Raw genomic sequence first — 113742 nt, forward strand, 5'->3', positions numbered from 1 at the left:
CTCGTTGCGCGCAACGCGCGGCGGCATCGGCTCGGGGCGAGGCTCACGCTCGGGACGCGGCGGCATCGGTTCGGCCGAAAAGCCGCCGAGCGTCGGTTCGCTGCGGCGTTCGGCCAGAGCGGGCGCCGGCCGGCGGACTTCGTCGGCGAAGGACGGACGTGCGGGCCGCGGCGGCGGCTCGGGCATCTGCGGCTCGGGATGATCGAGCACTTCGGGGCGCGGCGCTTCGTCGGCCCAGCTGCCGGCATCGGGCATCGGGGCGAGGCGCGGCGGCTCGGCTGCGCTGGGACGCTGCGGAATCTGGTCGCGGCCGGCTGCGGCGCGCACGATATTCGGTTCGACGACGATGTCGGTCGGGCCGCCGATCATCAGGAGATGTTCGACATTGTCACGGCGGACCAGCACCAGGCGCCGGCGGCCATCGACCGCGGCTGCGTCGATCACGGCGAGCCGGGGCATCCTGCCGCGCTGGGTGTTGGCGCCGAGCCGGGTGGTCGCGAATCGGCGGACCAGCCACGCCGCGACGCCGATCAACGCCAGCACGACGATGAACGCGACAATGAAAGTGATAGGGCTACCGTTCATACCTGTCCCCGGTAAATGGCGCTTCTCTCGTGCCTATGGTCCACCGACCACCGGCGTGCGATGCCCCAAAAACTGCGATCTCTTAACGTCCCGCGGCAAGTTTTGCCGTCCCCAACCCTTAATAACCTATGAATCGCCCGATCCAAAACGACTTCTTGGCCTGTGCAGGGGCCGCCAAGCGGTTGGGTTAATGCGGCTTTTGGAATGCGTAGAATCACGGGGGGAGCATTGCATGTCTCAATCAGAAACATGCATCTGCCGTGCCTTAACCACCTGTTAACCATACACGCGGCAAATTCTGCCTAGCTTCGGACCAGAGGTCCGCAAGAGGCGGAAGGAGCCGCAACGATGTCCATCAACGATCTTCCGGTGCTGTCGGCGCTTCGCACCAAGATGCAGTGGCACCAGGAACGCCAGCGCGTCCTGTCCGAAAACGTCTCCAATTCCGACACGCCCAATTTCCGGCCGCGTGAGCTGGTCGAGCCGAAGTTCGAGAAGACCGGCGCTCCGGCGGGGTCAATGGGGCCCCTGGCCATGACCGTCACCAGTGCCTCGCACATGACGCCATCAGGTGCGGCCTCGAGCTTCGACCAGAACAAGAATGCGGGTTTCGAAACCCGTCCTGCGGGCAACGCCGTCAATCTCGAAGAGGAGATGACGAAGTCCGCCAACAACCAGATGGATTATGCGGCGGTCACCTCGCTCTATTCGAAGAGCCTGCATCTTCTGAAGACCGCGATCGGCAAGGGCTAGAGCTAGAGGACGCAGACGATGGCGAATGACAGCAGTGACTTTGCCCGCTCGATGGCGATCGCGACCTCCGGGTTGCGGGCGCAAGCCGGGCGCATGCGGGTGATCTCGGAAAACATCGCGAATGCGGACTCGACCGCGCCGACCGCAGGCGGCGATCCCTATCGGCGCAAGGTGCCGACGTTCTCCTCGGCGCTCGATCGCACGCTCGACGCGCAGGTCGTCACGCTCGGCAAGATCAAGCCCGACCAGTCCAACTTCCGCGTTAAATACGAGCCCAGCAATCCGGCGGCCGACGTCACCGGCAACGTCAAATATCCCAACGTGAATTCGGTGGTCGAGATGACCGACATGCGCGATGCGCAGCGGTCCTACGAGGCCAATGTCAACATCATCAGTGCAACGCGCCGGATGATCCAGCGCACGCTCGACATCCTCAAGTCCTGAACAGGAATCTTAAGCCATGGCAACACCGACAATCGCGGCCAATGCCTATGCCAACCTTGCCCGGGTGCTGGAAAGCAGCGGCGCCGGCAAGGGCAGCGAGGCGAGCGGGCAGTCCTTTGCCTCGCTGCTGAAAGACGCCGTCGGCAGCGTCATGGACTCCGGCCGCAAGTCGGACGCCCAGACCGTGGCGATGGCTGCCGGCAAGGCCAACGTGATGGACGTGGTGACGGCGGTCGCCGACACCGACGTTGCGGTGTCGACGCTGGTTTCGGTCCGCGACCGCGTGATCGCCGCGTACGAAGACATCATGAAGATGCCGATCTGATTTTGTCCTCCTTCTTCATTACGAGCGTAGCGAAGCAATCCAGGATCTTTCCGCAGGCGGCAGTCTGGATTGCTTCGCTACGCTCGCAATGACGGGGAGACGTCTTCGCATCGCTTTGAAGGGCGATGGGGAGGTTGGGAAATAAACAAAGGAATTCTGCAATGACCGGACCCGAGACCCTCGACGTCGCCCGCGATGCGCTCTGGACCATCGTGATCGTGTCGTCGCCGCCCATGATAGTCGGCCTCGTGGTCGGCGTCATCGTGTCGCTGTTCCAGGCGCTGACGCAGATCCAGGAGCAGACGCTGGTCTACGTGCCGAAGATCCTGGCCATCTTCGCCACAATGCTGCTGGCGCTGCCGTTCATGGCCGACGCGCTTCATTCCCACATGATGCGGATCTCGTCGCGAATCATCGGCGGGTAAGGCACAATGCGCTTACCATGCGCATCGACGTCTCGCTGCTGCCGGCGCTCGCCGCGGCCTTCATGCTCGCTTTCGCCCGGGTCGGCGCGATGGTGATGCTGCTGCCGGGGCTCGGCGAGACCAACATCCCGACGCGGGTGAAGCTTTCGATCGCGCTTCTGCTGACGCTGATCATCCTGCCGCTGCATCGCAACGCCTATCAGGTCGACATGGGCTCGCTCGCGCCGATGCTGGTGCTGATGCTGCATGAGATCGTGATCGGCATCGTGCTGGGTGCGACCGCGCGCGTGACGCTGTCGGCGCTCCAGGTGGCAGGCGCCGTGATCGCGCAGCAGATGGGACTGGGCTTCGTGACATCGGTCGATCCGACGCAAGGGCAGCAGGGCGTTCTGGTCGGCAATTTCCTCACCATGCTGGGTGTGACGTTGCTGTTCGCCACCGACAGCCATCATCTGGTGATCGCGGCGTTGAACGACAGCTACGCGATCTTCGCGCCGGGCGAGACCGTGTCGAGCGGCGACATCGCCTCGCTGGCCACGCGGGCTTTCTCCGCCGCGTTTCTGCTCGGCTTGCAGCTGTCGGGGCCGTTCCTGGTGTTCGGCCTCGTCTTCAATATCGGGCTCGGCGTGCTCGCGCGGCTGATGCCGCAGATGCAGGTCTATTTCGTCGGTGTGCCGCTGTCGATCTTCGTGGGCTTTATGGTGCTGGCCTTGGTGCTCACGGCGATGATGGGCACCTATCTCGACTACTTCATCGGTGTCATGCACCAGATGCTGCCGTTGAAATAAGAGGGATCGATGGCGGAAGACAACGATCCAGAGAGTCAAACAGAAGACCCGACGCAAAAACGTCTCGAACAGGCGCTCGAACGCGGCGACGTTGCCAAAAGCCAGGAGATCAACACCTGGTTCATGATCGCGGGCGGCACGCTCGTGGTTTCGACCTTCTCCGGCTCGGTCGGCAGCGGCCTTGTGACGCCGTTGCGCAACCTGCTCGCCAATTCCTGGATGATCAAGACCGACGGCGGGAACCTGCTCGCGCTGATGCAGCAGATCGAGGTCGCGGTGTTGGCTGCGGTCGGCGTGCCGCTCCTGATGCTGATGATCGCGGCCATTGCCGGCAACATGCTGCAGCACCGGCTGGTGTGGTCGGCAGAATCCCTCACGCCCAAATTCAGCAAGCTCTCGCCCGCTGCCGGCTTCAAACGCATCTTCGGCAAGCAGGCGGGAGCCAATTTTCTCAAGGGCATCGGCAAGCTCGTCGTGCTCGGCGTGGTCATGACCACGATCCTGTGGCCGGAACGGCATCGCATGGAGGCGATGGTCAAGCTCGATCCGGCCGCGATGATGGGCGCTATTACCAGCCTGACGGTCCATCTGCTCGGCGCAGTGGTCGCCGCGCTCGCGATCATCGCCATCGGCGACTATTTCTTCCAGTACCGCAGTTGGTTCCAGCGGCAGAAGATGTCGCTTCAGGAGATCAAGGAAGAGTTCAAGCAGTCCGAAGGCGACCCGCACATCAAGGGCAAGCTCAGGCAGTTGCGTCAGCAGCGCTCCAAGAAGCGTATGATGGCCGCGGTTCCCAAGGCCTCCGTGATCATCACCAACCCGACCCACTATTCGGTGGCGCTGTCCTACGAGCGCGGCATGTCGGCACCGATCTGCGTCGCCAAGGGCGTCGACAACCTCGCTTTCAAGATCCGGGAGATCGCGCGCGAGCACGACATCCCGATCGTCGAGAACGTGCCGCTGGCCCGCGCGCTGTACGCCACCGCCGAAATCGACAAGGAAATCCCTGTCGAGCACTACCACGCGGTCGCCGAAGTCATCGGCTACGTCATCCGGCTGAAGCGCGGTTTTAGCGCCGCACGGCAATAAAACCCCGAAAAGTACCGGAAATGGCCGTAAACTGGGAATCAGCGTACCTTTCGCCCCTGCCGCCCTTGCGTCCGCGGGTCCGATTCAGGCAGGGAGGACCCCACGTGCCCCGTGGCGCGTTGATTCTCTGCCGACAGGCCATGCCAGCGTGAAATGACCGCCGAGACCGACCACGACCTGTCACGCGAGCCCGTTGCGGCGCATGAGCCGTCGCCGCGCTCGGGCAGCATTGCGCTGGTGCTCCTGGTGGCCACCGGCCTCGTCGCGGTCGCCATCGGGCTGATGACGCTCGGACGCGCGCAGGCACAGCCCTATATCCTCGGCATCCTCGCCGTGCTGGCCATGATCGGCCTGTTCAATCTGTTCGCCTTCGCCGCCGGCATCATCCGCTTCGTCGACCGCAATCTCGACGATCCCGTGATGGGGCGCATCGCTGATCACGCCTTCGACGGCCTCGCGGTGACCGATCCGCGCGGCCATGTGGTCTATTCCAACGCGGCCTATCTGACGCTGACCGGCGCCTCCGGCCCGCAGGACGTGCGGCCGGTCGAGCGCGTCTTCATCGGCAACCCGGACGTTTCGGAAGCCGTGTTCCGCCTGCTCAAAGCCGCGCGCGAAGGAAAGCGACAGCAGGAAGAGGTGCGCATCTCCGGCCAGGACGGCAGCCACGGGCGCTGGCTGCGCATGCGCGTGCGTCCGCTCGGCACCGGAAAGCGCGAAGCCAAATATGCGGTGTGGTCGATTGCCGACATCACGCGCGACCGCGAGCGCCAGGAGGACGTGTTCCAGGAGCTCCAGCACGCGATCGAATATCTCGATCACGCGCCGTGCGGTTTCTTCTCGGTCAATCCCGCCGGCGAGCTCGCTTATGTCAATGCGACGCTGGCGAACTGGCTCGACTATGATCTCGCCGAGATCGGTTCCGGCGGCCTGAAGCTCGCCGACATCGTCTCGGGCGACGGCGCTTCGCTGCTGAGCTCGATCGTGGCGGTGCCGGGCGAGGTGAAGACCGAAGTCTTCGACATCGACCTGCGCATGCGCACCGGCAAGACCATGCCGGTCCGGCTCTATCACAAGCTCGCTTTCGGCGCCGATGGCGCGCCGGGGCCGTCGCGCACGCTCGTCATCAGCCGGGCCCGCGACGAGCGCAGCGATCCCGACCGCGCCGCCGAAGTGCGCTTCATGCGTTTCTTCGACCACACGCCGATGGCGATCGCCACCGTCGATCGCGGCGGCAACGTGGTGCGGGCGAACGCCCGCTACGCCAAGCTTGCGCAGGGTCTCGGGCTCGACAGCGCCAGCAAGTCGATCTTCCGCGCGGTCAATGCACGTGATCGCCACCTTTTGATCGCAGCTATCAACCAGGCCGCTGAAAACCAGGCCGACATCGCGCCGGTCGAGGTGGCACTGGAGGGCGCGAAGGATCGCTGGGGCCAGTTCTTCGTCACGCCGGTCGATGCGGCCGAGAACGACGCTGAAGCTGCCATCGTACACATGCTCGAGACCACCGAGCGGCGCGCGCTGGAAAACCAGATCAACCAGTCGCAGAAGATGGAGACGGTCGGCCAGCTCGCCGGCGGCATCGCTCACGACTTCAACAACGTGCTCTCCGCCATCATGATGGCGAACGACTTCCTGCTGAACGCGCACAAGCCGACCGATCCGTCGTTCCAGGACATCATGCAGATCAAGCAGAACGCGACGCGCGCTGCGACCCTGGTGCGGCAGCTGCTCGCCTTCTCGCGGCGGCAGACGCTGCGGCCGCAGGTGCTCGATCTCGGCGATGCGCTATCCGATCTCACCATGCTGCTGCGCCGGCTGATCGGCGAGAAGGTCAAACTCGACCTGATCCACGGCCGCGATCTCTGGCCGGTCAAGGTCGACGTCTCCCAGTTCGAGCAGGTCATCGTCAATCTCGCGGTGAACGCGCGCGACGCCATGCCCGACGGCGGCAAGCTGATCATCCGCACCGCCAATGTCGCGACCGACGAGGCGGGCAAGCTCGCCTACAAGGGCATGCCGGCGGCGGATTATGTGCGGATCGAGGTCGCCGACACCGGCACCGGCATCCCCGCCGATATCCGCGACAAGATCTTTGAACCGTTCTTCTCGACCAAGGAAGTTGGCAAGGGCACCGGCCTCGGGCTGTCCACCGTCTACGGCATCGTCAAGCAGACCGGCGGCTTCATCTATGTCGATTCCGAGCCGGGGCAGGGCACCTCGTTCCATATCTTCCTGCCGCGCCATCACGCCGAGCCGGACGTGCAGGTCGAGCAGCCCGCAGCGAGCACGACGAATGGCGCTGCGAAGGACGGCGCGCCTGCGGCCGTAGAGGCGAAGCCTCGTACCGATCTCACCGGGCAGGGCACCATCCTGCTGGTCGAGGACGAAGAGGGCCTGCGCGCGCTGAACGCCCGCGGCCTGCGCTCGCGCGGCTACACCGTCGTCGAGGCCGAGAACGGCGTCGAGGCGATGGAGGTGCTGGAGGAGCAGAGCGGCGGCATCGATCTCGTCGTCTCCGACGTCGTGATGCCGGAGATGGACGGGCCGACGCTGCTCAAGGCGATGCGGGAGAAGAACCCGGACATCCGCTTCATCTTCGTTTCCGGCTACGCTGAAGACGCCTTCGAGAAGAGCCTACCCGAGGGGCAGCAATTCGACTTCCTGCCAAAGCCGTTCACGCTCAGCCAGCTCGTGGCGGCGGTGAAGGAGACGATGACGAAGCAGGGGTGAGTACTGTCGTCCTGGCTTTCGCCAGGACGACATCGCGGAGATATCGCGTGTAGCCCGCCGGTAACCGGCGACCACAGTTCCCGGCCGGATCCGGCCAAACCCCCGGCAAATATGGGCTTTTGCCTCATCCCCGCGACTGAGGGCCGCAGCCGGGGGGTCCGAAACCGGCTTCCCTTTTGGTAAAGGCTGCCCATCTTACTGGCACGTCCCCATACCGGGGATTTGGGAAACGAACATGAATTTCTCGCAATGGCCCCGCACCCTCGTGAAGACGATTGCCGTCGTTCTGGCGCTCGCGCTGCCGACGGCGCTTGCGATCTCGTCGGCTGACGCCCGCGTCGGCGGCGGTTCTTCGTCGGGTTCGCGCGGTTCGCGGACCTTCTCGGCCCCGCCGTCGACCACGACTGCGCCGGGCTCGACCTCGCAATTCAACCGCACCTTCACCCAGCCGGGCGCAGGTATGAACTCGGCTGCATCGGCACCCGCGCGCGGCGGCCTGTTCGGTCGCGGCGGCGGTTTCCTGGGCGGCCTTGCGGCCGGCTTCCTCGGCGCAGGCCTTCTGGGCATGCTGTTCGGCGGTGGCCTGTTTGGCGGCCTCGGCGGCCTGTCCTCGATCCTGGGCCTGATCATCCAGGTCGTGCTCGTCGTGTTTGTGGTGCGGCTGGCGATGTCGTGGTGGCAGCGCCGCAACGCGCCGCAGGCGGCCTATGCCGGTGCTGATGCCAGCGCCGGTCCGGGACCGCAGACCAGCTATCGCAGTGGCCTTGGCGGAGGTCTTGGCTCGGGTCTTGGCGGCGGCTTCGGCTTCGGCGCCAACAATGCGCCGCTCGAGATCAAGCCGGACGACTACGAGGCGTTCGAGCGCCTGCTCGGCGACATCCAGGCGGCCTGGTCGAACGAGGACGTGGCAAAACTGCACACGCTCGCGACGCCGGAAATGGTCTCTTATTTCGAGAGGGATCTCGCAGAGAACCGCGCGCGCAACGCCGTCAACAAGGTGACCAACGTCAAGCTGTTGCAGGGCGACCTCGCTGAAGCCTGGCGCGAAGGCGAGACCGACTACGCGACGGTGGCGCTGCGCTTCGCGCTCACCGACAAGACGGTCGACCGTAACACCGGCGCGCTCGTGGCCGGGAGCGAGCAGCCGGGCGAAGTCACCGAAGTCTGGACGTTCGCCCGCCGCCCGGGCGATCCTTGGGAACTGTCGGCGATCCAGCAGACCAACTGATCGCGCGCAACACGAGAAACCAGGGCGTCGTGCTTCCAGCACGGCGCCTTTTTCTTTTGGACGTCTCGCATCGCGGCATCGGAATAAGCGGGCGCGCGTCGGGTTGACATCAGGCGGCCAAATACAAACACAACTGGGAGGACAGGATGATCCGCATCGCAAGATCCGTGACGATGTCAGGCCTCGCGCTCGCCACGACCGCGCTTGTAGTGGCCTTGCTTGCGGCGCCACCGGCGCAAGCGCAGTCGGCCGACATGACTTTCTTCGTGACCTCCAACGGTCCCGGCAAGGGCGCCGATCTGGGCGGCCTTGATGGCGCAGATGCGCAGTGCCAGAAGCTGGCGCAGGCCGGTGGTGCCGCTGCAAAAACCTGGCGCGCCTATCTCTCGACGCAAGCCGCCGACGGCAAGCCCGCCGTCAACGCAAAGGATCGCATCGGCAAGGGACCGTGGCAGAACGCCAAGGGCGTGGTGATCGCCAAGGACGTTGCCGACCTGCACGGCGCCGCCAACAATCTCACCAAGCAGACCGCGCTCAGCGAGAAGGGCGAGGTTATCAACGGCCGCGGCGACACCCCGAACCGGCATGACATCCTCACGGGATCGCAAGCCGACGGCACCGCCTTTGCCGCAGGGGACGACAAGACCTGCAAGAACTGGACGTCGAGCACGCAAGGCGCGGCGATGCTCGGCCATGCCGATCGACAAGGCCTGCGCGATGACGAGCCGTCAAGATCCTGGAATAGCTCTCATCCCTCGCGCGGCCCTGATGGCGGTTGCTCGCAGGCCGACCTGAAAACCACTGGTGGCGACGGCCTGCTGTATTGTTTCGCGGCGAATTGAGGCGCGCTCTTTCCTATCGTCATTGCGAGGAGCTCGCGACAAAATTGCGAAGCAATTTTGCGCTGATGCGACGAAGCAATCCAGACTGTCTCGACGGAAAGACTCTGGATTGCTTCGCTGCGCTCGCAATGACGGAGTGCGCGGGGCCGCCTAGTGTCCCCACGCTGACGGAACCTTCGGCTGCGTGCTACATTGGTTCCGTCGCTTCCACGCTTACGGACCCCTCCCATGAAATACGAGCTCTACTACTGGCCCGAGATGCAGGGCCGCGGTGAATATGTGCGGCTGGCGCTGGAGGAGGCGGAGGCGGCTTACGATGATGTCGCACGCGGCCCGCGTGGCTCGGCTGCGATGATGAAGATGATGGAGGCTCACAAGGGCACGCCGCCCTTTGCGCCGCCGTTCCTGAAAGCGGGCAAGCTCGTCATCGGCCATACCGCCAACATCCTGCTCTATCTCGGCGCCCGTCACGCCCTCGCGCCGAAGACCGAAGCCGGGAAACTCTGGGTGCACCAGCTTCAACTCACCATTACCGATCTCGTGGTCGAGATCCACGACACCCATCACCCGCTCGGACCTTCGATGTATTACGAAGACCAGAAGCCGGCGGCGAAGAAGCGCACCGCCGAGTTCTGGGACGAGCGCGTGCCGAAATATCTCGACTATTTCGAGCAGCTGCTCGACGACAATGATGGCGCCTATGTCACCGGTCGGCGCCTGACTTACGTCGATCTCTCACTGTTCCAGATTGTCGACGGCCTGCGTTATGCCTTCCCGAAGCGGATGAAGGCGTTTGAGACAAACATTCCTGGCCTCGTCGGCCTGCACGAGCGTGTCGCCGCGCGGCCGAACATCAAGGCCTATCTTGCAAGCGAGCGCCGCATTCCCTTCAACGAGCAGGGCATCTTCCGGCGATACAGGGAGCTGGATAATTAGAGCGTTTTCGAGCGAAGTGGATACCGGTTCGCGTGAAGAAAACGCGTCAAAACAAGAAGCTTAAGCCAGTCCGGAGGGGGACTGGCGGCAGCCTCCGCTCCGGACTGGCCGCTTCGGGCGCGATCGGTCGCCCAAAGACGTGACGGCTCCCGACCTGCTGTGCGCGCCCGGGACCAGATGGATCGTCGGACTGATCAGGAACGGGAGAGAGATCATGCTCGTCGGGGCAGGGGGGCTTGCAGAACATCATGGCCTCTCGCGTTGTGCATTCGGATCGGAATCGCGTGCAGGTGCGGGCCTTCTCTAGCGAGATCCGAAGGCCGCGGCGTCAGTCGATCGGAGGACCCGCAATTCTTTTCCGGATACGCGTGACGGGTTCTCTCACCACAGTCCGGGCAGCAGGCGGTAGCGCACCCGCGCCGCATAGTCGGCATAGCCGGGCAGGCCCGCGATCAGCGTGCGCTCCTCGATGCGGATGCGGACCGCAAGCAGCGCCAGGAAGACCGGCGCAACCGCCAATCCCCACCATGAGCCGAGGATCAGTGGCACGCTGGCGAAGAACAGGATCATGCCGCTGTACATGGGATGGCGGACATGGGCGTAGGGCCCGGTCGAGATCACGCGCTGCGCGCGCTCGGTCTGCAGCTTCACCACGGGTGCTGCGAACGAATTCTCGCGAAACACCCACAGCGTGAACAGTGTCGAGGCGAGGAACAGCACGAAACCGAACACCTGCCATGCGACGCTCATGTGGGATGCAAGATGGCGCCGGTCGAGCCCCATCGCGACGAGCCAGCCCAACATTGCCACGATGAATGCGACCATGAAGACCTTGTCGGCGGCCGGCTGATCTCTCTGAAGAACGGGACGCAGACGCTCGGCCAGAAGCGCCGGGTCGATCCGGTAGAGCCACCAGCCGCAGAGCGGCCCGAGCAGGATGGAGGTGACGAGAAATACCCACGCACCCGGCCAATGCAGGGTGCCGGCGGCGGCCAACAGCAGCGCGCCCATCCCGGCGGTGAGAACGGTGTTCTGCAAAAGCAGGCGTGCGATCATGTTCGATCGGGCTCCATCACGCGCCAAGCCATTGATAGCATGCTTCCGACCAGCAAGCGGCCGCCGCGACGGCGGTGGCCTCAGATCTTGATGGGTGGTGTGAAGGCCGCCACGAGCCGCACCAGATCGGCCTGTCGTTTGGTTCCGGTCTTCGTGAAGATCCTGGCGAGGTGGGTCTTGATCGTAGTTTCCGCGACGCCCATGCTTTTGGCCACGTCAGGAACGCCGCCGACCTCGATAATGGACAGGAACACGCGCAGCTCGGCCGGCGTCAGCTTGAAGAGCTTCCGTACGAGGTCGGGAGCGACGATCGTATCGATCGCTGCCTTGCTGACGAACAGGACGGCGCAGGCCTCATAGCCGGCACCGAACGTTTTCCGGCGCCCGGCGGTCAGCGGCACGAGGTGCCCCACATAATGCGACCCGTCGCGGGCCGCCAGATGCAGCGAGAGGCCCGTCATCGCCCGCTCGCCGAGAACCGTGCCCGCCAGAGCCTGCCGCAGCATGCGATCCGCATTCAGATCGGACGTCGCGAGCCGGCCATGGACCGAACGAAGCACGTCGGCTTCGTCCAAAACCTCTTGCGCGCTCGTATTGGCGTGCGTGATGTGACCGTTGACATCAAGCAGCAGGATGGCAGCTCGCAAGGCGTCGAGCGTGCGGGCCGACGTCATCTCCAATGCGTTCTGCTGCTGCAGCTTCTGCCGGACATGCATGGCCCGCTGCATGTGCGGCGTGATGTAGGAGATCACCCGATACATCTTGCGATCGACAGGACCGCCGGCCTTCATGATCGAGAGGCGGGATATTACGTCAGTGGACTTCTCGAGCAGGATATTGGCGGCGTCCTCGAGACCCTGCGGCCGCGTCCATTCGTTGTAGAACATGGTCTTTCGGAATTCGTCGACGTCGATCCAGTCCCCGATCGTCTGGATCTGACCGACCGGCGCGTGGAGCACCGCGCGCGATGGATCGAATGGCTCGTAGGTTTCGATATAGGATCGAACATAGGCGGGGTCGACGCCGACGGCATGCGAGATCACGGCCTCGCCGCGCGCCCCGATCCGGACCAGACCACCGCCCTGGCCGCCCGCGAGATCGACGATGCTGCCAAGTGTCGTCGTCCATCGGGAATCGTCGAGCGCTGCATCGTAGATGTCCCCCACCAGCGACAGCAGCTCTTCATTCAGTCCCATCGGCTTGTCCATGAACACGTGGAGGGGCTCGTTCGGCCTCGCAGATGAGCACGCCGGATGTGGAAATTTGATGAGCCGGATCACACTTCAGGGTGCGGAACACTCAGGCCGGAGGCCAAGAGCGCGGCCCGACGGACGCGAACGGCAGCGCGCGCTTCGCGGCGGTATGAATTCTATTTTGCAATAACAGGCGTGCGATCACGCGCGGTTCCCCGGGCAGTCTCCGCACGAATTTGGCCGCGCTATCCGGCAAATCCGGACGCGCGAAAAGCCCGGTCAACCGGACCGGGCGATCCATCGCAGGCAAGCCGGATCAGGCGAGCTGATCGATCCGCGTGCCCTGGCCCGGCGGTAGCGGCGCAGGCGGCGTCGGCTGATGGGTCGGGTCGTTGTCCTTGGTCTTGGTCTGGTCGTCCGGCTGCTTGGTCGTGTCGTAGCTCGGAACCACGACCGTCACAGGCGGCGGCGCAACGCTGGAAACGCTCATCCACAAATCCTCACAGATTGAAACAATTGATCCTGCCCCGGAGCGGACGAAAGCTCCGTCAAGCCAATCGCTAAAATGCGAGGGATCTGGTTCGATTTCGGTGAGACCTCGGGCCTCTCCTCGTCATTGCGAGCGGAGCGAAGCAATCCAGAATCCCTCAGCGGAAAGACTCTGGATTGCTTCGCTGCGCTCGCAATGACGGAGTATGGCGTGCGTCGTCGCGACGCGCGCGCGCCGTGCCCGACCCGACCTACTCGTCCTTCGGCCGGGTGATCGTGATCGCCGCGTCCGTCTTGGTGCGCGTGCATTCCATGTTGAGGCGCTTGTAGCGCATCGTCACCTTGTCGCCGCGCAAGAGGCCCATGCGCTTGAGGCAGCGCGTCGCGCCGGTCGTGGTGTCGTCCTTCGGTAGCGTAAACGTTATGGCCGCGGCAGACGCGACCAGATCAAAAAACTTCGGCGTCGGCTTGCGGTCACCCTTGGCGTAGAGCTCGTTGGAATAGGTCTGTCCCTGGGCGCTGCAGCCGAGCGATAGCTCCTTTGCCGCCGGGTGGGTCAGATAGATGATGTTGGCGGCCTTGAAGTTGACCTTCAGCCCGTCGATACCGCCGGCGAGCTGCTTGGCGATGTCGTCGCACTGGTCGGCGCGCGCAGGCACGGCGAGGGCGACAAGGCCGGTGATTGCGGCGGCGACAAGCATCGCGCCGCGAACGTGTAGTTTGAAAATCATGATGAAAAGCCCCTTGGAGGGCGTATTCAAGCGTCGGCGGACGCGGAGTGCAAGGGGTGCAACTCGGCTTGGCTGGGTACAACCGCGGCCATTCGCTGATCGAAGGAGGGGCTGCAAAATGCCCGCCATGGCACCGAATCGGGATGCCCCGGTCGCGCCAGAACGCCTTCCCTTTGCGGCAAAAAAGCTTAGAACGCTTCTATGCTAGAGGCCCGCGAGGGCTCCAAAACCCGAGATCGCCCCCATGAACGCTCCCACCGCCTTCCCCGACGCCTCAAAACCCGTTCCGCCCTACAAGCACACCCCGCTGTTCCCATTGGGCAAGGACGAAACGCCCTACAAGAAGATCACGGCCGAGGGCGTCCGGGTCGAGAAGGTTTTGGGCAAGGACATGCTGGTGGTATCGCGCGAGGCGCTGCGGGCGCTGTCGGAGGCGGCTTTCGGCGACATCAACCATTATCTGCGGCCCGGCCATCTGAAGCAGCTCCGCGCCATCCTGGAGGACGGCGAGGCGAGCCCGAACGACAAGTTCGTGGCGCTGGATTTTTTGAAGAATGCCAACATCGCGGCCGGCGGCGTGCTGCCGATGTGCCAGGACACCGGCACCGCGATCATCATGGGCAAGAAGGGCTGCAACGTCATCACCGACGGTGACGACGAGGCCGCGCTGTCGGAAGGCGCGCGCGATGCTTACCTGCGCCGCAATCTGCGCTACTCGCAGGTCGCGCCGCTGTCGATGTACGAGGAGAAGAACACCGCCAACAACATGCCGGCGCAGTGCGAAATCTACGCCGAGGGTGATGACGCCTACAAGTTCATGTTCATGGCGAAGGGCGGCGGCTCCGCCAACAAGAGCTTTCTGTTCCAGGCCACACCCTCGGTGCTGACCAAGGACAGGCTGCTCGCCTTCCTGAAAGAGAAGATCCTGACGCTCGGCACCGCGGCGTGCCCGCCTTATCACCTCGCCATCGTGATCGGCGGCACCTCGGCCGAGCTGTGCATGAAGACGGTGAAGCTGGCGTCGGCGCGCTATCTCGATGCGCTGCCGACCCAAGGCTCGCCTGACGGCAATGCTTTCCGCGACGTCGAGATGGAGAAGGAAATCCACAAGATGACGCAGTCGCTCGGCGTCGGCGCTCAGTTCGGTGGCAAATATTTCTGCCACGACGTGCGCGTGATCCGCATGCCGCGTCATGGCGCCTCGCTCCCGATCGGGCTTGGCGTGTCCTGCTCGGCCGACCGCCAGGTGCTCGGCAAGATCACCAGGGAGGGCGTCTATCTCGAGGAGCTCGAGCACAACCCCGCGCAGTATCTGCCGCAGGTGGAGCAGTCGCTCGGCGGCGAGGTCGTCAAGATCGACCTCAACCAGCCGATGAAGGACATTTTGGCGACGTTCTCGAAGAACCCGATCAAGACGCGCGTCTCGATGACCGGCACCATGATCGTCGCGCGGGATAGCGCGCATGCCAAGCTGCGCGAACGGCTGGAGAAGGGCGAGCCGCTGCCGGACTATTTCAAGAACCATCCGGTCTATTACGCGGGTCCTGCCAAGACGCCCGAGGGCTACGCTTCCGGTGCGTTCGGCCCGACCACTGCGGGCCGCATGGATTCCTTCGTCGACCAGTTCCAGGCCGCCGGCGGCTCGATGGTGATGGTGGCCAAGGGCAATCGCGCGCCTGCGGTGCGCGAGGCCTGCAAGAAGTATGGCGGCTTCTATCTCGGCTCGATCGGCGGTGCGGCGGCGAACCTCGCCGAGCACTGCATCAAGAAGGTCGAAGTGCTCGAATATCCCGAGCTCGGCATGGAAGCGATCTGGCGCATCGAAGTCGTCGACTTCCCGGCTTTCATCATCATCGATGACAAGGGGAACGACTTCTTCAAGGAATTGAATCTGGGCTGAGGAGGCATCCTCCTTTCCCAGCAGAGGCCGGCGCCTTCACACTCCGTCATTGCGAGCGCAGCGAAGCAATCCACCTTTCCGCAGGGAAGAGTCTGGATTGCTTCGTCGCAAGAGCTCCTCGCAATGACGACGTGGAGACGTCGCGCGTATCCGTCAGAGTCGGATCAAGCCTTCGAGCCTGTGAACGGGAAGCTGCCCATCGGGCCGATGCCCATTTCGCCGCTCATGCTGTCGCCGGAAACCGTTCCGATGAACTCGAGCGTCAACGGCATCGGATTGGTGATGGCAACCTTCCAGTTGACGGCGTCGCCGCTGACGGTGCCGTCAAAAATCTCGGCCGTATTGCCTTCCGCGCCTTGCGTGCCCGTGAGCGTGCCGCCCGCTTCCTTCAGGCTCAGCGTCGCCTGGCGCTCGCCCATCGGCGTCGTCATGGTGAGATTCCAGTTGCCGTCCACGGCCATTCGCGTCTCCCGAACATTGTCCCGGCGGGCTGCGATGATCGCAGCCAGTCCTGCGTCGAGCCTATAGCGCAACTTGAGGCCGCTGCCTAACGCGGCTTGGGCGGCATTCAGGCGCGGGCGGCGGCGCGCCGGCGGCTGGTGACGACGAGCCTGAACACCACGTACTGCACGGCAAAGGCGAGGGCCTTGGCGCCGCCCGCGACAGCCGAGATGTAGAACGCCCACAGTTTCAGATCGCCGGTGGCGGCGACCGCGATCGTGCCGGCGCCGAGGACGAACATCAGCGCGGCCCAGGCATAGCCCGCAGCGGTGACATATTCCGGCGCGGTCTCGACCACGATCGGCGGCATGTAGCGCAGCATCCAGCCGCGCTTGAGCATGATCGCGCCGATCGCGAAATGCGCGATCGCAGGCTTGGCCAGCATGAAGCGGGGATCGTTGGTCAGCAGCGTGACCGTGCCGAGAACGATGACGAGCGCGACGCTCGCATAGGTCATGTAGCCGAGTTCGCGGCCCTTGACGCGGGCATAGATCACCTGCGCGATCGCGCCGGCAATCGCCACCGACGTCGCCAGGATGACGTTGTCGGTAATCAGATAGATCACCAGGAAGACGATGGCCGACAGGAAGTCGGAGGCGAGGCGGGCGAATACGTCCTTCATTATCGGTCCTGTCTCACTGGGCTTCGGGCAGCGCGCCGGCCGGCGCACCGTACTTGATCTGGCGATATTCCGGATACCACTTGGTGAAATAGATCGCGCTGTTGCGGGCGGCGAAGGCGACCGCGAGGCCGAGCCACACCGGCAGGCCCGGGAAGTAGAGCAGCACGATGTTGGCGGCCATCATCAGCAGCGCGGCCACCGTCCATGCGCCGGTGATGATGTAATTGGCGGTGAGGAAGCCGGGCATCGCTGCGGTCTCGGCCGGAACGGCCTCGATCGCGTATTGCAGCGTGAAGGGCCGGCGCACCAGCATCGAGCCGAGCGAGATGATGAAGATGCCGATATCGACCGAGAGCTTGACGCCGAGCGTGCTGAGCGAGGGGGCGCGCAGTGCGAGGAACAGGCCGAGTCCTGCGAACAGGATCGCCGAGCCCGCGGCCAAAATCTTCACCGAGCGGCCGCAGGCCACGTCGATCGCGATGGTGGCGAGGCAGATCGCGGAGGCCACGAACACGCTGGTCGGGGCCGACGTCACCATCATCAGCAAGGTGTAGACGCCATAGGGGGCAAGGATCAGGAAAATGGTCATGGTGGCCTCGGTCGAGCCAATCTTTACGATGTCAAGATTGATAATTCAGGGCCGGCGCCGGGTCAAGCGAAATCTTTACAGTGTCAAAATGATATGAATGACCTGTAAAAACTCAATCGTGGCAATGGCTTGATCGGATATCTCGTCGGCGACGGCCGCCCAGGGAAGGCGCGACAGGATGGTCAGCGAGGTGCTGATCAGTAGGCCGATGGTCAGGAAGATGCTGCCGCCACGGCAGATCATGAATTTGAGCGAGCCCGGCGTCGCGTACATGCCGAGCGGATGCAACAGCCGCGACAGCACCAGCCCGCCCATCAGCAGGTGAATGCGCAAGGCCGATGCGCCGGACATTTCGAGAAACGCGACCATCAGCGTGATGATCGGAACGTATTCCATGAAATTGCCATGGGCGCGGATCGCGCTGCGCAGGCTCGCATTGCCGCCGTCGCTGAAGGCAGCGCCGTTGCTCCGCCGCAGCCGGATGACTTGCAGCGCAAGCGCGGCGTAGATCAGCGCGAGGATCGCGAGATAGTTCGCCGTGACGGTGGGGACGTGCATGCGAAGTCTCCCTGATGACATTCGCGACGGAGTGGGGAGGGAGCTACTGCGCTCCCACCCAATTGCCGTGAAAGCCGTCGGGCACACGATGGCCGAGCTGCACCAGCGCGGCGGGGCCGGCCTCGATGTCGGTGGCGTTGAACACGGCGAGGTCGCTGCGGTTCTCCCGCGCGCGCCAGACCACCGCCAGTAGCCAGCCGTCACCTTCCGCCGCATCCTTCGATCGCTCGACGAAGACAGGCTCGGAGATGGTGTCGCCCGCCGGCAGCAGATACTGGCCGAGCCGCTTGCCGGTGCCGTCGACGTGAACGATGCCTGACAGTGCGCCGAACATCGGCAGCCGCGGATTGGCGCAGGCGTACCAGCCATGGCGGCTTCTCAGGCCGGCGCGGCGATCGTCGATGCGCGGGAATTCGCCGGTGAGATCGTCGAGATAGATCTGCTGGAAGCGGTCGGTATTGCCAGAGAGATCGAAGGTCCAGCGGCAGTGGCGGGCGCGCGATTTGTCCGGATCCGTCGGCCGGCCGTCGGGATGCGGAAACAGCGGCGCCTCCTCGAACTGCATGACGTCGGCGACGATGCGGTCGCCGTCCTCCCACGCATTCATGACGTGGAAGACGTAGCAGGCCTCGGCGCGGAACCAGACGATGTCCTTTGCCGTACCGCTGCGCTTCATCACGCCGACATAGGCGCCCTTCTCCGGCTCCCAGGCATAAGGCGGCTTGCCGCTCATCGCGCGCTCCATGCTGCCGGTGATGGGCAGGATCGGAAACAGCACGTGATTTTCGGTGACGATGAAGTCGTGCACCATGCTGGCATAGGGCGTCTCGAAACGCTCGAAGCGCGTCACCTTGCCGCTCGCATCGATCGATCCGTAGGAGAGGGCGGGTGTCAGCGGTCCGGCCGCATTGTAGCCGAAGAACACCAGCTCGCCCGTGATCGGATCGACCTTCGGATGCGCGGTGAAGGCGCCGGCGATTCGGTTCTGATAGTTCTGATAGCCGCGGGTTGCGAGCGTGCCCGGCTCGATCTCGGTCGGCAGATGTCCCTCTTCCAGCGCGAGCAGCTTGCCGGCATGGAAGACGATATTGGTGTTGGCGACGCCGCCGTCGGTGAGTTGGGTGGGCGCATCCGGCAGCTTGCGGCCGAAGCCGCCGAACAGCGCGCGGCCGGCATCGTGCTCGGCCAGCCATTTCGGCGTGCGGACCCAGCGGTTGCGGTAGGAGGCGCGGCCCTCTTCGAGATGAAAGGCGTGCAGCATGCCGTCGCCGACAAACCAGTGTGCGCCGGGCGCGTCGAACTGCGGATTGGGGCCGTTGCGATAGAGCGTGCCGTTCAGCTCGCGCGGCAATTCGCCGACGATCTTGAGGAAAGGCGCGTCCGCCTCGAACGGAATCGGCGCGATATTGTTGCGGCGCTCGGTGACGGCGTCCTGCTGCACGGCGTATCCCTCTCTATCTTTACATCGTAAAGATGGAATAGGGCCATGCGTGGCTTCCGTCAAGTGAAATCTTTACACTGTAAATATTGCGTCATATAGCTTGTAAATGGCCAAGAGCAACACCACCGGCGAAACGGCGCGAAGCCCGCGCATCCCGAAAAAGACACCGCCAGCATCACGCCCGGCGCGCCGCGCGGCGAGCGCGAAGGCCGAGACGCCGTATCACCACGGCGCCTTGCGCGAGGCGCTGCTGCGGGCGGCCGAACGGGTGCTGGAGCGCGATGGGCTCGCTGGCCTGACGCTGCGCGCGGTGGCGCGCGAGGCGGGCGTCTCGCATGCCGCGCCGACGCATCATTTCGGCGATCTCACCGGCCTCGTCAGCGAGCTCGCCGCGATCGGCTTTCGCCAGTTCAACGCGGCGATGGCCTCGGCCTGCGATGCCGCCACCTCGCCGCTGGAGCGGGCGCTGGCGCGGCCCAAGGCCTATGTCGCCTACGCCCAGGCCCATCCCGGCATGTACGGTCTGATGTTCCGCACCGAGCGGCTCGACTATTCCAGACCCTCGCTGCACGAGGCCGCGGAATCCTCGTTTGCCGGACTCGCCAATGCCATCGGCGCGATGCGGCAGGAGCCGATCAGCGGCGACGCGCTGACCATCGAGCAGGGCGCTGCGATCGCACGGGCCTGGTCGATGGTCCACGGCTTCACCATGCTGCTGCTCGACGGGCGGCTCGAGGATATTCTGGAGCGGCTGCCGGATGGCACGACGGCCGAGCAGCTGCTGGAAGCGATCCTGAAATCGACGGTAGCGGGAAAGCTGCCGCCCGCCTGATCGGACGAAACCTCCGCAACTCTCGTCATGCTTGCCCGTTCGGCCTAAGCAAGCTGTCGCGCCCAAGGATTGGGCATTGGCGGAAGACCGGGATCAGCGCAGGCGAGTGATGATGCGGAACTCGCGCGCATTGCGCATCTTCACTGTGGGCAAGGTTCAAACGCGCTTCCGATAGTCCTGACAGCGGCGCGGAATCGTTCTAGAAGAGCGGCTTCGCTTGGGCTCATGCAGCCTGGTTCGTGTCCTCGTCACACTTGATCATGCCAGTCATCGCTTCCAGCAAATCCTATCGCGTCGGCCGTTCCAAGACCGGACTTGGTCTCTTCGCCACCATGCCGATCAAGAAGGGCACCCGGATCATCCGTTATTTCGGACCGATCCTGGACTGCCGAATCCCTGCGCAGGACGACATCGAGAACAAATATCTGTTCGAGCTCAATGGCCGCTGGACCATCGACGGCTCGGTGCGCAAGAACGTCGCCCGCTATATCAACCATTCCTGCCGGCCCAACGCCGAGTCGGACGTCCGTCCGCGCGAGCGCAAGGTGTTCATTCGCGCCATCAAGAACATCGAGCCGGGCGACGAGATCAACTACGATTACGGCACCGACTATTTCAAGGCCTATCTGAAGCCGATCGGCTGCAAGTGCCCGTCCTGCGAGAACAAGCGCAAGAAGCAGCGCGCCGAAGCCCGTGCCGAACGCGCCAAGGTGAAGGCGCGCGCGGAGCGCAAGGCGCAGAAGGCCGGTGCGAAAACCACCGCGGCGAAAAAGAAGAAGCTCAACGGCAAGCATTTTGCCGGCAAGGTCGGTCGCGCGAAGGCGTAGCTTCCGTTCGGCCGCAAGCCGGACTCTATGGCAGTCCTCAGGCATCGCCCTATCACCGTCACCCTGAGGTGGCCGCCTCTTCGGCGGCCCTCGAAGGGCGACGGCCCGGTTGTATCTGGGCCGTTCATCCTTCGAGGCTCCCCGTGCGACGCGTTGCGTCGCGCGGCTCGCGCCTCAAGATGACGGAATTGCGCATCACGCCGCCACCACACTCCCGCTCTTCCGCAAGCCCACATATTGCAGCTCGGCGAACACACCGGTCGCAATCGCCTGCGCCACAACCATGAGCTCGCCGGCGAGGTTCGGCGACACTGCGCCGGAGAACAAAAGCGCGATGCTGCCGACCGTCCAGGCGGCGTTGCCGACCACGACAAGCAGCACGAGTGGCCTTGGCACCGCTGTGCGCGAGGCGAGCCAGCCGACCAGTGCGGTATAGGCGATCAGAAACAGGCCGGTTTCGCGCAACAGCGCCTCGGGCAGGTTGAACAGCGTCGCGAATGCGCCGGCGCCGAAAGTGAAGCCGAGCGCGGCGACACCGCTGAAGACGGCGTCAGCGAGCAGTGCACGGCGCAGGAAGGTCGATGCGTCGATCATCAGAGGTCTCCATGGTTGGGTTGGCTTGGGGTGAGCTCAATGCAATCCACGCCACCAGGCGCGGAGCAGGCGGGCGAGGCGGAACGGGCAGAGGCTTCTGCCAACGCTGTGCTCGAAGGCGATGACCTGCGCGACGACATAGTCGCCTGTCGAATGCACCAGCGGCTCCGGCATGTTGAGGCTGCGCGCCAGCATCCGGGTCGCGAACGCCATGGCCCAGGGAAGAAGGTGGTCTGCAAGGGTGCGGTAGAGCAGCAGCGCGATCATGGTCATTCTCCTGTGCTCAGGAAGATGCGCTGGTCGGGGGCCCAATTCGATTACCTCGGGGGTAAGACAGGCCCCTATTCGAGACCGTCCCGAAACCATCGCGCTACCCGAAAGATGGGTCGGTTACCTGAAGGATCGATTCGGAAAGCTCTACCGGCAAGACATCAAGCGCCCTGATGTGCTTGCCTTCTTCCGGGCGATGCAGGCTGAAGGTAGGTTAGAGACTCGCGACCGAGTCCATAGTATCGGTGAGCAAGTCTGCGACTATGCCGACCTCGAAGGCGATGGCTACAATCCGTTCCGTGCCTGCAAGAAGCAACTCAGTGTCAACGTCTCGACACCACGGCCTGGCGTCACTGAGCCGCAGGATGTGGTCCGTCTCTTCAGACTGATTATGCCGCCATGGGAGAAGGCCAGATTTGGCGACGTGGTCGGTGATGCCCTTCGGGTCGATGCATTGACGATCCCCCGCCCCGGGATGATCAACGACATGGAATGGACCGAAGTCGACTGGGACTCTAAACGCTGGACCATCCCGGCGGTAAAGATGAAAACCGGATGGGACCATGTGCCACTATCAATGAGGGTGTTCGCAGATTCGGTCGCCGCTTGTCGGAAGCGCTCGGCTTAACGGTATGATCGTAGATATCTTGCCTGCCGAATCGACGATTGCCTCCAAGCGTAATCGAAGCGGCTCCGATTAGATTGTGAATATCGGCCAAGCGCGGATCAACGGCGCACGCGCATCCACCTCTCATTCAGGCTATTGACGCTATTGGGAAAACGCCCGGAAAGGGTGCTTTGGACCGATTGCGGCCTAATTGGGCGCCCAAGTTTTCGGCACAATAAGCCCTTGGTTCCGCCCAATCGAGCCGAGATTCCTGCCCCAAATGTAAACATACGTTCACCCGCAATGAGAGGCCGGTTGCACTCAGACTTGGAGGTGCTGGGGGCACTCACCACGAAGGGGAAGCGATTTGACACTACACTACACCGCAGGCAACAACATCAATGCGCAGGGCACCTACACGCCAGCTGCGGCGGGCTTCAACCTGGCCGATGTTTCGTCGGTCGACGAGCTGAATGCATTGCCCGCTAATGTGAAAGGTATGGTTTACCTTGATCAAGGGGACGGCGTTACCCAGAGCTTCATCGATGCTCTGAAGCCCTACGTCGGTAACTCGAAGGTCTACGCCTTCTACCTCAAGGATGAGCCGGATCCCACGGGCCAGTACAATACGCTGGTGACGGCGGCCAACCTCAAGGCAGAGTCCGATTATATCCACGCCAACTTTCCCGGCGCGAAGACCTTCATCACCATGATGAACATGGGGTCTTCGGAGAATCCGACCTTCGCGAATACCTACAATCCGGCCAATACCCACATCGATCTGTTCGGCATCGATCCGTACCCGGTGCGGTCGGACATGAGCACCGTCGATTACAGCATGATCGACAAGGCCGTGGCCGCCGCCGAGTCCGCGGGGATTTCGGTGGACCATATTGTCCCGGTGTTCCAGACCTTCGGCGGCGGCAACTGGGCCGACGACAGCGGAGGTCATTACGTGATGCCGACGGCCGCGCAGGAACAGACGATGCTCGCTCATTGGGCAGCGGCTGTGCCAAATCCGGCCTTCGATTACGCCTATGCCTGGGGTTCGCAAAATGGCGATACGGCACTCGAGAGTTCGTCCGCGTTGCAGAGCGTTTTCCTGCAGCACAATACCGGCACGAGCACGACGGCCGGAGGCACCACCGGAAGCACCACCGGAAGCACGACAGGTAGTTCGGGCGGAAGCACGACGACCGGGACCGGGTCGACCGGTGGTACGACCACCGGCTCGAGCAGCGGCACCGGTACCACCACGGGCAGCGGTACCACCACCGGTGGCACGACCACGGGCTCGACCAGCGGCAGTTCGTCCGGCGGTTCGACATCGACGACGACCGATGGTAGCCATCACCACCACCATCACGGGCTCGATTTCTCGCAGCTTACGACCAGTGCAACGGCGACTTCGCCTGCAGCCGTGACCACGTCCACGACGCAGACTGCGACCGCAACTGCAAGCGGCGCAACGGATACGACCACCGATGCCGGGACTCATCTGATCGATATGATCGGCCACCACACCGACCATCACGGCTGGCACCTCTGAGTTTGGGGACGGTCTAAGTCAACAGAGACATACGCGGGGCGCACGCCCCGCGTATGAGAATCACCTAGGGTGACCGTTGGCGGCCGCACTGGCCGCGAGTTGGGGTGGCATTCTGCGCACTGCGGAATGTTGGAATGCGAGCGTCAACGCTCGATCGCATGCAAATTTCAACCGCTTGCCGCTGCCCCACCAAGGGCCGCCCGGATATGCACATGTACGCTTCGGCAAAGGTCTCCGCGCTCGCGGAGGGATTTCGTCAAATACGTCCCGGCCTCCTCGCAGCCGGCGGACTATCGATTTTCATAAACCTGCTGGTGTTCGTCTCTCCGCTCTACACCATGCAAATCTACGATCGCGTGCTGACCAGCCGGAACGGAATGACTCTCCTGCTGCTCTCGCTGATCGCGCTCGCGCTCTTCGTCAGCTACGCGACGCTGGAGCATTTTCGCAGCCGGATCCTCGTGCAAATCGGGATCAGGTTCGACCAGCTTCTCTCGGGAGAGGTCTTTGAGACCGCGCTCGGGCAATCCCTGACCACGGGCAGCTCGCATCATGTCCAGCTGCTTCGCGACGTGGACACTCTGCGCGAAGTCTTGTCGGGGGGGGTGATCACGTCGCTCATGGACGTGCCGTGGACGCCGATATTCCTGGCAATATGCTTCCTGCTCCATCCCTTGATCGGCCTGGTTGCCCTCATCGGTGCGGTTATCATCCTTTCGCTGGCCTTCCTCAACGAGCGCGCCACCAAGGCGCCGCTCATTGCGGCCGCATCGAAAAATCTTCATGCCCTGGACCGATTGACATCCTCGCTCCGCAACGCCGAGGCCATCCGAGCGCTTGGTATGGGACCTGCCGTGCGCAGCGCCTGGAGCTCCACACATGGCGAGGCACTTCTCGACGGCGCCCGTGCGGGCGAGCGCGGTGGTACGCTCCTTGCGATCTCCAAGTTCCTGCGGATGGCCCTTCAGGTGTCGATCATGGGTGTGGGAGCCTATCTCGCGATCCAGCAGGAGATCTCGGGAGGCGTTCTGTTCGCGGCTTCGCTCATCATGGGGCGCGCGCTTGCGCCGGTGGAAGCGGCCGTATCGCAGTGGAAAGCCATCGTTGTCGCGCGTACATCATATGCGCGGCTCGATGCCGCGCTCCGGACCCGGGCCGCAGAGCGGCCGCCGACCCGGCTGCCGCAGCTGGCCGGTGAAGTCTCGGTCGAAGCCGTGACGGTCCTCGTACCCGGATCGCAAATGCCGGCGGTGGCAGACGTGTCTTTCCGTCTGGCTCCCGGCGAAATTGTTGCCGTCGTTGGTCAGTCCGGCTCCGGCAAATCAACGCTGGCACGAGCGCTGGTCGGTGCGTGGCCCGTCGTTCGCGGTTGCGTGCGCATCGATGGCAACGACACGAGGCATTTCGATGCCAATTTCCTCGGGCAGCGTCTCGGGTATCTTCCGCAGGACGTCGAATTGTTTGCCGGCTCCGTGCGCGACAATATCGCCCGGTTCCGCGATGATGCGACAGACGAGGCGGTTGTCGAGGCTGCGCAACTGGCGTCCGCGCATGCCATGATCCAGCGGCTTCCGAAGGGCTATGACACCGTCATTGGCGATAATGGCGCGGGCCTTTCGGGCGGCCAGCGACAGCGTATCGGATTGGCGCGTGCGTTGTTCGGCAAGCCGGTGCTGGTCGTGCTCGACGAGCCGAATGCCAATTTGGATGGAGACGGCGACCGCGCGCTGGCCGATGCGATCCAGGAGCTCCGGAAGCAGGGGGTGACCGTCGTGATCATCAATCATCGCCCCAATCTGCTTGCCCTCGTCGACAAGATCGTCTTCATGAACGAGGGTCGCCTCGGCCGGTTCGGCACACGCGACGAACTTCTTCCTGCGCTGCTGGGGCAAGCCGTCACGCCGATGCATCGCGAAGCGCGAGTGCCGGCCGATCGCCGCGCCGAAGGCGCCCCCCGGTATCTCTCGAATTCGGTGCGGCCCGTGCACGCGACGAGGCAATGATGGACGACAACATGATGTCGCTTGAAGAGAGCACTCGTCATATCGAATTCACGGAGCTCATGAAGCGCTTGAGCGGGAGTGGCAAGACTCAAAGGGTCAATGCCGTGCGCAGCGGCATCGCCAGCCTGCGGTCGCAGGCAAGGCGGCTTGTCCCCCTTGTGAGGGCAATGCGATCGATCCCATCGAATTGGAACGCGCGGCCAGATCATGGTGGCCCGTCTGGCGACTGGCATGCCCCAGCGCGACGGGGCTTTGCCGTCGTGTTCTTCACGTTCGCCGTATTCGGCGGTTGGGCCGCGCTGGCCTCGATCGATGGTGCGGTGGTGGCCACGGGGTCGGTGGTCGTCGAGAGCGATAAGAAGGCGGTGCAGCACCTCGAGGGCGGCATCGTGCAGAGCCTGATGGTGAGCGGCGACTCTCACGTCGCCGAGGGGCAGGTCCTGTTGCGGCTCGATTCAACCCAGGAACGCGCGAAAGAGGGGATCGCGCGCTCGGCCGTTTATTCGGCGATTGGCGAGGAGGCGCGCCTGCAGGCTGAAGCCGCGGGAAGCGACAAGATCGCATTTCCTGCCGAACTGACTCAGAATGCTTCCGATCCAGCGGCGCAGCGGGCGATGGGCGACCAGAAACGGCGTTTTGACGAACGCCGCGCTGCGCGAAAAATCGAGATATCGATTCTTGAAGAGCGCATTGCGCAGGCGCAGCGGCAGATTCAGGGAAATGATGCGCAGAGCAAGGCGACACGGGCGCAGTTCGATAGCGTGAGCCAGGAATACGCGAAGCTCAAGCCGCTCGCCGATCAGGGGATCGTTGCGTTCGCACGCGTCGCAACTCTCGAGCGCAGCAAGTCCGAGCTCGATGGCAAGATCGGTGCTTACGAGGCCGACATCGCACGCTACGGGCGCGCGATCGACGAGTCGCGGTTGCAGATCGAGCAGGTCGGACAGAAAGTCCTGGAGGAAGCGACCGGCAAGCTGACCGAGACGAGGGCGCAACTTGCCGATGCGCGCGAGAAGCTGCGGGCCACCGACGATGTTCTGGCTCGGATGGAGGTGCGTGCGCCGCGCTCCGGACGCATTGTGAATTTGAAGGTGCATACGGTGGGAGCGGTGGTCAAGGCCGGCGACGTTCTGATGGAGGTCGTTCCCGACAACGACGTGCTCGTGGTCGCGGCAAGGGTGTCGTCCCTCGACATCAATCATGTGCAGGTTGGTCTGCCCACGGAAATCCGGCTTCCCTCGTTCAAGGCTCGCTCCACCCCGATCGCCGTAGGCGAGGTCCTGTCGATCGCAGCCGATGCGGTTCGCGATGAAGCGACGCATCAACCCTATTACGAAGTCAAGGTCTCGGTTGAGGTGGCGAAATTCCCCGAGACGATCCGGGAAAAGCTCAAGCCCGGAATGATGGCCGACGTTCTCATCGCGACCGGGGAACGCACCGTGCTGGCCTATCTCACGCAACCGATGACGGACGCGATACGTCGCGGCATGCGGGAGAACTAGAGCGTTTTCGAGCGATGTGGATACCGGTTCGCGTCAAGAAAACGCGTCAAAACAAGAATCTAGAGCCCCGTTCCGATTCCATCGGAACGGGAAAGGCTCTAGTGCGCAGAAGTGAGGGAGCGGGGGAGGCGGCCGATCTCTGATCAGATCGGCGCTTTCTCACGAAGCCGGCCAGTTGCAGGCGATCGCGAGCTTGCGTCGGACGGAATCCAGGCCGACCAGGTCAAACGTGTTTTCGTATGGGAGGGTCTTCCCCGCGTAGACCCTGATCAGGAGCCGGCCGCCCTCCGGCATCGCGCGCAACAGGCGAACGGCGTCACCCTGAAAAGTCAGACTTCGGCCTCCCTCCGTCGTGCGCCAGCGCTCTTCGACGGTTGGCTCGTCGTTGATCTGGTACACGACTTTCACCTCGGTCTCTGCAGGCTGCTTCCAGGATGGCGAGGTGGGTATGGTCAGCTCGGTTCGACTGCCGCGACAGCGGATCGCGATCGCGGAGGGCGCATCCTTCGTGGCTCGACGTCCCATGGTCTGCGCCGAGATCTGCGGCTTGTAGTCCACCGGCGAGGTCGTCTCGCTGATGATCCAGTCCCGCGCTCGGGATGGTGCCGAGCCGGTCGGTTCCGCCGCCTCTCCCAGCAAATCGTCGACGCATTTCAGCCGGTCCATTCCTTGAAACCGGGCACATTCCTTCAACCGATCCGTAGCATCGCCCGCCTGTGCGAGGGTCGGCAGGGTCAAACTTGCGAGTGCGATCAAAGCCACGGCACTCATTGGCCTCATCGTGACAGTCCCACCGTCGCGCCCGGTGAGCGATCGAGCCATTCCTGTGCGGGGCCGAAGCGGGCGAGGCCGGGAACGTTCGCGCGGAGGCTCACGTCCTTCCATTTCGGATCGAAGCCGGGCGACTGCAGCCGGTCGAGCCGGCCGAACAACTGCTCCACGAAGCGGGCCATGCGCGCGTAGCGATCGGATTGCTTCGGCCAGTTGTAGCCCGCCAGAATGGTAGGAACCGCGATGGTCGAGATGCGTTCGCCCTGCGGTACGAGGCTCGGATAGTCCGCCGAGCTGATCGCAGACGGTAGATAGTAGTCCTCGAACCGCGAATCGTACTCCACCGGCAGGAATTTGTACCCGGGCTCCCAGCGTCCCTTCAGAAAGGCATCGATCGGCTTCGAAGTGATGAACACAACCCCCGCGATTTCCCCGCTCTTCATCTGCTGTAGTGCGACCTGATGGGGAATGAACATCTTCTCGACGTTCAGCCCCAGCCGGCTGAAAATCAGTGGACCGGAATAGGCCGCCGCCGTGCCTTGCGTGTTGAAGTTGACCTTCTTGCCCTTGAGGTCATCGAGCGATTTGATCTCCGGACGCACAAAGACGTGCAGCTCGGCTGGGAAGAGATTGAGAATGTAGACGATGCGCCGGTCGATCGACGGGACCTGGGCCTTGTACTCGTCGAGGGCGTCCGTATTGATGATCGCCGCATCCACGCCTCGCAGATAGAGCAGCGAGTTGACGTTCTCCGTCGCGCCGGTCGTCACGATCGGGATGACGTGAAGCTTGTCTTCCTCGTTGGCCACGCGGGCGATCTCTGCCGCGAGCCGAAGCGGAGCACCCTCGATGAGGCCGCCTGCGAGCCCGACGGTCCAGGCATTGATGCGCTCTTTTGCGATGATGTCGGCGTTCTTTGCCGCGGCCGGCGGAGCGGGTGGTTGTCGGACAGACTGGGCGTTCGCCGTCATCTGCAGGCCGAGCAGCGCCGCTGCAATCGTGGACGCGAACCTGATCAGGGCCATGGGTCTGTCTCCGTCATCTAGCCTTTTCGAGAGATGATCCGACGCTATCTCAGCGCCTTGATCCGCTCATCCGCATCATCAATGCCGCCAGCCTTTGCTCTTTGATAAAGGTCGCGGGCCTTCGCCGGGTCGCCGGTGACTCCGCGCGCACGCCACGATTCCAGCACCGGCGGGTCATAGGTCTCTGCAAGCATGAAGGCGGCCCGCGCGCTGCCGCGCGCAAGAGCCAGCTCGAGCAACTGGCGGGCGCTGCTGATATCGGACTGCCGCAGCAACGCATTCGCCCGTGCAAGCAGCTTCTGCTCGTCCGCAGGCGAGCGGGACGGCGCCGCCGTCGAAGCGGTGCGCTCCGACACTGCGGCAACCTTTGGGTCCGTCGGTGGGATACGATCCGTTGCTTGTGCCTGCGATGTCGATCGGGTCGATTCAGGAGGACGTTGCGGGCTGGAGGCGACAGTCCGGCTGGCTTCCTGTTCGGGCGCGCGGCCCCTTGCCTCGGTGCCGGAGACGAGATCGGTCACACGCCCTTTTTCGGTCTGTTCCGGCGGCCGGCTTGCGGACGCATTTGTTGAGGGCCGTTTTCCATTCGTCTGCTCAAGCTTGGCTTTGGTCGACGCAAGCTCGCGCGCGAGAGCCTCGGCGCGCTCACGTTCACCAGCGAGCGCTTCGTTCTGCTTCGCCGTCATCGCGCTGAGCTCGGTGACTCTGAGGATCTCGGCATAGGCGACGACGAGGCCCGCCGAACGTTCCTCGACCTCCTTCCGCGCGGAGGCCAGTTCGCGGAGGAGACCCTCGCTCTTGGCCCGCTCTTTGGCCAGCTCCTTCTTGTTCGCGGCCTGAGCGGCATCGGCGGCCTGTGCGGCGTCTCGGGCGGCGTAACGCGCGTCATCGCGCTCGCTCGTCAGCGACTTCGTTTCGCGTGCCAGCGTGTCTGCTCTGTCTCGCTGCTGCCCGAGCTCGCGTTCCAGCATCTGCCTCTGCTCGGCTTCGGCGGCGCTTGCCTTGATAGACGCGGCGCGCGCGGCATCGAACTCGGCCCGGATGGAGCCGAGCTGCTTCGAGGCGGCATCTGCTCGAGCTCGCTGTTGCGCGAGCTCGTTTTCCACGGCGAGAGCCCGCTCCGACTTTGCAGCGGCCGCCTTCGCAACGTCGGAGGTCTCAGCTCGAGCCGTGTTGGCCGCCGCCCGCAGGGTGACCAGTTCGTTTGCAGCGGCATCCGCCCTGTCGCGTTGCAGCTTCAGTTCCCGCTCCATGGCCTGCTTTTGCGTGGCCTCGGCGGCGGCGAGTTTGGAAGAGTCGGTGGTCGCCTTGCGTGCGGTTTCGAGCTCGGCCCTGAGGGAAGTCAGCTCGGTGGTGGCCGCTTTCGCAACGTCAGAACTCTCAGCTCGAGCAGTGTTGGCCGCCGCCCGCAGGACGACAAGTTCGTTTGCGGCGGCATCCGCCCTGTCGCGTTGCAGCTTTAGTTCCTGCTCCATGGCCTGCTTTTGCGTAGCCTCGACTGCGACGAGTTTGGAAGAGTCGGTGGTCGCCTTCCGTGCGGTTTCGAGCTCGGCCCTGAGGGAAGTCAGCTCGGTGACGGCCCCCTCGGATCTGTCGCGTTGCTGCTTCAGCTCGACTTCGAGCGCTTGGCTCTGTGCAACCTCTGCGGCAAGGGCCGTTGTGGCTTCTGTCGCGGCGCTCCGCGCGACGTCGAGATCCGATCGCAGCGACGCAAGTTCGGCTGCACTACTCTCTTTCCGGGCTCCCGGTTCGATGATCGGCTCTTGCTTGGGATCCGCTGCGGGGATCTGCATCGCCCTTGAAGCTGCGATCCGGGCTGCGTCGAGCTCTGCCCTGAGGAATGAGAGGTCTCGCGTGAGATTGCTTACCTTGTCCCGTTCCAGCTCAAGGGCGTGGGTTTGTCTGATCCCCAGCTCAATGGCACCAATCGCGTGCTCGCGGTCGCGCTGGGCGGCATTCAGCTCTGCCCGGACACTTGCCAGCTCACGTGCGAGCCCGTCGGCCCGATCGCGCTCCTGCTCGATCGCCTGCTGATGCCTGATCCGTTCGGCTTCAACTGCCGGGACGCCGAACTCGATATCGTCGCGCGAGCCGGCATGCGCGACTCCGACAAGGAGTGCCAGGAGGAAAGTCGCCGCCGCAGCTGTCCGCGCGAGATCTCCGCCCAGCGATCCGCCCTGTCGGACAGAACGGGGGATCCCGCTCAGCGAGTCAGTCGTTTCGTGCGCAATTGCCTGTAACCTCATCGTGACAGCTCAGACTGGCTTTAGGCACCTTGCCGTTCGGCGTCATCAATGACACCGCCTTGCTTGGCGCCCTGTCGAGGTCGCAGGGTAGGTAGCCACAAGGAGGTAGCGGGGCGTCGTTCCGGGAATAAAGTAGATCGTCTGCGCTGCCGCTGCGCTTTCCTTGACCGGCGCGGCCGCGCGCAACAAATTGGGACGGACCAGCTGCGGCTGCGCGTGTTCCGCACAAACCAGGGGAAGACAGCATGAACAGAACAGTCATCGTTTTCGCCAGTCTGACCTTCACTGGCGCGTTTCTGGTAAATGCGATCCAGACAGGCTATGCCTCTGCTCAGGCGGGGAGCCCAAAGCTCAACGCCAATGCCAAGATGATCGCCAGTCCCAAACGCGTGCAATCGCACCGGCTTGTCGTCCAGGTCGACGTCAATGATCCGGCGATCATGAACCTCGCGTTGAACAACGTCAGCAACACGGTTCAGCACTATTCCGAAATCGGGCAGAAGATCGAGGTCGAAGTGGTGGCGTTCGGACCGGGGTTGCACATGCTGCGAGACGACACCTCGCCGGTGAAGGCACGCATCGAGTCCATGGGCAAGACCATGCCCGAAGTTGCATTCTCCGCATGCGGAAATACCAAGGAAAATATGGCGAAGACCGAAGCCAAGGAGATTCCTCTTATCGCGCAGGCGAAGGTCACCAAATCCGGCGTGGTCCGGCTGATGGAGCTACAGGAGCAGGGTTGGAGCTACCTGCGCCCCTGAAATGCGGCCGGCGCGTCGGCGCGATGCGCCGGCGCGGTACGAAATCTCAAACGGACGACGCTTTGACGCGAACATCCGGCCGCGACGTTGCTTTCTCCTGGCGATTCGGCACGAACAGCCCTAGGAGCCCGGGCAGCAGCCGCAGATGCCGGAATATGAAGAAGGCCATGGCGATGTGCCAGATGATCAGTGCGGCCGAGCTGGCGATCGCAGCGCCGGTCAATCCAAGCCAGTAGATGAATGCGACGCTGGCGAGGATGTTGATGACGGCGCTCAGGGTCAGCAGAACGGCAGCCCCCCGTTCGTGCTCGGTCATCGTCATGATGAGCAGTAGAGATCCGAAGGCGGCTGCGATCACCTGCCCCAAGAGCAGGATGCGCAGGGCGGGGGCGCCGACCACAAAATCCCTGCCGAACCAGGCGAGAAGTGGCTCGGCCACGATCGCCAACCCGAGCGCGATGCCCACCGAGGTACAGAGGGTCCATAAAGCGGCCTTGGTCACGAGTGCCTGCAAGGTCGCCCGATCGTTCCTTGTGAAGAGGCTCGAGATGGTCGGTGCGAACAGGGTGTTGATCGCAGTGCGGGGCAATGCCACAAGGAATGCGATATTGAAGACCAGGCTATATATTCCGGCCTCCCTGGTGTCTCCGAACCATCCGAGCAGCACCACGCCGGCGCGATTGAGGAGAGCTTCTGCCCCTGCGATGATCATGAACGGGACGGCAGTCTGCCGCCAAGTTACGGGCTCATATTGAGGCTCTGCCGCCCTGATTGCGTCTGGGCACAATCTCCGTACAGCTTGGCTGGCGAGCACGAGTCCGACGACGGCGCCGGCGACGGTTGCCATCATGATGCCCTGTGCCTCGATGCGCGATCCCAGGAAAAGACCGGACACGACGACGATGATCACAAGTATTCCGTCCCGCATCACGCGGTCGGGTATCAGTGCAGGAACAACGCCGCCAAAAGCGCGGACGATCGAGCAGCGTATCCATAACAGCGCCAGAATGGGAATGAGAATGAAGCCGACCAGAAAGGTGTTCGTCAGCTCCGTCGAGAACGGCCCGGGCCAGATCTCGATAATACCCGCCCCGATGAATGCGACCAGAAGGCTTATGCCAAGTGAACGTCGCTCTGCGTATTGGATGACGCCTCGTGCAAGGCCGCTGGCTCCCATGGTCTGATATGCGGACACGAAGCGCAGCAGTGCGATATCGAAACCGAGCGCGCAGAAATATGCGAGGATGGTTATCCAGGCGATGACATAGGCGTAGACGCCGTATGTGTGAGCGCCGACAATTCTGGCTATCAGGAGTTGCGCGCAGGCAGTTACGCCGGCGCTGGCAACGTAGACTGAGAATGCTGCAGCTCCTCCGATCACCACTCGTCTGATCCGCGCGTGGCCAGCGCTCCGGTCATGCATTTCCATTTTCTGTCCTTGCGGTACGGGCTCGCAGAATGCTCTGAAATCAAAGTCTAAAAACGATTCAAGGAAAATGATTCAACAGAGAGTGGTCTGAGATGTTCGCTTCAACATTTGCTGGCTTGACCGTGGCGCGCTTCTGTTGCTCGGCGATGCTCACAATCTGCCGTTCCAACTGTTCGACGGCCGCGGCGAGAGACGTTCGATCAAGCGACGAGATGCTCACGACGTTCCGGCCTTTGCTGCGCAGCACTTCGTGCAGGACGTCGATGATGCTGCGTGAGCTGAGGCTGGTTTCCACGTCCAGCTCGAGCAGCTGTTCGAACCTTCCCCCGAGATCATGTCGGTTGCGGAGTCGCTCCTCGAGGAGCTTGGTCGGTGCGTCGAGGCGTATCAGGATGTCTGGTTCAGGCACAAGGTCCAGCGCATACGAGATCAATGCTTCGTCTGCAATGCCGCAAAGCAGTGCCAGGGAACAAATCGCCTGGACGAACGCCTGATCGAACAGGACGATGTGCGCAATCGCGGATCGGCGAAACCAGGCGTGCGACAGCCTGGACATGTATTGCAGCAGTCTGAGCGAAGAGAATGTGTTGGATGGCGGAAGTATCTTGATCAGATTCAACGCAGTCCCGAGATCGCGTGAAATCCCCCGCGGCCGGAACATCATGCACACCAATTCCGCCAGCGGACGCGTCAAGCGCCGTGTCGTGAAGGATATCTTCCGAAAGGCCGTCGATGGTGTGACGGTCTCGCTTGGCGAGCGCTCCGCCGGCCGGTGGCTGAGCACGAGGTCCACGGTGTAGTCGCGCTCGCGTAGACGTGCCGCAAGAGTACGTGCAAGAGTGGTCTTGCCGGCGCCTGGAGGACCGAAAAACTCGATGATCATATCCGAACTCAGACAAATGAAATGATTGAATTGGGCCGTTCCGTCGTCTGCTCTAGAGTATCCGCCACACCTCCTTTTTCACCGCGCGAATGACATCGGCTAATGGCTGTTGGGCGTCGATCGAGACGACGCGCGCGCCAGAAAACGCCAGTCGCGGGATAGCCGCGATACGTTGCGTGATCACGGCAGGATCCATGTCGGGTTCGCGTCTGGCGCAAACCTCCGGCGGAACGACCAGCTTGATGACGATATCCGGTGGCAGGCGCTCGGCAAGTGAATAGGCTTTGGCTTCAAATTGGCGTAGCCAGAGCGGAATCCCGACCAGGCGCGGCATCAGCGGACCTTCGTTGAAGCCGGCGATCTCGTTCTGGGGGTATCGATCCGTGACCACGACAAGACCCCGACGAGCCCCGCGATGCGCGGCCGACAGCTTGGACCGCTTTTCGATGGCGGTGGCCGTCGCCCAGATCGCCATGAGAGCACTGTACATCCGGCTCGGCGGGCGATCCGAGATCTTGCCATGCGATGAGCCTCTCGGCTTGGTCTTGAATAACGGCGTGATCAGAGGGACCATCAGCTTGAGCGGCCATAGTACGAGGGAGGGGCGTCCTGCGCCGGTCCCGAAATAGATCGGAATGACGTCCATCTCCTCGCCGAGCCACTGCCGAAGTGTCGCGACGATGGTTGATTTCCCGCTGCCGTCGACGCCGATGACGGCCACGACGTGCCCACCACCCGGGGCTCGTCGGCTCCACGGCCGCGGTGCCCAGAGAAAGCGTTTGTTCAGGTAACCGGCGGCGAGGTGTGTGGCGCGCGTCAGGCTCCGCAGCCCTGCCTCGAGTTCGTTGTAGGTACGGTGCGGCGCGAAGTGCGTTCGGATACGCCGCCGCAGATGACGCTGATGTTCCAGCGAGGGCTGGCAATAAAGGGCATCGGCAACCATGTCGGCCAGATCGCCGCCCAGAAGCTCGGCCGCTCGCCTTCTGAGTGCCGCGCGAGGAATTCGGCCTGCGAGGTCCGCGCGATCAAGTGCAAATTTGCGCGTCATTGCCTGCCAGTTGCGGAGCACGACAGGATCCGATCGCCTCAGTTCGAGGCAGCCGCGTACAATCAACAGCAATGCCTCGTCCACAGGCTCCAGGATACGGATCGGCAGCTCCGGATGAGCAATCGCTCGCTTCGCCAGCACCTCTTCCCACGGCAGGTGGTAGTTCTTGAGCAGGCTGGCGCCGGCGACCAGTCGAACGTGCAGATGAAGGTGCACGATCCGGCCGCTCGGTTCATCATGGCCGAGATAGCTCAGGACCGACGGATGGTCACGATAGGCGACGGCGGGAAAGAGCTTGAGACCGCGCTCGAGGAGGATTGCCTGAGCGCGGTGCTGATCCCGTTTTGCGACAAGCAGATCGAGATCTCCGTCGCCGGTCAGGCCACGGTAAACTCGGTTGCTGCTCTTCCAGTAGAAGTATGTGATGTCGTGCCGGTCAAAGTCGTTCAAGACAGTAAGAATGAGCTGCAAGATGGCGCTATCGGCGGCAGGGTCACCGGTCGGGTCTGTCCTGTGAAGGGCATCCTGTCTCATCTCTCGTGCCCTTTCCGCCCGGATGGTCTTGCAATGTCCAGCACTTGAAGCCAGATCTCCTGCATCCACTGAAACAGAGAAGAGGTGATCCCGAGGAAGCGTTGACGTATGCCGGCGCGAGGCGCGTCTGCAGCGCCGGCGGCAAATTCGCTCGCATCGCCATAGCCGTATTGCGCATGTTTCTTGAGATTGACCTGTGTCGCGATGGCCGCTGCAAAATCGCCGCGATCGTTGTCGAAGCGCCCGCAGTTGCGAAGGACGCCCAAGGCGTTCTGAGCGACCTCCCGCCTCGTGCTCCCCCATTTGACGACGAAGAGAAGCTTGTCGGCGATCGAGGGGAGCAACCGTGCTTCAATGGCTGCAAGGACGGGCGGACCATCAATGATCACGCAATCGTAGCGATCGCGCAGTTGGCGAATGAGTTCGGCGATCTGTTCGATGGCACTTACTGGGTCGAGCCGATAGCCGGGTATCCGAACGTAGTCGAAGCCGGCCTGAGGAATGTGCCGGATCGAGTCCGCCAGCGATCGGTTCGGTAGACCAACGATTTGGCGCTCGCCGGCGTTGTCGAACTCGGTAACGCGCATGCCTTTGTGAAGGTCGATGCCGATCAGGAGCGCACGCCGCCCAAGCAGGCCGACATAAGCCGATAGTCCCCGGGCGAGCGTGGTTTTCCCTTCGTCGGTGATGCTGGAGGTGATCAGGACCGTTTTCGCATGGCCTGGCTCGGCCAGACGTAACGTCGCGGCCGCGGACCGCAGCGCTTCCGCGTACGGAGAGAATGGCTCGACCCGAATATAGTCTCCGGAGTCAGTCAGGTGGTCCGTGGGTATTTGCGGGACCAGACCGACGCAGGAGAGCCCGAACGCGTCGGCGATTTCTTTCTCGCTGCGCAGCGTCTTGTCGAGCCGGTCCTGGATGAGGGCGATGAAGCTCCCGCAGATGAGCGAGACGATCAAGGCGGGGAGCACGAACAGGATCGGATTCGGAGAACTCGGTCGCGATGGTGGAGAGGCAAGCGAGAGAATGCTGACGTCCGGGTTGACGAGCTCTTCCTGTTCGCGGATCTCCTTCTGGCGCTGGAGAAGACTTGCATAAAGCTGTGCGCTGGCGGCGGTTCGGCGTTCGAGTTCGCGTGGATCGGCGCCAGCCGCCTGTTCTTCGCCGCCGGCATTGCGGCCCGCATCGGCGCGCCGCTGGATTGCCTGGTGCAGGGCTGCGCTGCTCCGCTCGATGTCGGCCTTGACCGTCGCCATTCGTTCGTCAAGCCGGGCCAGTTCGCCGGCGGTGTAGGCTCGCTGCTGCTCGGCATTGCTCTGAACGTAGAGCTCGACGATCCGGTTGACGATGTCGGCGGCCCTGTCGGGGCTCGTCCACTGGAAGGTGACGTTGATGATGCGTGAGCGGCGTTCCTGGAGAACCTGCAGACGACGCTGGAGATCGTCGAATTTCAGGCCTGCATCGGCTCGCCTGTGATGGAAAAGCGGTCCAATCCAGACACCCAGCCGTCGTTTGAGCTCCTTCAGGCCCAGCGGGCCGGCCTCGTCGGTCTCGGCCTGAGCAGGTTTCGGCGCGATGGCCGGATCCACTTCGACGTTGGACGCCAGCCCGCGAAACTTTGGATCGTTCCGAAAGCTGTCGAGAACGTGGCGCAGGTGATAGGGGGATGTCAGCATGGTCACCTGAGTGTCGACGGCCTGCTGGAGTGCCTCGGGACTCAAGGGAGTGCCGCCTTGAACCTGGACGACCTGCGCAGTCGCCGTATATTTTGGCGTGATGAGCACACCGGCGATGCCGGCCAACATCGCTCCCACGCCTGCGATGGTGAGGATGAACTTGCTCCTCCGACGCAGGACCCCGATCACCTGCTGGAAGCCCGGGTCGGACGCGATCGCAGGCTGGTCGTCTTGCCGCAGGCCTTCGAAGTCAGGCCTTAACGGTATGCTGTCGGCGATGAGACCCGTCTTATCCATCAATTGCATCCGTACCTCCCTGCCATCGGTCCATCCTCGCGATCAGCTCGACCTCGAGCCCAGTTGGCTCGCGCCGTATGCGGGGCGCGGGCGTGCAAGAGATCGGCTCCATGCGTTCGCGAGGCGAGCATGGCCGCGCAATGCGTTGCTTCTGGCGATCGAGCGCAGCTGGTTCGCCAGCACCGGCTCTGCCACCAGGCAAACGGCGATCACAAACCAGAAGATGGGATGCCGAAGCAGGAAGGTGGCGATGGCGTAAATGCAGAGACCGCACAGCAATGCCGGCAAGCCTGCCCCACCGGTCGCGTAGGCGGACCTGAAAGCCGTTACCACGAGCCAGACGAAGCTCAAGACGACAAGCAGCCCACCCTGGGTAAATAGGTCGAGCATCGTGTTGTGCGCCTCAAAGTTCGGCACGAACGAGGGCTTGGGGTGTTCGACAAACTCGGGATGGACCATATCCAGCTTCCTCGCCGAGACGATGGAATTCGGAATTGCGAGATGCGGACCGGGGCCCAGGCCGAGCATGCCGGATTCGAACCCACGCCTAAGGGCCTGGCTCCAAAGCTCAAATCGCAATTCCGTCTTCTCTTTGGTTTGCTCGGGGTTGTCCCGCGCCATCGACTTGGCGAGGTCGCTGGCTTCGACCGCAATCGAATAGGCCAGAGGCGCCATCGAGATCACGAGCCCGGGCAAGGCCAGCACAATCACCCAGGCGAACGCTGAACGGAAGCTGATCTGCCTCACTCGCGAGAACAGCCAGGTTCGGCACTTGAGCGCCAGGAGGAGCGGGCCGGCCAGCACAAAAATGAGCGTAAACGAATCGCTCCCGGTGATCCGGCCCGTGTAGACGGGGATGACGGCGCAGGCGAGAGCGCCCATCCTCGGGCCGAGTCTGGTGGACGTTTCGGCAAGGTGGAGCGATAGAAATCCAAGCACCATGCAGAGGACTGCAAGTTGATGCGGATTCGACGACCAGCCGCGGAATTGATCCCACCACATCGGGTCGACCGACGGTAGATCGTAGAGACCCCAGGCGTCGGCCAGTTGTGCGACAATAACAGGCGTGCCGAGTCCACACAGCAGCCAGGTGATGCGACGCAATCGGGCTTCGGGGTGCGGCCCGATCACGCTCAGGCAACTGATGGCGGCCAACAGGGGATAGGCCATGACGTCGTGTATGAACCAGACGGGATCGTGCTCGTCGCCGATGAGCTTTGCCGTCAGCGTTCCGAGGCTCTGCGCAAGGGTAAACAGCGACCAGAACAACAGCAGCCGCGACAGAGCCGGCGTCAGCACAATGCTGGCGCGTGCCGCTTCGCGGCCGAGTATGAGGGTCACCCAGATGATCAGACAAAGTTCGCCCGGTCCGACCGGCAGGCCCGCGACCCGCAATTGGGAAGCGGGTGTCAGCAGCAGCCCAAAAGCGAACAAGGTGTCCAGCATCATCGGCGCGTGTCCGTCTTCCGCACCTGGAGGCGTGAGCAAGCGTCGCGCCATTGACGTGCTTCCCGTTTGCCTCCCGGTCGGTCCGTCTCCATGGCAAGCCCTCAATTCGTCCGGTTCAGAGCGATTGGGTTTTGATTGCGGCGCAAGAACACCGCCTGCAACTCCGGCGACCCCGCGAGGGCCGAATCTCCATTCTGCGATCCCCAGCTATAGGCGAAGTCGAAGACGGGGGCCGGTATGAGCGCGTCCCAGCGGGCCAATATCTGTTGCATCTGACTTGCGCTCGGCAGCACGTATCGGCCGCCGCCGTCATCCATCCAGCGGCCGCCGCCAAAGGTCTGGTAGACCGGGACCATGTTGTCGCGGGGCACTCCGGCGGATTCGGCCGCAGCGACATAGCGATCGACCTGGTGATAGTCGCAGCCATTCAACTCGGTTCGGCACGGATAGGGATCGATTCCAAACAGGTCGACATGTGAATTGGCGAGGTTGTAGGTGTCCTTGAAGGATGGTGTCCGCGACGACGTCATCGTCATGAGCAGGATGAATGTCTTCGCGCCAGGCACGTTGGCATGTATCCAGTCCGACTCGGCCTTCAGATTGTCAGCCTTGCAGAGCGGGAAATGCTGCCCGGTTGGATCCGGATCGTCCATCAAGTAGAAGCCGAACAGTTTTTCATTGCCGATGAACGGGCGGACGGCGTTCAGGAATTTTGTATCCACGCCGTTGCATTGGCCGATCCATACGAGGCCCCTGACGCCGTCAGGCAGAGAGTCCAACTGCGCCGGGCTACTGACGTCCGCCAGATTGAAGCCGGCGGCGGCGGGAAGGTAGCTCCCAGCGGGGTCGAAGTTGCCGTTGGAGGCGAAGTGCAGCGCTGCTCTGGAATTGGCGCGCGTCGGCGCGTCGAAGGCCACGCCCTGCAGGAGCAATGCGCCGGTGGCTAGTAGAGATGCCACCGCAAACCACGCTACATATGGCGCACGTGCATATGTCCTTACAGGACGCCGCATGTCGCATCCTCGCTCGTCGATCCGAGCCTTCCATTGCTGAGTGGGCTAGTGGCGCGCACGGTCAATCAACTTCCTGTAAAGGGCGGCATGATCAGCGACGACAGTCGCCAGGGAGAATTCCTGCCTGACATGCTTGGCGGCGCGATCGGCCATGACGCGCCCCTTCTCTCGGTTCTCGAGCAGATAGAGGATTTTTGCGGCCAATACCGGCGGCGCTCCAGGAGGTGCCAGGAAACCATTCCATCCGTCGCGAATGACTTCAGCGCAGCCCGGCATGGTCGTCGTCACGATTGGTGCGCCGGCGAGGGCCGCCTCGAGGAGGACTCGCGGCACGCCTTCGCGGTACTCGGTCGGAAACGCGAATACATCTGCGAGCCTGAGCAAGGCCGGGATATCCGATCTTGATCCGATCGCCTTCACATAGGGAGCATGTCGATCGATCTCGGCTTGCGAAATGGCGAGGGGGCCTTCGGATTCACGGGGCCCGACAAGCAGGAAGCGCACATTGGGACGCACCTGGTGCACCCGCGCGGCCGCATCGAGCAGCGCTGGAATACCCTTCTGCCTCGTCATCCGCGTCACGGTCATCACGATTTCGGCGTCGCCAAGCCCAAGTTCCTGGCGGAGCTGGGCTGGCGAAGGTCCTGACATCAGTGCGCGATCGAAACCGTCGACATCGACGCCGGCGCCTCGGATCAGAACCGGCATCTTTCCCGCTATCCCGTGACGTTCGAAAAATGCGCGATCATCGCTGATTTCAAACACCGTGGCCGCAGTCGTGCGAGCCGCGAGCTTATGGAGCGCGCGATACACGGGACGCAGCGTCAGGGCGAGGGGAGAGCGCGACGAGTAGAGGAAAGCACGTCCATTGATCGTGCGAATGGCCAATACGCCGGGAGCGCTTCGCGCAGCCAGAGGCAGGTAGATCGATGGTTTGGTGTCGAAGCTTTGCGCAAGGTCAGGCTGTTCCTCGACCAGGATCTTCGCTAGGCTCTTGATTGACGCCAGGTCGGCGCGCGGGTTCACGAACCGGTCGAACTTGAACCCCCGATAGCGGATGCCCGCGTGCACAAATGGTGCGGGATCGCCGCTTCCGACCGCGGTGATGCGGAAGCCGTGGTCGCGCAGCGCGCACATGGCGGGAATCCGAAGGTGATGATCTTCGCCTCCGATATAAAGAAGGTGCGGCTGTAGCGGATCGCGCTGGTCCCTCCAGATTCCATTTGGTTCGTCACCAACGAGGTGAGAACTGTCCATGGTCTCGCTGTCCAGCCGTGGTCTCAACATACGTCCAGCTCCTGTACTCGACATCGTTGGCTTCTTGGCAAAGCCCGGCAGCCTGTCGCCAAGGGAGAACCGCATCATCCCCATCCCTCGATCGAACGACGCCCGCTCGAGAGCTCCGACATCCGCAGGGAAGCGCCGTTTTCACGTTGCAACCTAGAGAGTTGTCAGTGATCCACTCCTATCACGGTGGGTGCGAGAGCCTATTCGAATAAAGGGGTAATCACATGACTGCGCGATCTGCTGTTTCTCGTTGCGATTTGCGATGCGGCGAATCTGAGCGGGGACTCGTTCTTCCCGGTGGCGTGCTCTCAGGAAGAATTTGATCATCGGTGTCCGATGACTGCCTGAACGGAGTCTGGACCGCCTGGCGCGGTTCTTTTGCGGAAGGCCGGACAAGAAAGCCGAAACGGCAACGGGCCGCTAGCTCCTTTGGAGTACCTCGCAGCGTAACGGCAAATCCGGGCAAATTGCCCTGCGGCACTCCTCTCCTGCGGCGGCGACAGCGCCGGCTTCTCGCGAGGCAAACATCGATGCGTACTTCCGGGCTACCTATTTAGGTTTAGGGAGGCGGCGCGTGTACCGCGCATTAGCCGTACGAATGATCCGTGAGCGGGGCTAGTGTCTTGCCCGAAGGGCTCCTGCAGCAGCGGACAGTCGGCATTCAGAGCGGACTTGGTGAAATCGATCGCGCGATGCTGGCGGACCAGATGTGGGATGGTCGTGAAATGGTGTCTGCAGGGGAATCAGGGATTTTCTCGCTGGTCCTGTTGCTCCGGCTGCATGGTATTGCGGCCGACGAGCAGCAACTCTGCCACCGATTGGGCACGCGCCAGATCGGGGTGACCGAGATGTTGCGATGCGCTAAGGCCTTCGGCCTCAAGGCGCGCACGATTAGAACCGGCTGGGCGCGTCTTCCCCGCATCGCCTTGCCGGGTATCGCGGTGCTCAACCAAGGCGGCTTCCTCCTAGTGGGCAAGGCGGACGGGGACGAGGTGTTGGTTCAGCGTCCCTCGGACCCCCGTCCGCTCAAGTTAACGCGAGCCGAATTCGAGGCGATCTGGGACGGCCGCCTGGTCTTGATGGCGCGCCGGGCATCACTTTCGGATCTCTCCCGCCGGTTCGACTTCACCTGGTTTCTCGGCGCGATCCAGAAATATCGTCACCTCCTGGGAGAAGTACTGGTCGCATCCTTCTTCCTCCAGGTCTTCGCGCTCATCAGTCCGCTGTTCTTTCAAGTGATCATCGACAAGGTGCTCGTTCATCGCGGCATTAGCACGCTGGAAGTCCTGGTGATCGGACTGGCTGCGATAGCTGTGTTCGAAGCCATTCTGGGCACCTTGCGCACCTACCTCTTTTCTCACACGACCAATCGCATCGACGTCGAACTCGGTGCGCGGCTCTACCACCATCTGGTCTCGTTGCCGCTGATGTATTTCCAGGCGCGCCGCGTTGGTGACTCGGTGGCCCGCGTTCAGGAGCTGGAAAATATCCGCAACTTCCTGACGAGCTCGGCGCTGACCTTCATCATCGATTTCATGTTCACCGCCGTTTTCATCGCGGTGATGTTTATCTACTCGCCGATGCTGACGTTGATCGTGCTGGCGGCGTTCCCGTTCTACCTGGGCATTTCGGCGATTGCGACGCCGCTGTTCCGTGAGCGCCTGGATGAAAAGTTTCGGCGCGGAGCAGAAAATCAGGCTTTCCTGGTCGAGAGCATAACGGGCGTGCAAACGTTGAAGGCCCTGGCGGTCGAGCCCCAAATGAACAGGCGCTGGGAGGAGCAGCTTGCCGGCTATGTGTCCGCGAGCTTTCGGGTCGTGAGCCTCGGCAATGTGGCAAGCCAGGCGGTGCAATTGGTAAGCCATCTGGTGACGGTCGCGGTACTGTTTTTCGGTGCGAAGCTGGTGATCGAAGGCGGCCTGACCGTCGGTGAATTGGTGGCCTTCAACATGCTGGCAAACCGCGTGAACATGCCGGTATTGCGCATTGCCCAGATCTGGCAGGACTTCCACCAGGTTCGCCTGTCCGTCGAGCGGCTGGGCGACATCCTCAATACGCGGCCGGAGCCGACCATCAGCGTGGGGCGCGCCGTGCTTCCGCCGATTCGGGGCGCCGTCACATTCGATCACGTCGGATTTCGCTATCGCGTCGACGGGTCTGAAACGTTGCACGACGTCAGCTTCCATGTTCCGGCCGGTCAGGTGGTCGGTATCGTCGGTCCGTCCGGCTCGGGCAAGAGCACCCTGACCAAGCTCATCGAGCGACTATACGTGCCGGAAAGCGGCCGGGTTCTGGTCGATGGCGTCGATCTGGCCATGACGGATGCGGCCTGGTTGCGGCGGCAGGTGGGCGTCGTCCTGCAGGAGGACGTGCTTTTCAACCGGACCGTGGCCGAGAATATCGCGCTCGCCGATCCCGCCATGCCGATGCAGCGGATCGTCGATGCGGCCAAGCTTGCCGGCGCACACGAGTTCATACTCGAGCTTCCTGAGGGCTACGATACGATGGTCGGCGAGCGCGGGTGCAGCCTTTCGGGCGGCCAGCGGCAGCGCATCGCGATCGCCCGCGCCCTCGTCAATGATCCCCGTGTTTTGATTTTCGACGAGGCCACCAGCGCGCTCGACTACGAAAGCGAGCGCATCATCCAGGACAACATGCGACGTATTTGTGATGGGCGCACCGTCTTCATCATCGCTCACCGGCTTTCCACGGTGCGGCGGGCAAATCGCATCATCACCATCGATCGCGGGCGGATCGTGGAGGACGGCACTCACGACGAGCTGATCCGTTCGAACGGGCGCTATGCGAACCTGCATTTGCTACAGGCAGGCACCCATGACGGCCGCTAGAAAAATTATCCGGTTTCCTGATGGCCGCCGGCGTCGCGCGGACGAGACCGCCTTTCTCCCCGCCGCGCTGGAAGTCATGGAGAGGCCGCCGTCGCCAGTCGGCCGTGCCATCGGCATGACCATCATCTTGTTGTTCTGCTCAGCCCTGGCCTGGGCCGCGCTGTGCAGGGTCGACGTGGTTGCAACTGCGCCGGGCAAGATCGTGGTGAATGGCCGAACGAAGGTGATCCAGCCCGCCGAAACGGGGGTTGTGCGAGCAATTCATGTGCGGGACGGCGCGACGGTGCGGGCCGGCGACGTGCTGATCGAGCTTGATCCGACCATCAGTGGTGCTGAGCTTGACCATGTGAAGGCCGACCTCATTGCTGCCCAGCTCGATATCGCGAGGTTGCGGGCGGCGCTGGCGCCGGGCGACCCGATCGGAGCCTTCGTCCCGCCGATCGGGGCCGGCCCGCAGGCGATCGAACTCCATCGTCAATTCCTCGCCAGTCAGATGATAGAGCAGGCGACCAAGCTGTCGGAGCTCGACAGACAGTTGGCGCAGAAGAAGGCGGAGAGCGAGACCATTGGGGCGACGATATCGAAGCTCGATGCAACGATCCCGTTGCTTGAGGAGCGCGTTAACGTCCGCAAATATCTTTACGACAAAGCAATCGGGTCCAAGATCACCTATCTCACCGAGGCGCAGGATCTGGTCGGTCAGCAGCACGACATTCTCGTTCAGCAGAGCCGGCTACGCGAGGCCGAGGCGGCGACGGCGACTCTTGCACAGGCCAGGTCCAAGGCGGAAGCTGAGTTCCGCCGAACGCTCTATGATGACCTGTCCAAGGCAGAGCAGCGGGCCGCGGGTCTCGCCCAGGACGCGATCAAGGCCGAGCAGAAGGCGAAGCTGCAGATTCTGACGGCGCCTGTCGACGGCGTGGTGCAGCAATTGGCGGTACACACGATCGGCGGAGTGGTTACGCCGGCACAAACTCTGGCGGCCGTCGTTTCGCTGAATCCGGATTTCGAGATCGAGGCCATGGTATCCAACCGTGATATCGGCTTTGTCGTTCCCGGGCAGACCGTTGCGATCAAGATCGATACCTTCAATTTCACCCGTTATGGTCTGCTTGATGGGCGCGTGCTCAGCATTTCACGCGATTCCATCACAAGGGATCGGCGCGAGGATGGGGCGCGAGAGCAACCCGGAGGCGCCGAGACTGCGTCCAGCGAGCCGAAGGGGCAGGAGCTGATCTACGCGGCCCGCGTCAGCCTCGATCGCACGGCGATGATGATCGAGGGGCGGACCGTCCAACTGTCGCCCGGAATGGCGGTGACAGTCGAAATCAAGACCGGTTCGCGACGGATCATCAGCTACCTGCTTTCGCCCCTCACGCGATACAATCAGGAAATGCTGCGGGAGAGATAAGGATCAGGCCGCCGGGCGGATCCGGGCGCAAGCCTGGTTTTGGCGGTGCCGCATCGGCATCCAGGCAAGTAGCTCTGGGCCTCGTAACGATCGCGCCTGGCTGCATTATGGGAACAGCGCGATCCGTCCCAAGAGGGAGACGAGCTCCACTTGCCGCCGCGTCTGCGTCTTGACGAAGAGGGATGCGAGATGCGAGCGGATCGTCGCCCGGCTCAGCCGTTGAGTGCGGGAAATATCCAGCAAATTGCCACCGCGTGCCAATGCGATCGCGAGGTGGGTTTCCGCGGCCGTCAGGCTAAACAGGCGTTGCAGCGTTCGAGGTGACGGCTCCGGACGGGCATCGAGATCGAGCAGGATGATGGTGTACGTTTCGTCTGGCCAGACATTCGTCATCTGGTTCACGAGGCTCGTTATGCCTTCGTTGAAGGACGTCGCCAGCCACGACATCGAACCTGGGGGAAGTTCGACGCTCGCCCGCTTTGCGATCTCCCTTACAACGCCGTACAGCGATTTCGCCCCCGCCGTGAACTCACTGTAACGCTCCAATATGGCGCGTCCGGTCGGGCTGACCTCGACCACATGGCCGTGTTTAAGCACAACGTGCGCGCAACCGACCCGGCCTAGAGCCGCATGCAGCTCGTCGCGCATATCGGACGGAGCATCCTCGGGAAGAGTGGGGGGAACACGGTTGGAGATGTTGAAGATGGTCTCCTTGGATTGGTAACGCGACGCAACCGAGCTGCTCTGGTTCAAGTTCAGCATGATGCCCCGTTCCCCTTTGCCTCAACCAAATGAATGAGTGTCTGATGATCATTCTCCAATTCCCGTACGTGTTGTAAACGTTCAATCGGTGGTAGGTGGCCAGCTTTGGGGGTAATCCGGTTGCACTTTTTGACGAAGGCGGCCGAGGCCGGCCCGGCGTTCCGGACCCGTCGCTTGACAGCTCAGGTCATTGTCGATGGGAGGAGCTCCGCAGGTCGGTAGGCTGTGCCGCTCGAGCCGGTGATCTCAGGAGCCGCCCTGCTGCCGCAACGCGATTTCGATGACGTCACCCGGCTCGAGGTCGAAATCTTCGGATGCCGTGATCTTCTCCCATTGCGGGCCGGACTTTCGTATGACGGTGACCTGGGGCCGCAGATCACCTGTTCCCGCCGGCAGTGCTGCGCTGCCGCTTACCGGCTGCAACTTCTGCCCCACCGATCGCATCTTTATGCGCAGGTCCGTCATATGAACGTTTGAGTCTCGTAGCTCACGAAGCAGGGTCACGGTACGCAGGCTTGCCACGCGATCGATCTGGCGGGCAGAGTCCTCGCGCTGGCGCTGAAGGCGCATGAGCTCCACCGTGGTTTGCAGCCGTCGGGTCGAGGAAAGCAAAAGGGCGCGACGACTTTCGGTCACGCGCGGGCTCGGCAGGGAGCCGGAACCGAACAGCTTGATCACGCGATCGAGCTCTTCTTCATCGGCCTGTACGCCTTTCTCTTCTCCCTCCTGTTGCTTGCTGAGGGTGACGAATTGTGCGTCCGCTTGCTTAACCGCGTCCTCCAGAAATCGACGCTCCTTGCGGTAGTCGGTCTGCGCGGTTTTCAGCGACTCTGCCTCGGCTTGCACAATCGGAGCTATGGCAGATGCCGGCAGGGATATGTCCTGGGGCGTGGTCTGATCGAATGCGTCCTTGTTCGCCAGTTCAGCATCGATGCGAAGGACGTGGAAATACTCCTTCACGTACTCGGTGGAGAACGACTGGTAGTCGCGCAGAAGATCCGCCGGATCATTGGTGCCCGGCTGGTTCCGGGAGCGCAACAGGCTATACCCGCCGGAAACGGCGACGGCCTGGCGTACGGTCATCGATGACCTGTACGCCAATTGTCCGGGCGTGAGAACGTCGCCGGTCACGTAGATCGGTCGATACTCCACCACGCTCGCGATGACGTCTCCGGGCACGACGACGATCGCTTGCTCCCGTCCGTCGGGCAGACGTTGCCGCAGGATCCTCGATTGCAGCAGCGTCTCCATCCGGCTCTGCAACTCGGCGGTGGTCATGCCGGCGACCTCGACAGTGCCGATTCCAGGAATGGCGATCGTGCCGTCGATCTGGATTTGCGCCTTGTGGCGTTGCTCGGACGCACCGCCGATCGATACTTCCACGGTATCACCTGCCGCGAGGCGATACTGTGCAGCGAAGCACGCATTGCTGACCAACAGAGCCATCGCCGTCGCGCAGGCAAGTGAGATGTGGGTGAACGTATTCCGGGGCCTGGTGCGATCCATGGCGATCTCCCTGCATTATCTGGCCACGCCCGGCACGGCGCGGCTCTCATTCCGGGAAAAGCGAGCCGTTGGCGATCGCGACGGCACCTTGGCTCCGCGAACGACATGTCCCGGAATACGCCGATGATCAAGCGATCTCGTCATGTAATGAAATCCGCTTGCCGTCGGACTTGCTTGGCGGAGAGGCGAGCTCGCCACCAATTGACGGTGCGTTCCAGGCCATCGCGGAGCGTCACCTTCGGCGTCCACCCGGTCGCCCGCACGAACCGGGTCGAGTCGGCAAGGAGCGCGCGCACCTCCGAGTTCGTCGGCCGCAAGCGCTTTGCGTCGTGTTCGATCGGTTTGCGACTGGACGTCAGCTCGAGAATGACATCAATCAGCTCGCCGATGGAGATGGCGCGCTGACTGCCGGCGTTGTAGGCATGGCCATATTCGAGATCATCCACGAGCCCGGCCGCCATGAATGCCGCCGCGGTATCCGTGACAAATGTCAGATCACGTACAGGCGTGGTATCGCCGACCATGATCGCGCGGCAGTCGGGGTCGAGCGCCTGCCGGATGATTGTGCCAATGATCGCGCGCTCGCTCTGCCGGGGTCCGAACGTGTTGAATGGCCTGAGGATCACGACGGGAAGGCCAAACGAGCGCGCGAAGGCCTCCGCCATCATGTCCGCGCCGATCTTTGAAGCAGAGTAGGGCGATTGCCCCTGTAGTGGATGCGACTCGTCGATCGGCATTGTGAGCGCCGTACCGTAGACCTCGCTCGTCGAGGTCACGACCACCCGCTCGGTGCCGTGTTGCCGGGCCGCCTCGAGGACATTCAACGTTCCGAGGACGTTGGTCTCCACATAGGATTGCGGCGCGACATAGGAGTAAGGGATGGCGATCAGTGCCGCGAGATGAAAGACGTAATTCTGACCCTGGACGATGCGGCCGACAAAGGCCGCGTCGCGAATGTCCCCGCGCACCAGGTTGACCGCCTGTCGGGTCGACTGCGGGATATCGTCGAGCCAGCCATGGCTGTCGAAAGAGTTGTATTGCGCCAACGCGGTCACGGAGGCTCCTGCCGAAACGAGCGCCTCCGTCAGATGCGAGCCGATGAAGCCGTCGGCTCCCGTCACGAGAATCTTCGCCCCTTTGTAAGTCATCGTCGTCGCTCTCTCTCACTCTGTCATTTTGATCGATGCTTCCGCCTCAACGCGGTCCAGCATTCCACTGCGATGATGTGCGCGGCGCGGGCGATCCAGCCGAAATCGGATGCGAGAGTTCGGCGCGGAAAATAGGCCAGATCGATCCTCGCCTTGGCCGGAAACAGGACCTCCCGATAAAAGTCCGCCGCGGGCGCGTCAGTCGGATACAAGCGGCTTTCGTGTCGGAACAGGACCTGACACGGTCCAAAGACGCCTGGCTTATGTTCAAGCACTCTTTCGAAGCCGTCGCGGTAGCAGTCCGAGAAGCTGAGAGACTCCGGCCGGGGTCCAACCAGAGACATGTCGCCGCGCAGGACGTTCCATAGTTGCGGCAGCTCGTCGAGCTTGGTCGCGGCGAGCAATCGGCCGACGGTCGTCATGCGTTCATCGGATACCAGCGTCAGAGGAGAGCCGTCGTTGCCGCAGTTCGGCCAGAACTTGCGGAACTTGTACATCCGAAATGGCTCGCCGCGCTGTCCCAGGCGCAGCTGCGAGAACAGGATGGGCCGGCCGCTTTCGAGCCAGATCACAAGCGCGACAATGACGAAGACAGGCGAAAGGAGTGTCATCGCGAGGCCGACGCAGAGTATGTCGATCGCTCGCCGAACGTCCAAATGAGAGGAGCGAGACTGAGCCGCGTATCCGCTCGCCGTCTCGGGCACCGTCATGCGACTGCCCCCATCGGGTAGTCGGCGGCGAGTGCGGCCGCCAGCGCATCCACGACCTTGTCGACGTCTAATGTCGACATTTTGGGATGCAGAGGCAGCGTAAGCTCGCGGCGAGCAAAATCCTCCGTGCGCGGGAGGGCCAACTCCGGGTAGAGATCCCTGTAGAATGTCAGGCGATGGACGGGCGGATAGTGAACCGTGGTCTGAACGCCGCGCTTACGAAGGCGATCGATGATGCGCTGGCGGCTCGTTGCCGGTGGCAGCACGATGGGTAGCAAATGGTGGGTCGAGGGCCAGGGAGCCTCAAATGGCACCATCACCGACGGGCAGAGCTCCGCGATGAGCTCGCGGTAAGTGGCCGACAGCCGCCGTCTGCTATCGTTCCATTCCGGCAGCTTCTTCAGCTGCACGAGACCGAGCGCGGCTCGCAGTTCGTCCATCCGGTAGTTGAAGCCGAGGATCGTCACGTCGTAATCCGGACGGCGGCTGGTGAGCCGTTGTCGCGCACCACTCGTCATCCCGTGAGCGCGGGCCTGCCGGATGGTTTCGCGCAAGGTACGGCTGCGCGCAATGATCGCGCCCCCCTCTGCGGTGGTCATGTTCTTGTTTCCGTAGAAACTGAATGCTGCGGCTTCGCCATAGCTGCCGACCTCGGGCAGTCCGGGCGCGTGAGCTGCGTCCTCGATCAAGAGCAGGCCCTTTCGGCGGGCAAAGGATTGCCAGGCGTCGCGGTGGGCAAGGTAGCCGGCAAAATGCACCAGGATAATGGCCTTGGTCCTCGACGTGCACTTCGATTCTGCGTCGTCCAGCGACATCAACGGAACGTCCGCAGATCCGATATCGACGAAGACCGGTCGGGCGCCGACATAGAGAACGCTGTTGGCGGTCGCGACGAAGGTCAGCGACGGAACAAGGACCTCGTCTCCCGGGCCAATGCCGAGGGCATGCAAGATGAGGTGGAGAGCCGCCGTGCAGGAGCCGACAGCGACCGAGTCCTCGGCCTCGTGCAAGCGGGCGAACGCCTGCTCGAACTCGCGAACGCGATCCCCCATGGTGACCCAGCCGCTTTCAATGACAGCGGCGAGAGCTGCCTTTTCCTCGTCTCCCAGGACGGGCTCTGATACCAAAAGCATGTGATCGTCTCCAATCTGATGAGTGAGTTGACGCGGTGAACGCGATCCTTGCGGTCACCGCGAAAGGTCGCATCAGGCGGCGACGGAGCTGGCGAACACCGGTGATTGTTCGTCCCAAGCGACGTCCTGTGCCTTCAGGAAGTCCTCGACGCGGCCAATGTCGAGCCAGAGGCCGCTGTGCTTGAACACGTTCACCGGTACTTCGTCGTCGAGCATCTGGAACATCAGATCGTCGAAGCCGAAGGGAACGCCGGATGGGATCCGTTCGAGGACGCACGGATCTATGCAGTAGATGCCCATGCTAACGAGATGCGAGAGTTCGGGCTTTTCACGGAAACCAGTCACCCGTTCGTCCACTTCGTCGATCACGCCGAAGTCCATCTTGGTCGGGCGAATTGCGGTGGCGATCGTGAGCTTCGAGTTGCGGCGACGATGGCTGCCCACGAACTGATTCAGATTCAGATCCGTCAGCACGTCGCCGTTGAGGACCAGAAACGGCTCGTCGAGTTGGTCGCGCAGCAGCGACAGCGGGCCAATGGTTCCGAGCGGCTCCATTTCCTGCGTGTAGTTGATGCGCATATTCCACTGCTCGCCGTCCCCGCAGACGCTGCGAATGAGATGGCCAAGATATCCGGTGGTGACGTAGACTTCCCTGATTCCGTTCCGCCTGAGCCATTTGAGGACGAGCTCGAGGACGGGACGCGCGCCGATCGGCATAAGTGGTTTCGGCAAAATTGACGTGTGGGGCCGTAAGCGCGTTCCTTTGCCGCCGCATTGAATAACCGCTTTCATCTAAGCCTCCGTATGGTGAGAGCTCGCAATCGCTCAACAAGTATGCACTTTCGCTCGTGAAGTCCGATCTCAGCATGCTGGTCGCGGTTCGAGCGTTGCAGAAACGTACGCGCAATGTTTTGGCCCGTCTTCGTACGTTTGCATGAGACGATTGAGTCGGACTGAGCCGGTTCACCTCCATCGCAGTCGAATGTCGAACGTCGCAGCAGGTGCGAGAGTGAACGATGCGGCGCCGCGCAGGCCCGCGCTACGCGCGCAAATCAAGCGATAATCATTGATAATCGCGCGGAAAAGCAGCTGAAATAGGCGCGAAAAGACATACGCCACAGCAGCCAGGCTGCTGTGGCGTATGTGGAGGTTCGCAAGCTGATCGACGGTTTGCCTGCCGTGGGATTAGTCCGTTATCGCTCGGTGTTTGCGACGAGGCGACGGCGCGGACTAATCCTTGTTAGCCGATTTCATCGGCGGCGGAATTCCGACTCGCATGACTTCGCAGATCGGTTCGCAAGGCGATCAGGCCTGCGGGCTGGGAAATCATCGCGGGCAGGGTGTTGCCATTTGCGGCGTGCACCAGGGGCCCGTTGTTCATTCCCCAGATCGCTGCTTGTGTCCGGTTCTGGACCCGGATCTTGCGCAGGATCGCCTTGACGTGGACTTTCACGGTCGCCTCTGCGATGTCGATCTTTCGGGCGATGCACTTGTTGGAATTGCCCTCGATCAAACACGACAGGATTGCCTTCTCGCGGGGAGAAAGATGCGGCGCAAGTGGTGCCTGCGCTGCGGTCACGATGTCGTGCACCTCGTCGCCGATTGGCGCAGCTTCGCGTTCATGATTGCCGTCAAGGGCGAATTCCAGAAATGCTGGTGGAAAGACCGTCTCTCCCATCGTCACGAGTTCGATGGATTTGACGAATGCATCACAAGAATTGACGTTGACGAAATAGCCGCTGGCGCCGGCCCGATACGCCACGACGAGTTCGTCGTGGCGATAGTGGTCGGAGACGATCGCTATCCGTGCGCCAGGGCAACGGCCTTTGACGCAACGCATCTGATCCAGTGCGACATCGAAGCTGTCGCCGTTGTGGATGATGAGAAACAGCAATTGCTGTGTCTGGAGTGCGTTTGGCAATTCATCCGCACTCAAAGCTGATAGCATTATCCGGAAATTAGCTGCATGTAGTATTCGCGAAATTCCCTCTCTAACCAGAATGCTCTTTCCAATAAGGACGATTTCACAAGATTGCCGCCTCCGCATTTTACCCTCCGCGACATACGCAATGATACGACTGCAATGAAAAATTTAGGAGTTAAACAATTTACGCCGGTCTCTCCGGCCTGCTGTTGCAGCAGGTCGTTCAGTTGATCGCTTTTCTTGTTCCGTTCGACGTACCGCTTTCGCGCGCTATTTAGCCTTCGTCATCGACGGTAGTTTGGGGCCCTCCAAATTTGTTAAACTTTTGTGAAGGTTAGATGCGAATTGCCGATTGCCATATATATCCTTGGTTATAGGTGCGGCTGAGGAAACTACGGGGCTCTCGCAGCACAACTAACGCAATCTGCGGATGAGCCGGGGAGGATATGTTCCTGAACATTGCGAGCCTTCCGAAGCCGGTTGCCCGCTGACGCCGCATCCTATGATTGTGCAACCTAAGGGCGCTAACAAGTGTTATTCTATCAAAGATAGACAAATGGCGGAGCTTCTGAATGATCGTTGGAGCGCGTGTTCGTCGCCATCTCGCAGCGCGGCGATCGGTCACCGCAATCTTGCGGGGGTGCAGTTCGGCGCGGCGATTGTAATTCTGTCGTAAGCTATGGCGTGCGAATCACGGGATGTAGAGCGCGAGCGTGTTAATTCATAGGTTCATTAATTTCAGCGTACTGCTTTGTGGGGTCGAGATTTCTTGAATTTTCGCAAATGTGATATTCTGATCGGCATCGAGATGAACAGCGATACCTGGGGCGGGGTGTTGACGTCGGGGGGCTACCAATTATGGAGCGCCCAATGAGTCGTACGAGTGTAGTGGTCGCAGATCGGCATCCGATGCTGTTGCTGGGTCTCCGCACAGTGCTCGGCGCGGAAGTCGACTTCGACATTGTTGCTACCTGTGGCGATGCCACGAGCTGCATCGAGGCCATTCGAACTTTGGCGCCCGATATCGCGCTTCTCGATCCAACAATGCCCGATCTGGCCGCGGTGAAGAATTCCTTTGGCGCCAATGCAGGCAGCCGCACGCGCCTGGTGCTCTATATCCCTGCCGAAGCTCGTGATCTCGTCTTGACCGACGGGTTCGGTGGTTGCAGCGTCATTCTGAAAGAGGCCTCGGCGCAAGCGCTGGTGCAGTCTTTGCGGCAAATCGCGAGTGGCATAAGGATCCTGCCGCCATCCTCGACAGATCAGATTGTGCCCGCGGCTCAGGTGGCGAATTCGGACAATGCTCTGACTGTGCTGACGGATCGAGAGCGCCAGATCATTCGCCTGGTTTCGGAAGGACTGTCGAACAAGGAGATCGGACGCCGGCTGAACATTGCTGACGGTACGATCAAGGTCCATCTCCACCACATCTTCCAGAAGCTCGAAATCAGCAACAGGACCGCGCTCGCGGCCTTGGCCTTTTCGCAGAGTGATTGGAGCACTCCAGTCAAGCCACCGGAATCTGAGTAAGCCACGGACATTGAAGATCCGCCTTGCTTGGGCGGTCGCTCCGCGGCGAGTGCAGGCCCGCCGAGCCTGATCACAGGCGCTTGGCGAACCAGCAGGGTGGTTGCTGCCGGCTATTGCGTGACCGAGAAGTGGAGCGTGAACAAGGGCAGGCTGGACAGTTCTGGGCTGTTGCTCACCTCAATCCGCCAGGACGGGTGATCCTGGAATGGCCCAATGAGCTCGCTGCTGAGAATCTCGCAGCTCAACTCAATGGCCGCTGACCTCGCGGCGTCGATGTCCGGCAAGTTCACCCCGAGGTCGTCGGGCACTGATCCACCATCGTGAACATGGAAAAAATAGCGAGGCATTGGCGCTTCCGTAAAACGGTTGCATCCCTGGGGCGTCGAACCAGACCTGGTGTAGTAGTGGAGTCCCGCAATGGAACTACGACAAGGTGCCGTTTCACGTCCATGATCATTGTTGGGTACCTCACTGTCTCCCGGGACTCTCTTGGTTGACATGGACAGTTGCTTCTTGCGGACTAAGGTCGGGTTGCGCCGTCTCTGCCCACTGCGGCGTGTTCAGCGGCCCCGGCTCCCCTGCGATTTAGCCCCCCGCCGGGGCCGCGATCTCCCAGCATCGACAGCGCGGCGCCGGTAGATAGTCCGGCTAATTGATCCGCCCTCTGGCGTTCGCGCATGCACTTCGGGCGACAATGATTGAATCGTTCAGGTGCTGCGTTGGGAAGCGCAACTCCGATGGAGTAACCCGCGGTTGCTGCGGGCGCTCCCCCGATTCGACAACCTCGATTGTGCGATAGCAGCGTATTGGTCTTGATCACCTGCGCGTGCGTTGTCTCGATTGTCGGCGAGCTGGGAGATCTGACCGTGTGCGGAATCATCGGCATTCTAGGGCGAACTGCGGTCTCGGAGCGACTGGTCGATTCACTCAGGCGGCTCGAGTATCGCGGGTATGACTCGACGGGCGTGGCAACTCTCGATGACGGTCGTCTCGAACGCCGCCGAGCCGAAGGCAAGCTCAGGAACCTGGAGGCGCGGCTGCTTGCTGAGCCACTGGGCGGTGACGCCGGAATCGGTCACACGCGCTGGGCCACGCACGGCAAGCCGACCGAGCACAATGCCCATCCACATGCGACCGAGCGCGTCGCCGTGGTGCACAATGGCATCATCGAGAATTTCCGGAAACTGCGCCAGGCGCTGGAAGAGAAGGGCGCCACCTTCGCGAGCGACACGGATACGGAAGTCGTCGTACATCTCGTTCATTCGTACCTGCTGATGGGTTATTCGCCTCAGGAAGCCGTGTGGGCGTCGTTGCCGCAGCTGCGTGGCGCCTTTGCGTTGGTGTTCCTTTTCAACGGATATCGCGATCTTCTGATCGGAGCACGCAGGGGGTCGCCTCTGGCGGTGGGGTATGGCAACGGCGAGACCTATCTCGGCTCCGATGCGATTGCGCTCGCTCCCTTTGCCGATGGCATCAGCTACCTCGAGGACGGTGACTGCGTGGTGCTGTCGCGTGAGAAAGGGGTGATCCGGGACGCGAATGGCGCGGTCGTTGCCCGCGAGGTGCTGAAAACGGGTGGGGCGTCGTTCGTCGCCGACAAGGCCAACTATCGCCATTTCATGGCCAAGGAAATTTGCGAGCAGCCGGACGTGGTCGGCCGCACGCTCGCCCATTATGTTGATATGAGCGCCGAGCGGGCGGCGTTGCCGATCAAGCTGCCGTTCCACTTCAGCGATGTGAGGCGCGCGACGATTACGGCCTGCGGCACCGCGAGCTATGCTGGCGCCATCGCGAAGTATTGGATCGAACGGCTGGCTCATATCCCGGTTGATGTCGATATTGCCTCCGAGTTCCGCTATCGCGAAGCGCCAATCCGCAAGGGCGACCTCGCGATCTTCATCTCGCAATCGGGCGAAACCGCCGACACGCTGGCAGCACTTCGCCATGCCAGGGATAAAGGGGCGCACACCGTCTCCATCGTGAACGTGCCGACTTCCACCATTGCCCGCGAGAGCGAAATAGTGCTGCCGACGTTGGCTGGTCCGGAAATCGGCGTCGCTTCCACCAAGGCCTTCACGTGTCAACTGATGGCGCTCGCCGCCTTCGCGGTCGCAGCCGGTGCAGCGCGCGGCGAGATCTCCGCGAGCGAGGAGAGGGGGCTGGTCAGAGAGCTGATCGAAGTGCCGCGTTTGATGGCGGCAGCTCTTGCCTGCGAACCGCAGATCGAGAAGCTGGCTCGCACCATCGCGAAAACGCGGGACGTGCTTTATCTTGGCCGCGGCACCAGCTATCCGCTGGCGCTCGAAGGTGCGCTGAAGCTGAAAGAGATCTCCTACATTCACGCCGAAGGCTATGCCGCAGGCGAACTGAAACATGGCCCGATTGCACTGATCGATGAGAACATGCCTGTCGTGGTCATCGCGCCCTTCGACAGTGTGTTCGAAAAGACCGTGTCGAACATGCAAGAGGTCGCCGCGCGCGGGGGCAGGATCATTCTGATGACGGATGCCAGGGGAGCGGCGGAGGCGGCCGTCGAGCCCGAAGCCACGATATTGCTGCCGGACATGGTGCCGACCTTCGCGCCGATCGTTTACGCCGTTCCAATCCAGTTGCTCGCCTATCATACGGCCGTGATCATGGGCACCGATGTGGACCAGCCGCGCAATCTCGCCAAATCGGTGACGGTCGAATAGAGGCGAACGTCCCTTGCGTCACAGTGTCTCGCAGTCGCCGGCGTCGCCGGTAACGCAAAGAAAACGCGGCCAACACGCGGATCCGATGGCGGAGTACCCCCTTTGGGTCGACGGAATAGTCCGTCGTCCTGCTACAAATTCCTCCTAAACGTCGTGCAATATCGAACGGGCCGCCGGCGGCAGCGTTAGCGCCGAAGGCGGACGGAGATCATCTATCTGTGGGTCCGGCATGCGCGTTGGCGCATCGGGGGAGGAAGACTGGATTGCGAAGCCCCGCCAAACATTGACTTGCGCATTTCAGTAAATCGTACCGCGGCCCGGCGGAATGTTCCGCGGCAACGCGAATGTTCCAAGATGTGGCGACTCGGACAGAGGGAGCGTTAAGGTGAGCTATTCCTCGACCATCCAGACATCGTTTTCCGGGCCATCGACCACCAGCACCTATCCGCCGCACAACGGTTTTGCCGTCGGGTCGAACTACGTCGTAATGATCGACGGGTCGCAGATCGAATGGACGAACCTGACCGGCGGATCGCCAACCGTGCAGTCGATCTACAGTTTCTTCTCGCCGCTATCGCCGACCGGCGGCCTCTATGATCAGCGCGTCGTATACGACAGCGTCAATCAGCGTTTCGTCGCGATTATGCAGTACCTGGCGCCGGACGGCACCACCACCAGCATCGATATTGCGGTCTCCAAGGATTCCAATCCGAACGACGGCTGGACCTTCTCGCAGCTCAATACGACCGTCACGATCAACGGTCAGTCGACCGACTCTGACCGCCCGACGTTGGCGGTCGACGGTTCGAACATCTACATTTCGGCAGCACAGTACAACATCAACGTGTCCGGTTACGCCGGAACGGAAAACTGGGTGATCGGCGATACGGCCGGCGCAGGCGGTGGCATCTATGGCGGCGGCACGCTGAGCGTGACCGCAAGCGAAGTCATGCCGTCGACACAGGACATCTTCGCCGTCGCATCCGGCAATAACGGCAAGACCTACTACGCGAGCGACTTCTCCAGCGGAGGTCAGGTCGTCATTGCCCTGCAGACCTACGACAAGACGACCAATAGTTTCAGCACCACCAGCACCATCGCCCTCGGCAATATCGACCAGGGCGGCAGCTACACCGCGCAGCAGCAGGGGACCAGCCTCCTGCTCGACGCCGGCGACAATCGGATTGTTAGCACGGCCTATGCCAACGGCTTCCTCTATGGAGTGGCCGAGATGAAGCCGGTCGGCTCGAGCGTGCCGCTGGTCCATTGGTTCAAGATCGACGTCAGCAATCCCAGTGCTCCGTCCCTCGTGGCGCAAGGCGACATCTCCGGCGCTGCGATCGGAACCGGTGTGGCGACGTTCAATCCATCCATCGCGGTGGACGCATCGGGCGATGTCCTCATCAATTTCACCGCCAGTGGTCCGAACATGTATCCGGCGGACTACTATGTCTTCCAGGGCGGCAGCGATCCCGCCGGCTCTTTCAGCGCCCCCATCCTGTATCAGGCGAGCACCAGTTTCTTCAACTCGGGGGACGGAAACAGCACGCAGCCCTGGGGCGCCAATTCATCGGCCACCGTCGACCCGAACAATCCGAACTCGTTCTGGATATCGAATGAATATGTCGCCAGCGGCTGGTGGCAGACGTCGGTCGCTCGGATCGCTATCCAGAGCTCCACACCAGGTCCGGCCATTTCTTCGATTGCGGCTTCCGGGACCGGGATCACCAACGGCGCTGGCGATCTCAACGCCGGCCAGGTAGTTACGCTGACAGTCAATTTCAGTGCGGCCGTGACGGTCAACACCACCGGCGGCGCGCCGACGCTGACCCTCAACGATGGCGGCACGGCGAGCTACACCAGCGGCTCGGGTGGCACCGCGCTCATCTTCAGCTACACGGTGGCGGCAGGCCAGAACACCGCCGATCTCATCATCTCGTCGTTCAACCTCAATGGCGCGGCCATCACCGATGGCAGCGGCAACGCCGCCAATTTGTCGGGCGCCGCCAACTACAATCCGACCGGCACGCTACAGATCGACACGACGGCGCCGACGATTGCCTCGATCGTCGCGACCGGCACCGGCATCACCAGCGGCACCGGCAATGTGAATACCGGCGGGGTCGTCACATTGACCGTCAATCTGAGCGAGGCCGTCACGGTCAACACCACGGGCGGCACGCCGACGCTCACCCTGAACGATGGTGGCACGGCGAGCTACACCAGCGGCTCTGGAAGTACCGCACTCACCTTTAGCTACACGGTGGCGGCGGGGCAGACCACAGCCGATCTCGCCATCTCGGCGCTCAACCTCAACGGCGCGGTCATCAACGACGGCGCCGGCAACGCCGCCAATCTGTCGGGGGCCACCAACTACAATCCCGCCGGCACCTTGCAGATCAACACGACGGCGCCGACGATCGCCTCGATCGCGGCTTCCGGGACGGGGATCATCAACGGAGCCGGCGATCTCAATGCCGGCAAGGTGGTCACGCTGACGGTCAGCTTCAGTGCGGCGGTGACGGTCAATACCACCGGCGGAACCCCGGCGCTGACCCTCAGCGATGGCGGCACGGCGAGCTACACGGGTGGCTCGGGTGGCACTGCGCTTACCTTCAGCTACACGGTGGCGGCAGGCCAGAACACCGCCGATCTCATCGTCTCATCGTTCGGCCTCAACGGCGCGACCATCATCGACGGCAACGGCAACGCCGCTAATCTGTCGGCGGCCACCAACTACAATCCGGCCGGCACGCTTCAGATCGACACGACGGCGCCGACGATTGCCTCGATCGTGGCTTCCGGCACCGGCATCACCAATGGCGGCGGCAATGTGAGCACCGGCCAGGTCGTCACATTGACCGTCAATCTCAGCGAGGCGGTCACGGTCGACACCACCGGTGGCGCACCGACGCTGACCCTCAATGATGGTGGCACAGCGAACTACACCAGCGGCTCGGGCGGCACCGCGCTCACCTTCAGCTACACCGTGGCTGCTGGCCAGACCACGTCCGATCTCGCCATCTCGGCCCTCAACCTCAACGGCGCGGTCATCAGCGACGGCGCAGGCAACGGCGCTAACCTGGCAGGCGCGACCAACTACAATCCCGCCGGCGCTCTGCAAGTCAATGTGGTCACCACCCCCACTTCGAGCATCCAGACGCTGTTCTCCGGGCCATCGACAACCAGCAACTATCCGCCGCACAACGGTCTTGCCGTCGGGTCGAACTTCGTTGTGATGATCGAGGGATCGCTGATCGAATGGACGAACCTGGCCGGCGGGTCGCCGACCCAGCAGTCGGTCTACAGCTTCTTCTCATCGCTGTCGCCGACCGGCGGCCTTTTCGATCAGCGCGTCGTCTACGACAGCGTCAATCAGCGCTTCGTCGCGATGATGGAGTACCTGGCGCCGAACGGCACCACCACCGCCATGGATATTGCGGTTTCCAAGGACTCCAATCCGAACGATGGCTGGAACTTCTCACAGCTCAATACGACGGTCACAATCAACGGTCAGCTGACCGATTCTGACCGCCCGATGTTGGCGGTCGACGGTTCGAACGTCTACATCACTGCGCCACAGTACAATATCAACGTGTCCGGTTTCGCCGGCACGGAAAACTGGGTGATCAGCGATACGGCCGGCGCGGGCGGTGGCATCTATGGTGGCGGCACGTTGAGCGTGACCGCAAGCGAGGCCATGCCGTCGACCCAGCGTATCTTCGCCGTTGCAGCCGGCAACAATGGCAAGACCTACTACGCGAGCGATTTCTCCAGCGGAGGTCAGATCCTCGTTGCATTGCAGACCTACGACAAGGCCACCAATACATTCAGCACCACCAACACCATTGCGCTCGGCAATATCGACCAGGGCGGTAGCTACACCGTGCAGCAGCAGGGGACCAGCCTGCTGCTCGATGCCGTCGATAATCGCATTGCCAGCATGGTCTATGCCAACGGCTATCTATACGCCGTGGCCGAGATGAAGCCGAGCGGGTCGAGCGTACCGCTGGTCCACTGGTTCAAGATCGACGTCAGCAATCCCAGTGCTCCATCCCTCGTGGCGCAGGGCGACATCTCCGGCGCCTCGCTCGGAACCAACGTGGGAACGTTCGATCCCTCCATCGCGGTGGATGCATCGGGCGATGTCATCATCAATTTCACCGCCAGTGGTCCGAACATATACCCGTCGGACTATTACGTCTTCCAGAGCGGCAGCAATCCCACCGGCTCTTTCAGTGCGCCGATCCTGTATCAGGCGAGCACCGGTTTCTTCAACTCGGGCGATGGAAACAGCGTGCAGCGCTGGGGCCTCAATTCATCGGCGATCGTCGACCCCAACAATCCGAACTCGTTCTGGATCTCGAGCGAATACGTCGCCAACGGCTGGTGGCAGACGTCAGTCGCTCAAATCGCCATTCAGGCCTCCGCAGGGACCGGTCCGGCCATCTCTTCGATTGCCGCGTCCGGGACCGGCATCACCAACGGCGCCGGCGATCTCAATGCCGGCAAGCTGGTCACGTTGACGGTCAATTTCGGCGCAGCCGTGACGGTCAACACCAGCAGCGGCGCACCGACGCTGAGCCTCAACGATGGCGGCACGGCGAGCTACACCGGCGGCTCGGGCGGCACCGCGCTCACTTTCAGCTACACGGTGGCGGCAGGCCAGAACACCGCCGATCTCGTCATCTCGTCGTTCAACCTCAACGGCGCGAGCGTCACCGATGGCAGCGGCAATGCCGCCAATTTGTCGGCGGCCACCAACTACAATCCGCTCGGCACCCTTCAGATCGACACGACGGCGCCGACGATTGCCTCGATCGCGGCGTCCGGCACCGGCATCACCAACGGCAGCGGAAATGTAAGCACCGGCCAGGTCATCACATTGACCGTCAATCTCAACGAGGCGGTGACGGTCAACACCAGCGGCGGTTCACCGACGCTCGCCCTCAATGATGGCGGCACGGCGAACTACACCGGTGGCTCGGGCGGCTCCGCGCTTACCTTCAGCTACACGGTGGCCGCTGGCCAGACCACGTCCGATCTCGCCATCTCGGCGCTCAACCTCAACGGCGCGGTCGTCAACGACGGAGCCGGCAACGTCGCCAACCTGTCGGGCGCCACCAACTACAATCCCGCCGGCACCCTGCAGGTCAATTCGACCAACGCCGCCGGCGTTCCGCAGTTCAGCCACATCGTGGTCGTCGTTGAAGAGAACCACAACTACAACGAGATCGCCGGCAGTAGCCAGGCGCCCTACATCAACAGCCTCATGGCCGGCGGCGCCTCGCTGACCAACTTCACGGCGGAAACTCATCCGAGCCAAGGGAACTATTTCGCCCTTTATGCCGGCTCGACCTTCGGCGTCACCGACGACAACGCTTACAGCCTGCCGGATCCAACGCTCTACACCGTCTTGCACAATGCGGGCCTTAGCTTCACGGGCTACGTTGACGAGGGGAACGGAGGCAGCGACTTCAACCACGACCCCTGGGTTTCATTCCCCGAAAGCCGTACGATTCAGACAGATTTCACCAGCTTTCCCGCGCTGTTTGCCAACGGCAATTATTCGAGCCTCCCGACTGTCTCGTTCGTGATTCCAAGTGTCGGCAACGACATGCACAACGGGACGATCACCGACGGCGATACGTGGCTTCAGCAAAATCTAAGTGCCTACGCCCAGTGGGCCGTCAGCAATAATTCTCTTCTCGTCGTGACTTGGGATGAAGATGATAACGGCAACAACCAGATTCCAACTTTATTGTATGGTGCCAATGTCGTCGCTGGAAACTACGGCGCCGCCTACAATCATTATAACCTCCTGAGCACGATCCTCGGTTCGTATGGCTTGACCGCCCCCAACACCGCCGCGGGAGCCGCGCCCATTCAGGTCTTCGGAGGCGCTGCGGCGGCCTCGCCGACGATTGCCTCAATCGCGGCCTCCGGCACCGGGATCACCAATGGCAGCGGCGATCTCAACGCCGGCAAGGTGGTCACGCTGACTGTCAACTTCAGTGCGGCTGTGACCGTCAATACCACCGGCGGCGCACCGACACTGACCCTCAACGATGGCGGCACGGCGAGTTACACCGGCGGCTCGGGCGGCACCGCGCTCACCTTCAGCTACACCGTCGCGGCAGGCCAGAACACCGCCGATCTCATCGTCTCATCGCTCAACCTCAACGGCGCGGCCATTACCGATGGCAGCGGCAACGCCGCCAATTTGTCAGGAGCCACCAACGCCAATCCGGCCGGCACGCTTCAGGTCGACACGACGGCGCCGACGATTGCCTCGATCGCGGCCTCCGGCACCGGCATCACCAGCGGCAGCGGTAATCTCAATTCCGGCAAGGTGGTGACGCTGACGGTCAATTTCAGCGAGGCGGTGACTGTCAACACCACCGGCGGTACACCGACGCTGACGCTCAACGATGGCGGCACGGCGAGCTACACCGGCGGCTCGGGCGGCACCGCGCTCACCTTTAGCTATACGGTGGCAGCAGGCCAGAATACTGCCGATCTCATCGTCTCCGCGTTCAACCTTAACGGCGGGGCCATCACCGATGGCGGCGGCAACGCCGCCAATCTGTCGGGCGCGACCAACGCCAATCCCGCCGGCACGCTCAAGATCGACACGACGGTGCCGACGATTGCCTCGATCGTCGCGACCGGCACCGGCATCACCAGCGGCACCGGCAATGTGAATACCGGCGGGGTCGTCACATTGACGGTCAATCTCAGCGAGGCGGTGACGGTCAACACCGCCGGCGGCACGCCGACGCTCGCCCTCAACGATGGCGGCACGGCAAGCTACATCAGCGGTTCGGGCAGTACTGCGCTCACCTTCCGCTACACGGTGGCGGCGGGGCAAACCACACCCGATCTCACGATCTCGTCGTTCAACCTCAACGGCGCGGTCGTCAACGACGGCGCCGGCAATGCCGTCAATCTGTCGGGCGCTGGCAATTACAATCCCAGCGGCATCCTCCAGGTCAACAGACCGCCTACGACGATTGCCTCGATCGTGGCCTCCGGCACCGGCATCACCAACGGCGCCGGCGATCTCAATGCCGGCAAGGTGGTCACTCTGACGGTCAACTTCGGTGCAGCCGTGACGGTCAATACCGCGGGCGGCACCCCGAGGCTCGCCCTCAACGATGGCGGCACGGCGAGCTACACCGGCGGCTCGGGCAGCACCGCGCTCACCTTCAGCTACACGGTGGCGGCAGGCCAGAACACGGCCGATCTCATCGTCTCATCGCTCGCCCTCAACGGCGGAACCATCATCGATGGCAACGGCAACGCCGCGAATCTGTCGGGGGCCACCAACTTCAATCCGGCCGGCACCCTGCAGATCGACACGACGGCGCCCACGATTGCGATCAGCACCATCGCAGGTGACAACATTGTCAATGCGACGGAAGGTGCTGCGGGCTTCGCCGTCAGCGGCACAACGTCTGGCGCTGAGAACGGTCGGATCGTCACCGTTAATATCCTCAACAGCGCGAACGCGATCGTTAATTCCTATACGAAGGCGGTGAGCAGCAACGCGTGGTCGGTTGCTGTGACGAGCGCGCAAGCAGCTGCCTTGGCGGATGGAAACTACACCGTCTCTGCCAGCGTCTCAGACGCGGCCGGAAATCCGGCGCCGACCGCGACCCGCGCCCTGACGATGGATCAGGACAAGGTGCCCGAGGTCCCGGGACTGACCATCAGCAGCACGTCGCTGACGGTGCAGGCCGGAGGATCCATCGCGTTGGGCATCACCGCGACGCCCGTCGATTCCGACGACAAACTGTCGCTGACGATCAGCGGCTTGCCCAGTTACGAGTCGATCACAGCGCCTGCGGGAAATACTGTCACGAGCAGCCTTCAATCCAACGGAACCTATACCTGGACCATTACCGAGGGAGCCGCCACGACGGGCACGCCGCTCACCGGATTGACGCTGTCGTCGAGCTATACGGGCACGGATCATCCGGTCGCGATATTCGCGGTGACGGCAAGCAACACGACTACGGGCGAAACCGCGACATCGGCGTCACAGACCATGACGGTGACCGATCCGCCGGCGGACCCGTCTGGTGGTGGAGCCGTGTCGTTGCCGGCTGGCACCGCTATCGGTTGGCCCCAGGGGCATATCGACCGCCTTGCAGCGCTGATGGATCAATTCTCGGCAGCCGGCTTCCGAGGAGGCCCCTCTGGCCCGATCTCCTCGGCGTTCTATCCGCAAGCCGGCCCGGAGAACCAGTTCCTTGCGGCTCCTCATTTCCACTCGGGATAAGACCGGAGGACCCGGCTCGCTCAGCTTCCACGGTCCCTTCGCGCCATCGTCGGCATCGGATTGCCTCGGCAATCGTGCCGTGTGCTGCAGCTGCACGTCCAAGATCACGATCTGTTCCGACGGGCTGTCCCGTCCTGTCCGGACGTAACCCCCTGAGTCCGGGGCCGAATTTTCGTGTTGTCCGAATTTGTTCTCAGTCGGCCAAACTTTGTTCATGGCCGTTGTTCATGTTGGTCATCATGTGGCCGAATTCTGTTCATGCCCCCAATGGACTAAGCGGAAAACCAGCCTGCCCCGCGCTTAGCCAGCGCTTGTTGCATCGAGGCCGCCTGCGGTGCGGGTTGGTAGCGTTCCCCGCGACCATGAGGTAACGCAAGCTCGTCAATTCGTCGGCCCATCCCCCCTGATCGCGAACGTCGTCGTCTTCAGCTTGGTCATGCCGAACTTGTCGAACAGCTTGTCATAGGTGCCGTCGGCGCGGGCCGCGGTGAGGGCGTCGGCGAAAGCTTGCGCCAGCAGCTTGTCACGAAAGGCAAAGGTGATGTCGGTGCCGGCGATGTCGCGGACCCAGATCTTTGCGATGCCCTTCTGCTCCAGCGAGTTCGCGGTCTCGTTGATGTTGAGCGCGGCTTCGAGCTGGCCGGCGCGCAGCGCTGCCGAGGTCGCGGTCACCGTGGTGAAAGTGCGCAGCTCGATCGGCTTCAGACCCCTGGCCTCCATCGCGGCGCTGAACTCGCGCGCCTTGCGCTCGGTGTAGGTCGCAGATTCCACGCCCACCACGCGGCCGGCGAGATCCTCGAATTTTTCCAGCTTCAGACTGGAGGAGGGATCGGTGTAGATGCTGATTGCCTGCTGCGCGTAAGGCACGAGGTAGAGCATCTTCGAGCGCTCCTCGGTCCAGAACAGGCCGGTGTTGATGGCATCGAAGCGGCCCGAGCGTAGCGCCGGGATCATCGGCGGGAAGTCCATGCGCAGGAAGACAGCCTCGATGCAGAGGCGCTTGGCGATTTCCGTGGCGAGCTCGACATTGAGGCCCTGTAACTCGCCCTTGTCGTCGACGAATTGCTGCGGCGGCAGCGTCGGATTGATCGACATCTGCCATTTCGGCGCCTCGATCAGGCTCGACGCGGGCACCTTTGGCGTACAGGTCTGGGCGCTGGCTGCGTGGGAGAGGCCGACCAGCAGGACGAAGGCGGAGAAGGTTTTGGGAAATCGCATCAAAGTACTCCTGTCAAATCGTGGTGGCAGTTGAGCCGTCTCCGGTCCGATGTCCTGTTCATGGTCACGTGGCTGCCGTCGCATCGACTTGCCGGGTTAGGATCAGCGAGATGTGACGGGCCGCCGTCACGACCTCGTCGCGCTGGTTGAGCAGGTCGAGTGTCTCGACGACGATGCCGCGCTCTGGATTTTTGGTGGGCCGCTTCTCGACGAAGCGGAAGCGGACGCGCAAGGTGTCGCCGGCGACGATGGGCCCTTTGAACTTCACCTGGTCCCAGCCGAGCGAGGCGACCGAGGTCTCCTCATACAGCTTCAGCTCGGACTTCAATCCCTCCATCAGCGACAGGCCGAACAGCCCGTGGCCGATCACCGCGGGAAAGCCGCGCGAGCGCGCGTAGCTTCCGTCGATATGAAGCGGATGATGATCGCGCGTGACGTCGGCGAAGGTCGCGATATCGGCCTCGGTCACGGTGTGAACGGCAGTCTCGAACTCCGCGCCCAGCGCGATGTCCTCGTAACGGAGATTGATGGGAGCGCTCGTGTCCATGCCGATCCGTCAGGCAATCTTGCGCGGCCGCGCCGGCAGCGCCTTGAAACCTTGCGCGATCCCCATCGGTCCGGACCGGAAGATGCGTGGGTCCATATCCCTGAGTTGCGGGCTGATGCGTGGCTTGAAGCCCATGTTCGCGAGGATGTCCTCCTCGAGGCGCACACCCGGCGCGATCTCGGTCAAGGTCAAGTGGCCGTTCTCCAGCTCGAACACGGCGCGTTCTGTGACGTAGCTGACGTGCTGGCCGCGCTGCGCGGCGAGAGAGGCGCTGAAGCTGATCTGGCCGACCTGGGGCACGAATTTGCGGAAAGCGCCATCGCGCCGGATCGCGAGGCGGCAGTTCTCGACGCCGATGTCGAACTTACCGCCGGTCATGGTGCCACTGAAGATCAGCCGCCTAGCATTTTGTGTGATGTCGATGAAGCCGCCGGAGCCGTCGCGGCGGTCGCCGAAGCGGGTGACGTTGACGTTGCCGGTCTCGTCCACCTCCGCGAAGGAGAGGAAGGCGCAGGATAGCCCGCCGCCGTCATAGAAGTCGAACTGATAGGACTGGTCGAGAATGACGCGCGGATTGATCGCGGTGCCGAATTCGCGCGCATGGCCGGGCACGCCGCCGACAACGCCCGACTCCACCGTCAGCGTGATCAGGTCCGAGATGCCTTCCTCGGCCGCGACATTCGGGATCATCGCGGAAATGCCGACGCCGAGATTGACGACGTCGCGCGGGCGCAGCTCGAAGGCGGCGCGGCGGGCGATCACCCGGCGCTCTGTGAGCGGATCGGGCGCGATCAGCGCCACCGGCACCCGCGTCTCGCCGCAGCGTGCCGGGTCGTAGACGGTGCCGTAGGTCTGCATCTGGTCGGGTTCGAGCACGACGTGATCGATCAGGAAGCCGGGGATCTTGACCATCTGCGGATGGATCGAGCCGCGTTTTACGATGCGCTTGACCTGGCAGATCACGGTGCCGCCGGCATTGTGGACGGCCTGCGCGATCGAGAGATCCTCGCGCGTCGTGCCCTCGTGCTCCATGCTGATATAGCCGTCTTCGTCCGCCGAGGTGCCGCGGATGATGGCGACATCAGGCGGGGTGGGCACCCGATAGAGCAGCCACGATTGGCCGTGCAGCTCGAGCAGGTCGACCAGAGGCGCCGTGGTGCGCGCGTTCATGCGGCCGCCGTCCTGGCGCGGATCCATATAGGTGTTGAGGCCGACATGGGTGAGTACGCCCGGATGTTTCGCCGCCATCGCGCGGCAGAGCTGGCTCATCACGCCCTGCGGAAAATTATAGGCGTCGATCAGCTCGTCGCGGACCAGGCGCATGAACGGCACCTGGAGACCAAAATTGCCGCCGATCACGCGCGCGATCAAGCCTTCGTGCGCGAGATGGCACAGGCCCTTCTCGGTCACGGCGCCGACGCCAGTGATGTTGATCAGCGTCAGATTGTGCGGGCCCTGACCACTGATGAAGCGCTGCTCCAGCGCGTCGAGAATCGCTTCGGCTGCGCCAGTGCCGCCATTGCCGCCGACGATCAGCGTGTCGGTATCGCGGATTAGGCCGGCAGCCTCTTTCGCCGTGATGATGCTCAGCATGCCCTCACGCGGCCTCCTTCTCGACCTGACGGGCGATGATCAGCCGCTGGATCTGGTTGGTGCCCTCGTAGATCTGGGCGAGGCGCACGTCGCGGAAAAGACGCTCGATCCGGTATTCGCGCGAATAGCCGTTGCCGCCGTGGATCTGGAGCGCGTTGGAGACGTGCTTCATCGCCATGTCGGTCGTGAACAGCTTTGCCTGCGCCGCCTCCTTGGCGATCGGCTCGCCGGCATCGTGAAGACGGGCAGCGTGATGGATCAGCAGGCGCGCGGCGGCGATGTCGGTCGACATGTCCGCGAGCATGAACTGCACGGCCTGGAAGCCGATGATGGCCTGGCCGAACTGCTTGCGGTCTTTTGCATAGGCGGTGGCGTCCTCGAACGCCGCCTGCGCCATGCCGAGCGCCATCGAGGCCATCATCAGCCGGCTGAAGTTGAAATTGCTCATGGCCATCTTGAAGGCCTGGTTCTCCGGTCCCATCACGCTGTCGGCCGGCAGCTGCACGTCGGAGAAGGTGATCTGGCAGTCGTCGAGGCCGTGCATGCCGAGCAGCTCTTCGTTTTTGCCGCGGGCGATGCCGGGTAGGGCGCCGTCGACGAGGAGACAGGAGATGGCGCGATGGCCCGCATCCGCGCCGGTGCGCGCGAACACCATGATGCGATCGGCGACGCCGCCGAGCGTCACCCAGGCCTTGGTGCCGTTGAGCCGCCAGCCGTTGCCTTCGCGCACCGCGTTGGTCCGGATGCCCGCGACGTCGGAGCCGTGGTCGGGCTCGGAGACGGCAGTAGCGGGAATGATGTCGCCGCTCAGGATCTGCGGGATCAGCGCCTTGTGCGCCTCGGTGCCGTGATGGTCGAAGAACAGCACGGCTTCGACGGGAATCGCGAAGGCATTGGCGACCGGGCCGGAGCAGCGCGCCAGTTCTTCCATTGCGATGCAGGCCGCGACCGCATCGAGCCCGGCGCCGCCGGCGCCTTCGCGCAGGCAGATGCCGAACAGGCCGAGATCGGCCATGCCCTTGTAGAGCGAACGATTAAAGCGGTCCTCGCGGTCGATTGCGGCCGCGCGCGGCAGGATCTCGGCCTCCGCGAAGCGGCGGGCGGTATCGCGGAGAGCCTTCTGATCCTCTGTGTAAAAGCGGTCCATGGCGTGCTCCCGTCAGTCGCTGGCGAGCTTGGAATCGTGGGAGACCTCGCTGCGGTCGCGGTCGAGGAAATAGACCGCGACGTCATCACCGGGCACGCCATAAGCGCTGCACACGCCCCGTGTCAGTGCGATGGCGGCGGCGCGGCGCTCGGCCTCGCTGCGGCGGAACGCGTGCACCTTGAGCAGGATGCGCTGGCCAGTGGCCTGAGCGCCGAACGTGCCGGCATGGGCGTAGTCGTCAGGTGCAATCGGCAGGAAATAGAGCGTGACGGTATCGGCGGTGACGCCGAACGCCGACATCAGGCCGTCAGTCACCGACCTCGCCAGCGCAGCCTTGCGCTGGTTCGGGACTTGTGGGGCGAGCACTTCGACATAGGGCATCGATCAGACCTTCGCGGATTTGGCCGCAGATGATTTGGATTTGGAAGACTTGGGCTTGCTTGCGGATTCGATCGGACGGCAGGAGTCGCGCTTTATGAGACGCGCACCGACGCGATATTCGCGGACGCCGTCATTGCCGTTGCCTTTGGCGTCCATGCGATGCAGCAGCCGGTCGACGGCGAGATTGGCGAGATCGCGCGCGCCGTTGTCGACGATGCTGATCGCAGGGCGATGCCATTCGAACCAGGGCATGTCCTCGTAGCAAAGCAGCGAGAGATCGTCGGGGATGGCGATGTTCCGCTCCGCGGTCACGCGCAGCACGCCGAGCGTCGCCTCGTGGTTGGCGACGAAGATCGCGCTGGGCGGGCGGAGGAGGTCCAGCAGCTTGCGAGCGCAGGTCGCGCCGGTCTCGGGGACGAAATGGCCGGCATGAACCAGTGTGCCGTCCATGGCGATGCCGGCCTCACGCAGCGCGCGGACATAGCCGGACAAGCGTTCGCGGCCGGACGTGGTATCCTGGCGGCCGACGATCAGGCCGATGCGCTTGTGTCCGAGTTCGATCAGATGCCGCGTGCCGAGATAGGCGCCTTGCGGATCGTCGGCGAGCACGGTCTCGAGATCGGTAGCGTCATCGCGCCGCACCAGGCAGACGATCGGAACTTCCTTCGACAGCGCCTTTAGTTGGGCACCGTTCTTGCCTGTCGGCACAACGATCAACCCGTCGATACGGTGATCGACCAGTGTCGTGAGCGTGTCGCTCTCCTGCTCTGGATCGTCGCCGCCGATGCACAGAAGCATCTGATAGCCGAGTGCTTTCAGGCGTGCCTGTATCACCTCGGCCATCACCTGGAACGAGGCGTTGGTGAGATTGTGGACGAGAAGCGCGACGAGGCGCGACTGTCCAGTCTTCAGGCCGCGCGCGATCGGGTTCGGTCGGTAGCCAAGCTCGCGCGCGATGCGCGTCAGGCGCTGTTGCGTGCGCTCACTGGTCAGGCCCGTCCCGGTGAGCGCCCGGGAAGCAGTGCTGACCGAAACGCGGGCCGCCTGTGCCACATCTTTGAGCGTGACGCTCATCCAACCTGCCGATAGACTGCAAACGATTGCAGAGACGTTATGGGCCAATTCTACATGGATCAAGCCCAAAAAATGGATGATGGTGCTCAATGCAGAGCCAGTTGCGCAATCGTTTGCAGGAATACTGCGGATATTCCGCAGAGCATCGCCATTTCCTGGATTCAACCGATTACCCGGCAGTTCCCTGATGAAGATGTTTCGCGGCACCTACACCGTCATGATCACCCCGTTCACGCCAGCTGGCGATGTCGATGTTGCGGCGTTGCGCGCCTTCGTCGATTGGCAGATCGCCGAAGGTATTCACGGGTTGATCCCGCTCGGTTCGACCGGCGAGTTCCTGTCGCTTGATGATGACGAGAAGGCGCTGGTGGCGGAGGTCGTCATCACTCAGGCCGCGGGACGGGTGCCCGTGTTGATCGGAACCGGCGCGGAGGATACGCGCGAGGTCGTGCGTCTCAGCCGCCGTGCCGAAAAACTGGGCGCGGACGGCGTCATGATCATTCCCCCGTTCTATTCGACCCCGACCGACGATGAACTCGTGCATCACTACAAGACGGTGGCCGACGCGATCTCGTTGCCGATCATGGTCTACAACAATCCAGCCACCGCCAATGTCGATCTCAAGCCGCCGTTGGTGGCGCGCATCGCCGGGATCGATAACTGCCTCTATATCAAGGAGTCGACGCTGGAGGTGACGCGCGTGCGCGACATCATCCGCCTCTGCGGCGACAGAATGACGGTGTTCGGCGGCATTCTCGGCTTCGAATCCTTTGTCGAGGGCGCGCAGGGCTGGGTGGCGGTCGCCTCCAATGTGGTGCCGGCGCAGATGGCACGCATCTTCAGCCTCGTTGCCGACGAGGGGAAGATCAAAGAGGCGCGCGAGCTCTATCTGAAATATCTGCCGGTGATCGAATTCGTCGGAGGCCAGGCCTATGTCGCCGGCAGCAAGGCGCTGCTCGGCCATATGGGCTTTGCGGTCGGCAACCCCCGTCCGCCGCGGCTGCCGCTGCCGGCTGCGCAGGACGCGGCCGCGCGCGCGCTGGTTAAGACGTTCGATCTGGCGTGGCGCGACGCGCCAATTGCGGCTGCTTGAATTGGGTGTGAACGGATGAACCTGCTCGACGGCGTCAAGATCCTCAGCTTCAATCATTACCTCGCGGGCCCGCTGGCGGCACAGACGCTCGCCGATCTCGGTGCCGACGTCATCGCGGTCGAACCGATCGAAGGTGCGTTTCAGCGCAACTGGGCGGTCGCCAATCATTTCGTCGCCGGCGACAGCGTCAATCATCTGGCGACCGGCCGCAACAAGCGCAGCATCGCGGTTGACCTCAAGCATCCCGACGGTATCGCCGCCGTGAAGAAGCTGGTGGCGGCGTCCGATGTCGTGATGGAGAATTTTCGGCCGGGCACCATGGCCAAGCTCGGCCTCGGCTACGACACGCTGAAGGCGATCAATCCCGGCCTGATCTATGCGGTTGCGACCGGCTTCGGATCGGAAGGACCGTACAAGGACCGTCCCGGTCAGGATCTCCTGCTCCAGGCGATGTCCGGCCTTGCGATGCGAACTGGACGTGCCGATGGCGAACCGACGGCGGTCGGCGCCGTTATCGTCGATCAGCATGCCGCTTCGCTCTATGCCATGAGCATTCTCGCTGCGTTGTTCGCCCGGACCAAGACCGGGAAGGGCCGGCTCGTCGAGGTGAACCTCTATCAGGCCGCGATCGATCTTCAGGTCGAGCCGTTGACGGCATGGCTGAACGGCGCGCCATCGCCGACGCCGCGCGGGCCTGCCGGTATTGCCGCCTGGTTCAGCCCCGGGCCTTACGGCGTTCACGCCACGGCGGACGGTCATATGGCGATCTCCATGGCTGCGCCCAAGGCGCTGGCGGTCGCGCTCGACAGTGCGGAGTTGGAGCAGTTCGGCGAGGCTGACAGCTTTTCCAAGCGTGAGGAGATCACGCGGATCGTTGTTATCAGGCTGAAGCAGAAATCAACGGCGGATTGGTTGCCCTCGCTCGAAGCCGCGAAAATCTGGCACGCGCCGGTGCAGGATTATCGGGATCTCGTATCCGATCCCCAGCTCAACCATCTCGGCGTGTTCAAGACGGCCGAGAGTGCAGGCGGGGTACCGATCCGGATGGTCGCCCATCCCGCGCGCTATGATGGCCAGACGCCTGAGGTGCGGCTGGTGCCGCAGCGGCTCGGTGCTCAGACCCGGGAGGTGCTCGGCGAGATCGGCTATGGTGCCGCTGAGATCGAGGCGATGATCGCCGGCAAGGCCGTCGGAGTGGCGCGATGATCGATTTTTCGCTGCCTGACGATACCCGCCTTCTGGTCGACACCGTCCGCCGTTTCGTTGAAACCGAGGTGCAGCCGCTCGAAGACGTCGTGGAGCAGACGGCCACGGTGCCGGCCGACGTGCTGGCCGTTACCAAGGCCAAGGCGCAAAAACTCGGCCTCTACGCGATGAACATGCCCGCGGATGTCGGCGGCGGCGGGTTGTCCTGCGTCGAGCATTGCCTCGTCGAGGAAGAGTTCGGCAAGACCTCGGACGCGCTGATCCGCCGTGTGTTCGGCCAAGTCTATCCGATGCTGATGGCCTGCAAGGGCGACCAGGTCGAGCGCTATCTGCGGCCGACCGTGAAGGGCGACAAGATCTGCGCCATGGCGATCACCGAGCCGGGCGCCGGCTCCGACGCCGCCTCGATCAGCACCACTGCGCATCTCGACGGCGAGGAATGGGTGCTGAACGGCACCAAGCATTTCATCAGCGACGGCGACATCGCCGACTACGTGATCCTCATGGCGCTCACTGACAAGGACAAGCGGGCGCGGGGCGGCATCACGCTGTTCCTGGTCGATCGCGGCACACCCGGCTTCAAGGTCGCGCGCACCCAGCCGATGATGGGCCATCGCGGCTATGGCCATGCCGAGCTGAGTTTTGAGGACTGCCGCATTCCCAAGGCGGCCGTGCTCGGCGAGGTCGGCGGCGGCTTCAAGCTGATCATGCAGAGCGTGCTCCAGATCCGCCTTGCCCATATCGGCGCCCGCGCCGTCGGCATGGCGCAGCGCGCGCTCGAGATGATGCGCAAGCATGCCGGCGAGCGGCGCCAGTTCGGCCAGCTCATCGGCGACTTCCAGATGGTGCAGAAGCTGATCGCCGATTCCGCCACCGAGATCTTTGGCGTCAAGATGATGGTGATGAACGCCGCCTGGGACATCGATCAGGGGCGGGATGCACGCGACAAGGTCTCGATGATCAAGGTCGCAGCGTCCGAGATGCAGGGCCGTGTCGTCGACCGCGCCATCCAGGTGTTCGGCGGCATGGGCTTCAGCAAGGACCTGCCGCTGGAACGCATGTATCGCGATGCCCGTGTCACCCGCATCTATGACGGTACTTCCGAGATCCACCGCATGCTGGTTGCGCGCAGCACCATCAAGAACGGCTTGCAGCTCTAGGAACGCTTCATGTCCCACACACCTCTCAAGCCCGGCGCGGCCTTCGCCTTCCGCAAGACCATGACGGTCGCCGAGCAGGCGATGTTCACCGGCATCAGCGGCAATCTCGGCGGTCTCTACGTCGATGCCGTGCGCGCCAAGAAGGCGGGCGCGTCCAACATGGTCGCCTTCGAGCTCGCCGTCGGCGGCCTCGCCACCACGTGCCTGAGCCAGCTCGGCGGACCAACGCGGCGGATCGGCAGCATCGCGCTTAACTTCGCCGCGCCGGTGATCGTCGGCGACTCGGTCGAGGCCAAGGCCGAGATTGTCTCTGTTGCCGGCGACGAGGCTGTCTGCCGCATTACCTGCACGCTGTCGCCGTCTGGCGCGACCGTGGTGGACGGTACCGCGACGCTCGTTCCCTTCGCGAAGGGCTGAGCCATGTACGAGCCAAAGTCCTTCGACGAGCTGAAGGTCAACGACAGGGTCAGCCTCAGCAAGACCATCACCGAGGCGGATGGCGCGCTCTACATTGCGGCGACCGGCGATTTCGGCCCCGTTCATGTCGACGAGGTCTATGCCGGCGCGACGCGCTTCGGCCGCAGGCTGGCGCCGGGCATCATGGTCGCAGGTCTCTGCACCAGCATTCTCACCAGCGAGCTGGTCGGCACCATCGGCGTCTCGGTGGAAGACCGCTTCTGGTTCACCGGCCCGGTGTTCTACGGCGACACGCTCACCTTCGACGTCTGGGTCGCTGAGCAGCACGACGAGACCCGCACCATCATCTGGGAGGCCAGCGCCCGCAACGAGGGCGGCGTCGAAGTGCTGAAGGCGCGCGCGAGCCTGAAATTCCCGCGGCGGAAACCGTCATGAGCAAGCCGATGAAGAAACCTGACTTGCGCGGCGTCACGGTGGCGACTGTGCTGCCCTTCAGGGATGACAGCTCGATCGATTGGGACGGTTATGCCCGCGTGCTCGATTATTGCGCCTGTCCGGACGGGATCGCGGCAGTGTTCGTCAACGGTCACGCCGGCGAGGGCGGCTCGCTCTCGGATGACGAACGTCAGGCCGTGATCGAGCGGACGCGCCGACAAATCGGCGGCAAGCCGCTGCTTTCAGGCATCATCGCGCATTCCACGGCGGAGGCGATCCATCAGGCGCAGCTTGCGGAAGGTGCCGGCGCCGATTGCGCGGTGTTGTTTCCACCCGGGCCGCTCGGCGGCGGTGCATCGGCGACCTCGCGCGCGCCGCTGGCCTTCGTGCAGGCGGTCAGCTCCGCCATCGGCATTCCCGTATCGATCTTCCAATATCCGCTCGCGTCCGGCTTCGGCTACTCGCCGGAGACGCTCGCGAAAATCGCAGCCCTCGATAGCGTCATCGCCATCAAGGAAGGCAGCGATACCATGCTGGCCTATGACGAGAACCGCCGTGCGGTGAAGCGGGCCGATCCCTCGGTCGCGATCCTGCCGTCGAACTTCAACTGGTTCCTGCCGCAGCTAGCCGTCGGTGGCGACGGCATTCTTTCGGGCCTCGTCAGCCTCGCGCCGCATCTATTCGCAGAGCTTTGGCAGGCCGCTCTTGCCGACGATCTCAAGGCGATGCGCGCTGTCAACGAACGGCTCTATCCAATCGTGCGCTCGATCTACGGGCCGGCGCCGATCATGGACATGCACACGCGCATGAAAGTGGGGCTCAAGGCGATCGGCCTGATCGGCAACGCCGATCCGCGACAGCCGCTGCTGCCGGTGCTTCCGGCGCTCTGCGACGCCATCGCAACGACGGTCGCCGCAGCGCGCGCGGCCGGCGACATTCGCGTGGCGTGAGGAACGGGCCCATGCCGGACGAGGCCGCCTTCATCCACATCGTGCGGGTCGACATCGATCCCGAGCATGAAGCCGCGTTCAACGCCTGGTACGAGCAGAGGCACTTTCCCGATTTGCTCGCCTGTCCCGGCTGGCTCTCGGCAAAGCGCTTCGTCTCGGTCGGCGACGGCCCGAAATACGCGGCAATGTACGAGGTCGCGGGACGGTGGGCGTTCGAGACGCCGGAGTTCCTGAAGGTGAAGGGATTCGGTCCGTTCGAATCGCTGGTGAAGAACTTCATGCGCATCCAGCTCAAGCCGTTGTCGGGATCGACTTGAGTGAATTGATGACGATGCTGCCTGCCGTGTCGCGAGATCTGGCCAGCCGCATCCAAGAAACATCGAGGGGAACCCCGGGCGAGGGACTGCATCGGTCATTGGCGTCTTATTGGAGGTATTACATGGTCTCGACACTGCTTCGCTTGGGTGCGACCGCCGCATTCGCTCTGGCATCTGCATCAGCGCATGCCGCATGCACGCCCGCGATTGCCGACAGCGATCTGATCGCGCCCGGAAAATTACAGCTCTCGATCAACCCGACCAATCCGCCGCAGCAATTCGTCGACAAGGACGGTCAGTTGCAGGGCCTCAACGTGGAACTCGCTGCCGAGCTCGGCAAGCGGTTGTGCCTTCCGGTCGAACTCGTCCGGATGGATTTTCCGGCGATGATCCCGGCCATGAACGCGGGCCGCATCGACGGCATCGACACCGGCATGTTCTGGACCGAGGAACGCTCGAAGCTGATGTACATGGTGCCTTACGCCATCCAGGCCATTTCGGTCGTGGTTGCGCCCGACAGCGGCATAAAAATTGCTACCGAAAATGACCTGATCGGAAAAACATCCGCCGTCGAGGTCAGCACCTACCAGATGAACTGGCTCAAGAAACTCAGCGATACGAGTGTGGCGAAGGGTGGTGCGGCCGTCGAGATGCGCACGTTCCCGACGGCGACCAACGTTGTCAGCGCGCTGCTCGCGGGGCAGGTGGACAACGCGTTGCTGGTCGACAGCGTAGCGCGCGATCTCACCGGTCGCGGCCGCGTCAAGGAAGTGTTGAGCGGACTCGGCACGGCGCGCACCACGCTCGGTTTCCGCAACAAGGCGGTGGTTGATGCCGTCGTCAAGGCGCTGAACGCGATGCGTGCCGATGGCTTCTATCAGGCGCTGTTCGACAAGTTCGGCCTGACCGCCATGCCGGCCGATCAACCGCTTGCGATCGCCGGCCCCGGTCCGGCCTGAGATACGGAGACGAGCTGATGAGCCATTTCAGTCCGACGGCCGCCGTCAACTACTTCTTCAACTACTTCCTGATGAAGGGTGTGCTCGTCACCATCGGCTTGACGGTGGCGGCGGTCATCGGCGGATTGATTCTCGGCATGGGCATCGCGCTGATGCGCATGTCGTCCAATCCGGTGCTGTCAGGCTTCTCGCGCTTCTATATCTGGTTCTTCCGCGGCACGCCGCTGCTGATCCAGCTTGTGGTGATCTACAGCGGCTTGCCGCAGCTGGGGATCAAGTTCAGCGTGATCACCTGTGCGCTTGTTGGCCTGATCCTCAACGAAGCGGCCTATCTCGCCGAGATCGTGCGCAGCGGTTTCATGGCCGTTTCGGCAGGGCAGCGCGAAGCCGCCTGGGCGCTCAGCCTCTCGCCCTGGGTGACGTTCCGCCGCGTGACTCTGCCGCAGGCGTTCCGGCTGATGATCCCGCCGCTCGGGAACTCCATCAATTCGCTCCTGAAGGCGACCTCGCTCGCCTCGGTGATCTCGGTGGAGGAGCTCATGCGCCGCAGCGACATGCTGATGCAGGAGCATTTCCAGATCCTCGAAGTCTATGCGGCGGCAACGGCGTATTATTTGATCCTCACTTCGGTCTGGGATGCGGTCCAGCGCCGGCTGGAGAAGCATTTTGGTCGGTCGAGCGCTGCGAAATCCAGGCGGGTCGCGGCGAGGGCGCCGGTTGCGCAGACAAGCGCGGAGGCCCGCGCATGAGCGAGATGCCGATGAATACGGCCAGCGGTGTTGCAGGCGCAATGGCACAGCCGCAATTGCGCGAGGTGCCCGCGGTTCGCATGGAGGCCGTCTACAAGCACTATGGCGATTTCACCGCGTTGAACGAGGTCGATCTCAAGGTCGCGAAGGGTGAGAAGATCGTGGTCTGCGGCCCCTCCGGCTCGGGCAAGTCGACGCTCATTCGCTGCATCAATCACATCGAGAAGCACGACGAGGGCCTGATCTACGTCAACGGCATCGAGCTTGATCATCAGCGCAAGAATATCGACGCGGTCAGGCGCGACACCGGCATGGTGTTCCAGAGCTTTAATCTGTTTCCGCACATGACGGTGCTGGAGAACTGCACCCTGGCGCCGATGACAGCGAACGGCATGAGCGAGGCTGAGGCCAAGGACCTCGCGATGCATTTCTTGACAAAAGTCCGGATTCCGGATCAGGCCGAGAAATTTCCCGGGCAGCTCTCGGGTGGCCAGCAGCAGCGCGTCGCCATCGCCCGCGCGCTGTGCATGCGGCCGAAGATCATGCTGTTCGACGAGCCGACCTCCGCGCTTGACCCCGAGATGGTCAAGGAAGTGCTGGAGACCATGAGGAAGCTCGCGGAAGAGGGTATGACCATGCTGTGCGTGACCCACGAGATGGGTTTTGCCCGCGAGGTCGCCGACCGCATCGTGTTCATGAATGAGGGGAAGGTGGTCGAGCAGGCCGCGCCGGAAGAGTTCTTCAAGAATCCGAAGTCCGAGCGGGCGCGGACATTCCTCGACCAGATCATTCACTAGCCGATGTCGGCGGGGATGCGGACATTCGGCGATCGTCTGCGCGGCATTCATGCGGCGACGATCGTGCCGATGACGCCCGACTTTCGGGTCGATGAGGCGCAGCTGGCGGCACACCTCGCCTCGGTCGCATCCACAGCCGGCGTCAGTGGGTTATTGGTCAACGGCCACGCCGGCGAAAACTTCGTGCTGTCGCTGGCCGAGAAGCGGCGCGTGGTTGAGCTTGCGCGCGAGCACGCTCCGAAGGATTGCCTGATCGTCTCGGGCGTTAATCACGAATCGAGCCTGGAGGCCGGGTGCGAAGCGGCCACACTGGAGCGGGCGGGTGCGGACGGGCTTCTGGTGTTTCCTCCCAACAGCTGGGCGCTCGGTCACGCCGACGACTGCGTCATCGAGCATCATCGCCACATCCGCGATGCCACCACCGTGCCGCTGATGCTTTACGCCGCGCCGGTCGGTGCGGGCGCGATGGCCTATGTCCCGCCTTTGCTGGAGCGGCTGGTGGCCGACCCCCGCTTCGTCGCGATCAAGGAGGGGAGCTGGGAAGTTGCGACCTACGAGCAGAACCTGCGGCTGATCCACAAGCTGCGACCGGAGTTCGTCGTGCTCGGTTCCGGCGACGAACATCTGCTGACGAGCTATCTCGTCGGTTCTGCCGGCAGCCAGGTGAGCCTTGCCTGCGTCGTGCCGGAGCTTGTCGTCAGCCTCTGGAACGCGGCGGAGGCCGGCGATTGGGAGCGGGCGCGGGCCGCGCACGAGAAGCTCTATCCGCTTGCTGTCGCGATCTACCGCGATGCGCCGGGAGGCCGGGCGACGGTGCGACTCAAGGCCTCCCTGAAACTGCTCGGGCGTCTCTCATGCGACGCAGCACGTCCACCGCAGCCGCCGGCGAGTTCAAGCGAATTGCAGGCGCTCGAACAGGCGCTGCGGAGCGCCGGCGCGCTCTAGGCTGCGAAGAACGGATTGGCCGGCCGCGCGAGGCCGAGGTGATCGCGCAGCGTGGTTCCCTCATAGTCCGTGCGGAACAGCCCGCGCTCCTGCAAGATCGGCACGACGAGGTGGACGAAATCCTCGAAACCTTCGTGGAAATAGGGCGGCATGACGTTGAAGCCGTCGGCGGCATGCTCTTCGAACCAGAGCTGGAGCGTGTCGGCGATGCGCTCGGCCGAGCCGCACAGCACCCAATGGCCGCGGGCGGCAGCTGTGAGGTTGTAGAGGTCGCGCAACGTCATGTTCTCACGGCGGCCCTTGGCCAGCATGACGCTGGCGAAGCTGTGGTAGCTGTCGGACGGCGCGATGTCGGGAATCGGCCCGTCGAGATCGTAGGCAGACATGTCGCGCCCGAAGCGGTCGGACAGGATCGCGAGCGCGTTGCTGCCGCTGACGAAGCTCTGGAGTACGTTGAGCTTCTCGAACGCTTCCTTGTCGGTGCGGCCGACGACGGGCATGACGCCCGGCAGCACCGTGACATCCTCGGCCTTGCGGCCGCACGCCGGCAGCCGCGTCTTCAGCGAGGTGTAGCCGGCTTTGGCTTCGTCGATGTCCTGCACCACCGAGAACACGATGTCAGCGGTCCGCGCGGCAAGCGCCTGTCCGGCCTCGGAGCCGCCGGCCTGGAGCACGACGGGGCGGCCTTGCGGGCTGCGGCCGATATTGAGCGGGCCCTTCACCTTGAAGAATGCGCCGTCATGGTCAATCGGACGCAGCTTCGCCGGATCGATGTAGATGCCGCTGGTACGGTCGGTGACGATGGCATCATCGGCCCATCCGTCCCACAGGCCCTTGACGATGTCGAGGAACTCGCCGGCCATCTCGTAGCGGCGGGCGTGGTCGGGATGCGTGGTGCCGAAATTTGCCGCCGTTGCCGGATTGGCCGTCGTCACCGCATTCCACGCGGCGCGGCCGTTGCTGATATGATCGAGCGAGGCGAACACGCGCGCGACCGAGAACGGATCGCTGTAGGTCGTCGACACCGTGGCGCCGAGCCCGATATGGCTGGTCGAGGTGGCAAGCGCCGCCAGCATGGTCAGCGGCTCCAGCCGCAGCGTGTAGGAGGGATGCGCGCTCGCATCGGCATAGAGATTGTCGCCCATGAAGATCAGGTCGAACTTGCCGCGCTCGGCGGTGCGGCCGATCTCCTGGATCGCTGGGAAGTTCTGGAAGCTGTCGACCGCGCCGGGATAGCGCCAGCCGGCGACGTGGCTGCCGGTGCCCAGGATGAACAGGCCGAGATGCATCCGTCGTTTCATGGCGTTATGTCCAGAACAGGATTTTTCGCTCGAGGAAGCCGATCAGGCCGAAGAAGGCGAGGCTCGCGGCAGAGGCGACGAAGATCGCCGACCAGACCTGGACGAAGTCGATCTGGAGCACGGCCTGGTAGATCACCCAGCCGAGCCCACCCTGCGCGCCGAGCATTTCTGTGACGATCGCCACGATGACGCTGCGTACCGTTGAGACGCGCATTCCGGCGAGCAGCAGCGGCAAGGCGGTCGGCAGGCGTAGCCGCCACAGCACGCCGAACCGGCTCGCGCCGAAGCTGCGCATGAGGTCGACGGCGCGGCGGTCGACACGGTCGAGCCCGGCCAGCATGGACAGCAGAATGGTGAAGCTCACCGCCATCGCCACCATCACGATCTTCGAGCTGATTCCGATGCCGAACCAGAGCAGAATCAGCGGTGAATAGCCGACCACGGGCACCGAATTGATCGCGGTTGCGAGCGGTAGGATCGCGCTGCGCAGCGCCGGCACCAGTGCGATGGCGACGGCTAGGCCGATGCCGATCAGGCAGCCGAGCCCATAGCCCGCGAACGCTTCGAGCAGCGTGTAGCCGGCGGCGTCAATGAGGATTGCGCGCTTGGCCCAGAGGCCGACGAGGATGTCGCTGACCGCGGGGAGCACATAGGCCGGCAGATGCAGTCCGCGCGCAGTGCCCTCCCAGCACGCGATCAGGAGGACGGCGCCAAGAATGCCGCGCTGGACGGCGAGCGAGGGGGAAGCGAGCGCGCGGCTCATTGCTCGGCGTTCCAGAACACGAGGCGCCGCTCGACTGCGGCGACCACCGCATAGAAGCCGGTGCCGAGCAGGGCCGAAGCCAGCAGAGCGCCCCAGATCGCCACGACGTTCTCGGTGAACATGGCCTGGAGCAGCAACACGCCGAGCCCGGTGGTGTCGCCGAACCATTCGCCGACGATGGCGCCGACGAGGCTCAGGGAAGCTGCGAGCCGCAGCGCCACGAAGATCTGCGGCAGCGCGGTTGGAAGCTGCAGGCGCAGCAGGAGCTGGTGGTTGGAGGCGCCAAAACTGCGCATCAAGGCGACCTGCTTGGGATCGACGGTATCGAGGCCGAGCAGCGTGTTTACCGTCACCGGAAAGAACGTCAGGTAGAATGCGATGATCGCCTTGGCGAGCAGCGTATTGCCGAACCACAGCACCACCAGCGCGCCGAAGGCGATCACCGGAATGGTCTGCGACACCACGAAGATCGGAAAGATCATCTCGCGCAGCGCGCGGACGCGGAAGAACACGACGCCCATGAACACGCCGAACGCGCCGCCGGAGGCGAAGCCGATCAGCGTCTCGGCGAGGGTGCGCAGGAAGCCGTCGACATAGGCGCGGGGCGTCGCCGCCATCGCCATCAGGATCGTGCTGAGGCGCGGCAGATAATAGGGGCGGATGCCGAACAGCAGCACCGCACCTTCCCAGACCACCGCCGCGATGGCGAGGCCGAGCAGGAGCCGAATCAGCTTGCGCAGCGAATCCGGCATCGTGATCGACCGCGGAGCCGCGCGGCCGTCACCAAGCGATGTCGCGGCCGGGCTGCTCACGGCAGCCGGTCCGCCGCCGGGATGCTTTGGATGAAGCTGGCGTCATACGCGGCGGCGAGGTCGAGCGGCTTGGAGATCACGCCGTATTTCAGGAAGAAGTCGTGGGCGGTCTTGACCGCGTCGGCGTCGATCCAGAATATGCCGTTCTTCGAGGCTGCGCCCGCTGTCATCAGGCGCTTCACCTCGGTCAGCATGAACTCCTGCTGCGCGCGGTCGAGCGTCGGGGCTGCGGCCATCACGGTGTCGACGGCGCCCTTCGGATCGGAGAACGCATCCTTCCAGCCCTTCAGCGAAGCACGCAGGAAGGCCTTGACCAGCTCCGGCTTCTCCTTGGCGGTCGCCTCGGCCACGATCAGCGTGTCGCGCGGGAAGGTGATGCCGTAATCCTCGGCGACGAAGGTCTTCAGGCTGTCCTTCGGCATGCGCGACTGGATGGTGTAGAACTCGTTGTAATAGGTCGCCGTGATCACGTCGACGTTGCCGTCGACGAAGGGCGTCACCGAAACCTGCTGCGGCTGGATCTTCAGTTCATCCGGCTTGATGCCTTCCTTGGCCAGCATGCCGTTCAGCACGTGGTTGGCGCCGGTGAACCAGGTGGTGACGGTCTTGCCCTTGAAGTCCTGGATCGTCTTCACCGGCCCGTCCTTGCGGGTAACGAAGATGAACGGCGTGATCTGGTGCGAGACGCCGATGCAGACGATCGGCAGTCCCTTGTCACGGGCGGCGAACACGCTGTCGGTGCCGCCGGAGAGGCCGAATGTGTCGGCACCGGTCGCAACTAGGTTTTCGGTGAGCAGATTGGGCCCGCCCGGATTGATGGTGAGGTCGATGCCTTCGGCCTTGTAATAGCCTTTGGCGGCCGCGACGTAGAAGCCGGCGAACTGCGCCTGCGGCAACCATTTCAGGCGCAGGCTGGCCTTCTGCAACTCGGCGGCGGGCGCAGGCGCGACGAGCGAGCCGGTCGCCAGTGCGATGGCGGAGAGGACGGAGAAGGCGTGGCGTCGGCTCAACATGGTCATACTCCAGGCAATGAAAATCAATTGCGATAGGATGGATCGGTGCGGTCGAGCTGGCGCATCAGTGCCGGCCATTCGCGTTCGCCGGGCACGAGAATGTCGCCCTGCAGTTCCCAGAATTGGCGGGCGGCCTTCTCGCAGACCTCGTGCGGCGGCATCACGAGCTTGGCGCCGGCTGCGGCCGCGGCCTGCATCTGGAGCTGGATCCGCGCGGCGCGCTCGAAATAATAGAGCAGCATGAAGGCTTCGCCCGGCGTCCGGCCGACAGTGAGGATGCCGTGATTACGCATCAGCATCACCTTGTGCGGGCCGAGATCGCGCACCAGGCGAACTTGCTCGTCCAGGTCGATGGCGACGCCCTCGTAATCGTGAAAAGCCTGGCGATCGTAGAAGCGCATCGCGAACTGGCTGAGCGGCAGCAGGCCCTTCTCCTGTCCGGAGACTGCAACGCTCGCGTCGGAATGGGTGTGCAGCACGCAGGCCGCATCATGGTTCGAGGTGTGGATCGCCGCATGGATGACGAAGGCGGCGACGTTGACGGCCTGCGGCGTGTCGTCGAGCTTGTTGCCCTTGGTGTCGATCTTCACCATGCTCGAGGCTGTGATCTCGTCGAACAGCAGCCCATAGGGATTGATCAGGAACTGATCGTCATGGCCGGGAACGCGCATCGAGATGTGATTATAGATCAAGTCGTCCATGCCGAGCTTGGCGACCATGCGATAGCAGGCGGCGAGCTTGACGCGGGCGTCCCACTCCGCCGGATCGATCCCCCGCGGTTCTCTCGCTGACATCGCGTTCATTGCGACTTCTCCTGCGCGATGGAGGATTGGAACGATTTCATGCTTTCCTCCTCGATCGCATCGAGCAGCGTGCGCTTGAGGCGCACGAATTCAGGGGAGGTGACGATCGCGGGCTTGCGCGGGCGGGGAAGATCGACGACCTGTTCGAGCTTCACCGAGCCGGGACGTGCGGTCATGACCAGAACGCGGTCGCCGAGGAAGATCGCCTCGTCGACGTCGTGGGTGATGAAGAGAATGGTGCGGCGGTATTTCTGCCAGACATCGAGCAGCCAGCGCTGCATCATCGCCCGCGTCAGCGCGTCGAGCGCGCCGAACGGCTCGTCCAGCAGCATCAGGTCGCGCTCGAACAAGAAGGTGCGCATCAGGGCGACGCGCTGGCGCATGCCGCCGGACAATTGATTGGGATATTGCTTCTGGAATCCTGCAAGCCCGAACTCGGGCAGCATCTTGAGCGCCTTGGCACGCGCCTGGTCGCGCGGCATGCCCTCGACCTCGAGCGCGAGGATGGCGTTGTCCACCACGTTACGCCAGGGAAACAAGAGGTCGCGCTGCGGCATGAAGGAGACGCGGCCGAGCAGGTCGGCGGCATGGCAGCTCTTGCCTTCGAAGCGCAGGATGCCGCCGGCGTCGGGCTCCTCCAATCCAGCGACGATGTTGAAGAGGGTGCTCTTGCCGCAGCCGCTCGGGCCGACGACGGTGACGAACTCGCCGGGGGCGATGTTCGCCTGGAGCCCCGACAGTGCCGCGACGGCACCAAAGGTCTTGCTGACCGCACGCATTTCAAGCAGCGGCTCAGGCTTCGGCTGGGCCTGCGGGGCTTCGGTGGTCGGTCCGGGATTGGGTAGGCGGGCGGCCTGCACCGGCATGTCCTTGTATAATGACGGCGGCCATTCGCATACGACAGCGGACCGCATCGAAATCTCTTAGCAACTCGTGTGCCAGTGCGATTTCCGGGCAAATCAGGCATAAGACTTGCGAGTCTCTGAGGCGAAGGCGCGCGAGTCGTGTGTATCCGGGGCAGAAATCAGCCGTTTCGCTGGAGTGTGGGTGTCATTTTGTATACGTATATTGTTCTCGGAGAAACATGATGGCGGATATTGGTGCACACAGCGGAGGCAGGCGCGTGAAAAATGGGCACGAAGCCTTGGCGCCTGGCCCCGGCATGACGCTCGCCGAGAGCCTGCGCCAGAAGCTCGAAGGGGCGATCGCGGCGGGGCATCTCGAGCCGGGCAGCCGGCTCGACGAGCAGGAGATCGCCCAGCGTTTCGGGGTCTCGCGCACGCCGGTGCGGGAGGCGTTCCGCCTGATGGCCGCCAACAATCTGGTCGAGCTGCGCGGGCGGCAAGGGGCGACGGTCCGCAGCATCAGGGCACAGGCGCTGATCGAGATGTTCCAGGTGATGGCGGAGCTCGAAGGCCTCTGCGCGCGGCTCGCGGCGCGGCGCGTCTCCCAGGCCTGGGGCAGTGAAATTGGAGAGATTCATCAGCGGCTTATGACGGCAGGTGAAACCGGCGACATCGATGTCTTCTACGACATCAACCAGGAATTCCACGAGGCGATCTACGAGGCCTCGCGCAACACTTTCCTGGCCGAGCAGACGCGCAAGCTGCGCAACCAGGTGGCGGCGTATCGCCGCCGGGTGACGCGCATGCCGAACCGGATCGCCGACACCGTCCGTGAGCATGAGGCGATCATGGAGGCGATCCTGGCCCATGATCCGGAGCGGGCGCACAGCGCCATGCGGGACCACGTCAACCTGCTCGGCGACAACCTGCTGGACTTCCTCGCCGCCTTCGAATGACCATTCGGTCTCTTGGTATGCAAATTGCTAGACATTGTATATCTAGCTTGCATCCTGGAGACCCCTGTGGACCTGAAGCTGACGAACAAGACCGCCTTGATTACCGGCGCGTCGAAAGGAATTGGACTTGTGGTGGCCGAACTCTTCGCCGCGGAGGGGTGCCATCTGCATCTGGCCGCCCGCAACGGCGAGGCCATGCTTCAGGCCAAGCGGGAGCTGGAATCCCGCCATGGCGTGAAGATCACGATCCATGCGCTCGACCTGTCGAGCACCGCTGCGATGGAGAAGCTCGCGGCCGAGGTCGGCGACATCGACATCCTCATCAACAATGCCGGCGATATCCCGGCGGGTTCTTTGGAGATTTTGGACGACGCCGCCTGGCGGCGCGGCTTCGATCTCAAGGTGTTCGGCTACATCACGCTGTCGCGTCTTTATTATCCGCGCATGAAGGGCAAGGACGGCGTCATCATCAACATCATCGGCAATTCGGGTGAGAACTGGGACGCGAGCTACATCGCGGGCTCGACCGGCAACGCGGCGCTGATGTCCTTCACCAAGGCGCTCGGCGGCCGCAGCCTCGATCACGGCGTGCGCGTCGTCGCGGTCAATCCCGGGCCGGTGGCCACCGACCGCATGCTCAAGATCATGAAGCGGAAGTCGATCGACATGCTCGGCGACGAAAGCCGCTGGGAGGAGTTGTTCGACAAATATCCCGGCAAGCGACCCGCGACTTCGGAAGAGGTCGCCGATCTCGTCGCGTTCCTGTCCTCGCCCCGGTCCGGCTACATCACCGGCACCGTGGTGACGATCGACGGCGGCATCGCCGCGCGCGGCTCGGTGATCTGAGGCGCCGATGTCAGGACCTCAATCGGCGGCGCTGGTCCGCAACCGCTATTTCGACGAGCTCTCGGCGACGCCGGGACTCTACTGGCTCGGCCAGAACACCAACCACATCGAGAGTCACCCCGCCGTGCGCGAGGCGATGCTGCGTTCGATCGAGGCTGGCGAGTTCAATGCCTACGCCCCGCCGCTTGGCTTCGAGGCGCTGCGCGCCGCGATCGTCGCTGATCTCGGGACGCCCGGTGCCGAAGCGCTGGTGACTGAGGGTGGCGTCAACGCGCTGGCCATGATCTGCCGCGCCCGCTGCAAGCCCGGCACCACGCTGGTGACGACCGATCCGACCTGGAAATGGCCGTGCCTGTTCGCGCGCCAGCAGGGCGCCGAGGTGATCGAGATTCCGATCTACGATCCGGCCTGCAACTATCGCCTGACGGCTGAGGCGCTGAAGGCCCATGTCGATGAGCGCACCGCGATCATTTATCTGGTCGATCCCAACAATCCGCTCGGCATCCGCTACACGCGCGAGGAGATCGAGAGTTTTGCGGCGATCGCGCGCGATTGCGGCGCGCTGTTGGTGCACGACTGCACTTACCGCGATTTCGCCGACGGCCACACGCCGGCACTTCATGTGGCGCCGAAAGGCTCGGTGGTCTCGACCAGCTTTTCGAAATGGCTCGGGCTCGCCGGCCTGCGCATCGGTGCGCTTGTCGCAGCGCCCGACCTGTTCGAGGAATTGGCGCAGACCTCCACCAGCGTGCTCGGCGCGAGCGTCATCGCCCAGCGCGCCGCGCAGGCGGGCTTGTCGGTCAAGGCCGAATGGATGAAGAAGGTCCGCAGCACCGACCGCGCCAACAAGGCGATGATCCAGGAAGCGGCAAGCGCAATCGAAGGACTAGCGCTGCCGATCATGCCATCGCACGGAAACTTCCTGGTGCTCGAAACCATCGCGGCGGGCATCCGCCCCGAGGCGCTGGTCGAATGCTATCGCCGCCAGGGCATCATGATCCGCCAGGGCACTTATCACACCCAGCGCTTCGGCGACCGTTTTGTGAAGATCAGCACCTCGGTGCCGCAGGCCTGGGTCGAAGAGCTCTGCACGCTCCTGCCGGAGATGGTCGTTCAGGCACGCACGCTCAACGACCTGCCGCCGCAATTCTAGGGACGATGCCGATGACGATGATCACAACGAAGGACGGCGTGAAACTTCATGTGGAAGAGGCGGGCGAGGGCACGCCGATCCTCTTCATCCACGAATTCGGCGGCAATCACGAAAGCTGGGAGCCGCAGCTCCGCTATTTCAGCCGCCGCCACCGCTGCATCTGCTACGCCGCGCGCGGCTATCCGCCGTCGGACGTGCCCGACAGCGTGGAGGCCTATTCGCAGGCAATCGCTGCGGACGATGCGGTCGCCGTGCTCGACGCGCTCAAGATCGAGAAAGCGCACATCGTCGGCCTCTCCATGGGCGGCTTCTGCACGGTGCATTTTGGCCTGCGCACGCCGGAGCGCGCTTTGTCGCTCACCGTCGCCGGCGCCGGCTATGGCTGCGAGAAGGAGTTCGAGGAGTATTTTCGTGGCGTCTCGTTGGAAGTCGCGGACAATTTCGAAAAGCAGAGCGCGAAAGAGTTTTCGAAGATCTATGCGCTCGGTGCGAGCCGCGTTCAGTTTCAGAACAAGGATCCGCGCGGCTGGCAGGAATTCGCCGATCGCCTTGCCACCCATTCCGATCGCGGTGCCGCCAACACCATGCGCGGCGTCCAGGCGCGGCGACCGTCTTTCTACGATCTCGAAGACGGCCTGAAGAAGATGATGGTGCCGACGCTGGTCGTCGTCGGTGACGAGGACGATCACTGCCTCCAGCCCGGCATCTTCCTGAAGAAGACCATTCCGGCCTGTGGCCTCTCGGTCTTCCCCAAGACCGGTCACACGCTCAATCTCGAAGAGCCGGCGGCGTTCAACGAGCTGCTCGCCGAGTTCATCGCCCAGGTCGAGGCCGGACACTGGTTGCCGCGCGATCCGCGCGCGCTGCCGGGCCAGATCATGCGCACGAAGTAGGTCGATGACGAGCCTGCCTCTGATCAACGCGGATCGGCTTTGGGCGCGACTGATGGCGCTCGCCGAGATCGGCGCGACGCCGGCGGGCGGGGTCAACCGTCAGGCGTTGAGCGATGGCGAGATCGCGGCATGGCGACGTGTCATCGGCTGGGCGCTTGAGGCAGGATTGACACCGTCGACGGATGCCGCGGGAAACCTGTTCCTGACGCTGGCCGGCCGCGACCGCGCCGCGCCGCCGCTTCTCCTTGGTAGTCATCTCGATAGCCAGCCGACCGGCGGCAAGTTTGACGGTGCGGCCGGCGTGATGGCGGCGTTGGAGGCGGTCGTCTCACTGGCCGAGCAAGGTGAGAAGCCCGCACGCGATGTCGTCGTCGTCGCATGGATGAACGAGGAAGGCTCGCGCTTCGCCCCGGGCATGATGGGTTCGGAGGCCTTTACCGGCGAGCGCGATATGGACGCGATCCGCGCCGCGCGCGATGCAGACGGCATCAGCGTCGGCGAGGCGCTCGATCGCCTCCATCAGGCTTTTCCCGATATGCCGCATCGACCACTCGGCTTTGCGGTCGGAGCCTATCTCGAATTGCACATCGAGCAGGGGCCGTTGTTGGAAGCCGCCGCCTGCACCATCGGTGTCGTCACCGGCATCCAGGGCAAGAAGACCTTCCAGGTGGTGGTCGAGGGTGCCGAGGGCCATGCCGGCACGCTGGCGCAGTTGGAGCGGCGGGATGCGCTCGCGGCCTTTGCCCGGATGGCGACGGCGCTGCATACCGAGATCGGCACCATTGACGCGGACATCAAATTCACCATCGGCCGGGTTACAGTCTCGCCGAATGCGCCGTCCGTGGTGCCGTCGCGCGTCAGCTTCAGTATCGATCTGCGTCACCCTGACAATGCCGTGCTCGATGCGGCCGGTGCGCGTATCAAAGCTCTTTGCGAGGAGAACGCCTCACCGTGCGCGGTCACGGTGACGCCGCTCGTCGATGCGCCGTCGAACGCCTTCGATGAGCGCCTGCGGGCGAGCATCGCACAGGCGGCGCGTGAGCAGGGACATTCCGCCATGACGATCCTTTCCGCGGCCGGTCACGATGCCCGTCATCTCGCCAAAATCTGTCCCGCTGCGATGATCTTCATCCCGTGCCGCGACGGCGCGAGCCATGTCGAGCACGAATGGGCCGAGCCCGATCATGTTGCCGCCGGCGCCTCTGTGCTCGCGCAGGTGCTGGGCGGGCTCGCCTTTGCGCCTGCCATCGAGGCGTGAGGACGCCGATGCAGGACGTCGCCCCTCAGGATTACCGTGATGCAATGGCTTGTCTCGGTGCGGCCGTCAGTATCGTTACGACCGACGGCGGCGCGGGCCGTGCCGGATTTACTGCATCTGCGATTTGCAGCGTCACTGACGATCCGCCGACGCTGCTGGTCTGCATCAACCGCGCCTCCTCGGCCTATGCCAGCGTGACGCGCAACAAGGTGGTGTGCGTCAACGTGCTCTCGGCCCGGCACGAGCCACTGTCCCGCCTGTTCGGCGGCAAGGTGCCAGCGGAGGAACGGTTTGCTGCAGCCGCGTGGTCGACGCTCGAAACAGGCGCGCCGGTGCTGGCCGACTGTGCTGCCGCGTTCGACTGCCGGATTTCCGATATCGTTAATGTCGGCACGCATGATGTGCTGTTCTGCCGCGTCGTGGCCGTGCAAAAAACCGGCTGCACCGGCAATCTGATCTATTTTGGCCGCGCCTATCATACGGTCGGGGTGACCGATCTAGCCGAGACTGGACCCGAATCCGCTCTTGGCCGATCCTGATGGGGCCGGCGGCGCGACGTGCGGCACTTTTGATGGTCGATGAACCATTGGTGGTTGCATACCAATATCCATTACCTCGGGGGTAATGGATGGGCCGAAATGCACGTGGTAGGTTTGCGACCATGAACGCACATGCATCCACGGCACGCGCCGAACCCAGCCAGCCGGTCCATATCGGCGACCATTTGCGCGAATGGCGGCAGCGCCGCCGCATGAGCCAGCTCGATCTCGCCGGCGAGGCCGAGATCTCCGCGCGCCATCTCAGCTTCGTCGAAACCGGCCGCGCCGCGCCGTCGCGCGACATGGTGCTGCGGCTCGCCGAGCGCCTCGACGTGCCCTTGCGCGAACGCAACGTGCTGCTGGTCGCGGCCGGCTACGCGCCGGCCTTTCCGCAACGCCCGCTGGAGGACCCCGCCTTGAAATCAGCCCGTCAGGCGATCGACCTCGTGCTCAGGGCCCACGAACCCAATCCGGCACTGGCCTATGACCGGCACTGGAATCTGGTGACCGCCAATCGCATGGTGGCGCCGCTGCTCGAAGGCGTTCCGGAGCGGCTGCTCGGCCAGCCCTTCAACGTGCTGCGGCTCGCCTTTCATCCGGAGGGGCTCGCACCGCGCACCGTCAATCTCGCGGAATGGTGCGCGCATCTGCTCGAGCGCCTGCATCGGCAATGCGAGGCGACGGCCGATCCGGAGCTGATCAAGCTCTATCACGACCTCAAGAGCTACCCCATTCCGGCGCGCTCGGGGCCGCTGGGAAGCGACAATGTCGCGATCCCCTTTAAGCTTCGGCATGACGGGGGGATATTAAGTTTCTTCTCCACCACCATGGTGTTCGGAACGCCGGTCGATATCACCCTGTCGGAGCTTGCGCTGGAAACGTTCTTTCCGGCGGACGAGCGCACCGCCGAATGGCTGAGACAGACGGCCGCAAAAGTGGCCTAGCACCCTCTGGCACCCTTGCCTCGGGCGGCGTTCGGCTTATCTTCCGACAAAACCGCACCGCCCGAAGGAGGCGCAAATGAGCACGCTGAAACCGCTTCAGATCGATGTCGTCTCCGACGTGGTGTGCCCGTGGTGCTATATCGGCAAGCACCGGATCGAGAGCGCGCTCGCGCTCGTGCCCGACGTCCCGGTCAAGCTGAATTTCCGTCCCTTCTTCCTCAATCCCTGGGTGCCGCGCGAGGGCATCAGCCGCGAGGACTATCTCACCCAGAAGTTCGGCTCGGTCGAGGCCTATAAAGGCATCGCGGGGCGCGTGGTCGCGGCCGCCAGCGAAGAGGGCCTCGTCTACAAGCCCGAGCTGGTCGCGCGCCAGCCCAACACCACCGACTGCCATCGCCTGATCCTGTGGGCCGAGGCGGTCGGCAAGGCGCCCGAGATGAAGCAGCGCCTGATGGAGCTGTATTTCCGCGACGGCGGCGATCTCAGCGACGTCAACGTGCTGGTGCAGGCCGCGGCCGACGTTGGTCTCGATGCCGACGACGTACGCAAGCGCCTCGCCACCGACGAGGACGTCGCGCGCGTGTCGGCCGACGCGCAGGAGGCCGCCGAGAAGGGTATCTCCGGCGTGCCGACCTACGTGTTCGCGCAGAAATATGCCGTCTCCGGCGCGCAGGATCCGAACCTGCTCGCTCGCGCCATCCGCCAGGTCTCGGCGGAGATCAACGCGCAGGCGGCGGAGTAGCGCACGTCTACTTGCGGAGCAAATGGACCGCGCGGCGTGCTGTGTCGCGCGCGACGTTGCGCGCAATCAGTGTCGCATGGATCAGTGCCACCATCGGATCGTTCCGCCGCAGCGGGATCAGCACATCACCGATCGCAAAGCGGCCGCGCCAGATCGGGTTGATCATGGGATGATCGGCGCTCGCGGTGGAATCCGCGCCAGCGATGGCGGGATCGACGCAGAGATGACGCGTCAGGTCGAGCGTGAGCTGCACGCCCGGCGAATATTTTGCAAAGCGCTCGTCGATGCCGAGCTTGAAGAAGAAGGCGCGATCCTGATGGCGCAGCACGATGCCTGCGGCGACCGGCGTCGCGCCGGCGCGGAGCGTGACGATCTCGCATTGCGCGGTCTCGGCAAGTGCAGGGACGGCGCGGCGGATGAAGGTCGCATCGCCCGCGTCCTGAATCAGGGCAGTGCCGCGTTCGCCCTTCCAGCCGCTGGCTTCGAGCTGCAGGAACGTCTCGAGCACGGGCTTGATCTCGTCCGGCTTGCGCGCAACGTCGAAGCTGATCGCGCCGTGCTCCTGCAGGCGATGGCGCTGCCGGCGCAGCTCCTTGAGCTTCTTCGTACCAAGCGCCTCGTGCAGCAGCCTGTCGCCATCCTGTGTCGCATCGAGGCTGGCGCGGATATAGGAGCCGAGCACGCGTGGCTTCAGGCCGGTCTGGCCGAGTGCTTGCTTGAGCGATGCCATCGCCGCGCCGTCGAGCGCGACGTCGCGCAAGATCAGCGCATGTGCGCCGGCCTCGCTCGCCCGCTGCAGCAGGCGCGTCGCGGCCTCGAGCGAAGCATCGCGATCGATCAGCGGGCTGCACAGCGTGCCATAGGGATGCGCGCTCACCAGCGCGGGTAGGGGGATCTTCCAGGCCTGCCAGAGCGACACAACCGGCATCAACCCGATCAGCCGCGTCGAGGAACCGCTACAGACGGACAAGGCCGAAGCACCGATACGGCCGCGCGCGGTTGCGCTGACGGCGAGCTCCCAGGCGGGCAGATAATAGCCGTTCGGCTCGACCGTCCGCTGCGCCAGCGCGCGCCATTGGCCGGGCTCGATCGCCGTCAGCGAGACGAGCGCGGGCGTTGCATCCTTCGCCGATGCCGGATTGATCGCAGCCTGATGCGCGATGTCGACCACGTCCCGTCGTTCCCCGTTCACGCCGGCATTAGCCTGCGTTGCGCGAGTATGCTTAGCGCAAAGATTGGAAAATCCCGTTGGGGCGCCGCTTCAATTCGAGTGGTATTGTTAATGTCTCATTGAGCATCCGGCCGGCCCGCTGGCGGATGCTGTCTCGATCCGGAGGATCAAAATGGTCGCCACCTCTTTCACGCCGATTGCCTCGCTCGTCGGGGGCGCGCTGATCGGCTTGTCCGCCGCGCTGCTGATGTGGGCGACGGGACGGATCGCCGGCGTCAGCGGCATCGCGGCGCGGTTGTTTCCGCCCTACGAGGACCGCGAATTTGCCGGCCGGCTTGCCTTCGTCGCCGGCCTCATTGCCGCACCCGTGCTGGTGCGGCTCGTGACCGGAAGCCTGCCGGCGCAGACGATCGCCGCAGGAACGCCGGTGCTGATTGTCGCAGGGCTGCTCACCGGCTTCGGCGCGGTGTGGGGCAGCGGCTGCACGTCCGGCCACGGCGTCTGCGGCCTGTCGCGATTGTCGGTACGCTCGCTGGTCGCGACCATCACCTTCATAGCGACGGGCGTCGCCACCGTCTTCGTGATCCGGCACTGGAGCTGAGCGCAATGACCATTCTCGTCCAATTAGCGATCGGTCTGCTGTTCGGCCTCGGGCTGATCGTCTCCGGCATGTCGAATCCGGCAAAGGTGCTGAACTTCCTCGACCTCGGCGGCATCCCGGCGGGGATATGGGACGCGAGCCTCGCCTTCGTGATGGCCGGCGCGGTCGCTGTGACCTTCGTCGGTTTCAGGCAGGTCCTGAAACTTGCACACCCCTTCTTCGCCGAACGCTTCTACGTGCCGACACGCCGCGACATCGATCCGAAAATCATCGTTGGTCCCGCGATCTTCGGCATCGGTTGGGGATTGGCCGGCTTCTGTCCTGGACCGGCCCTGACCGCGCTGGGCTTCGGCTCGACCGCAGCCGTCATCTTCGTCGTCGCGATGTGTGCCGGCATGGTGCTGGCCCGCTTCGTCGCGCAGCTGCAATCATCGACCCGCATCGCTGCGCCGGTCCATCCGCTCGAGTCCTGAGGCAGACAGGACCGGACGAGCTGTCTCGTCCGGTCCTTTCAGTCGTGCTGTGTCGCTTACCAGCGGCCGCCGCCGACACCGACGCCCACGCTGACGCCCGGCGCGCGAATGCCGACGCCGCCGTGCGGACCGTCGTCCCAGTCGTGATCGCGATAGGTGCGGCGCTCGTAATAGCGCTCGCGCGGCATGGCATCATAGGAGTCGCGCACGATCACGCGCGCGCCGCCGCGGGTGCGATAGCAATTGCCGGCGTCATCGCAGACCAGCCGGACCTCCTGAATGAGATCTGGGCTGGTGTATTCGCTGGTCGTGTACAGATCCGCAGCCTTCGCGCCGCTCGCCGCAGCGAGAGCCCCGACACCGGCCAGCAGTGCAATCGTGAACGTCCTCATCCTGTCCTCCTCCGAAACTGCCCTCTGCGGTAACAAGAATGAGAGGCCGTGATCGTTCCGGCTGAATTACAGGTTTTTCCCGGAACCGGATTGTCGTGTGTTGCGATCAATCGCTAGATCGGCTCGTAGGCTTCCGACCCGCAGATGTCATCGACTTCCGCGCGCCGCCGGTCGATGACCTTTCCGCCGTTGATCGTCACGATGTAGGTCTGGGCACCCAGCGCCGAGCCGGTGGCCGAGGTGAGTTGCGCGCGGACACAGGCCGTCCAGCCCGGTCCGCGGACCTCGTGATGGGGCAGGGCGACTTGCACCTCGCGCGGATAGGAGGTGTTGAGGAAGACCACATCGATCTGCTCGCGGACCACGCGCTTGACGTCGGGCGGCGGTTCGGGCGGCAGCTGGTCTGCTTCCTTGAGGCGCATGAAGTCGGGCACGGGAGCGCGGCTGTCGGCAAAGCCGCACGCGCCGAGCGCGAGCGCGCTGGCGAGCAGCGCCACATGAGCAACAATCCGCAACATTCGTGAAGGTCCCCTGCGGGCCAACAGATAGGCGCGAATTCGACGGGACGAAGTCCCGGCCGATCAACATTTGCTGAAGGGATAGAGCCCGCCACATTTGCTATTACGGGATTGCAGGCTAGTTTGTACCCCGGATAAAGGGGATTGCACCAATGAGAATTCTGGTCATGGCCGCCGCGGTGCTGGCACTGACGGTTGCTTCCGCGCAGGCGCAGATGGGCGGCGGTCGGCGCCACCAGCAGGATAGCGACCAGAAGGCGGACAACAAACCTAAGGTCGATGACAAGGCCTACAAGGCCGCGCTCGAGCGCATTCCGGACCCCAAGGAAAAGTATGACCCGTGGGGCGGGGCGCGTCCGAGCGAGCCCGCCAAGAAGCCGAAATAGTGCGTGGTGGCGGGCCGGCTGCGATACCTGATTGGCCTCGTCGTTCTGCTTGTTGCGCGGCCGTGCGTCGCCTGGGAGAGCTGGGGTGGCGATCCCGGCGGTTCGCGCTTCTCGCCATTGCGCGAGATTACCTCCGACAATGTCGGCCAGCTGATCCGCGCTTTCGAATTTCGCACCGGCGATGTGACGGCGCGTCCGCCTGAGGTGATGCGGCGAACCAAGTTCGAGGCGACGCCGCTGTTCGTCGAGGACAGCCTGATCTTCTGCTCGCCCTTCAACGAGGTGATCGCCCTCGATCCAGGCACGGGAGCGCAAAAGTGGCGCTATGATCCGAAGATCGCCATCAACCAGCGTCCGGCCAATCGCTATGTCTGCCGTGGGGTCACCTACTGGGTTGACGACACTGCGCCGCGAGGCGCCGCCTGCCGATCGCGCATCTTCATGGGAACGAACGATGTTCGCCTGATCGCACTCGATGCCAAGACAGGTCTTCCCTGTGCGGATTTCGGCAAGGGCGGCGAGATCAAGATCGATATCGGCATGCCGCTGGAGTGGCCCGGCGAATTCCAGATCACGTCGCCACCGGCGGTCGGCCGCGGTGTTGTCGTGGTCGGCTCCTCGATTGGCGACAACCGCCGCGTCGATGCGCCGAGCGGCGTGGTGCGCGCGTTCGACGCGCGCAGTGGTGAGCCGCGCTGGACCTTCGAGCCGCTCAAGCGCGACGGTATCGAGGCCGGCCATGCCAATGTCTGGGCGGCCATGTCGGTCGATGCAGCGCGTGGGCTCGTATTCCTGCCGACGTCTTCGCCGTCGCCGGATTTCTGGGGCGGCAAGCGGGCCGGCAATAACGAGCACGCCAATTCGGTTGTCGCGCTGCGCATCGAGACCGGCGAACTCGTCTGGGCATTTCAGACCGTGCATCACGACGTCTGGGATTACGATCTGCCGGCGCAGCCGACGCTCGCGCGCATCGACACGGACGAGGGTTCGCGCGATGTCGTGATCCAGCCGACCAAGCAAGGTTTTGTCTTCGTGCTCGACCGCGACACCGGCAAGCCGGTGTGGCCGGTCGAGGAGCGCGCGGTGCCGCAAGGCGGTGCCGAGGGTGAACGACTTTCGCCGACGCAGCCGTTCCCGACACATGTGCCGGCGCTGACGTCGCAGACGATCTCGACCGACGATGCACTCTCGCTGTTGCCCGGCCTGCGCGGCTCGTCCTGTGAACGTCAGTTTGCAGAAGCGCGCAACGAAGGTCTGTTCACGCCGCCTTCGACGCAAGGCACGCTGGAGTTTCCCTTCACCGGCGGCGGGGTGAACTGGGGCAGTGCGGCGTTCGATCCCGTCAACCAGATCCTCTATGCCAATACCAGCCGCGCCGTTCATCTCATCAAGCTGATCCCCCGCGCGGAGGCGGCCGGTTTCAACCCGCCGCCCGGTCATGATTTCGGCCAGCAAAAAGGCGCGCCCTATGCGATGTCGCGGTCGGTGGTGATGTCGCCGCTCGGGCTGCTCTGCAACAAGCCGCCCTGGGGCGAAATGGTCGCGGTCGATCTCAAGGCCGGCAAGATTCTCTGGCGTTCGACCGTCGGCACCACCGAGGATGTGGCGCCGCTCGGCGTGCCGCTGCCCTTTGGCGCGCCGCTGATGAACGGGCTCGCGGTGACCGCAGGCGGTGTCGTCTTCACCGGCGCGATGGATGCTTACTTGCGTGCCTTCGATACGCGAAGCGGACGAGAGCTGTGGCAGGGGCGGCTGCCGGTGCCCGGCGTTGCCAACCCCATGACCTATATCTGGAAGGGCGAGCAATATGTCGCGATCGGCGCCGGCGGTCATTCCGAAGCCGGCACCTCGATTGGCGACAGCCTCGTCGCGTTTCGTCTCTCACGCCCGGGCGAAGCGCCGTCATTGTGGTCGCGCACGATCGATCGCCCCGGCGGGCGATTCTTTGCGGCATTGTCGGCGGTTGCGCTCGCGATTGTCGCGCTGGTCGTCGCGGGGCTGCGCTGGCGTCGCCGACGTCGTCGTATCAGGTCGACATGATGTTTGCGTGCATGCGATGCGAACAGTCATTCACATCGTGCGCGCTATTGCACGAAGGCGAGGCCGATGCGCTTGTCGTTGCGCCACACCGCGCGGCAATTCCGCACGAAATTGTCGCGTGAAATCGACAACGTGAACGAATGCGGCAATATCATAGGGTTTTCGAGATCGATCGCGGCGCCGCTGTCAGACATGTTGCGTACGGTGCACGCGATGCCGCCATTTTCAAAGGTGATCGTGCCCCCCTTGAAAACCCGGTAACGTTGCTCTCCACGCTTCTCGATCATCGGCATTAATCCATAATGATGATTGTGAAATAGTGCATAGAAATTGCGTTGATCTAAACTCAATACTGGCGCTACTTGCACAGCGCTTCAGACTTCGTTTACGACGTTGAAGCGGCGAGTCACTTCCCGCCGAGTTTATCCCGCAAGCCTTTCCTTTATGGCGTTACGCGCCGATGGAGATTCCGATGAAGACCACGCTTTCGCTTCTGTTCGCCGCAGCGCTCTCGCTGTCGTCCATGCCCGCCCACGCCACCAAGCTCGATCTCGCGACCATGAGCTGCAAGCAGTTCCTCGAGAGCGGCGACGACACCATCAAGATGGTGCTGACCTGGATGGACGGCTGGTACAAGGGCGATGAGGACAACGCGATCATCGACACCGACGTGTTCGTCGAGAACGCCAAGAAGTTCGGCACCTATTGCGGCACCAATCCCAACGTCAGCATCGTCACCGCCGCCGACGAGGTGCTCGGCAAGTAATTTTGGAAGCGTCGCGACGGGAGCGTGATTGCATCGCGCTTCCGTCTCTTGCTTCGTTGCAATCGTTATCGAGAGCCGCGGTGCGTTTTGCGCTCACGCGGCTCTCTTCGTTTCGGATGATGCTCAGCCCGGCAGCATCGCGAACGCGCTCGAGACCATCGCCACCTGCTTGTTGTCGGTGGCGGAGAGCAGGGTGACGCGGCCAAAGCTCATGGTGCGTCCGAGCCGCACCACGCGCGCGTCCGCCAGCACGTCGGACGAGGAGACCGCGCGCATGAAATGCGTGGTCTGGTCCACCGTGGTCATCGGACGATAGCCGCGATTGGCGGCGAGGTTCGCGATCACCATCGCGGTGTCGGCGAGCGCCATCAGCGCCTGGCCGCAGACCACCCCGCCGTTGCGGCACAGCCGCTCCGAGAACGGCATGCGGAGCAGCGCGCCCGGCTGCCAGTCCGGCGCATCGGCAGGTGGGGTGTGCTCGATGCGCTCGACGGAGAGGTTGAGATCCTGGACCCAGGGCGCAAAGACCTCGCCGAGGATGCGTCTGGCCTCGCTGATGCCGAACTCGTCGTCTGGCTGCGGTGGCATGGCTGTCGTTCCCTCCTGTGTTGCCGAATGTTTCGCTCATTCTGCCCGCTCGGGCGCGGCAAAGTCACCTTGGCCGTCGGCTTGAAAATGCCCGACTTCGCCCGATATGATGGCACGCTTGGGAGCGGGTGGACGATGTTGCGTCGATGTGTCCTTGTCATTTGCCTGGCCGTGCTTGGTCTGGCGCTGAACGGCTGCACCAGGTGCGGCCCGATCTGGGACGACTGGCTCCACGAGCCGAAATCGTGCAGGTCGGACCGGCTCTAGCGGATTGAAGCGGCGCTCGGAGCCATGAAGAAGGCCAGGGAGTGGCATCCGCCCCTCTATCGATGATCAAGGAGTGAATGATGAAGCTTTTCCGTATGGCGGCGGTGCTGGCGCTGGTGGCTGGACCGGCCTTCGCGCAGGAGTCGCCCCATATCAATCTGATGGCGGATGGCCCCTCCAAGACCGAGGACGAGAAGGCCGCGGATGCCGCGCGCGAGAAGGCCTACAAGGACACGTTGAAGAAGATTCCGGACGCCAAGGCCTCCAGCGATCCCTGGGGCGGGATGCGCGCCGACCCGCCGAAGCAGCCCGCGCCGAAGGCCGCAGCTGCCACCAGCGCGCCCAAGAAGACCAAGGCCGGTACGGCCGCCAATTGACCCAGGGCGGCTCCGCGAGGCGGGTGATGCCTCCGTTCGGGACTCCCCTTAGGCAAGCCTTGATCCTACATTCCTTCGCAGTGTTGCGTTGAGGAGGCAGGATATGGCGGATCGCCCGCGGGACCTCGCCGAGCGGATGGCGCGCCGGCGCAAGCCGGTCATCGGGGCGGGCGGCAAGGCCGGCGACGGCTATCTGCGCGAGAGTTTTACTCTGCCTCGTGCCGCGGCACGGGCAAGGGCGCAGGCCTTCTTCGCGCGCTATCCCAAGGCAGGCTATATGAGCGAAGTCGAGAACTGGCGCGAACTGCCCGGCGGCGACATCGAATTCACCATGCGGCGGCTGCCCAGCGCCGACTAGCCCTGGTCCGGCCGCTCAACCTGCCGGTTCAGGCTGTCTTGCGGCCGATGGCCTTCAGCTCCCGATCGATGCGCAGCTGCACACGACGGATCGCCAGCAGGTCGATCTTCGTTTCGGTCTTGCCTGTCTTGGTCTCGTCGCCGATCCGGAACTGCCACTGCCAGACGCCCGGGATCGCCGTCTTTGCAACCGTGAACTCAACGCCCCTGTGATTCATGGTCACCTCGACGATTCACCCTTGCCATGTCGGGTAACATGTTGGGTCTCGCAATATTCCATCGACAAGCAAAAATTGCTGTTAAGCCGTGGATAGTTCATCGGAATTCAGCAAACGCGCGTGGCTCGAAACAAGCGAAATCGGATTCCGAAAGATGGAACCGACGGGTGCGTTTTCACAGCACCTCAGCCTTCCCGCCAGGAACTCTGTTCATGGGCGGAGAACCACGGACAGATACGCGGGGAAGCACGCGATGGATCCATGCGCGCAAGAAAAAACCCCGCCAGGGGAGAGCCGGGCGGGGTAGAAGGTTATTGGAGGCTGAGGTGCTGGGCTGCAACACCATAGCCAGACGACCGTAGCCCGTTCAGCTTACGACAGCCTGACAAGGTGAGACGGATCTGACCTCGTGCTGAATATCATCAGCTGGCGGCGCGTCCGGTCGCGGAAACAGAAAACCCCGCTCGGGGCAGAGCGGGGTCGTCGACTGGGTATGGAGGCGCGGTGTTGGTCCACCGGGCAAGGCGACGCTAGAGCATTCGGCTGACAGGTGCCTTACGCAAGCTTGCGTGGGGCTTGCGGTCGCATTTAGATCCGCTCTCACGTCCCAATTCAGACATCCCCCCGCACAACTTCAGACACATCCGTTGGCGACACTTTGCGGGCACGGCGAAGCCATGGGGGAAACGTGGCGCGCTGCTAGCGGGGTGGCATCATGGACAAGGTAGAGCGGTCATTCGCCGCCGCGACGGCGGCTGGCTTCGTGGTGGCGGTCATCGGCATCGTGCTGCTGGTGCTGATGTAACGGCAGCCTTGATGCAACAGCACCCTTGGCGGCACGTGCCGCCAAAAGCTCTTGAAAACAACCCTATGCACAGTAGGCAACAGCCTGTTTTGCCTGGCGTTTTCTAGTGCACGTTTCTAGTGCACCTGGATCTCGTCCAGCGGCAGGCGGAGATCGGCAGCACGCTCCGCGCGGTCCTTTTTGCGGAACTCGGATTCCTGGCGCTCGAACTTCAGCATCTCCTCGAGCGCCGTCTCGAGCAGAGAATTGCGCCTGACTGCATCGTGCTGCGTGTTTTCCGTCATGATCCAATCCCCATTGTGCCGGCGCCGTTTCAAGTCGGCAGCCGCAGAAAAGTTCGCTGCCGCAGGATTGCGGATTGATGACGGCGCGTCTTTGATGCGCATCATCTTCGAAGGAAAAGCGTGGCCTCACATTTTGCGGAGGGCAGGGGCGCCGGTTGCCTTCATGCTATCGTGCCGCGTCGCACCGGAGATGGTGCAGCGGAGATGGTCATGGGCTTTTGGCTGTTCGTCATCGTCTCGATTGGATCGATCCCGCTCGCAGGCGCAATGGCGCGCGAGCGCAACAGGCCGTCCGGCAAATGGCTTTGGATCGCCGCTGCGGTCGGCCCCCTGGCGCCTCTGGCGTTGCTGATTCTGGGGAATGCGAAGGGGCCAGCCTCGGCCAATTGAGGTGGCTTATTTCTTTGGGCGATCGAGTATTTGCGGAACCGCTTGGGCTGGGGCTTTTTCGTTTCCCAGAAGTAAAAACGCCGCCCGCTTAAATGATCGCGGGCGGCGGCGTTCCAGCCCCGAGAGGGATTAGCAAAATCCCGGATACTGATTAGTCCGAATGGATGACGTGAAGGTTCAACGGCACAACGCGACCAAGCTCAAATCAATGCTTGGCGGCGCTGCGTTGAACTGGGCACTGAAATCCCCCAGCCCACCAGATACGGGTAGGAGACGAGGCCGTTTCACACTGAGGCGGCCTTATCCGGTTCCTCCGAAGAGCTTGTCAAAGCCTACCAGGGCACCGAAGACGATCCCGGTGACGACGATAAAGGCGGCATTCATGCGGGGATAACCCGCGCGCGCCCGGATGGTTCTCTGGGGCAAGCTCCCCGTCCAGTCTGGTGGTCTAGGCCGAAGATCAGGACGGGGAGCTGCGCGCCGGACCCCCGTCGCATGACAATGCTAGGAACGTGCCATGACAGTCCTGTGACTGCTGCTCAGTGCACGTTGATCTTATCCAGAGGAAGGCGAAGCTCAGCGGCGCGCTCCGCCTGATCCTTTTTGCGGAAGTCGCTTTCCCTTCGCTCGAACTCCATCATTGCTGCCGTGGCGGCTTCCAACAACCGAGTGCGCCTGTCCCTTGCTGCGTGCTTTCCGTCATCACCCAGACTCCCCAAAACTAACCGTACCCAGCAGAAAGGTTCGCGGAAGATTGCGAACTTATGACGGCAGCGTTCAAAGCAGGCCATCGCCTCAGTTGGGGAATTTATGGGTACTACTCTGGCGCCTGCAGCCCGGGCGACCTCAGCCACTCGCTCATGTGAGAGCCGGTTTCTGCCTGTCTGGCTTTGCGGAGGAGGGCTTCGCGCTCAGGGCCGGGCGGGAGCTGTTTGGCTTGCTCTCTTAATCGTTCGGCTTCTTGGGCCAGGCGTTCTTCCAGGGAAAGGGACTGCTTAAAACGACGACGTTTCGACATGACACAGCCTCGTCCAACGGGTCCTAACCGCAGAGTTTGAGTTCTTGCGAAATTAATATGCAGACGACCGCCCCACAGTTCCAAAGCGAACATTTCAAAGCAGGCTGCTGTGGTTTTCAAACCGGGCCACCGGGCTCGGAAACAGGCCAGCGCCAAAATGAAAGAGGCCGCCAACTGAGGCGGCCTTCACGCAAAAACGCCGCCCGCTTAATGTCTCGCGGACGGCGGCTTACCAGCCCCGAGGGGGATGATGCAAAACCCCGGTAGCGGCACAAATTGCATATCCGCATCGTAGAGTCTGTGCAAAATTGCTCACTCTGGCGGCCGTAGCCCGGGCGAGGTCAGCCACTCGCTCATGTGCGAGCCGGTCTCTGCCTGTCTGGCTTTGCGGAGGAGGATTTCGCGCTCTGGACCGTGGGGGAGCTTCTTGGCTTCCTCTCTCAATCGGTCGGCTTCTTGGGTGAGGCGTTCTTCGAGAGACACGGTTTGCGTGAACCGACGGCGCTGCTTCATGACACAACCTCCGCTTACAGGACGGGTCCTAACCGTTGGGTTGGGGTTCTCACGAGCCTAATACTTGGATGCTCCGCGTTCCGTTCCAAAGTGAACATTGCAAATCAGGCCACTCTCAAAATCAAACCAGGCCACCGCGCTCGGAAACAGGCCAGCGCCAAATTCCACAAAAGAACATATTGCGAACTGAGAACAAATAGTGTACATTGTTTTTATCGACGACCCGCCGCCAATCGTTTGTCCCGCACCCGAATCCTCGCCATAAGGAGCACGACCCAATGTCCACCACTGCCCTGCGTATCGTCGAAGGATCCTCCATGGACAAGAGTAAAGCTCTGGCTGCCGCGCTCTCCCAGATCGAGCGCCAGTTCGGCAAGGGCTCGGTGATGAAGCTCGGCAAGAACGACCGTTCGATGGACGTCGAGTCGGTGTCGTCCGGGTCGCTCGGGCTGGATATCGCGCTCGGGATCGGCGGCCTGCCGAAGGGGCGTGTCGTCGAGATCTACGGGCCGGAATCCTCGGGCAAGACCACGCTGGCGCTGCACACGGTGGCGGAAGGGCAGAAGAAGGGCGGCATCTGCGCCTTCATCGATGCCGAGCACGCGCTCGACCCGGTCTATGCGAGGAAGCTGGGCGTCAATATCGACGAGCTCTTGATCTCCCAGCCCGACACCGGCGAGCAGGCGCTGGAAATCTGCGACACGCTGGTGCGCTCGGGCGCGGTGGACGTGCTTGTGATCGATTCGGTCGCGGCGCTGGTGCCGAAGGCCGAGCTCGAGGGCGAGATGGGCGATGCGTTGCCGGGTCTGCAGGCGCGGCTGATGAGCCAGGCGCTGCGCAAGCTGACGGCCTCCATCAACAAATCCAACACCATGGTGATCTTCATCAACCAGATCCGCATGAAGATCGGTGTGATGTACGGCTCGCCGGAAACCACGACCGGCGGCAACGCGCTGAAATTCTATGCCTCCGTCCGTCTCGACATCCGCCGCATCGGCGCGATCAAGGAGCGCGACGAAGTGGTCGGCAACACCACGCGCGTCAAGGTGGTGAAGAACAAGCTGGCACCTCCCTTCAAGCAGGTCGAGTTCGACATCATGTACGGCGAGGGCGTCTCCAAGATGGGCGAGATCCTCGATCTCGGCGTCAAGGCCGGCATCGTCGAAAAATCCGGCGCCTGGTTCTCCTATGACAGCCAGCGCCTCGGCCAGGGCCGTGAGAACTCGAAAGCGTTCCTGAAAGCCAATCCCGATATCACCGCCAAGATCGAAACCTCGATCCGCCAGAACTCCGGCCTGATCGCCGAGCAGATTCTCGCCGGCAGCCCCGAGCGCGACGCCGACGGCGAGGAGCCCGCGGACGAGTAAGACCTACCGCGAAAAACATTCGCGAGGAGCGGGCGCTGAGGACGTTGAGTTGCCGACGTCGTCAGTGCCCGTTTCGTTTTGCGTTTCGTTGATCAGCCGGGTGGGCAAAGGCGCGCAAGCGCCGTGCCCACCATATTCTAACGTGGCGAAAGGTGGTGGGCACGCTTTCGCTTTGCCCACCCTACGACACCTCCGTCGTGTCTTACTCCGCGGCTTCCGCGTAATCGCTCACCGGCGGGCACGAGCACACCAGATTGCGGTCGCCATAGACGTTGTCGACGCGGCCGACGGGGCACCAGTATTTGTCGGTGCGCGAGGAGCCCGCGGGGAAGCAGCCTTCAGCGCGGGTGTAGGCGCGCTTCCAGTCGTCATCGGCGATGTCGTGCACGGTGTGCGGGGCGTGGCGCAGGGGCGAGGCTTCGATCTTGAAGCGGCCGGCCTCGACCTCGGCGATTTCTTTGCGGATCGCGATCATGGCATCACAGAAACGATCGAGCTCCGCCTTCGATTCCGACTCGGTCGGCTCGATCATCAGCGTGCCCGGCACCGGGAAGCTCATGGTGGGCGCATGGAAGCCGTAATCGATCAGGCGCTTTGCGATGTCGTCGACGGTGACGCCGGACGTCGTCTTCAGCGGACGGGGATCGACGATGCACTCATGCGCGACGCGGCCCTTCTCGTTCTTGTAGAGCACGGGGAAGTGCGCATCGAGGCGTGCCGCGATGTAGTTGGCATTGAGGATCGCGATCTCGGTCGCGCGCTTCAAGCCCTCGCCGCCCATCATCAGAATGTAGATGTAGGAGATCGTGAGGATCGAGGCCGAGCCGAACGGTGCGGCCGACACCGGACCCACCGGCGCATCCGCTTGCGTCGCGGGATGACCGGGGAGGAACGGCGCAAGATGCGCCTTGACGCCGATCGGGCCCATGCCCGGGCCGCCGCCGCCATGCGGGATGCAGAAGGTCTTGTGCAGATTGAGATGGCTGACATCGGCGCCGTAATCGCCGGGCCGGGACAGGCCGACCTGCGCGTTGAGGTTGGCGCCGTCGAGATACACCTGGCCGCCATGGCCATGCACGATGTCGCAGATTTCGCGGATGTGCTCCTCGAACACGCCATGCGTCGAGGGATAGGTGATCATGACCGCGGCGAGATCGTTCGAATGCTTCTCCGCCTTGACGCGGAGATCGTTGACGTCGACGTCGCCGTTGGCCTCGCAGGCAACCACCACCACGTCCATGCCGACCATCGCGGCCGAAGCCGGATTGGTGCCGTGGGCAGAGGAGGGGATCAGGCAGATCTTTCGGTGGGTCTCGCCGCGCGCGGCGTGATAGCCGCGGATCGCCAGCAGGCCGGCATATTCACCCTGCGCGCCCGAGTTCGGCTGCAGCGAGATCGCGTCATAGCCGGTGATGTCGCACAGCCACTTCTCCAGCCGCGCAAACAGTGCGTGATAGCCGCGTGCCTGCTCGCGCGGGGCGAACGGGTGGAGGCTGCCGAACTCCGGCCAGGTCAGCGGCATCATCTCGGTGGTCGCGTTCAGCTTCATCGTGCAGGATCCCAGCGGAATCATCGCGCGGTCGAGCGCGAGGTCGCGATCGCTGAGCTTGCGCATGTAGCGCAGCATCTCGGTTTCCGAGCGATGCGCGTGGAACACCGGATGGGTGAGGAACGCGGTGGTGCGCTTCAGCGCCTCCGGAAGGGCCTCGCGCGTGGTCGCGTCGATCTCGGCGTAGGACAGCTGGCCGCCGAACGCGCGCCAGACCGCTTCGACCGTGGCGGGCGTCGTGGTCTCGTCGAGTGCGATGCGGAGCGCACTTTCACCAACACCGAGATTGATTGTCTCGGCGGTGGTGCGTGCGACGATCTCGGCGCGCCTGGCGCCGGCGTCGACGCTGAGCGTATCGAAGAAGGTTTCGCTGGTCAGAGCAAAGCCGAGCTTGCGCAGGCCGGTCGCGAGCACGGCGGCGCGGCGGTGCACATTGCGCGCGATCTGCGTCAGCCCTTCGGGACCGTGATAGGTCGCGTACATTGCCGCAATCACGGCGAGCAGCACCTGCGCGGTGCAGATGTTGGAGGTCGCCTTCTCGCGGCGGATGTGCTGCTCGCGGGTCTGCAGCGCGAGGCGATAGGCAGGCATCCCGCGGGAATCCACGGAGAGGCCGACAATGCGGCCGGGCAGCGAGCGCTTCAGCGCATCGCGCACCACCATATAGGCCGCGTGCGGGCCACCGTACCCCATCGGCACGCCAAAACGCTGCGCGGAGCCGATCGCGATATCGGCGCCGAGCTCGCCGGGCGAGGCGAGCAGCGTCAGTGCCAGCAGATCGGCGGCAACGATCGCGAGCGCACCCTTGGCCTTCAGCGCCGCGATCGCGGGCCTGAGGTCGCGCACCGCGCCCGATGAGCCCGGATATTGCAGCAGCGCGCCGAGCACGTCGGCCTTGTCAAGATCGGTGAGGGGATCGCCGACGACCAGCGACCAGCCGAGCGGCTCGGCGCGGGTGCGCATCACCGCCAGCGTCTGCGGATGCACGTCCTTGTCGACGAAGAAGGCCTTCGCTTCGACCCGCGAATGCCGCTCGGCGAGCGCCATGGCTTCGGCCGCGGCGGTGGCCTCGTCGAGCAGCGAGGCGTTGGCGACGTCGAGCCCGGTGAGGTCGCAGATCATGGTCTGGAAGTTGAACAGCGCTTCCAGCCGGCCCTGGCTGATCTCGGGCTGGTAGGGCGTATACGCCGTGTACCAGGCGGGGTTTTCGAGGATGTTGCGCTGGATCACCGCAGGCAAAATCGTGCCGGAATAGCCCTGGCCGATCAGCGAGGTGAAGACCTGGTTCTGACGTGCGAGCTCGGCCATGTGCGCGATCGCTTCGGTCTCGCTCAGGGGCTTGCCGAGATCGAGCGGGGCGGCCTGCCGGATCGAGGCCGGCAGCGTCTCCGACATCAACGCGTCGACGCTTTTGGCGCCGACGGTCTCGAGCATTGCGGTGACATCGCGCGCCGACGGGCCGATGTGGCGGCGAACGAAAGTGGCGGTGTCGCCATTGGATTTGCGGTGCGCGGTCATCATGGGTCCTCGCTTTAGATTTCGCTGTCGCCGTCATGCCCCGCGAAGGCGGGGCATCCAGTAAACGCAGGCGCTTCGGCTAGGGCCGATGGGCCGCGGCGTACTGGATCACCCGCCCCAGTGCGCAAAGCGCACAAGGCGGGTGATGACAGTGAGTGTGTTGAGACGGTTCGGCTCATGTCCTCACGCCGTGTGTGCCTTGTAGGCGGCTTCATCCATGAGGCCGCCGAGCTCGCTCTTGTCGGCAATCTTGATCTTGAAGAACCAGGCTGCGCCTTGCGCGTCCGAGTTCACCAGCGCCGGCTCGGCGGCGAGCGCGTCGTTGGTCTCGAGCACGTCGCCGGTCACAGGCGCGTAGACGTCGGAGGCGGCCTTGACCGATTCAACGACGGCGGCGGCTTCGGCCTTCTTCAGGCTGCGGCCGACCTTGGGCAGTTCGACGAACACGACGTCGCCGAGCTGCGACTGCGCGTAATCCGTGATGCCGACGGTTGCGACATCGCCGTCGATCGCGAGCCATTCGTGGTCGGTGGTGTACAGCGTCGTGGTCATTGTCGATTCCCTGAAACGGTGAGGTTTGGTCGAAAGCGGCGGGCTCGGTTCACCTCTCCCGTAGGGAGAGGTCGGATCGCATCGCAAGATGCGATCCGGGTGAGGGGATCTAGTCTCACTGGGTGTTGCGGCCCCTCACCCGGATTGCGCTGGACGATGCTCCGCATCGTCAGACGCAATCCGACCTCTCCCCTCCGGAGAGAGGTGAACTCGGGGCAGCCGACTGTGCTCAATCTCATCATTCTCAGCGTTTGTAGGTGTTCTTCACGAAGGGCATGGCAGCGACGGCGAGCGGCAGGCGTTGCCCGCGCACCTCGGCGAAGAGTTTGGTGTCGAGCGCGCTCAGGCCTGTGGGCACGTAGCCCATCGCGACCGGCGCATTCAGGCTCGGGCCGAAACCGCCGGAAGTGACCTTGCCGATCGGCTCGCCGCCTGCGCTGTCAGCGAACAGCAGCGCGCCCTCGCGCACCGGCGCGCGGCCCTCAGTGCGCAGGCCGACGCGGCGGCGGGATGCGCCGTGATCGAAATGAGCGAGGATCTTTTCGGCCCCGGGAAAGCCGCCGGCGCGGGCGCCGCCGGTGCGGCGGCTCTTCTGCACCGACCATTCCAGCGCGGCCTCGACCGGCGTCGTCGCGGTGTCGATGTCGTGGCCGTAGAGGCAGAGCCCGGCTTCCAGCCGCAGGCTGTCGCGGGCACCGAGACCGATCGGCATCACGTCAGGATTTTCAAGCAGCGTCTTGGCGAGGTGTTCGGCAGCCGCAGCGGGGACCGAAATCTCAAAGCCGTCCTCGCCGGTATAGCCCGAACGCGAGACGAAACAGGCGAGGCCGGCAACCTGATGCGGGCCGGCGTCCATGAACTTCATGGTGGGCGCCTCTGCACACAATTTCGCCAGTGCTGACTCGGCCTTCGGGCCCTGCAACGCGATCAGCGCGCGATCGGTGAGCGAATCGATGACGCAGGTGTCCGAGAGATTCGCGCGCAGATGCGCCTCGTCCTCTTCCTTGCAGGCGGCGTTGACCACCAGGAACAAGTGATCGCCGAAATTGGCGACCATCAGATCGTCCAGAAGGCCGCCATCCACATTGGTGAACTGGGCGTAGCGCTGCCGTCCCGGTGCAATCGCCAAAATATCCTGCGGCACCAGCCGCTCCAGCGCGCGGGCAGCGTCCTCGATCCTCCCGGATTTCGGCCGAAGCGCGATCTGGCCCATATGGGAGACGTCGAACAGGCCGGCCTGGTTGCGGGTATGGAGGTGCTCTTTGAGCACGCCCGCAGGGTACTGCACGGGCATGTCATAGCCCGCGAACGGCACCATCTTGCCGCCAAGCGACACGTGCAGGTCGTAAAGGGGGGTACGTTTCAGGGACTCTCGGTCGTCGCGCGCAAGCATCACGGGGCCCTCGGCGGTTCCCCGGAGACGATTCCCCGGTGGACACCAGTCGAAGCCCCATCTGTCGCTGTGCCTGAGAGTATTATCCCGTCGGCGGACGCAGTCCGGGCCAACCCTTATGAAAAGGTATTTGCCCGTCGGCGCCTCTTTCCAGATGTCGTCAAAGCCACGCGGTCCTTTTGCCTGAGAGTTTCCGGGGCGGTTGCTCCTTCGGCGCCGGCAGTGAAGCCGGTCTCTCCCGACGTGGCCGTACGATACAAATGGGTACAGACCACAGCCCGGCCAAGCCTGTCAACGCGCACCTGGCGGCTTTCAACGGGATTGCGCGACTGCGGCAACCCTCTGATCTCCCTGCACAGTTTCTGGACAGCGAAGCTGGCCTTGTCTAAAAGCGCTTCTGTCCGCAGATATCAGCCCAAACTTGCGGTTTGGATGGCGTGTTTGCGGGCCCAAGCACACCCGATTGGATGAACATGAGCGGCGTCAACGAGATCAGGTCGACCTTTCTGAACTTCTTTGCCGAGAACGGCCACGAGATCGTGTCGTCCTCGCCATTGGTGCCGCGCAACGACCCGACGTTGATGTTCACCAATGCCGGCATGGTCCAGTTCAAGAACGTTTTCACCGGCGTCGAGAAGCGGCCCTATCAGCGCGCCACCACGTCGCAGAAATGCGTGCGCGCCGGCGGCAAGCACAATGACCTCGACAATGTCGGCTACACCGCGCGCCATCTCACCTTCTTCGAGATGCTCGGCAACTTCTCGTTTGGCGACTATTTCAAGGAGCGCGCGATCGAGCTGGCCTGGAAACTGATCACCAAGGAATACGGGCTCAAGAAGGACAAGCTGCTCGTCACTGTCTATCACACCGACGACGAGGCCGCCGATCTCTGGAAGAAGATCGCCGGCTTCTCCGACGACCGCATCATCCGCATCCCGACCTCGGACAATTTCTGGGCGATGGGCGACACCGGGCCGTGCGGCCCGTGCTCGGAGATCTTCATCGATCGCGGCGACCACATCTGGGGCGGACCTCCGGGCTCGCCGGAGGAGGATGGCGACCGCTTCCTCGAATTCTGGAATCTCGTCTTCATGCAATATGAGCAGGTGACGAAAGAGCAGCGCGTGGATCTGCCGCGTCCCTCGATCGACACCGGCATGGGCCTGGAGCGCATGGCCAGCATCATGCAGGGCGTCGACAGCGTGTTCGAGACTGACCTGTTCCGTCATTTGATCGACACGACGTCGTCCGCGCTGGGCCACGGGCCGAACGAGCAGACCGTCGCCTCTTTCCGCGTCATCGCCGACCATCTGCGCTCTTCGGCCTTCCTCGTTGCTGATGGCGTGCTGCCCTCGAACGAGGGCCGCGGCTATGTGCTGCGCCGGATCATGCGCCGCGCGATGCGCCATGCGCAGCTGCTGGGTGCGAAAGAGCCGCTGATGCATCGGCTGGTCTGGGCGCTGGTGCGCGAGATGGGCCAGGCCTATCCCGATTTGATGCGCGCGGAGAACATGATCGAGGAAACGCTGCGGCTGGAAGAGACCCGCTTCCGCAAGACGCTGGTGCGCGGCCTTGCCATCCTCGACGAGAAGAGCGCGTCCTTGAAGAAGGGCGACATGTTCGACGGCGACGTCGCCTTCACACTGTACGACACCTATGGTTTCCCGCTGGACCTGACGCAGGACGCGCTGAAGTCGCGCGGGATCGGCGTCGACCAGGCGTCGTTCACCGACGCGATGGAGCGTCAGAAGGCCAAGGCGCGCGAATCCTGGAAGGGGTCCGGCGAGGCGGCATCTGAGGCGATCTGGTTCCCGCTGCGCGAAAAGCTCGGGGCCACCGAATTTCTGGGCTACGAGACCGAGAGCGCCGAAGGCGTGGTGTCCGCGCTGGTGAAGGACGGCCAGGAAGTGGCCCACCTCAAGGCCGGCGAGACCGGCGCGCTGCTGCTCAACCAGACGCCGTTCTATGCGGAGTCCGGCGGCCAGGTCGGCGACACCGGTGTGCTGACGGGTGAGGGCGGCATCAAGTTCCGCGTCACCGACACGCAGAAGAAGCTCGGCGATTTCTTCGTTCATGTGGGCACATTGGAGAGCGGCGAGCTGAAGGTCGGCACCGCGCTGCAGCTCGAAGTCGATCACGGCCGGCGCTCGTCGATCCGCGCGCATCACTCGGCGACGCATCTCATTCACGAGGCGCTGCGCCAGGTGCTCGGCGATCACATCGCCCAGCGCGGCTCGATGGTCGCCCCGGACCGCCTGCGCTTTGACTTCGTGCATCCGAAGCCGATCACGGCGGAGGAACTCGCCCGCGTCGAGGACATCGCCAACGACGTGGTGCTGGAGAACGACGAGGTCACCACCCGCGTCATGGGCGTCGATGAGGCTCGCGAAGCGGGGGCACGCGCCCTGTTTGGCGAGAAATACGGCGACGAGGTTCGCGTCGTCTCGATGGGCAAGACCGCGCGCGAGCGCGGCGTCAATGCGCTCGGCTGGTCGGTCGAGCTCTGCGGCGGCACGCATGTGCGGCGCACCGGCGATATCGGCCTGATCACGCTGACCGGCG

The 113742-nt window shown here is 63.3% G+C and carries 107 protein-coding genes and 1 riboswitch (1 of these 108 only partly in view); of the genes, 52 read left to right on the forward strand and 55 right to left on the reverse strand.

Annotated elements, in window-relative coordinates; translation table 11 throughout:
* Positions 1–585 (reverse strand): flagellar biosynthetic protein FliO (locus FXB40_RS10515; RefSeq protein WP_187436774.1); only part of this gene is annotated, 585 nt, incomplete at its 3' end.
* Positions 586–933: 348 nt separating this feature from the next.
* Here FXB40_RS10515 and flgB point away from each other — a divergent pair.
* From flgB to FXB40_RS10570, 10 genes are all read left to right on the forward strand, one after another.
* On the forward strand, positions 934–1338 hold the full coding sequence (gene flgB, locus FXB40_RS10520) for a flagellar basal body rod protein FlgB (RefSeq protein ID WP_148772135.1): 405 nt from the start codon (positions 934–936) through the stop codon (positions 1336–1338).
* Positions 1339–1356: 18 nt separating this feature from the next.
* A complete protein-coding gene (gene flgC, locus FXB40_RS10525; protein WP_148772136.1) occupies positions 1357–1782 on the forward strand; it encodes a flagellar basal body rod protein FlgC in 426 nt (141 codons plus the stop codon).
* A 16-nt stretch (positions 1783–1798) separates the two neighbouring features.
* Complete coding sequence (gene fliE, locus FXB40_RS10530) at positions 1799–2107, forward strand: flagellar hook-basal body complex protein FliE (protein WP_148772137.1); 309 nt, start codon at positions 1799–1801, stop codon at positions 2105–2107.
* A 161-nt stretch (positions 2108–2268) separates the two neighbouring features.
* Positions 2269–2532, forward strand: coding sequence for a flagellar biosynthesis protein FliQ (fliQ, locus tag FXB40_RS10535; protein WP_148772138.1), 264 nt, complete (start codon positions 2269–2271; stop codon positions 2530–2532).
* A 17-nt stretch (positions 2533–2549) separates the two neighbouring features.
* A complete protein-coding gene (gene fliR, locus FXB40_RS10540; protein WP_148772139.1) occupies positions 2550–3320 on the forward strand; it encodes a flagellar biosynthetic protein FliR in 771 nt (256 codons plus the stop codon).
* A gap of 9 nt (positions 3321–3329) precedes the next feature.
* Positions 3330–4409, forward strand: coding sequence for a flagellar biosynthesis protein FlhB (flhB, locus tag FXB40_RS10545; protein WP_148772140.1), 1080 nt, complete (start codon positions 3330–3332; stop codon positions 4407–4409).
* A gap of 153 nt (positions 4410–4562) precedes the next feature.
* Positions 4563–7142: a cell cycle histidine kinase CckA gene (gene cckA, locus FXB40_RS10550; RefSeq protein ID WP_148772141.1), complete on the forward strand. Its 2580-nt coding sequence runs from the start codon at positions 4563–4565 to the stop codon at positions 7140–7142.
* Positions 7143–7353: 211 nt separating this feature from the next.
* Positions 7354–8370, forward strand: a complete 1017-nt coding sequence (locus FXB40_RS10555; protein ID WP_148772142.1) for a Tim44 domain-containing protein — start codon at positions 7354–7356, stop codon at positions 8368–8370.
* A 146-nt stretch (positions 8371–8516) separates the two neighbouring features.
* Positions 8517–9212 (forward strand): lectin, encoded by a 696-nt coding sequence (locus FXB40_RS10560; protein WP_148772143.1) that lies wholly within the window; start codon positions 8517–8519, stop codon positions 9210–9212.
* A gap of 228 nt (positions 9213–9440) precedes the next feature.
* Positions 9441–10148, forward strand: a complete 708-nt coding sequence (locus FXB40_RS10570; protein ID WP_148772145.1) for a glutathione S-transferase — start codon at positions 9441–9443, stop codon at positions 10146–10148.
* 381 nt (positions 10149–10529) lie between these two features.
* Here FXB40_RS10570 and FXB40_RS10575 read toward each other — a convergent pair whose 3' ends face one another.
* The 4 genes from FXB40_RS10575 to FXB40_RS10590 form a co-directional block, all read right to left on the reverse strand.
* Complete coding sequence (locus FXB40_RS10575; RefSeq protein WP_148772146.1) at positions 10530–11204, reverse strand: methyltransferase family protein; 675 nt, start codon at positions 11202–11204, stop codon at positions 10530–10532.
* 80 nt (positions 11205–11284) lie between these two features.
* Complete coding sequence (locus FXB40_RS10580) at positions 11285–12400, reverse strand: helix-turn-helix transcriptional regulator (RefSeq protein ID WP_148772147.1); 1116 nt, start codon at positions 12398–12400, stop codon at positions 11285–11287.
* Between the two features lie 313 nt (positions 12401–12713).
* Positions 12714–12887, reverse strand: coding sequence for a hypothetical protein (locus tag FXB40_RS47745; RefSeq protein ID WP_187436775.1), 174 nt, complete (start codon positions 12885–12887; stop codon positions 12714–12716).
* A gap of 250 nt (positions 12888–13137) precedes the next feature.
* Positions 13138–13617 carry a hypothetical protein gene (locus FXB40_RS10590; protein WP_148772149.1) on the reverse strand — a complete coding sequence of 160 codons (480 nt, stop codon included), beginning with the start codon at positions 13615–13617 and terminating at the stop codon, positions 13138–13140.
* Positions 13618–13861: 244 nt separating this feature from the next.
* Between FXB40_RS10590 and FXB40_RS10595 the strand changes: the two genes are divergently transcribed.
* On the forward strand, positions 13862–15517 hold the full coding sequence (locus tag FXB40_RS10595) for a fumarate hydratase (RefSeq protein ID WP_148772150.1): 1656 nt from the start codon (positions 13862–13864) through the stop codon (positions 15515–15517).
* Between the two features lie 164 nt (positions 15518–15681).
* Here the strand turns inward: FXB40_RS10595 and FXB40_RS10600 are convergent, their stop codons facing one another.
* From FXB40_RS10600 to FXB40_RS10620, 5 genes are all read right to left on the reverse strand, one after another.
* Complete coding sequence (locus FXB40_RS10600) at positions 15682–15978, reverse strand: hypothetical protein (protein ID WP_148772151.1); 297 nt, start codon at positions 15976–15978, stop codon at positions 15682–15684.
* A gap of 107 nt (positions 15979–16085) precedes the next feature.
* The gene (locus FXB40_RS10605; RefSeq protein WP_148772152.1) at positions 16086–16640 is read right to left on the reverse strand and encodes an inner membrane-spanning protein YciB; all 555 of its coding nucleotides are present in this window, start codon (positions 16638–16640) and stop codon (positions 16086–16088) included.
* Between the two features lie 13 nt (positions 16641–16653).
* The gene (locus FXB40_RS10610; RefSeq protein ID WP_148772153.1) at positions 16654–17229 is read right to left on the reverse strand and encodes a hypothetical protein; all 576 of its coding nucleotides are present in this window, start codon (positions 17227–17229) and stop codon (positions 16654–16656) included.
* Positions 17230–17304: 75 nt separating this feature from the next.
* Positions 17305–17787 carry an MAPEG family protein gene (locus tag FXB40_RS10615; protein ID WP_187436776.1) on the reverse strand — a complete coding sequence of 161 codons (483 nt, stop codon included), beginning with the start codon at positions 17785–17787 and terminating at the stop codon, positions 17305–17307.
* 43 nt (positions 17788–17830) lie between these two features.
* Entirely contained in the window at positions 17831–19228 is a 1398-nt protein-coding gene (locus FXB40_RS10620) for a carotenoid oxygenase family protein (RefSeq protein WP_148772155.1), read from the reverse strand.
* Between the two features lie 106 nt (positions 19229–19334).
* Here FXB40_RS10620 and FXB40_RS10625 point away from each other — a divergent pair, with 106 nt between their 5' ends.
* Together FXB40_RS10625 and FXB40_RS10630 are read left to right on the forward strand one after the other, a co-directional pair.
* On the forward strand, positions 19335–20060 hold the full coding sequence (locus tag FXB40_RS10625; protein WP_148772156.1) for a TetR/AcrR family transcriptional regulator: 726 nt from the start codon (positions 19335–19337) through the stop codon (positions 20058–20060).
* 260 nt (positions 20061–20320) lie between these two features.
* Entirely contained in the window at positions 20321–20887 is a 567-nt protein-coding gene (locus FXB40_RS10630) for an SET domain-containing protein (protein ID WP_148772157.1), read from the forward strand.
* Positions 20888–21082: 195 nt separating this feature from the next.
* Here FXB40_RS10630 and FXB40_RS10635 read toward each other — a convergent pair whose 3' ends face one another.
* Both FXB40_RS10635 and FXB40_RS10640 read right to left on the reverse strand, forming a co-directional pair.
* Positions 21083–21481, reverse strand: coding sequence for a hypothetical protein (locus FXB40_RS10635; RefSeq protein WP_148772158.1), 399 nt, complete (start codon positions 21479–21481; stop codon positions 21083–21085).
* A 36-nt stretch (positions 21482–21517) separates the two neighbouring features.
* On the reverse strand, positions 21518–21748 hold the full coding sequence (locus FXB40_RS10640; RefSeq protein WP_187436777.1) for a hypothetical protein: 231 nt from the start codon (positions 21746–21748) through the stop codon (positions 21518–21520).
* On the opposite strand from FXB40_RS10640, the gene FXB40_RS10645 reads away from it, so the two are divergent.
* From FXB40_RS10645 to FXB40_RS10660, 4 genes are all read left to right on the forward strand, one after another.
* Positions 21747–22379, forward strand: a complete 633-nt coding sequence (locus FXB40_RS10645) for a tyrosine-type recombinase/integrase (protein ID WP_246207499.1) — start codon at positions 21747–21749, stop codon at positions 22377–22379. The genes FXB40_RS10640 and FXB40_RS10645 overlap by 2 nt on opposite strands.
* A 346-nt stretch (positions 22380–22725) precedes the next feature.
* A complete protein-coding gene (locus FXB40_RS47750) occupies positions 22726–23907 on the forward strand; it encodes a calcium-binding protein (RefSeq protein WP_187436778.1) in 1182 nt (393 codons plus the stop codon).
* A 212-nt stretch (positions 23908–24119) separates the two neighbouring features.
* Positions 24120–25910 (forward strand): type I secretion system permease/ATPase, encoded by a 1791-nt coding sequence (locus FXB40_RS10655; RefSeq protein ID WP_430647023.1) that lies wholly within the window; start codon positions 24120–24122, stop codon positions 25908–25910.
* 260 nt (positions 25911–26170) lie between these two features.
* On the forward strand, positions 26171–27412 hold the full coding sequence (locus tag FXB40_RS10660) for an HlyD family type I secretion periplasmic adaptor subunit (protein ID WP_246207501.1): 1242 nt from the start codon (positions 26171–26173) through the stop codon (positions 27410–27412).
* A 159-nt stretch (positions 27413–27571) separates the two neighbouring features.
* Here the strand turns inward: FXB40_RS10660 and FXB40_RS10665 are convergent, their stop codons facing one another.
* The 3 genes from FXB40_RS10665 to FXB40_RS10675 form a co-directional block, all read right to left on the reverse strand.
* Positions 27572–28078, reverse strand: a complete 507-nt coding sequence (locus FXB40_RS10665) for a type VI secretion system-associated protein TagO (protein ID WP_187436779.1) — start codon at positions 28076–28078, stop codon at positions 27572–27574.
* 110 nt (positions 28079–28188) lie between these two features.
* Positions 28189–29208 (reverse strand): TAXI family TRAP transporter solute-binding subunit, encoded by a 1020-nt coding sequence (locus FXB40_RS10670; protein ID WP_148772163.1) that lies wholly within the window; start codon positions 29206–29208, stop codon positions 28189–28191.
* A 44-nt stretch (positions 29209–29252) separates the two neighbouring features.
* Entirely contained in the window at positions 29253–31454 is a 2202-nt protein-coding gene (locus FXB40_RS10675; protein ID WP_148772164.1) for a coiled-coil domain-containing protein, read from the reverse strand.
* A 245-nt stretch (positions 31455–31699) separates the two neighbouring features.
* On the opposite strand from FXB40_RS10675, the gene FXB40_RS10680 reads away from it, so the two are divergent.
* On the forward strand, positions 31700–32215 hold the full coding sequence (locus FXB40_RS10680; RefSeq protein ID WP_148772165.1) for a DsrE family protein: 516 nt from the start codon (positions 31700–31702) through the stop codon (positions 32213–32215).
* Positions 32216–32261: 46 nt separating this feature from the next.
* Here the strand turns inward: FXB40_RS10680 and FXB40_RS10685 are convergent, their stop codons facing one another.
* The 7 genes from FXB40_RS10685 to FXB40_RS10715 all read right to left on the reverse strand — a co-directional run bounded on the left by FXB40_RS10685 (position 32262) and on the right by FXB40_RS10715 (position 41909).
* Positions 32262–33644: a lipopolysaccharide biosynthesis protein gene (locus FXB40_RS10685; protein WP_246207504.1), complete on the reverse strand. Its 1383-nt coding sequence runs from the start codon at positions 33642–33644 to the stop codon at positions 32262–32264.
* A gap of 58 nt (positions 33645–33702) precedes the next feature.
* A complete protein-coding gene (locus FXB40_RS10690) occupies positions 33703–34527 on the reverse strand; it encodes an AAA family ATPase (RefSeq protein ID WP_148772166.1) in 825 nt (274 codons plus the stop codon).
* Between the two features lie 52 nt (positions 34528–34579).
* Positions 34580–36046, reverse strand: a complete 1467-nt coding sequence (locus FXB40_RS10695) for a hypothetical protein (RefSeq protein WP_246207506.1) — start codon at positions 36044–36046, stop codon at positions 34580–34582.
* Positions 36047–36105: 59 nt separating this feature from the next.
* The gene (locus FXB40_RS10700; RefSeq protein ID WP_148772168.1) at positions 36106–38091 is read right to left on the reverse strand and encodes a tyrosine-protein kinase domain-containing protein; all 1986 of its coding nucleotides are present in this window, start codon (positions 38089–38091) and stop codon (positions 36106–36108) included.
* 33 nt (positions 38092–38124) lie between these two features.
* The gene (locus tag FXB40_RS10705) at positions 38125–39531 is read right to left on the reverse strand and encodes an O-antigen ligase family protein (protein WP_148772169.1); all 1407 of its coding nucleotides are present in this window, start codon (positions 39529–39531) and stop codon (positions 38125–38127) included.
* A 101-nt stretch (positions 39532–39632) separates the two neighbouring features.
* Positions 39633–40448, reverse strand: a complete 816-nt coding sequence (locus tag FXB40_RS10710; protein ID WP_246207508.1) for a hypothetical protein — start codon at positions 40446–40448, stop codon at positions 39633–39635.
* A gap of 141 nt (positions 40449–40589) precedes the next feature.
* Positions 40590–41909 (reverse strand): glycosyltransferase, encoded by a 1320-nt coding sequence (locus tag FXB40_RS10715; RefSeq protein ID WP_246207510.1) that lies wholly within the window; start codon positions 41907–41909, stop codon positions 40590–40592.
* Between the two features lie 647 nt (positions 41910–42556).
* Here FXB40_RS10715 and FXB40_RS10720 point away from each other — a divergent pair.
* Both FXB40_RS10720 and FXB40_RS10725 read left to right on the forward strand, forming a co-directional pair.
* Positions 42557–44680, forward strand: coding sequence for a type I secretion system permease/ATPase (locus FXB40_RS10720; protein WP_148772245.1), 2124 nt, complete (start codon positions 42557–42559; stop codon positions 44678–44680).
* Positions 44667–46091, forward strand: coding sequence for an HlyD family type I secretion periplasmic adaptor subunit (locus tag FXB40_RS10725; RefSeq protein WP_148772170.1), 1425 nt, complete (start codon positions 44667–44669; stop codon positions 46089–46091). The genes FXB40_RS10720 and FXB40_RS10725 overlap by 14 nt, the downstream gene beginning before the upstream one ends.
* A gap of 105 nt (positions 46092–46196) precedes the next feature.
* On the opposite strand, the gene FXB40_RS10730 is transcribed toward FXB40_RS10725, so the two are convergent.
* The 7 genes from FXB40_RS10730 to FXB40_RS10760 all read right to left on the reverse strand — a co-directional run bounded on the left by FXB40_RS10730 (position 46197) and on the right by FXB40_RS10760 (position 53244).
* Positions 46197–46853, reverse strand: coding sequence for a helix-turn-helix transcriptional regulator (locus FXB40_RS10730; RefSeq protein ID WP_148772171.1), 657 nt, complete (start codon positions 46851–46853; stop codon positions 46197–46199).
* 246 nt (positions 46854–47099) lie between these two features.
* Positions 47100–48359, reverse strand: a complete 1260-nt coding sequence (locus FXB40_RS10735; RefSeq protein WP_148772172.1) for a polysaccharide biosynthesis/export family protein — start codon at positions 48357–48359, stop codon at positions 47100–47102.
* Between the two features lie 140 nt (positions 48360–48499).
* The gene (locus FXB40_RS10740) at positions 48500–49507 is read right to left on the reverse strand and encodes a GDP-mannose 4,6-dehydratase (RefSeq protein ID WP_148772173.1); all 1008 of its coding nucleotides are present in this window, start codon (positions 49505–49507) and stop codon (positions 48500–48502) included.
* A gap of 23 nt (positions 49508–49530) precedes the next feature.
* Positions 49531–50217 (reverse strand): sugar transferase, encoded by a 687-nt coding sequence (locus FXB40_RS10745; protein ID WP_148772174.1) that lies wholly within the window; start codon positions 50215–50217, stop codon positions 49531–49533.
* Positions 50214–51350, reverse strand: coding sequence for a DegT/DnrJ/EryC1/StrS family aminotransferase (locus FXB40_RS10750; RefSeq protein ID WP_148772175.1), 1137 nt, complete (start codon positions 51348–51350; stop codon positions 50214–50216). Before FXB40_RS10750 ends, FXB40_RS10745 begins: the two co-directional genes overlap by 4 nt.
* 72 nt (positions 51351–51422) lie before the next feature.
* Entirely contained in the window at positions 51423–52142 is a 720-nt protein-coding gene (locus tag FXB40_RS10755; protein WP_148772176.1) for a nucleotidyltransferase family protein, read from the reverse strand.
* A 448-nt stretch (positions 52143–52590) separates the two neighbouring features.
* Positions 52591–53244: a LuxR C-terminal-related transcriptional regulator gene (locus tag FXB40_RS10760; protein ID WP_246207512.1), complete on the reverse strand. Its 654-nt coding sequence runs from the start codon at positions 53242–53244 to the stop codon at positions 52591–52593.
* Between the two features lie 939 nt (positions 53245–54183).
* Here FXB40_RS10760 and FXB40_RS10765 point away from each other — a divergent pair.
* Positions 54184–54804, forward strand: coding sequence for a LuxR C-terminal-related transcriptional regulator (locus FXB40_RS10765; protein WP_246207514.1), 621 nt, complete (start codon positions 54184–54186; stop codon positions 54802–54804).
* A gap of 110 nt (positions 54805–54914) precedes the next feature.
* Here the strand turns inward: FXB40_RS10765 and FXB40_RS10770 are convergent, their stop codons facing one another.
* Positions 54915–55151 (reverse strand): DUF6894 family protein, encoded by a 237-nt coding sequence (locus tag FXB40_RS10770; protein WP_148772177.1) that lies wholly within the window; start codon positions 55149–55151, stop codon positions 54915–54917.
* A gap of 519 nt (positions 55152–55670) precedes the next feature.
* Here FXB40_RS10770 and glmS point away from each other — a divergent pair.
* The gene (gene glmS, locus FXB40_RS10775; protein ID WP_148772178.1) at positions 55671–57497 is read left to right on the forward strand and encodes a glutamine--fructose-6-phosphate transaminase (isomerizing); all 1827 of its coding nucleotides are present in this window, start codon (positions 55671–55673) and stop codon (positions 57495–57497) included.
* A 385-nt stretch (positions 57498–57882) separates the two neighbouring features.
* Positions 57883–65781: an alkaline phosphatase family protein gene (locus FXB40_RS10780; protein WP_148772179.1), complete on the forward strand. Its 7899-nt coding sequence runs from the start codon at positions 57883–57885 to the stop codon at positions 65779–65781.
* Between the two features lie 381 nt (positions 65782–66162).
* Here the strand turns inward: FXB40_RS10780 and FXB40_RS10785 are convergent, their stop codons facing one another.
* The 6 genes from FXB40_RS10785 to FXB40_RS10810 form a co-directional block, all read right to left on the reverse strand.
* Positions 66163–66999 (reverse strand): ABC transporter substrate-binding protein, encoded by an 837-nt coding sequence (locus FXB40_RS10785; protein WP_148772180.1) that lies wholly within the window; start codon positions 66997–66999, stop codon positions 66163–66165.
* Between the two features lie 64 nt (positions 67000–67063).
* On the reverse strand, positions 67064–67546 hold the full coding sequence (locus FXB40_RS10790; protein WP_148772181.1) for a MaoC family dehydratase: 483 nt from the start codon (positions 67544–67546) through the stop codon (positions 67064–67066).
* A gap of 9 nt (positions 67547–67555) precedes the next feature.
* Positions 67556–69139: an acyl CoA:acetate/3-ketoacid CoA transferase gene (locus tag FXB40_RS10795; RefSeq protein ID WP_148772183.1), complete on the reverse strand. Its 1584-nt coding sequence runs from the start codon at positions 69137–69139 to the stop codon at positions 67556–67558.
* A gap of 4 nt (positions 69140–69143) precedes the next feature.
* Positions 69144–70286 carry an acyl-CoA dehydrogenase family protein gene (locus tag FXB40_RS10800; protein ID WP_148772184.1) on the reverse strand — a complete coding sequence of 381 codons (1143 nt, stop codon included), beginning with the start codon at positions 70284–70286 and terminating at the stop codon, positions 69144–69146.
* A gap of 12 nt (positions 70287–70298) precedes the next feature.
* Complete coding sequence (locus tag FXB40_RS10805) at positions 70299–70667, reverse strand: tautomerase family protein (protein ID WP_148772186.1); 369 nt, start codon at positions 70665–70667, stop codon at positions 70299–70301.
* A gap of 3 nt (positions 70668–70670) precedes the next feature.
* The gene (locus FXB40_RS10810) at positions 70671–71741 is read right to left on the reverse strand and encodes a LacI family DNA-binding transcriptional regulator (RefSeq protein WP_148772188.1); all 1071 of its coding nucleotides are present in this window, start codon (positions 71739–71741) and stop codon (positions 70671–70673) included.
* 184 nt (positions 71742–71925) lie between these two features.
* Between FXB40_RS10810 and dapA the strand changes: the two genes are divergently transcribed.
* From dapA to FXB40_RS10865, 11 genes are all read left to right on the forward strand, one after another.
* On the forward strand, positions 71926–72834 hold the full coding sequence (gene dapA / locus FXB40_RS10815; RefSeq protein ID WP_187436787.1) for a 4-hydroxy-tetrahydrodipicolinate synthase: 909 nt from the start codon (positions 71926–71928) through the stop codon (positions 72832–72834).
* A gap of 15 nt (positions 72835–72849) precedes the next feature.
* Complete coding sequence (locus FXB40_RS10820; protein WP_148772191.1) at positions 72850–74040, forward strand: CaiB/BaiF CoA transferase family protein; 1191 nt, start codon at positions 72850–72852, stop codon at positions 74038–74040.
* Positions 74037–75200, forward strand: coding sequence for an acyl-CoA dehydrogenase family protein (locus FXB40_RS10825; RefSeq protein WP_148772193.1), 1164 nt, complete (start codon positions 74037–74039; stop codon positions 75198–75200). The genes FXB40_RS10820 and FXB40_RS10825 overlap by 4 nt, the downstream gene beginning before the upstream one ends.
* Positions 75201–75209: 9 nt before the next feature.
* Positions 75210–75617, forward strand: a complete 408-nt coding sequence (locus FXB40_RS10830; protein ID WP_148772195.1) for a MaoC/PaaZ C-terminal domain-containing protein — start codon at positions 75210–75212, stop codon at positions 75615–75617.
* 3 nt (positions 75618–75620) lie between these two features.
* Complete coding sequence (locus FXB40_RS10835; RefSeq protein WP_148772196.1) at positions 75621–76052, forward strand: MaoC family dehydratase; 432 nt, start codon at positions 75621–75623, stop codon at positions 76050–76052.
* Positions 76049–77002: a dihydrodipicolinate synthase family protein gene (locus tag FXB40_RS10840; protein ID WP_148772198.1), complete on the forward strand. Its 954-nt coding sequence runs from the start codon at positions 76049–76051 to the stop codon at positions 77000–77002. The genes FXB40_RS10835 and FXB40_RS10840 overlap by 4 nt, the downstream gene beginning before the upstream one ends.
* A gap of 11 nt (positions 77003–77013) precedes the next feature.
* Positions 77014–77319, forward strand: coding sequence for a DUF4286 family protein (locus FXB40_RS10845; RefSeq protein WP_187436780.1), 306 nt, complete (start codon positions 77014–77016; stop codon positions 77317–77319).
* Between the two features lie 122 nt (positions 77320–77441).
* Positions 77442–78278: an ABC transporter substrate-binding protein gene (locus FXB40_RS10850; protein ID WP_148772247.1), complete on the forward strand. Its 837-nt coding sequence runs from the start codon at positions 77442–77444 to the stop codon at positions 78276–78278.
* A gap of 17 nt (positions 78279–78295) precedes the next feature.
* Positions 78296–79027: an amino acid ABC transporter permease gene (locus FXB40_RS10855; protein WP_148772201.1), complete on the forward strand. Its 732-nt coding sequence runs from the start codon at positions 78296–78298 to the stop codon at positions 79025–79027.
* Entirely contained in the window at positions 79024–79824 is an 801-nt protein-coding gene (locus tag FXB40_RS10860) for an amino acid ABC transporter ATP-binding protein (RefSeq protein WP_148772202.1), read from the forward strand. Before FXB40_RS10855 ends, FXB40_RS10860 begins: the two co-directional genes overlap by 4 nt.
* 15 nt (positions 79825–79839) lie before the next feature.
* Positions 79840–80769, forward strand: coding sequence for a dihydrodipicolinate synthase family protein (locus FXB40_RS10865; RefSeq protein WP_246207517.1), 930 nt, complete (start codon positions 79840–79842; stop codon positions 80767–80769).
* Here FXB40_RS10865 and FXB40_RS10870 read toward each other — a convergent pair.
* The 6 genes from FXB40_RS10870 to FXB40_RS10895 are packed head-to-tail and all read right to left on the reverse strand — an operon-like array spanning position 80766 to position 86321.
* On the reverse strand, positions 80766–82070 hold the full coding sequence (locus FXB40_RS10870) for an LLM class flavin-dependent oxidoreductase (RefSeq protein WP_148772206.1): 1305 nt from the start codon (positions 82068–82070) through the stop codon (positions 80766–80768). The genes FXB40_RS10865 and FXB40_RS10870 overlap by 4 nt on opposite strands.
* A gap of 4 nt (positions 82071–82074) precedes the next feature.
* Complete coding sequence (locus FXB40_RS10875) at positions 82075–82833, reverse strand: ABC transporter permease (protein WP_148772207.1); 759 nt, start codon at positions 82831–82833, stop codon at positions 82075–82077.
* Positions 82830–83645 carry an ABC transporter permease gene (locus tag FXB40_RS10880; protein WP_148772208.1) on the reverse strand — a complete coding sequence of 272 codons (816 nt, stop codon included), beginning with the start codon at positions 83643–83645 and terminating at the stop codon, positions 82830–82832. Before FXB40_RS10880 ends, FXB40_RS10875 begins: the two co-directional genes overlap by 4 nt.
* Positions 83642–84658, reverse strand: coding sequence for an ABC transporter substrate-binding protein (locus tag FXB40_RS10885; RefSeq protein WP_148772209.1), 1017 nt, complete (start codon positions 84656–84658; stop codon positions 83642–83644). Before FXB40_RS10885 ends, FXB40_RS10880 begins: the two co-directional genes overlap by 4 nt.
* 23 nt (positions 84659–84681) lie before the next feature.
* Entirely contained in the window at positions 84682–85461 is a 780-nt protein-coding gene (locus tag FXB40_RS10890; protein WP_148772210.1) for a class II aldolase/adducin family protein, read from the reverse strand.
* A complete protein-coding gene (locus FXB40_RS10895) occupies positions 85458–86321 on the reverse strand; it encodes an ABC transporter ATP-binding protein (RefSeq protein ID WP_148772248.1) in 864 nt (287 codons plus the stop codon). The genes FXB40_RS10890 and FXB40_RS10895 overlap by 4 nt, the downstream gene beginning before the upstream one ends.
* A 227-nt stretch (positions 86322–86548) precedes the next feature.
* Between FXB40_RS10895 and FXB40_RS10900 the strand changes: the two genes are divergently transcribed.
* From FXB40_RS10900 to FXB40_RS10935, 8 genes are all read left to right on the forward strand, one after another.
* The gene (locus tag FXB40_RS10900; protein WP_246207520.1) at positions 86549–87262 is read left to right on the forward strand and encodes a GntR family transcriptional regulator; all 714 of its coding nucleotides are present in this window, start codon (positions 86549–86551) and stop codon (positions 87260–87262) included.
* Positions 87263–87328: 66 nt separating this feature from the next.
* On the forward strand, positions 87329–88108 hold the full coding sequence (locus FXB40_RS10905; RefSeq protein WP_148772212.1) for an SDR family oxidoreductase: 780 nt from the start codon (positions 87329–87331) through the stop codon (positions 88106–88108).
* 7 nt (positions 88109–88115) lie between these two features.
* Complete coding sequence (locus FXB40_RS10910; protein WP_148772213.1) at positions 88116–89261, forward strand: pyridoxal phosphate-dependent aminotransferase; 1146 nt, start codon at positions 88116–88118, stop codon at positions 89259–89261.
* An 11-nt stretch (positions 89262–89272) separates the two neighbouring features.
* Positions 89273–90154, forward strand: a complete 882-nt coding sequence (locus tag FXB40_RS10915) for an alpha/beta fold hydrolase (RefSeq protein WP_187436781.1) — start codon at positions 89273–89275, stop codon at positions 90152–90154.
* 4 nt (positions 90155–90158) lie between these two features.
* A complete protein-coding gene (locus FXB40_RS10920) occupies positions 90159–91412 on the forward strand; it encodes a Zn-dependent hydrolase (RefSeq protein ID WP_148772214.1) in 1254 nt (417 codons plus the stop codon).
* An 8-nt stretch (positions 91413–91420) separates the two neighbouring features.
* Entirely contained in the window at positions 91421–91951 is a 531-nt protein-coding gene (locus FXB40_RS10925) for a flavin reductase (protein WP_187436782.1), read from the forward strand.
* Between the two features lie 122 nt (positions 91952–92073).
* A complete protein-coding gene (locus FXB40_RS10930) occupies positions 92074–92895 on the forward strand; it encodes a helix-turn-helix domain-containing protein (RefSeq protein ID WP_148772216.1) in 822 nt (273 codons plus the stop codon).
* Positions 92896–92971: 76 nt separating this feature from the next.
* Positions 92972–93637: a DsbA family oxidoreductase gene (locus FXB40_RS10935; RefSeq protein ID WP_148772217.1), complete on the forward strand. Its 666-nt coding sequence runs from the start codon at positions 92972–92974 to the stop codon at positions 93635–93637.
* 7 nt (positions 93638–93644) lie between these two features.
* Here the strand turns inward: FXB40_RS10935 and FXB40_RS10940 are convergent, their stop codons facing one another.
* Positions 93645–94808, reverse strand: a complete 1164-nt coding sequence (locus tag FXB40_RS10940; RefSeq protein WP_148772250.1) for a GNAT family N-acetyltransferase — start codon at positions 94806–94808, stop codon at positions 93645–93647.
* Positions 94809–94980: 172 nt separating this feature from the next.
* On the opposite strand from FXB40_RS10940, the gene FXB40_RS10945 reads away from it, so the two are divergent.
* Positions 94981–95409, forward strand: coding sequence for a YeeE/YedE family protein (locus FXB40_RS10945; protein ID WP_148772218.1), 429 nt, complete (start codon positions 94981–94983; stop codon positions 95407–95409).
* Positions 95410–95414: 5 nt separating this feature from the next.
* A complete protein-coding gene (locus FXB40_RS10950; RefSeq protein ID WP_148772219.1) occupies positions 95415–95882 on the forward strand; it encodes a DUF6691 family protein in 468 nt (155 codons plus the stop codon).
* Between the two features lie 56 nt (positions 95883–95938).
* Here FXB40_RS10950 and FXB40_RS10955 read toward each other — a convergent pair whose 3' ends face one another.
* Together FXB40_RS10955 and FXB40_RS10960 are read right to left on the reverse strand one after the other, a co-directional pair.
* Entirely contained in the window at positions 95939–96274 is a 336-nt protein-coding gene (locus FXB40_RS10955) for a hypothetical protein (protein WP_148772220.1), read from the reverse strand.
* Between the two features lie 113 nt (positions 96275–96387).
* Positions 96388–96792, reverse strand: coding sequence for a hypothetical protein (locus tag FXB40_RS10960; RefSeq protein ID WP_148772221.1), 405 nt, complete (start codon positions 96790–96792; stop codon positions 96388–96390).
* A 152-nt stretch (positions 96793–96944) separates the two neighbouring features.
* Between FXB40_RS10960 and FXB40_RS10965 the strand changes: the two genes are divergently transcribed.
* Together FXB40_RS10965 and FXB40_RS10970 are read left to right on the forward strand one after the other, a co-directional pair.
* Positions 96945–97178, forward strand: coding sequence for a hypothetical protein (locus FXB40_RS10965; protein ID WP_148772222.1), 234 nt, complete (start codon positions 96945–96947; stop codon positions 97176–97178).
* Between the two features lie 6 nt (positions 97179–97184).
* Positions 97185–99218, forward strand: a complete 2034-nt coding sequence (locus tag FXB40_RS10970) for a pyrroloquinoline quinone-dependent dehydrogenase (protein ID WP_187436789.1) — start codon at positions 97185–97187, stop codon at positions 99216–99218.
* A 44-nt stretch (positions 99219–99262) separates the two neighbouring features.
* Here the strand turns inward: FXB40_RS10970 and FXB40_RS10975 are convergent, their stop codons facing one another.
* Complete coding sequence (locus FXB40_RS10975; RefSeq protein ID WP_187436783.1) at positions 99263–99505, reverse strand: PilZ domain-containing protein; 243 nt, start codon at positions 99503–99505, stop codon at positions 99263–99265.
* A 185-nt stretch (positions 99506–99690) separates the two neighbouring features.
* On the opposite strand from FXB40_RS10975, the gene FXB40_RS10980 reads away from it, so the two are divergent.
* Positions 99691–99984: an HdeA/HdeB family chaperone gene (locus tag FXB40_RS10980; RefSeq protein ID WP_187436784.1), complete on the forward strand. Its 294-nt coding sequence runs from the start codon at positions 99691–99693 to the stop codon at positions 99982–99984.
* Positions 99985–100107: 123 nt separating this feature from the next.
* Here the strand turns inward: FXB40_RS10980 and FXB40_RS10985 are convergent, their stop codons facing one another.
* A complete protein-coding gene (locus tag FXB40_RS10985; RefSeq protein WP_148772225.1) occupies positions 100108–100572 on the reverse strand; it encodes a PaaI family thioesterase in 465 nt (154 codons plus the stop codon).
* Positions 100573–100919: 347 nt separating this feature from the next.
* Between FXB40_RS10985 and FXB40_RS10995 the strand changes: the two genes are divergently transcribed.
* Both FXB40_RS10995 and FXB40_RS11000 read left to right on the forward strand, forming a co-directional pair.
* Positions 100920–101216, forward strand: a complete 297-nt coding sequence (locus FXB40_RS10995; protein ID WP_148772227.1) for a hypothetical protein — start codon at positions 100920–100922, stop codon at positions 101214–101216.
* Between the two features lie 103 nt (positions 101217–101319).
* A complete protein-coding gene (locus FXB40_RS11000; RefSeq protein ID WP_148772228.1) occupies positions 101320–101574 on the forward strand; it encodes a hypothetical protein in 255 nt (84 codons plus the stop codon).
* Positions 101575–101602: 28 nt separating this feature from the next.
* Here the strand turns inward: FXB40_RS11000 and FXB40_RS11005 are convergent, their stop codons facing one another.
* Positions 101603–101791 carry a hypothetical protein gene (locus FXB40_RS11005; RefSeq protein ID WP_148751438.1) on the reverse strand — a complete coding sequence of 63 codons (189 nt, stop codon included), beginning with the start codon at positions 101789–101791 and terminating at the stop codon, positions 101603–101605.
* A 921-nt stretch (positions 101792–102712) separates the two neighbouring features.
* Positions 102713–102880 carry a hypothetical protein gene (locus FXB40_RS47755; protein WP_187436785.1) on the reverse strand — a complete coding sequence of 56 codons (168 nt, stop codon included), beginning with the start codon at positions 102878–102880 and terminating at the stop codon, positions 102713–102715.
* A gap of 210 nt (positions 102881–103090) precedes the next feature.
* Between FXB40_RS47755 and FXB40_RS11010 the strand changes: the two genes are divergently transcribed.
* The gene (locus tag FXB40_RS11010) at positions 103091–103270 is read left to right on the forward strand and encodes a hypothetical protein (protein WP_148772229.1); all 180 of its coding nucleotides are present in this window, start codon (positions 103091–103093) and stop codon (positions 103268–103270) included.
* 539 nt (positions 103271–103809) lie between these two features.
* On the opposite strand, the gene FXB40_RS49855 is transcribed toward FXB40_RS11010, so the two are convergent.
* The 3 genes from FXB40_RS49855 to FXB40_RS11025 form a co-directional block, all read right to left on the reverse strand.
* Positions 103810–103935 (reverse strand): hypothetical protein, encoded by a 126-nt coding sequence (locus FXB40_RS49855; RefSeq protein ID WP_283812890.1) that lies wholly within the window; start codon positions 103933–103935, stop codon positions 103810–103812.
* A 152-nt stretch (positions 103936–104087) separates the two neighbouring features.
* On the reverse strand, positions 104088–104288 hold the full coding sequence (locus tag FXB40_RS49045) for a hypothetical protein (RefSeq protein ID WP_148772231.1): 201 nt from the start codon (positions 104286–104288) through the stop codon (positions 104088–104090).
* Positions 104289–104600: 312 nt separating this feature from the next.
* Positions 104601–104801, reverse strand: a complete 201-nt coding sequence (locus FXB40_RS11025) for a hypothetical protein (protein WP_148772232.1) — start codon at positions 104799–104801, stop codon at positions 104601–104603.
* A 278-nt stretch (positions 104802–105079) separates the two neighbouring features.
* On the opposite strand from FXB40_RS11025, the gene recA reads away from it, so the two are divergent.
* Complete coding sequence (recA, locus tag FXB40_RS11030; protein ID WP_148772233.1) at positions 105080–106168, forward strand: recombinase RecA; 1089 nt, start codon at positions 105080–105082, stop codon at positions 106166–106168.
* Between the two features lie 202 nt (positions 106169–106370).
* On the opposite strand, the gene gcvP is transcribed toward recA, so the two are convergent.
* The 3 genes from gcvP to gcvT all read right to left on the reverse strand — a co-directional run bounded on the left by gcvP (position 106371) and on the right by gcvT (position 111180).
* On the reverse strand, positions 106371–109235 hold the full coding sequence (gene gcvP, locus FXB40_RS11035) for an aminomethyl-transferring glycine dehydrogenase (protein WP_187436790.1): 2865 nt from the start codon (positions 109233–109235) through the stop codon (positions 106371–106373).
* A 183-nt stretch (positions 109236–109418) separates the two neighbouring features.
* On the reverse strand, positions 109419–109787 hold the full coding sequence (gcvH, locus tag FXB40_RS11040) for a glycine cleavage system protein GcvH (protein WP_148772235.1): 369 nt from the start codon (positions 109785–109787) through the stop codon (positions 109419–109421).
* A gap of 244 nt (positions 109788–110031) precedes the next feature.
* Positions 110032–111180, reverse strand: a complete 1149-nt coding sequence (gcvT, locus tag FXB40_RS11045; protein WP_148772252.1) for a glycine cleavage system aminomethyltransferase GcvT — start codon at positions 111178–111180, stop codon at positions 110032–110034.
* Positions 111181–111342: 162 nt separating this feature from the next.
* Positions 111343–111431: riboswitch (glycine riboswitch) on the reverse strand.
* Between the two features lie 222 nt (positions 111432–111653).
* Here gcvT and alaS point away from each other — a divergent pair.
* Positions 111654–113742, forward strand: the 5' portion of a protein-coding gene (alaS, locus tag FXB40_RS11050; RefSeq protein WP_187436786.1) for an alanine--tRNA ligase. The gene runs 593 nt beyond the window's last position; only the first 2089 of its 2682 coding nucleotides appear in the window; its start codon is at positions 111654–111656; the stop codon falls past the right edge of the window.

It is taken from the genome of Bradyrhizobium rifense, assembly GCF_008123425.1.
In the GTDB taxonomy this organism is placed as follows: domain Bacteria; phylum Pseudomonadota; class Alphaproteobacteria; order Rhizobiales; family Xanthobacteraceae; genus Bradyrhizobium; species Bradyrhizobium rifense.

What these genes read in the sequence shown, in the direction of transcription:
- FXB40_RS10900 (WP_246207520.1), top strand. Translation starts at nt 86,549, where the DNA reads ATGGCGGATATTGGTGCACACAGCGGAGGCAGGCGCGTGAAAAATGGG.
- FXB40_RS10735 (WP_148772172.1), bottom strand. Translation starts at nt 48,359, where the DNA reads ATGGATCGCACCAGGCCCCGGAATACGTTCACCCACATCTCACTTGCC.
- FXB40_RS10700 (WP_148772168.1), bottom strand. Translation starts at nt 38,091, where the DNA reads ATGCAATTGATGGATAAGACGGGTCTCATCGCCGACAGCATACCGTTA.
- FXB40_RS10610 (WP_148772153.1), bottom strand. Translation starts at nt 17,229, where the DNA reads ATGACCATTTTCCTGATCCTTGCCCCCTATGGCGTCTACACCTTGCTG.
- FXB40_RS10980 (WP_187436784.1), top strand. Translation starts at nt 99,691, where the DNA reads ATGAAGACCACGCTTTCGCTTCTGTTCGCCGCAGCGCTCTCGCTGTCG.
- FXB40_RS10915 (WP_187436781.1), top strand. Translation starts at nt 89,273, where the DNA reads ATGACGATGATCACAACGAAGGACGGCGTGAAACTTCATGTGGAAGAG.
- FXB40_RS10560 (WP_148772143.1), top strand. Translation starts at nt 8,517, where the DNA reads ATGATCCGCATCGCAAGATCCGTGACGATGTCAGGCCTCGCGCTCGCC.
- FXB40_RS10600 (WP_148772151.1), bottom strand. Translation starts at nt 15,978, where the DNA reads ATGGCCGTGGACGGCAACTGGAATCTCACCATGACGACGCCGATGGGC.
- FXB40_RS11005 (WP_148751438.1), bottom strand. Translation starts at nt 101,791, where the DNA reads ATGAATCACAGGGGCGTTGAGTTCACGGTTGCAAAGACGGCGATCCCG.
- FXB40_RS10675 (WP_148772164.1), bottom strand. Translation starts at nt 31,454, where the DNA reads ATGAGGTTACAGGCAATTGCGCACGAAACGACTGACTCGCTGAGCGGG.
- FXB40_RS10935 (WP_148772217.1), top strand. Translation starts at nt 92,972, where the DNA reads ATGAGCACGCTGAAACCGCTTCAGATCGATGTCGTCTCCGACGTGGTG.
- cckA (WP_148772141.1), top strand. Translation starts at nt 4,563, where the DNA reads ATGACCGCCGAGACCGACCACGACCTGTCACGCGAGCCCGTTGCGGCG.
- fliR (WP_148772139.1), top strand. Translation starts at nt 2,550, where the DNA reads ATGCGCATCGACGTCTCGCTGCTGCCGGCGCTCGCCGCGGCCTTCATG.
- flhB (WP_148772140.1), top strand. Translation starts at nt 3,330, where the DNA reads ATGGCGGAAGACAACGATCCAGAGAGTCAAACAGAAGACCCGACGCAA.
- FXB40_RS10855 (WP_148772201.1), top strand. Translation starts at nt 78,296, where the DNA reads ATGAGCCATTTCAGTCCGACGGCCGCCGTCAACTACTTCTTCAACTAC.
- FXB40_RS11000 (WP_148772228.1), top strand. Translation starts at nt 101,320, where the DNA reads ATGGCGGATCGCCCGCGGGACCTCGCCGAGCGGATGGCGCGCCGGCGC.
- FXB40_RS10730 (WP_148772171.1), bottom strand. Translation starts at nt 46,853, where the DNA reads ATGCTGAACTTGAACCAGAGCAGCTCGGTTGCGTCGCGTTACCAATCC.
- FXB40_RS10690 (WP_148772166.1), bottom strand. Translation starts at nt 34,527, where the DNA reads ATGATCATCGAGTTTTTCGGTCCTCCAGGCGCCGGCAAGACCACTCTT.
- FXB40_RS10860 (WP_148772202.1), top strand. Translation starts at nt 79,024, where the DNA reads ATGAGCGAGATGCCGATGAATACGGCCAGCGGTGTTGCAGGCGCAATG.
- FXB40_RS10930 (WP_148772216.1), top strand. Translation starts at nt 92,074, where the DNA reads ATGAACGCACATGCATCCACGGCACGCGCCGAACCCAGCCAGCCGGTC.
- FXB40_RS10615 (WP_187436776.1), bottom strand. Translation starts at nt 17,787, where the DNA reads ATGCACGTCCCCACCGTCACGGCGAACTATCTCGCGATCCTCGCGCTG.
- FXB40_RS10575 (WP_148772146.1), bottom strand. Translation starts at nt 11,204, where the DNA reads ATGATCGCACGCCTGCTTTTGCAGAACACCGTTCTCACCGCCGGGATG.
- FXB40_RS10865 (WP_246207517.1), top strand. Translation starts at nt 79,840, where the DNA reads ATGCGGACATTCGGCGATCGTCTGCGCGGCATTCATGCGGCGACGATC.
- FXB40_RS10630 (WP_148772157.1), top strand. Translation starts at nt 20,321, where the DNA reads ATGCCAGTCATCGCTTCCAGCAAATCCTATCGCGTCGGCCGTTCCAAG.
- FXB40_RS10810 (WP_148772188.1), bottom strand. Translation starts at nt 71,741, where the DNA reads ATGAGCGTCACGCTCAAAGATGTGGCACAGGCGGCCCGCGTTTCGGTC.
- FXB40_RS10755 (WP_148772176.1), bottom strand. Translation starts at nt 52,142, where the DNA reads ATGAAAGCGGTTATTCAATGCGGCGGCAAAGGAACGCGCTTACGGCCC.
- FXB40_RS10805 (WP_148772186.1), bottom strand. Translation starts at nt 70,667, where the DNA reads ATGCCCTATGTCGAAGTGCTCGCCCCACAAGTCCCGAACCAGCGCAAG.
- FXB40_RS10740 (WP_148772173.1), bottom strand. Translation starts at nt 49,507, where the DNA reads ATGACTTACAAAGGGGCGAAGATTCTCGTGACGGGAGCCGACGGCTTC.
- FXB40_RS11025 (WP_148772232.1), bottom strand. Translation starts at nt 104,801, where the DNA reads ATGAAGCAGCGCCGTCGGTTCACGCAAACCGTGTCTCTCGAAGAACGC.
- FXB40_RS10995 (WP_148772227.1), top strand. Translation starts at nt 100,920, where the DNA reads ATGAAGCTTTTCCGTATGGCGGCGGTGCTGGCGCTGGTGGCTGGACCG.
- FXB40_RS10975 (WP_187436783.1), bottom strand. Translation starts at nt 99,505, where the DNA reads ATGATCGAGAAGCGTGGAGAGCAACGTTACCGGGTTTTCAAGGGGGGC.
- FXB40_RS10960 (WP_148772221.1), bottom strand. Translation starts at nt 96,792, where the DNA reads ATGTTGCGGATTGTTGCTCATGTGGCGCTGCTCGCCAGCGCGCTCGCG.
- FXB40_RS10850 (WP_148772247.1), top strand. Translation starts at nt 77,442, where the DNA reads ATGGTCTCGACACTGCTTCGCTTGGGTGCGACCGCCGCATTCGCTCTG.
- FXB40_RS10570 (WP_148772145.1), top strand. Translation starts at nt 9,441, where the DNA reads ATGAAATACGAGCTCTACTACTGGCCCGAGATGCAGGGCCGCGGTGAA.
- FXB40_RS10800 (WP_148772184.1), bottom strand. Translation starts at nt 70,286, where the DNA reads ATGGACCGCTTTTACACAGAGGATCAGAAGGCTCTCCGCGATACCGCC.
- FXB40_RS10790 (WP_148772181.1), bottom strand. Translation starts at nt 67,546, where the DNA reads ATGGACACGAGCGCTCCCATCAATCTCCGTTACGAGGACATCGCGCTG.
- FXB40_RS10885 (WP_148772209.1), bottom strand. Translation starts at nt 84,658, where the DNA reads ATGTTGAGCCGACGCCACGCCTTCTCCGTCCTCTCCGCCATCGCACTG.
- FXB40_RS10680 (WP_148772165.1), top strand. Translation starts at nt 31,700, where the DNA reads ATGAACAGAACAGTCATCGTTTTCGCCAGTCTGACCTTCACTGGCGCG.
- FXB40_RS10715 (WP_246207510.1), bottom strand. Translation starts at nt 41,909, where the DNA reads ATGATGCGGTTCTCCCTTGGCGACAGGCTGCCGGGCTTTGCCAAGAAG.
- flgC (WP_148772136.1), top strand. Translation starts at nt 1,357, where the DNA reads ATGGCGAATGACAGCAGTGACTTTGCCCGCTCGATGGCGATCGCGACC.
- FXB40_RS10605 (WP_148772152.1), bottom strand. Translation starts at nt 16,640, where the DNA reads ATGAAGGACGTATTCGCCCGCCTCGCCTCCGACTTCCTGTCGGCCATC.
- FXB40_RS11010 (WP_148772229.1), top strand. Translation starts at nt 103,091, where the DNA reads ATGGGCTTTTGGCTGTTCGTCATCGTCTCGATTGGATCGATCCCGCTC.
- FXB40_RS10590 (WP_148772149.1), bottom strand. Translation starts at nt 13,617, where the DNA reads ATGATTTTCAAACTACACGTTCGCGGCGCGATGCTTGTCGCCGCCGCA.
- FXB40_RS10745 (WP_148772174.1), bottom strand. Translation starts at nt 50,217, where the DNA reads ATGACGGTGCCCGAGACGGCGAGCGGATACGCGGCTCAGTCTCGCTCC.
- gcvT (WP_148772252.1), bottom strand. Translation starts at nt 111,180, where the DNA reads ATGCTTGCGCGCGACGACCGAGAGTCCCTGAAACGTACCCCCCTTTAC.
- FXB40_RS10665 (WP_187436779.1), bottom strand. Translation starts at nt 28,078, where the DNA reads ATGGACCGGCTGAAATGCGTCGACGATTTGCTGGGAGAGGCGGCGGAA.
- FXB40_RS10685 (WP_246207504.1), bottom strand. Translation starts at nt 33,644, where the DNA reads ATGGAAATGCATGACCGGAGCGCTGGCCACGCGCGGATCAGACGAGTG.
- FXB40_RS10920 (WP_148772214.1), top strand. Translation starts at nt 90,159, where the DNA reads ATGACGAGCCTGCCTCTGATCAACGCGGATCGGCTTTGGGCGCGACTG.
- FXB40_RS10750 (WP_148772175.1), bottom strand. Translation starts at nt 51,350, where the DNA reads ATGCTTTTGGTATCAGAGCCCGTCCTGGGAGACGAGGAAAAGGCAGCT.
- FXB40_RS10910 (WP_148772213.1), top strand. Translation starts at nt 88,116, where the DNA reads ATGTCAGGACCTCAATCGGCGGCGCTGGTCCGCAACCGCTATTTCGAC.
- FXB40_RS10950 (WP_148772219.1), top strand. Translation starts at nt 95,415, where the DNA reads ATGACCATTCTCGTCCAATTAGCGATCGGTCTGCTGTTCGGCCTCGGG.
- recA (WP_148772233.1), top strand. Translation starts at nt 105,080, where the DNA reads ATGTCCACCACTGCCCTGCGTATCGTCGAAGGATCCTCCATGGACAAG.
- FXB40_RS10770 (WP_148772177.1), bottom strand. Translation starts at nt 55,151, where the DNA reads ATGCCTCGCTATTTTTTCCATGTTCACGATGGTGGATCAGTGCCCGAC.
- FXB40_RS10765 (WP_246207514.1), top strand. Translation starts at nt 54,184, where the DNA reads ATGCTGTTGCTGGGTCTCCGCACAGTGCTCGGCGCGGAAGTCGACTTC.
- FXB40_RS10965 (WP_148772222.1), top strand. Translation starts at nt 96,945, where the DNA reads ATGAGAATTCTGGTCATGGCCGCCGCGGTGCTGGCACTGACGGTTGCT.
- FXB40_RS10820 (WP_148772191.1), top strand. Translation starts at nt 72,850, where the DNA reads ATGAACCTGCTCGACGGCGTCAAGATCCTCAGCTTCAATCATTACCTC.
- FXB40_RS10655 (WP_430647023.1), top strand. Translation starts at nt 24,120, where the DNA reads ATGTACGCTTCGGCAAAGGTCTCCGCGCTCGCGGAGGGATTTCGTCAA.
- FXB40_RS10840 (WP_148772198.1), top strand. Translation starts at nt 76,049, where the DNA reads ATGAGCAAGCCGATGAAGAAACCTGACTTGCGCGGCGTCACGGTGGCG.
- FXB40_RS10635 (WP_148772158.1), bottom strand. Translation starts at nt 21,481, where the DNA reads ATGATCGACGCATCGACCTTCCTGCGCCGTGCACTGCTCGCTGACGCC.
- FXB40_RS10845 (WP_187436780.1), top strand. Translation starts at nt 77,014, where the DNA reads ATGCCGGACGAGGCCGCCTTCATCCACATCGTGCGGGTCGACATCGAT.
- FXB40_RS10705 (WP_148772169.1), bottom strand. Translation starts at nt 39,531, where the DNA reads ATGATGCTGGACACCTTGTTCGCTTTTGGGCTGCTGCTGACACCCGCT.
- FXB40_RS10670 (WP_148772163.1), bottom strand. Translation starts at nt 29,208, where the DNA reads ATGGCCCTGATCAGGTTCGCGTCCACGATTGCAGCGGCGCTGCTCGGC.
- gcvH (WP_148772235.1), bottom strand. Translation starts at nt 109,787, where the DNA reads ATGACCACGACGCTGTACACCACCGACCACGAATGGCTCGCGATCGAC.
- FXB40_RS10825 (WP_148772193.1), top strand. Translation starts at nt 74,037, where the DNA reads ATGATCGATTTTTCGCTGCCTGACGATACCCGCCTTCTGGTCGACACC.
- fliQ (WP_148772138.1), top strand. Translation starts at nt 2,269, where the DNA reads ATGACCGGACCCGAGACCCTCGACGTCGCCCGCGATGCGCTCTGGACC.
- fliE (WP_148772137.1), top strand. Translation starts at nt 1,799, where the DNA reads ATGGCAACACCGACAATCGCGGCCAATGCCTATGCCAACCTTGCCCGG.
- FXB40_RS10985 (WP_148772225.1), bottom strand. Translation starts at nt 100,572, where the DNA reads ATGCCACCGCAGCCAGACGACGAGTTCGGCATCAGCGAGGCCAGACGC.
- FXB40_RS47745 (WP_187436775.1), bottom strand. Translation starts at nt 12,887, where the DNA reads ATGAGCGTTTCCAGCGTTGCGCCGCCGCCTGTGACGGTCGTGGTTCCG.
- FXB40_RS10945 (WP_148772218.1), top strand. Translation starts at nt 94,981, where the DNA reads ATGGTCGCCACCTCTTTCACGCCGATTGCCTCGCTCGTCGGGGGCGCG.
- FXB40_RS10890 (WP_148772210.1), bottom strand. Translation starts at nt 85,461, where the DNA reads ATGAACGCGATGTCAGCGAGAGAACCGCGGGGGATCGATCCGGCGGAG.
- FXB40_RS10925 (WP_187436782.1), top strand. Translation starts at nt 91,421, where the DNA reads ATGCAGGACGTCGCCCCTCAGGATTACCGTGATGCAATGGCTTGTCTC.
- FXB40_RS10640 (WP_187436777.1), bottom strand. Translation starts at nt 21,748, where the DNA reads ATGATCGCGCTGCTGCTCTACCGCACCCTTGCAGACCACCTTCTTCCC.
- FXB40_RS10725 (WP_148772170.1), top strand. Translation starts at nt 44,667, where the DNA reads ATGACGGCCGCTAGAAAAATTATCCGGTTTCCTGATGGCCGCCGGCGT.
- FXB40_RS10645 (WP_246207499.1), top strand. Translation starts at nt 21,747, where the DNA reads ATGGTCATTCTCCTGTGCTCAGGAAGATGCGCTGGTCGGGGGCCCAAT.
- FXB40_RS10720 (WP_148772245.1), top strand. Translation starts at nt 42,557, where the DNA reads ATGGTGTCTGCAGGGGAATCAGGGATTTTCTCGCTGGTCCTGTTGCTC.
- FXB40_RS10595 (WP_148772150.1), top strand. Translation starts at nt 13,862, where the DNA reads ATGAACGCTCCCACCGCCTTCCCCGACGCCTCAAAACCCGTTCCGCCC.
- gcvP (WP_187436790.1), bottom strand. Translation starts at nt 109,235, where the DNA reads ATGACCGCGCACCGCAAATCCAATGGCGACACCGCCACTTTCGTTCGC.
- FXB40_RS10830 (WP_148772195.1), top strand. Translation starts at nt 75,210, where the DNA reads ATGTCCCACACACCTCTCAAGCCCGGCGCGGCCTTCGCCTTCCGCAAG.
- FXB40_RS10580 (WP_148772147.1), bottom strand. Translation starts at nt 12,400, where the DNA reads ATGGGACTGAATGAAGAGCTGCTGTCGCTGGTGGGGGACATCTACGAT.
- FXB40_RS10625 (WP_148772156.1), top strand. Translation starts at nt 19,335, where the DNA reads ATGGCCAAGAGCAACACCACCGGCGAAACGGCGCGAAGCCCGCGCATC.
- FXB40_RS10870 (WP_148772206.1), bottom strand. Translation starts at nt 82,070, where the DNA reads ATGAAACGACGGATGCATCTCGGCCTGTTCATCCTGGGCACCGGCAGC.
- FXB40_RS10955 (WP_148772220.1), bottom strand. Translation starts at nt 96,274, where the DNA reads ATGAGGACGTTCACGATTGCACTGCTGGCCGGTGTCGGGGCTCTCGCT.
- FXB40_RS49045 (WP_148772231.1), bottom strand. Translation starts at nt 104,288, where the DNA reads ATGTCGAAACGTCGTCGTTTTAAGCAGTCCCTTTCCCTGGAAGAACGC.
- FXB40_RS47755 (WP_187436785.1), bottom strand. Translation starts at nt 102,880, where the DNA reads ATGACGGAAAACACGCAGCACGATGCAGTCAGGCGCAATTCTCTGCTC.
- FXB40_RS10795 (WP_148772183.1), bottom strand. Translation starts at nt 69,139, where the DNA reads ATGCTGAGCATCATCACGGCGAAAGAGGCTGCCGGCCTAATCCGCGAT.
- FXB40_RS10785 (WP_148772180.1), bottom strand. Translation starts at nt 66,999, where the DNA reads ATGCGATTTCCCAAAACCTTCTCCGCCTTCGTCCTGCTGGTCGGCCTC.
- flgB (WP_148772135.1), top strand. Translation starts at nt 934, where the DNA reads ATGTCCATCAACGATCTTCCGGTGCTGTCGGCGCTTCGCACCAAGATG.
- FXB40_RS10875 (WP_148772207.1), bottom strand. Translation starts at nt 82,833, where the DNA reads ATGAGCCGCGCGCTCGCTTCCCCCTCGCTCGCCGTCCAGCGCGGCATT.
- FXB40_RS10835 (WP_148772196.1), top strand. Translation starts at nt 75,621, where the DNA reads ATGTACGAGCCAAAGTCCTTCGACGAGCTGAAGGTCAACGACAGGGTC.